Consider the following 112,913-nt stretch of genomic DNA (forward strand, 5'->3'; position numbering starts at 1 on the left):
GTGGCCGTTCGCTATGTGGGGGCCGGGCCCCCCCGCCCCGACGCTCTTAACCCGCCAACCCTAACCCCCTATTTGGTGCGCCCCCTACACGCCCCGCGGGGCCGGCGGCCCGGGCGGCTCTTCTCATGTCACCGCTCCCGGATCAGCGCCTGCGCCGCCACGGTCCCGTGACGGCCAGCATAATGCCCGGGTCCTGGATGTTGACGAACAGCGTCCGCCCGTCCGGGGAGAAGCAGACGCCCGTGAACTCCGAGTATTCCGGCTCCTCGGCCGTCCCCAGGTTCATCTCGTTGCGGGCCAGCGGGTACGTGCGCCCCGACTCGGTCGCGCCGAAGAGGTGCTGCAGCCCCGAGCCGTCCTCGGCGATGATCAGACCGCCGTACGGGGAGACCGTGATGTTGTCCGGGCCGTCGTACCCGCCCTCCACCGACGGGTCGGCGTTCACGCCGAGCAGGACCTGCAGCCGCACCGTGCGCCGCTTGGGGTCGTAGAACCACACCTGGCCGTCGTGGGCCGCGCCCGGGCTCTCCTCACGGGCGTAGGAGGAGACGAAGTACGCCCCGCCGTCGGCCCACCACATGCCTTCCAGCTTGCGCGCGCGGGTCACGGCCGACTCCCCGAACTGCTTGCGCACGGCCGCGGTGCGCGCGTCGCGGTCCGGGACCGGAATCCAGTCCACCCCGTAGGTGGTCCCGATCCTCGTCGCCCGCGAGAGGTCGTCGACGAACAGTCCCGCACTGTCGAAGCACTTGGCGGCCGCCAGCACACCGGCGTCGTCGGCGAGGGTACGGAGCTTGCCGCGCCCGTGGCGGAAGCCGCTCGGCGGGGTCCACCGGTAGAGCAGCCCGTTGGGGCCGGAGGCGTCCTCGGTGAGGTAGGCGTGGCCCTGCCGCGGGTCGATGACCACGGCCTCGTGGGCGTACCGGCCGAAGGCCTTGATCGGCTTCGGGTCGAGGTTGGCCCTGCGGTCGTGCGGGTCCACCTCGAAGACGTAGCCGTGGTCCTTGGTCATCCCGTTCTTGCCGGCGAGGTCCTCGTTCTCCTCGCAGGTCAGCCAGGTGTCCCAGGGGGTGGAGCCGCCCGCGCAGTTGGTCGACGTACCGGCGATGCCCACCCACTCGGCGACCTCCCCGCCGCGCCGTACCTCGACGACCGTGCAGCCGCCGGACGCGCCCGGGTCGTAGACGAAGCCCTCGGTCAGCGGGACGGGGTGCTTCCAGCTCGTGCGGGGGCCCTTCAGCTCGTGGTTGTTGACGAGGAGGGTGACGCCCCGGTGGCCCTCGAAGGCGGCGGTGCCGTCGTGGTTGGAGGGGGTGCTCTCGCCCGAGTCGAGTGCGGTGACACCGCTGTGCGTGATCACGCGGTACGTGAATCCGGCGGGGAGGGCCAGGATGCCGGCCGGGTCGGCGACGAGCGGACCGTAGCCGGGCCCGTGACCGTGGCCGTGACCCCGGTCCTGGCCCTGCCCCTGTTCCAGGCCGTCGTCCTGCCGCGCGCCGTCGTCGGCGGCGAGGGCGCCGGGGGCGGTGGCGAGTGCGCCGACCGTTCCGGTGAGCGCGACTCCCGCACCCGCGAGTGCGGTGCGGGTGGTGAAATCTCTGCGGCTGAGCGGCATCGGGTCTCCAGGGGTGGGGAGGTGCTGCGCCTGTCGTGCGGTCGTCGGCGCACACGCTCCCGCCCGCACGTGAACGCCGACTGAACTACCCGCGAAAACGAATCGACCCCTTGACCGGTGCCACCGTTGGCCGACTCCCTTTCGGGAACGGCCGGTTACCAGCGCCTCATACGCCCCGGGAACGCGCCTTGAACGCGGCCTTGCGGGCCTCCTTGGCGGCCTTCTTGTCGGGGTGCAGCCGCCCCATCGCCTCCAGCACGTGGGCCGTCGCCGGGTGCTCCACCCGCCAGGCCTGCTCGAAGAACCCGGCGTGATGGGCGGTCAGCGACTGGATCAGGAGCGGCAGCTCCGCCTCGGCGCCCTCCCCGGCCCCGGCTCCCCCGCCGTCCGCACCGCCCGTCGCGAGCTGCGCCGCGATCGTGTCGACCGTCAGCCAGAACACCATCTCCTCGTCCGGCGCCGGTACGTCGGCCACCCCGCGCTCGGCCAGCCAGACCCGGGCGAGCCCGCCGAGCTCCGCGTCGTCCAGTACCGCGCGGACGGCCGGCTCGGCCTCCGCTCCGGCCGGGGCGAGGGCCTGCTGGCAGCGCAGCCGGCGCAGCGGGCCGCCCGCGTCGGCCCCGCGCGCGGCGGCGAGCAGCTCCGCGGCGGCTTCGGGTACGGGGCGGCCGGCCAGCCACTGTTCGATCTCGGCCTCGGCGGCGGCCTCGGAGTAGTGGGAGACCACGTCCAGCAGGACGTCCGCGCCCTTGCCGGCGAGTTCGCCGACGGCCGGGGCCTCGACGCCCGCCTCCAGCATGCGCGCCCGGATGCCGTACAGCCCGAGCGGGGTCAGGCGCACCAGCCCGTACCGGGAGACGTCCTCCTCGTCGGGGACGGAACCGGAGCCCGCGCCGGCCGTGAGGAAGTCCTCGTCCTCGGCCTCCGCCATCAGCTCCTCGTCCACGGGGCGGAACTCGACGAGGCCGATCGGCTCCAGCTGCCGGAACTGGTCGTCGAGGCGCATCATCGCGTCCGAGACCTGCTCCAGGACGGCGTCGGTGGGATCGCCCATGTCGTCCGGCACCACCATCGAGGCGGCGAGCACCGGGAGCGGCACCGGCCCGTCGGCCGTGCCGCCTTCGGCCACGGCGAGCAGGTAGAGGTTGGCGAGGACCCCGTCGAGGAAGTCGGCCTCGCGGCGCGGGTTCCAGTCGAGCTGGTCGAAGTCGATCTCACCACCCGCGTCGAGGGCGTCGACGAGGTCGTCCAGGGCGGGCACCGCCGCGTCCGCGAGGACGGTGTCCAGGGCCGCCAGCCACAGGTCGAGCACGTCGCCCGGGGTTCCGCCGGTCACCAGCGCCAGGTCCTCGCCGGGCTCGGCGGTGCCGAACTCCCGCTCCTCCCCGTCCTCTTCCCCCGGGTCGCCCCCGTCCTCCTCCGGCTCGGTGACGTCGACGAGGCCGGTGTCGACGGCCACCCGCCAGGCCTGGCTCGCGTGCGCGGCGGAATCCTCGTCGGCGGGGTCGAGGCCCAGCAGGGCCACGGCCTCGGGCAGCTGCCCGTGGACGAGCTCGCCACCAGTGTCCACCCGGGTGTCCGGTCCGGCCCAGCGCGCGAGGCGCACGGCGCGGGCGAACAGCGGGGCGGCCAGGGCGTCGCGGGCGAGTTCCGCGTCGGGGAGCAGCCGTACCGGCGGCAGCGTGGGGTGCGAGTCTGCGGACATGGGGCGGTTCTCCTCGCGGGCACGGGTGGTTCGCGTACGGGTGGTTCGGGTGCTTCGGATACGGGTGGTTCGGGTGCTTCGGGTACGGGTCTTACGGCGCCCCAGAGTAGACGCATTTCGGGCGGTCCCGGCGGCCACTCCCCTTTGGTTCATCCCACAGTCAACCCCCGTATTCCCTGTAGGGCTTGACAACTTTGCCGGGCACGAAGGAAATTGACGCGCGTAGATATCTGCTTCCCCCTCCACACACCGGAGTTCCCGCCCATGCGCTCCTCGCATCCCCGTTCCGCCGCCGTCGCGGCCCTCGTCGCCACCGCGCTGGCCACCGGCCTGCTCGCGGGCACCGCCGACGCGGCCGAAGGCGCCGTGTCCGCCGATCCGATACGCATCCACGACATCCAGGGCACGACCCGGATATCCCCGCTGGCCGGCAAGCAGGTCGCCGACGTGGCGGGCATCGTCACGGGCGTCCGTACGTACGGTTCGCGCGGCTTCTGGATCCAGGACCCCGACACGGACGACGACGACGCCACCAGCGAGGGCGTGTTCGTCTTCACCAGCTCGGTCCCGACCGTTGCGGTCGGCGACGCGGTCACGGTCTCCGGCCTGGTCGGCGAGTACATTCCCGGCGGCGTCTCCTCCGGCAACCAGTCGGTCACGCAGATCTCCAAGCCCGTCGTGACCGTGGTCTCCTCCGGCAACGCGGTGCCCGCGGCCACCTCCGTCAACGAGTACTCGGTCCCCTGCGCGTACGCCCCGGACGGCGACGCGGCCGCCGCCGGCAGCATCAACGGCCTGACCCTGGAGCCCTCGCGCTACGCCCTGGACTACTACGAGTCCCTCGAGGGCATGAACATCGCGATCGGCAACTCGCGCGTGGTCGGCGCCACCGACCCGTACGCCGAGCTGTGGGTGACGGTGAAGGGCTGGGAGAACAACACCAAGCGCGGCGGCACGCTCTACGGCTCGTACGACTCCCAGAACACCGGCCGCCTCCAGATCCAGCAGCTCGCGCCCCTCGCGCAGCAGCCGTTCCCGGTGGCCAACGTCGGCGACAAGCTGACCGGCTCCACCGAAGGCCCGCTGGACTTCAACCAGTTCGGCGGCTACACCCTGGTGGCGCGCACCCTCGGCACGGTCAAGAAGGGCACCCTCGCCGCCGAGAAGACCAAGCCGCAGGCCGAGAAGGAACTCGCGGTGGCCACGTACAACGTGGAGAACCTCGACCCGTCCGACCCGCAGGAGAAGTTCGACAACCTGGCGAAGGCCGTCGTCGAGAACCTCGCCTCCCCCGACATCCTCGCCCTGGAGGAGATCCAGGACGACAACGGCGCCAAGAACGACGGCACGGTGTCGGCCGAGGCCACCCTGACGAAGTTCACCGAGGCCATCGCGGCCGCCGGCGGCCCGGCCTACCAGTGGCGGAGCGTCAACCCGGAGGACAAGAAGGACGGCGGCGAGCCCGGCGGCAACATCCGCCAGGTGTTCCTCTTCAACCCGGCGCGGGTCTCCTTCACCGAGCGCGCCCCGGGCGACGCGGTGACGGCGACCGGTGTGGTGACGGAGAACGGCAAGGCCGCCCTGACCCACTCCCCCGGCCGGGTCGACCCGGCGAACCCGGCGTGGGTGGACAGCCGCAAGCCGCTGGCCGGCGAGTTCGTCTTCCGCGGCAAGACCGTCTTCGTGATCGCCAACCACTTCGGTTCCAAGGGCGGCGACCAGGGCCTGACCTCCTCGACCCAGCCTCCGGTGCGCTCCTCCGAAGCCAAGCGGCTGCTGCAGGCGCAGGCCGTGAACGGGTTCGTGAAGGACATCCTGGCGGTGGAGAAGAAGGCCGCGGTCCTCGTGGTCGGCGACATCAACGACTTCGAGTTCTCGAACACGACGAAGGCGCTGGAGGACGGCGGCGCGCTGTACGCGGCGATCAAGTCGCTGCCGAAGCCGGAGCGTTACTCGTACGTCTACCAGGGCAACGCCCAGGTCCTCGACCAGATCCTGACGAGCCCGGGCGTCAAGCAGTTCAGCTACGACAGCGTGCACATCAACGCGGAGTTCGCCGACCAGAACAGCGACCACGACCCGCAGGTCGTGCGCTTCCGCCCGTAGCGGCGGCGTCGAAGGGGCCGGGCCGCACCGCCGCCCGGCCCCTTTGGCATGATCCCCGCATGATCTTCCGCACCGCGACGCGCCAGGACCTGCCCGCCGTACTCGCCCTGCTGGCCCAGGACGAAGACCCGGAGCCGGCAGGTACCGCGGCCGGCACCGGGATTCCGGCCCCGGAGCCGGTCTCCGAGGCCCACGAGCGGGCCTTCGCCGCGATCACGGCGGACCCGCGCAACGAGATGCTGGTCCTGGAGGAGGACGGGGACCTCGTGGGCTGCCTGCAGCTGACGTACGTCCCGGGTCTCGGCCAGGGCGGGCGGGAGCGGGCCCTCGTCGAGGCGGTACGGATCCGCGCGGACCGGCGGGGCGGGGGGCTCGGGGCCCGCCTGATGGAGCTGGCGGCGGACCGGGCCCGCGAGCGCGGCTGCGGTCTGATGCAGCTCACCAGCAACAAGCGGCGCACCGCCGCGCACCGCTTCTACGAGCGGCTGGGCTACGCCCGGAGCCACGAGGGCTTCAAGCTGCCGCTGGCCTAGGGCAGGGAGGGCGACCGGGGCCGGAGTCCGGACGGTCGGGACCCCAGAACGGGACCTTTGGCCCTGGCGTGACGCTCAGCACATCCCTACCCATTCGGGCGGTTGTGGTGTTGAGTGTCCCCACGCCCGATCTTGTACCGCACTCCAGCACTCCTTTGGAGGACCGCGTGTTCCCCTCCATTTCCCTCGCTCAGGAAATCGGCATCGCCGTCCTGCTCGTGGCCGCCGCCGTCTGGCTGATCGGCCTCGGCCACATGCTGTGGGACAGCCGCTTCCACCACCCGGACCCAGGCGCCTTCGAAGGCCTCTCGGTCATCCCCGCCCAGCGCGGCGTCTCCGTCCACCCGATGGAGTCGGTGGAACTGACCGAAGCGGAGCAGCAGGCCTTCGCCGGCCTGGTCCGCACGATCCCCCTGCACTGACGCCGCCGCCGGCCGGATCCCCGGCCCGCGCGGCCCCCGCGTGCGCGAAGTCCCTCCCCCGCTCGGGGCGGGAGGGCTCTCACCACGCACGACGCCCTCCCACCCGTCGGGGTGGGAGGGCGTCGTGCGTGACCGGACCGGGGTCGGTCAGTTGTGGCTGTGCAGGACCTCGTTCAGGCCGCCCCAGGCCGCCTTGTACGGGCGGGCCTCGACGGCGCCGGTGACCGAGTTGCGGCGGAAGAGGATGTTGTCGGCGCCGGAGAGCTCCAGGGCCTTGACGACCTGGCCGTCCGGCAGGGTGACGCGGGTGCCCGCGGTGACGTAGAGGCCCGCCTCGACGACGCACTCGTTGCCCAGGGCGATGCCGATGCCCGCCTCGGCGCCGATCAGGGTGCGCTCGCCGATCGAGATGATCTGCTTGCCGCCGCCCGACAGGGTGCCCATCGTGGACGCGCCGCCGCCGATGTCGGAGCCGTCGCCGACCACGACGCCCGCGGAGATCCGGCCCTCGACCATGGAGGTGCCCAGGGTGCCGGCGTTGAAGTTGACGAAGCCCTCGTGCATGACGGTGGTGCCCTCGGCGAGGTGCGCGCCCAGGCGGACCCGGTCCGCGTCGGCGATGCGCACGCCCTTGGGGGCGACGTAGTCCGTCATCCGCGGGAACTTGTCGATCGAGGTGACCTGGAGGTGCAGGCCCTCGGCGCGGGCGTTCAGGCGGACCGTCTCGACCTGGTCGATCGCGACCGGGCCCAGCGAGGTCCAGGCGACGTTGGCCAGCAGGCCGAAGACGCCGTCCAGGTTCTGGCCGTGCGGCTTGACCAGGCGGTGGCTGAGCAGGTGCAGGCGCAGGTACGCGTCGTGCGCGTCCAGCGGCTTGTCCTCCAGGGAGGCGATCACGGTGCGGACGGCTACGACCTCGACGCCGCGGACCGCGTCCTGGCGGATCGCCTTGGGCGCGGTGGCCCCCAGCAGCTCCACGGCCTGCTCGGCGGTGAGGCGCTCGGTCCCGGCCGGGCCGGGCTCGGCGACCAGCTGGGGGGCGGGGAACCAGGTGTCGAGGACGGTGCCGTCGGCGGTGATGGTGGCAAGTCCGGCGGCGACGGCGCCGGTGGTACGCGTAGCAGTCATGCCCGAAACCTAACCGGCGACGGCCCGCGGTCGCGAACCGGTCTCATGTGCCGGGCGCGGGTCGTGTCGCGCCGGGTCCTCCGCGGGCCCCGGTGCGAGCCCCGGCTCGGGCTCCCGCGCCGCGAGCGCCTCCCCCGCAGGTCGCGGCTCCCCAGGGCCCCGCGCCACTCGTGCCGACATCCACAGCACCGCCCCGCCCGCCCCCGCCGCCAGCGCCGCGCACAGCGGCCACAGCAGCCCGGGCGCCGCGGCGTACAGGGCCCCGCCGAGCGGCCCGCCGAGGACGACGCCACTGGCCGAGACTCCGGCGTACAGGCTCTGGAACAACCCGATGGCGTGTGCGGGCGCCTGGTCGGCGACGTAGGCGGTGGCCGTCGTCTTGTAGAGGATCTCCCCGAGGCTCAGCAGCAGCATCATCGCGACGGCCGCCGCGATCCCGGGCCCGAGCAGCAGGGCCCCGTACCCCGCGCCCACGAGCAGCAGCCCGACGCCGATGACGCGCAGGGGCGGGCGGGTGCGCAGGGCGACCGCGGCCGGGAGTTCCAGGACGAGGATGACGGCTCCGTTGAGCGCGATGATCAGCCCGTAGGCGGCGGTGGAGAGCCCGTGGGCGGCGAGGTACACGGGGAAGGTCGTGTACTGCTGGCGGTAGATCACGTCGACCACCAGGACCGCGACCAGCATGACGAGGACGGCCGGCCTGGTACGGAGCTCCCCCCACACACCGCGGCCCCGACCCCCGTCCGGGGCCGCGGTGGGGGTGTTCGCGGCGCCGCGCGCCGGTACGACGCGGGCGGTCCACAGGGCGAAGACCAGGATGCCCACGCCGTCGCAGACGAAGAGCCAGTCGTAGGAGAAGCCCGTCGCGATCAGGGCGCCGAGCGGCGCGCCGAGGGTGAAGCCGCCGTTGGAGACGCAGCGCACGACGGCGAAGGCCTGCCGGCGCACCCCCTCCGGGACGATCACCGCGACGAGCGCGGCGTTGGCGGAGCGGATCGAGCCGATGGCGTACTGGGCCGGCGGCAGGGCGGCGTAGAGCACGGCGGTGGGCAGTGCGGGCAGCAGGACGAGGGCGCCGCCCGCGAGGGCGGACGCGACGAGCAGGACGCGGCGGTGGCCGAAGCGGTCCCCGAACCCGCCGCCCGTGAAGTTGCCCGCGACCAGGCCGATGCCGCCGATTCCGGTGATCAGGCCGGCCTCGGAGACGGAGAGGCCGCGCGGACCGGTCAGGTACACGAAGACGAAGACGAAGGTGAAGCTGGATACCGCATTGACGAAAACACCCGGCAAGAGCAGCCACACCGCTCTCGGCACGTCCTTGAACCCTTGCAGCACAGCCGACCCCCGAGCGAGTTCCTTTTGGGAACTAACTATGTCAGCATGGCAACCTCGGGTCAACGGACAAAGGAGTGCCATGGCCCAGCGCACGCACCTCGACGACACGGACTGCTCCATCGCCCAGGCGCTCGACGTCGTGGGCGACTGGTGGACGCTGCTGATCGTCCGCGACGCCGCACGCGGGGTGCACCGATTCGACGAGTTCCAGCGCGAACTGGGCATGTCCCGCAAGGTCCTGACGGAGCGGCTGAAACTGCTCGTCGAGGCGGGCGTCCTGACCCGCGAGCCGTACCAGGAGCGGCCGGTGCGCCACGCGTACCGGCTGACCCCGCGCGGACGCGGACTGCTGCCGGTGCTCGTCGCCCTCCAGGACTGGGGGGACCGATGGATCCTGGGAGAGGGAGAGATGACGGCGACGACCCAAGAGGCTTCGCGCGAGGCGGTACGGGTCCACGCGCTGCGCGGCACCCGGCTGCCGGAGCTCTCGCTGCCGGACCGGTTCGGCGAACTGCGCGACCCGGTGGCGGACACGCCGTTCACCGTCCTGTACTGCTTCCCGGGCGCGTTCGCCCGGTCCGAGTCCTATCCGCCGGGGTGGGCGGGGATCCCCGGGGCGCGGGGGTGCACCCTCGAATCGTGCACCTACCGGGACCAGCTCGCGGAGTTCACGGCGGCGGGCGCGACGGTGCACGGGGTGTCGACCCAGCGGCCGGACGAGCAGCGGGAGTTCGCGGAGGCCGAGGGGCTCCGCTTCCCCCTCCTCTCCGACGCGGAGCTCACCCTGGTGACGGCGCTGCGACTGCCGACGTTCCGGGCGGGGGGCATCAGCCGGCTGAAGCGCCTGACGCTGGTCGTGGACCGCGAACGGACCGTCCGCGAGGTCTTCTACCCGGTCCAGGACATCGAGGCGAGCGTGGCCGCCGCCCTGAAGGCGGTCCGCGACGCGTAGCCGGGGCCGGGCACGGCCCGGGCCACCGCCGGGGCACCACCCGCGCCACCGCCCTGTCCGCCGCCCCGCCCGGCGTCAGGCCCGCAGCACCCGCCGCAGGACCTCGCAGGCGTACGCCCGGTCGTACTCCGCCCCCGTCAGCAGCACCTGCAGGCTGATCCCGTCCATGACCGCCGCCAGCGCCCGCGCCGTGGCCGGGTCCGTCCGTGCGGACAGGGCCGTGGAGACGGCCTCGCACCATTCGGCCGCCACGGGCCGCAGCGCGGGGCGGCGCAGGGCGGCCAGGTAGAGCTCGTACTCCAGCTCCGCCCGCGCCCGGTCCGCCCCCAGGAACTCGCCGAGCAGGCCGGCCAGGGCTTCCGCCAGGTCCGCGGTCGGATCGGCCAGCGCCGCGGAGTCCGCCGCCGCCCGGGCGAAGCCCTCGTTGGCCTGCCGCAGCGCCGCGACCAGGAGGTCGTCCAGGGTCTTGAAGTGGTACGTCGTGGAGCCGAGCGGCACGTCGGCCTCCGCGGCCACGCTGCGGTGACTGAGCCCGGCGATGCCCCGGGCGCCCACCACCCGGATGGCAGCGGCGATGATCCGGTCCCGCCGGTCCGGGTCGTAGCGGCGCACGGACCCGGCCATCAGCGGGCGGCGCCCGTGAGGGCGGCGGCGGGCGACGGGTACGGCATGCGTACGACAGTACACACGCGGCTCCTCAGTGCGTGCTCCCCCCGAGGTTCAGCAGCACGACCCCGGCGATCACCAGCGCGATGCCGCCGATCTTCGCGGCCGTCGCGGCCTCCCCCAGGAAGACCATGCCGATCGCGGCGATCGCGGCCGTGCCCACGCCGGCCCAGATCGCGTACGCCGTCCCCACCGACATCGACTTCAGCGTCTGCGCGAGCAGGGTGAAGGCGATGACGTAGCCCACCAGCGTGATGAGCGAGGGCCACAGCTTCGTGAAGCCCTCGCTGAACTTCATGGCGGTGGTGCCGGCGACCTCTGCGGCGATGGCGGCGGCGAGCAGTATGTAGGGCATGCGTACGACAGTACACATCGTTATGGACGGTCGTACATATCCGTGTGTCCCCGGGACTTCCCCGGCCCCGGCCGCTACGGTGTCGGCGCGGCGGCACCGGGGCGCTCGCACCGGGGGACGGGAGATCCGCATGACCCAGGACGGAGCGAAGGAGGAGTCGCGGTGGACGCCCTGGGGCGGCGGCTGGCTGCCCCCGCAGGCTCCCCGGCCCGGGGTCGTCGCCCTGCGGCCGCTCACCCCCGGCGAGATACTCGGCGGCGCCTGCGCCGCCCTCGCCCGCTACGGGGTCCGCCTCGCCGCGGCCATGTTCCTCGGCCAGCTCGGCGCGCTGCTCTTGGTCGCCGCGGCCGCCCTGACCGCGCTCGCGCTGCACGCCCGGCCCGTCGACGCCCTGGTTCCCGCCGCGGCCCTGGCCACCCTGCTGACCTGCGCCCTGGCCTCCGCCCTGACGGGAGCCGTGCTCCGCCCGGCGGTACTGGGCCGCCCCGTGACCACCCGTACGCTGCTGCGCGCCGCCGGCCCCCGCTGCGCGGCCGTCCTCGGCACCCAACTCCTGGTTCTCGGAGCCGTGGCCGGACCGGGCGCGGTCGTCCTGGCCGCCGGACTGCCCCCGCTCCTGGCGGCGGCCACCCTGCCGGCCGCACTCGGATGCGGGGTCCTGTTCGCGCTCGCGCCCACGGTCGCGGCCTGCGAGGGGCTCGGCCCGCTCGGGGCCCTGCGCCGCTCGGCCCGTCTGGTGCGCGGGGCCTGGTGGCGCACGCTCGGCCTCACCACACTCGCCGCCGCGCTCGCGCTCGCGGCGGCGTACGCCGTCCAGCTGCCCTTCGCCTTCGCCGGGGCGCTCAGCCTGATCCCGGCGGTGGACGGCGGCTTCGTGCACGCGGTCCTCACCGCACTCGGCGGGATGCTCGCGCAGACCCTGCTGCTCTGCTTCCCGCAGCTCACCGCCGGCCTGCTCTACGCAGACCGGCGGATCCGCCGCGAGGACCCGGCCGAGGAGCTCACCAGGCGGTCGGCGCGATCAGAGGGGCTCAGTTCAGCGTGAACCAGGCCGCGCGGGACTTCTTCCACTCCGGGTGGGTGAGGTCCTTCGCCTCGGTGCCGTCGCCGTACAGATCGGCGGAGCCGCTGTCGGTGATCAGCTGCATCCGCGCGCCCGCGACCGACAGGTCGGGAACCGCCACGATGGCTTCCCAGCCGCCCGGGTCGGTGGTCGGCAGGTCGGCCCGCTTGACCGGGGCGTGGGCCGGGACGCCGTCCCACTGGTAGAGGGCGTAGGGGTCGGAGTTGTCGTCCGCCGCCCAGGAGCCCGCCAGGATCAGGTACTGGTCCGCCGCGTTCTTGCGGATGTCGCGGATCGCGAGCCCGCCGAGGTCGAGCTCGATGCCCGCGCCGAAGGTGGCCTTGGTCCCGCTGGAGATCACCTTGTCGAAGTTGGTCACCGGCACGACCAGCGCCTTGCCGCCGATCACCGCCGGGGCCAGCGGGGCACGGAAGCCCAGGTAGGCGGTGGTGGTGGAACCGGGAGCGAACTCCAGGCCCTCCACGTTGAACCCGTCGATCTGCTTCGGCGCCTCACCGGCGGCCGTACCGGCGGCGAAGCCGTAGCGGTTGCCGTTCGCCGTGTCCCAGGCGACCAGGTCGTCACGGAGCTTCTTGCACGAACGCCCGTACGCGAGCTGCGCGGTGGAGCCCGAGCCGCTCAGCGTGGTGGTGAACACCGTGTTGCGGGGCGCCTTGTACTCGCCGTCCTTGTTGTTGCCGAGCGAGCCCGTCCAGTAGATGGTGCCGCCGATCAGGGTCGCGCCCTCGATGTCCACCTCCTTGGTGACACCGAGCTGCGAGCTGAAGTCCCAGGTCCGCACGGGCGCCGCCGAGTTGGCGCGGTCGTACAGGCGCAGCACGTTGCTCTCGTCGTCGGCGACGATCGCATAGCCGCCGCCGACGTCCACGGCGGCCGAGGAGTCGGAGGCGCCGGTGAAGTAACGCGCGTCCGCCGGGTTCTGCACCGCCGTGGAGGCCGCGAAGTACAGGGTCTTGGTGGCGGTCTTGCCGCCCAGCCCGGTCACCTTGACGGTGAGGTTGGTGTAGCCGCGACCGCGCGCGGCGACCGCCAGCTTGCGGACCGCGCCGGTCCCGGTGACGCTCACGTCGCCGGTCCCGGCGACCGTGGCCTTGCTGGAGGCCGAGGCGCTCACGGTGAGCGCGGAGACGTCCGCGCCGCTCTGCGCCACGGTCACGTCCACCGTCGGGTCACCCGTCGCGCCGACGGCCCCGGACAGGTAGGAGGCGGACAGCGAGAGGGTGGGCGTACCGTACGTCACCGCCTGCGCGGGCATCGTCGTGGCGGCGAGCAGCAGCGCGGCGATGCCGGCGGCCCCGAGGTACGTCTTCTTCATCGTCTTCCCATGCTGCGTGTTCATCGGTGACCTCCGCGAATCGGGCTGAGCGTGAACCATCCGGACCGGGACTTCTTCCACTCCGGGTGGTCGAGGTCCTTGGCCTCGGTGCCGTCGCCGTACAGGTCGGCGGAGCCGCTGTCGGTGATCAGCTGGACGGGGGCGAAGGGCACCCGCAGGTCGGGTACGGAGACCACGGCTTCCCAGCCGCCCGGGTCGGTGGTCGGCAGGTCGGCCCGCTTGACCGGGGCGTGGGCCGGGACGCCGTCCCACTGGTAGAGGGCGTAGGGGTCGGAGTTGTCGTCCGCCGCCCAGGAGCCCGCCAGGATCAGGTACTGGTCCGCCGCGTTCTTGCGGATGTCGCGGATCGCGAGCCCGCCCAGGTCCATCTCGACGGGCTCGCCGAAGACCGGCTTGGCCGCGCCGGCCACGACCTGGTCCATGTTGGTGACGGGCACGACCAGCGCCTTGCCGCCGGGTACGGCGGGGGCCAGCGGGGCGCGGAAGCCCAGGTAGGCGGTGGTGGTGGAACCGGGAGCGAACTCCAGGCCCTCGACGTTGAACCCGTCGATGCTCTTGGGGACCTTGCCGGCCGCCGTGCCCGCCGCGAAGCCGAAGCGGTTCCCGTTGGCCGTGTCCCAGGCGATCAGGTCCTCGCGCAGGCCCTTGTAGGCGGAGCCGAAGACGATCTCGGTGTCGGCGCCCGATCCGGTGATCCGGGTGGTGAAGACGGTGTTGCGCTCGGCCTTGTACTTGCCGTCCTTGTTGTTGCCCAGCGAGCCCGTCCAGTAGACGGTGTCGCCGACCCGGGCGGCGGCCTCGATGTCGGCTTCCTTCTTGATGCCGAGCGCGGGGCCGAGGTCCCAGGTCTTCACGGGGGCGCCCGAGCGCAGCCGGTCGTACAGGCGCAGCACGTTGGTCTCGTCGTCGGCCACCAGCGCGTAGCCGCCGCCTACGTCCACGGCGGCCGAGGAGTCGGCGGAGCCCGTGAGGTAGCGGGTGGTGAGGGCGCCCGTGCCCACCCGCGCCGAAGCGGCGTAGGAGAGGGTGGCCGTGGCCGTCCCGCCGCCGCGGCCGGTCACCCGGAGCGTCAGGTCGGTGTAGCCCTGGGCCCGCGGGCGGACGGTCAGTTCGCGGTCGCCCTGCCAGGTCCGCGTGATGCGTACGTCGCCGGGCCCGGCGACCGCCGGGTTGCTGGAGGAGAGGACCTCGACCTTGAGGAAGGCGGCGGGGATCCCCTCCTGCGCGATGTCCACGGTGACGGCCGGGTCGCCGATCGCGCCGACGGCCCCCGACAGGTGACTGGCGGAGAGCGCGATGGTCGGTCCGGCGGCGGCTTCCTGGACGGCGTGGGCGGGCGCGGCCAGCCCCACGGCGAGCAGGGTGGCGGCCCCGGCGGCTCCCACGGCACCGAGGCGGCGTGCCGGTGAAGGGCGAACGGTCAACGGAGGTCCTCTCGTCTGCGCCGTCACGTTGTGACGGCCGTCGAGAAGATTCGGCCACCGTGGCCAACTCCCGGTGCACGCGGCCCGTCCGCCGGGAAAACAGACGACCCCCGGCACACCCGTGCCGGGGGTCGTTCGTTCACTCGGCCGTCGGACGGCCGTCGTGCGGGGTCGTGCGGGGGCAGGCGTCGATCAGACGTTGAACCCGAGCGCGCGCAGCTGCTCGCGTCCGTCGTCCGTGATCTTGTCCGGGCCCCACGGCGGCATCCACACCCAGTTGATGCGCAGTTCGCTGACGATGCCGTCCGTGGCCGACTTCGCCTGGTCCTCGATGACGTCCGTCAGCGGGCAGGCCGCCGAGGTGAGGGTCATGTCGAGGGTGGCGATGTTCGCGTCGTCGACGTGGATGCCGTAGATCAGGCCCAGGTTGACGACGTCGATGCCCAGCTCGGGGTCGACCACGTCGTAGAGGGCCTCGCGGACCTCTTCCTCGGTGGCCGGCTTGATGGACGCCTCGGGCGTCGCGTTCTCGGTCATGCCGTCTTCCTCTCGGCGTCGCCCAGTGCCTGGGCGGTCGCGTCCTTCCACGCCATCCAGCTCAGCAGGGCGCACTTCACCCGGGCCGGGTACTTGGAGACGCCGGCGAACGCGACCGCGTCCTCCAGCACCTCCTCCATGGCCTCGTCGGGCTCCATCTTGCCCTTGGACTGCATCAGCTCCAGGAAGACTTCCTGGATCTTCCGCGCCTCGCCCAGCTCCTTGCCGACGAGCAGCTCGTTCAGTATCGACGCGCCGGCCTGGCTGATGGAGCAGCCCTGGCCCTCGTACGAGATGTCCGTGAGGGTCTCGCCGTCGTACTTCACGCGCAGGGTGATCTCGTCACCGCACGTCGGGTTGACGTGGTGCACCTCGGCGTCGCCGTCGCGCAGGCCTCGCCCGCGCGGGTGCTTGTAGTGGTCCAGGATCAGTTCCTGGTACAGGGATTCCAGCTTCACTGCGCCCTCGTCGCCTTCGTCGCTTCGTCTTATCCGAAGAAGTTCCGTACGTGCTCCAGCCCGGCGACCAGTGCGTCGACCTCGGCCGGAGAGGAGTACAGATAGAAAGACGCTCGCGTCGTCGCCGGAATTCCGTACCGGAGGCAGACCGGGCGGGCGCAGTGGTGTCCCACGCGGACCGCGATGCCCTGCTCGTCCAGTACCTGGCCGACGTCGTGCGGGTGGATGTCGCCCAGCACGAAGGAGATCGCGGCGCCGCGGTCCTCGGCCGTGGTGGGGCCGATGATGCGCAGGTCGGGGACCTCCGCGAGGCGCTTGATCGCGTACTCGGTGATCGCGTGCTCGTGCGCGGCGATCTTGTCCATGCCGATCGCGGTCAGGTAGTCCACGGCCGCGCCGAGGCCGACGGCCTGGGCGATCGGGGGCGTACCGGCCTCGAACTTGTGGGGCGCCGGGGCGTAGGTCGAGGAGTGCATCGAGACGGTTTCGATCATCTCGCCGCCGCCCAGGAAGGGCGGCAGGTCCTCGAGCAGCTCCTGGCGGCCCCAGAGGACGCCGATGCCGGTCGGGCCGCACATCTTGTGGCCGGTGAAGGCCACGAAGTCGGCGCCGAGCGCCTGCACGTCGAGCGGCATGTGCGGCGCGGCCTGCGAGGCGTCGATCAGCACCAGCGCGCCGACCTCCTGCGCGCGCCGGACGATCGCCTCGGTCGGGTTGACCGTGCCCATGATGTTGGAGACCAGCGTGAAGGAGACGATCTTCGTCTTCTCCGTGATGACCTCTTCGATGTTGGACAGGTCGAGCCGGCCGTCGTCGGTGAGGCCGAACCACTTCAGCTTCGCGCCGGTGCGCTGCGAGAGCAGCTGCCACGGCACGATGTTGGAGTGGTGCTCCATCTCCGTGATGGCGATCTCGGTCTCGCGGTCGACCCGGTAGGGCTCGTCCGCCCAGCCGAGCATGTTCGCGACCAGGTTGAGCGACTCCGAGGCGTTCTTGGTGAAGATCACCTCGTTGCGGCTCGGAGCGTTGATGAAGGCGGCGACCTTGTCGCGGGCGCCCTCGTACAGCGCCGTGGCCTCCTCGGCGAGCACGTGCACGCCGCGGTGGACGTTGGCGTTGTGCTGCTCGTAGTACTCGTTCAGCGCGTCGAGCACCTGGCGCGGCTTCTGCGAGGTCGCAGCGTTGTCCAGGTAAACGATCTTCTTCCCGTCGTGGACCACACGATCCAGAAGGGGGAAGTCCTTGCGGATCGCCTCGATGTCGAGGAGGCCAGGCAGCTGTGTCACGCGGTCGCGCCACCCTTCGTGCTGTAGGACTCGTAGCCTTCCGCCTCCAGCTTGTCGGCGAGCTCGGCGCCGCCGGACTCGACGATGCGGCCCTCGGAGAAGACGTGGACGAAGTCGGGCTTGATGTAACGGAGGATCCGCGTGTAGTGCGTGATCAGCAGGGTGCCGGTGTCGCCGGTCGCGTGGACGCGGTTGACGCCCTCGGAGACCTGGCGCAGGGCGTCGACGTCGAGGCCGGAGTCGGTCTCGTCGAGGATCGCGATCTTCGGCTTCAGGAGCTCCAGCTGCAGGATCTCGTGGCGCTTCTTCTCACCGCCGGAGAAGCCCTCGTTGACGTTGCGCTCGGCGAAGGCCGTGTCCATCTGGAGCTGCTCCATCGCGGACTTGACCTCCTTCACCCAGGTGCGCAGCTTCGGCGCCTCGCCGCGGATGGCGGTGGCCGAGGTGCGCAGGAAGTTGGAGACCGAGACGCCGGGGATCTCGACCGGGTACTGCATCGCGAGGAACATGCCGGCGCGGGCGCGCTCGTCGACGGACATCTCCAGGACGTCTTCGCCGTCCAGGGTCACGGTGCCCTTGGTGATGGTGTACTTCGGGTGACCGGCCAGCGCGTACGCGAGGGTGGACTTGCCGGAGCCGTTCGGACCCATGATGGCGTGCGTCTCACCCTGCTTGATGGTGAGCTCGACGCCCTTGAGGATCTCGCGGGCGCCGTTCTCGGCCTCGACGGAGACGTGCAGGTCGTGGATTTCAAGCGTTGCCATGGATACCTCAGGACTCCTGGGTGAGGGAGACGAGCACGTCGTCCCCTTCGATCTTTACGGGGTATACGGGGACGGGGCGCGTCGCGGGCAGGCCGGACGGCTTGCCCGTGCGCAGGTCGAAGGCCGAGCCGTGCAGCCAGCATTCGATCATGCAGTCTTCGACCTCGCCCTCCGAGAGGGAGACGTTCGCGTGCGAGCAGATGTCGTTGATCGCGAACACCTCCCCCTCGGCGCGCACGATGGACACCGGCGTGCCGTCGAGTTCGACCCTCTTGGGGGCGTTCTCTTCCAGCTCGCTCAGCGCGCAGGCCTTGACGTAAGTCATCAGACGGAACCCTGGAGCTCGGTCTCGATCTTGGCGAGCAGGCGCTCCTCGATGTCGTCGACACCGATCTGCTGGACGAGCTCGGCGAAGAAGCCGCGCACGACCAGGCGGCGGGCCTCGTCGGCCGGGATGCCGCGCGACTGCAGGTAGAAGAGCTGCTCGTCGTCGAAGCGGCCGGTCGCGGAGGCGTGGCCGGCGCCGACGATCTCGCCGGTCTCGATCTCAAGGTTCGGCACCGAGTCGACCCGCGCGCCGTCCGTGAGGACGAGGTTGCGGTTCATCTCGTAGGTGTCGGTGCCCTCGGCGGTCTTCTCGATGAGCACGTCACCGATCCAGACGGCGTGGGCGTCCTGACCCTGGAGCGCGCCCTTGTAGACCACGTTCGACTTGCAGTGCGGGGCCTTGTGGTCGACCAGGAGGCGGTGCTCCTGGTGCTGACCGGCGTCCGTGAAGTACAGGCCGAAGAGCTCGGCCTCGCCGCCGGGGCCCGCGTAGTTCACGCGCGGGTGGAGGCGTACGAGGTCTCCGCCGAAGGTGACCACGATCGACTTGAAGGTCGCGTCGCGGCCGACCAGCGCGTTGTGCTGGGACACGTGGACGGCGGTGTCGTCCCAGTCCTGCACGGAGACCACGGTGAGCTTGGCGCCGTCGCCAACGAGGAAGTCCACGTTGGCGGCGCGGACGCCGTCACCGGTGTGGTCGATGACGATGACGGCCTCGGCGAAGGCCTTCACGTCGAACACGGTGTGGCCGAAGGTGGTGCCGCCCTCGCCGTGCAGCGTGACGCGCACGGGCTCGGTGAGGACCGCTTCCTTGGGCACGGTCACGACCGTGGCCTTGGCGAAGGACGAGAACGCCTGGGCGGCGATCCGGTCCACCGGAGTGCCGGCCTTGCCGATGCGCGCGTCGCCGCGCTCAACGGACTCGATCGTGACCACGTCGGGCGCGTCGATCTGAGCCTTCATGGTGCCGTTGGCGACCGCGGTGCCGTCGTGCAGACCCTTGAGGCGGGCGAGCGGCGTGAAGCGCCACTCCTCCTCGCGGCCGGTGGGCACGGGGAAGTCCGCCACGTCGAAGGACGGGGGGGCACTCATCCGGGTGGCGACGGTCGACTCGGCGGCCACCGCGATCGCGCCGGCGGTGGTGGAACCCGCCGGAATGTTCTGAGCCTCAGCCATGGCTGTCGTGTTGCTCTCTTCCTTAAAGAATCTGCTGCGGGACGTCGGGCGGGCCGGGACTAACCGACCGAGCCTTCCATCTGCAGCTCGATCAGCCGGTTCAGCTCCAGCGCGTACTCCATCGGCAGCTCACGGGCGATCGGCTCGACGAAGCCGCGCACGATCATCGCCATGGCCTCGAACTCCGTCAGACCGCGGCTCATCAGGTAGAAGAGCTGGTCGTCGGAGACCTTGGAGACGGTCGCCTCGTGGCCCATGGACACGTCGTCCTCGCGGACGTCCACGTAGGGGTACGTGTCCGAGCGGGAGATGGTGTCGACCAGGAGCGCGTCGCACAGCACGTTGGACTTGGAGCCCTTGGCGCCTTCGCCGATCTCGACCAGACCGCGGTACGAGGTGCGGCCGCCGCCTCGGGCCACCGACTTCGAGACGATGTTGGAGGAGGTGTTCGGCGCCATGTGGACCATCTTGGAGCCGGCGTCCTGGTGCTGGCCCTCGCCCGCGAAGGCGATGGAGAGGGTCTCGCCCTTGGCGTGCTCGCCCATCAGGTAGACGGCCGGGTACTTCATGGTGACCTTGGAACCGATGTTGCCGTCGATCCACTCCATGGTCGCGCCCTCGTACGCCACGGCGCGCTTGGTGACCAGGTTGTAGACGTTGTTCGACCAGTTCTGGATCGTCGTGTAGCGGCAGCGGCCGCCCTTCTTCACGATGATCTCGACCACGGCGCTGTGCAGCGAGTCCGAGGAGTAGATCGGGGCGGTGCAGCCCTCGACGTAGTGGACGTAGGCGTCCTCGTCCACGATGATCAGCGTCCGCTCGAACTGGCCCATGTTCTCCGTGTTGATACGGAAGTAGGCCTGGAGCGGGATGTCGACCTTGACGCCCTTGGGGACGTAGATGAACGAGCCGCCCGACCACACGGCGGTGTTCAGCGAGGCGAACTTGTTGTCGCCGACCGGGATGACCGTGCCGAAGTACTCCTGGAAGAGCTCCGGGTGCTCCTTGAGCGCGGTGTCCGTGTCGAGGAAGATGACGCCCTGCTCCTCCAGGTCCTCACGGATCTGGTGGTAGACGACCTCGGACTCGTACTGGGCGGCGACACCGGCGACGAGGCGCTGCTTCTCCGCTTCCGGGATGCCGAGCCGGTCGTACGTGTTCTTGATGTCCTCCGGCAGGTCCTCCCACGAAGCGGCCTGCTTCTCGGTGGAACGCACGAAGTACTTGATGTTGTCGAAGTCGATGCCCGAGAGGTCGGAACCCCAGTTGGGCATGGGCTTCTTGCCGAACAGCTTGAGGCCCTTGAGACGGAGGTTCAGCATCCACTCCGGCTCGGACTTCTTCGCCGAGATGTCGCGGACGACCTCCTCGGACAGGCCTCGCTTGGCGACCGCGCCGGCCGCGTCGGAGTCGACCCATCCGTATTCGTAGGTGCCCAGGCCATCGAGCTCAGGGTGAGCAGTCTCCGTGGTCATGCGGGGTTCCTCCCGGCCGTACTTGCAGATACTGAAATGTCGGTCTGTGTGGCGTCTGCGGCACGGACGCCGTTCCCACTGCGTGGAATGAACGTCGTGCACACCCCGTCGCCGTGGGCGATCGTGGCGAGACGCTGCACGTGCGTCCCGAGCAGGCGGGAGAAGACCTCGGTCTCCGCCTCGCAGAGCTGCGGGAACTGCTCGGCGACGTGTGCGACCGGGCAGTGGTGCTGGCAGAGCTGTTCACCGCTGTGCGGACCGGGAGCGCTCTTCGCCGTAGCAGCGTACCCGTCTCCGGTCAACGCCTTGGCAAGGGCCTCGGTGCGCCCCGCGGGGCCGGCCGCTTCGACGGCTTCGCGGTAGGTCTCCGCCTGTGCCGTCAGCCTGGCCTTCGCGAAGGCGGCCACCGCCGCCTCGCCCTGCTCCCCGCCCCCGGCGGCCTGCGCGATCCAGCGCATGGCGTCGGCGGCGAGCGAATCGTAGGACTGGTCGAAGGCGTCACGGCCGCAGTCGGTCAGCGCGAAGACCTTGGCGGGCCGCCCTCGGGTCCGCGCGCCGTACACACGCTGCTCACGGGGTTCGACCACGTCGTCTGCGACGAGCGTGTCGAGGTGGCGGCGGACGGCGGCCTGGGTGAGGCCGAGGCGCTGGGCGAGGTCGGCGACGGTGGAAGGGCCGTGGTCCAGGATCGACCGCGCGACCCGGTTGCGGGTTGACCGCTCCCCGGTCGCGAGTTCGCCCTGGGGGGCCTCGCTCATCCGTTCGCCGTATTTCACAACGCCATTGTTGCGTAATTAGTCCGGCCCCGACAAGCCGTGATGGAGGCCACCTCTGGTGGCCTCCATCACTAAGGGTTACCTTATTTATCCACGGAGCGTTACGCGGAAGTCGACTCTCCGCCCTCGCGCAGGGCCCCGCCGGTGAACCAATAAACGGCTCCGACCAGCAATCCCCCGCCCACGATGTTCCCCGGCACGGTGAACATCAGATTGCGGAAAAGATCACCGAACCCGGCTGAGCCATCCAGGATCGCGAGGCTGAAAACAGCCATGTTCGCTACACAGTGTTCGAATCCGACGGCGACAAATACCGCCACCGGCAGCCACAGGACGAAAATCTTGGCGGCATCGCCGCGGGCCCGGGTGAACATCCAGATGGCCAGGCAGACGAGCATGTTGCAGAGCACCGCGCGCCAGAACAGCTGTCCGCCGCCCAGCGCCATCTTCCCGTGCACCATCTCGGTGAGCATCGACCGCGCCGAGGGCGAGGAGGCCACGCCCGAGGCGTGCACCATGGCCCCGAAGGCGAAGGCTCCGACCAGGTTCCCGGCCAGCGAGAGCGTCCAGGAGAGGATCAGGTCCCGGGGGCCGGTCCGCCCCGACAGGGCGCCGACCAGCATGATCATCACGTTGCTGGTGAAGAGCTGGGCGCCGGCGAACATCACGATGGTCAGGGCGATCGGGAAGACCGCGCCCTCCAGCAGCTTCACGGCCGGCGAGCCCTTGGCCACGAACGGCGAGATCGCGACCAGGAGCAGCACCTCGCCGACGGCGATGTAGGCGCCCGCGAGCATCGCCGACACGAAGTAGCGCGGCGGATGCCCGAGGTCATGGGCCTTGTGCTCGGCCTGCCCCGAGGTGGCTTCGACGTTCTGAGCGATGCTGTTCACCATTCGACGTTAGGCCCCGGCCCCGCTCCCGGACGGACGATAAAGTCACGAATGCGCAGGTCCGTGACCCTTCGGGGGCAGGACCTACGGCCCCACCCCGGTCACCTCCCACGGCTCCGTAGACTCACTCCCCATGAGCAACGACCCCGCCGTGGAAATCCGCGGACTGGTGAAGCGGTACGGCCCCAAAACCGCGGTGGACGGCCTGGACCTCACCGTCCGGAGGGCCTCGGTCACCGCAGTCCTTGGTCCCAACGGCGCGGGCAAAACGACCACTGTGGAAACCTGTGAGGGCTACCGCCGCCCCGACGCGGGATCCGTCCGCGTCCTCGGCCTCGACCCCGTGACCCAGGCCGAGTCCCTGCGCCCGCGCATCGGCGTGATGCTCCAGTCCGGCGGCGTCTACTCCGGCGCCCGGGCCGTCGAGATGCTGCGCCACATGGCCAAGCTCTACGCCGACCCCCTGGACGTCCCCACCCTGGTGGAACGCCTCGGCCTCGGCGGCTGCGGCCGCACCGCCTACCGCCGGCTCTCCGGCGGCCAGCAGCAGCGCCTGGCCCTCGCCATGGCCGTCGTCGGCCGCCCCGAGCTGGTCTTCCTGGACGAGCCGACCGCCGGCCTCGACCCGCAGGCCCGGCGCGCGACCTGGGAACTCGTACGGGAACTGCGCGCCGACGGGGTCTCGGTCGTCCTCACCACCCACCACATGGACGAGGCCGAGCAGCTCGCGGACGAGGTCGCCATCGTCGACGCCGGCAAGGTCATCGCCCACGGCACCCCCGACGCCCTGTGCCGGGGCGGCGCCGAGAACACCCTGCGCTTCACCGGCCGCCCCTCCCTCGACGTCGGCTCCCTGCTCAAGGCCCTGCCCGACGGCACCCAGGCCGCCGAGCTCCTCCCCGGCGTCTACCGGGTCACCGGCGACGTCGACCCCCAACTGCTGGCCACCGTCGCCTCCTGGTGCGCGCAGCACGGGGTGATGCCCGACAGCCTCTCGGTGGAGCGGCACACCCTCGAAGACGTTTTTCTGGAGCTCACCGGTAAGGAGCTGCGCGCATGAGCGCCGGTACGTTCACCCCCCGCCCGGGGGCCGCGCCCGTGTCCCGCATGATCCTGGCGCAGACCGCGCTGGAGACCCGGATGCTGCTGCGCAACGGGGAGCAGCTGCTGCTGACCGTGATCATCCCGGCGCTGCTGCTGACCCTCTTCTCCGCCGTCGACATCGTCGACACGGGTGAGGGCAAGTCCGTGGACTTCCTCGCCCCCGGCATCCTGGCCCTGGCCGTGATGTCCACCGCCTTCACCGGCCAGGCCATCGCCACCGGCTTCGACCGGCGCTACGGGGTCCTCAAGCGGCTCGGGGCCTCCCCGCTGCCGCGCTGGGCCCTGATGGCCGCCAAGACGCTGTCCGTACTGGTCACCGAGGTGCTGCAGATCGCGCTGCTGACGGTGATCGCCTTCGCCCTGGGCTGGTCCCCGCACGGGAACCCGCTGTCCGTCGCCGCGCTGATCCTGCTCGGCACCGCCGCCTTCTCCGGGCTCGGCCTGCTGATGGCCGGCACCCTGCGGGCGGAGGCCACCCTGGCCGCGGCCAACCTGGTCTTCCTGCTGCTCCTGGTCGGCGGCGGGGTGATCGTGCCGATGGACAAGTTCCCCGGCGCGGTCCAGTCCGCCCTCGGCCTGCTCCCGATCTCCGCGCTCTCCGACGGGCTGCGCGAGGTGCTCCAGCACGGGGCCGCGCTGCCCTGGGGCGACGCGGCGGTCCTGGCGGTCTGGGCCGTACTCGGTCTGGGCGCCGCGGCGCGCTGGTTCCGCTGGGAGTGAATCCCTTCCCCCGCGCGTTGCCCCGGCAGGAGGATGGTCGCCTCCACAGGGGAGCGCACCACAGACGCCGGGGGGCGGCATGGCGCAGCGGGAGGCCGTTCTGCGGCTGGACGAACAGTGGGCACGGATCCGGTCGGGCGCGGCGCACGCGGAGCCCGCGGAGGCCGACGCCCTGCTCGCCGAGCTGATCGGAGCCCTGCGCGAGCCGGCCCGCGCGGACGCCGAGTGCGCGGCCCGGCTGGGTCTGCGCCTCGGCGACCTGGCGGCCCGCCGGTTCGCCGACGGGGACCGGGCCGGGGCGCTGGCCGCCATCGAGGAGGGGCTGCGGTTCTCGCAGCAGGCGGCCGGGCACGCGGCCGAGTACGCCCGCTGGTACGCCCGGGGCCTGATCAACCAGGGGGTCTGGCTGTCCTGGCCCCTCAGTGACGGGGAGCGGCTGCCGAAGCACCCGCTGGGCCCCGGCTCCGAGAGCGGCCCGAGCCCCATGGAGCGGGCCGCGGGCGAGCGGGCCAGAGATCTGACGCACGGCGCGGTGGAGGTCTGGGCGGCCCTGGACCAGGAGGATCCGGTCAATCAGCGGGGCCTCGCGCAGGCGAAGGTGTTCCTCGGCGACCGGCTCGCGGAGCTGGGCCTGGCCGAGGAGTCCGTGGCGTGGGCGGTCGACGCGGAGGGCTCCTTCCGGCGGCTCCTGCTCGCCGATCCCGGCGTGGACGAGTCCCAGGAGGCCGAAGAGGCCCTGGACCACATCGGCCGCCAGCTCGAACTGCGGCTTCGCTTCCTGCCCTTCGCCTCCCTGGTGGGCCTGCGCACGCGCGGGCTGCTGCCCGACCGGCTGCTGCCCCAGGCCGTGGTGGGTGCCCGCGTCCAGGGCGTCCCCGAGGAGGAGATCGCCGCCGGGCTGGGCCTGGACCCCGACCAGGTCCACACGATGCTGGAGGTGACCCCCTGGGTCGCGGTGTGGCGCGTCGAGGTCCGCGGCTCCGACGGGCTGTGGAACGTACAGTCCCATCCCTGGCACAGCGGGGCAGAAGTGCGAAACAGGACAGCCGAGGACGTAGGGGCCGAATTGGTACACGGCTTCGCGGCTTCGGCCGACTACCCGGGCAGGAGCGCGCATTGGCGGATCCGCGTGTGGTGGCACACCGAAGGCGACCCGGCCGGGGCCCTGTTCCGGCTGGTCATCGGCCCTGACGGAACGACCGCCACCCCCTCGTGAAACTTTGCACAAGTGTCCGCGTACGATAAGTGCCGTGTTGACCCCCCTCGCATACCTCGCCAGCCGCTGGACTCCCTCACCCCGGACCGTCCAGCGGGCCGCGTTGGCGGCCGTGCTCATGAGCATCGTCATCGTCGTCACCGGCGGCGCGGTGCGGCTGACCGGATCCGGACTCGGCTGCGACACCTGGCCCAAGTGCACGAGCGACAGCCTGATCGTGACCCAGGAGCAGGGCTTCCACGGCGCCATCGAGTTCGGCAACCGCATGCTGACGTACGTGCTCTGCGCGGCCGTTGGCTGGGCGATCACCGCCGCCCGCTGCGCCAAGCCGTGGCGCACCTCGCTGACCCGGCTCGGATGGATCCAGTTCGCCATCGTGATGGGCAACGCGGTCCTCGGCGGCATCACCGTCCTGACGGGCCTCAACCCCTACAGCGTGGCCGGGCACTTCATGCTCGCCACCTCGCTGATCACCGTGACGACGATCACCTGGCAGCGCACCCGCGAGGGTGACGGCCCGGCCCGGCCGCGCGTGCCCGCCCCGGTGCGCAAGCTCGCCTGGGCGCTGGTCGCGGCCACCGTCGTCCTGATCGCGGCCGGCACGGTGGTCACCGGTTCCGGCCCGCACGCCGGGGACAGCAGCGAGATCAAGCGGATGCCGTTCGACTGGTCGGCCACCGCCCACGTGCACGCGATCTCGGCCTGGGTGGTCTGCGCGCTCGCCGTCGCCATGTGGCTGGTGCTGCGCGTGGTCGACGCCCCCGTCGACACCCGGGCGCGCGCCCGCGACCTGCTGATCGTGCTGCTCTCCCAGGGCGCCATCGGCTACGTCCAGTACTTCACCGAGGTGCCCGAGGCCCTGGTCGCCGCCCACATGCTCGGCTCCTGCCTGGTGTGGATCTCGGTGGTCCGCGTGGTGCTGAGCCTGCGCGAGCGTCCGTCCGAGCAGGCCGGCATCCCGGCGCAGGGCGACGACGCCCGGCTCGCGGCGGTCTGACCCTCCGGAGGCGGGACCCGCGCGCGGGTCCCGTCCGTCAGCCCCGCCCTTCAGCCGCGTTCGTCAGCCCCGTTCGTCAGCCGCGTTCGTCCAGTCGGTAGACGCGGCGGGCATTGCCCGCCGCGACCATCGCAGCCACCCGCTCCGCGTCCCGCCAGGACCAGGAGCCGTCGGCGACCCAGCCGCCGAGCACCCGGCCGAGCGCCTCCCGGAAGCCCAGTGCGCCCACCGCGTGCAGTTCGGGCAGTTGCCGTCCGCCGCCGGAGAACATCAGCTTCCCGAACGGCGCGGTCTCCAGGCACTCGGCCAGTACCGCGGCCGCCCGCGCCCCCGTGGACCCCAGCGCCGCCCCGAGGTCGGCGTGGACGTGCGGGAAGGCCGCGGCCAGCCCCGCAGCCTGCCGGTGGTGCGGGTACCCGCCGAGCAGGACCAGCCGGGCCCCCGGCCCCCCGGTCGCCCGCAGGAACCCGGTCAGCCGCTCCGGCTCCCCCGACTCCCCGCCCGTGTGCAGTTGGAGCGGGAGCCCCGAGGACACCGCGCTCCACGCCAGGTGCCGCAGGAGTACCGGATCTCGTACGGCCCCGCCCCTGGTCCGTCCGGCCAGCCAGCGCCCGGCCGCGCCCCGCACCTCGCCCGGACCGGGCGGCTCGGGCTCGTCCTCCAGGGCCGCCGCCCAGGCGCGGCCCTCCTCCCCGGCCCCGCAGGTGAAGGCCACGGCCCCGGCGGCGGCCTGATGGACCGCCCCGGCGAGGTTGGCCAGGAAGGCGGCGACGGTCCCGGAGGTGTCCGCCACCTGCCGGGCCAGCAGCTCCGGCCGCACCAGCTCGAAGGCCTCGGCCGCGCCCGCCAGGGCCAGTTCCTTGGGCCCGGTGAGGTCCCCGGGCACTGCGGTGTCGACGAGCCGGGCCCCGACCCCGCAGCCGCGCAGCAGCCGGCGGGCCGTCTCGGCGGCGCCCAGTTCGCGCCGCCGGGCGAGGTAGCGGGCGGGGGCGCAGTGCGGTTCGAGCCCGAGCAGCGGCGGACACCAGCGGCGCACGGCGAAGCCGGCCTGGGTGTCGAAGAAGGTGGTACCGGCGGCGGGCGGGCCGGCCGGGGGGATCAGCTGGGCCTCGAAGGTGGCGAGGCCCAGCTCCGTGCGGAGCACTCCCTGGCAGTACTGGTCCACCAGGGGCGGCGTTTCGATCATCCGGGCATCCCGTTGCGGACGTGAGGAAGGGGCTTCCACACGTCCTAACGGGTGAGCGGGGTGTGAGGTGTTGCTCGCGCTGTTGACCGAGCGGGTGACGCGGAAACGATCAGGCCAATGATCAAGCCAAGATCGACCGGGTCAGGCCGCGGGATTGGCGGTTCCGCCCAGCTGGATTCCGGCCATCCGGGACCACTCGTACGGCCCTGTCCGCACCCGCGCGGCGAACTCGCCGTCGAACTCCTCGTGGAGGGTCAGCCCGGCCTTCCCGGCCGCGAGCCGCGCGGTGTCGTAGGCCGGGGCGACCAGGTCGCCCCACTCGCCGTCGGTGCCGACGAGGACGATCCGGGTACCCGCCTGGCCGATGTGCGCGAGGTGGCCCTCGGCGCCGCCGTGCAGCTTGGCGAACGCGCCGATCTGCTTGGCCAGCCTCGCGGCCGTACGGTCCTGCTTCTTGTCCGCCGTGGCGGCGGTCTCCTCGGTGTCTGCCATGGAGGGCATGCTACCGGCCGGTAACGAGCGGAGGAAGGACCGGCCGCCGAGCGATCCGCCACAGGATTGGCGGAAGGAGCCACCGAAAGATCCACCGGAGGATCCGGAGGGGGGCAGCGAGGGACCCGGCGGAGGATCAGCGGAGGAAGGGGTCCACGGCCACGGCGACGAAGAGCAGCGACACGTAGGTGATCGACCAGTGGAACAGCCGCATCTCCTTGAGCTTCGCGCCCGTCACGCCCGACTTGGCGCGCGCGTTGAGCCCGTGCGCCTCCCAGAGCCACCAGCCGCCGGCCACCAGGGCGACCGAGGTGTAGAACCAGCCGGTGTACCCCAGCGGGGTCAGCAGCAGCGAGACCGCCACCATCACCCAGCTGTAGAGGACGATCTGCTTGGCCACGGCCTTGTTGCCCGCCACGACCGGCAGCATCGGCACGCCGACCCTCGCGTAGTCGTCCTTCACCTTCATCGACAGCGGCCAGTAGTGCGGCGGCGTCCAGAAGAAGATGACGAGGAAGAGGATGACGGCGGCCCAGGAGACCTCGTTCTTCACGGCCGACCAGCCGATGAGCACCGGCATGCAGCCCGCGATGCCGCCCCACACGATGTTCTGCGAGGTGCGCCGCTTCAACAGCATCGTGTAGACGACGACGTAGAAGAGGAGCGCGCCGAGCGCGAGCGCGGCCGACAGCCAGTTGATCAGCAGCCCGAAGAACAGGGTGGACGCGACGCCGAGCGTGATGCCGAAGACCAGGCATTCGCGCGGGCTGACCATGCCGGTCACCAGCGGGCGTCCCGAGGTCCGGTCCATCAGCGCGTCGATGTCGCGGTCGATGTACATGTTCAGCGCGTTGGCGCCGCCCGCCGACAGATAACCGCCGAAGCAGGTGGCGAGGACCAGCCACAACGAGGGCACGCCCTGCTCGGCGAGGAACATCACCGGCACGGTCGTGATGAGCAGAAGCTCGATGATCCGCGGCTTGGTCAGTGCCACGAAAGCCATGGCCCGGGCCCCGAACGGCCGGTGACCGGGGCTCGTCCCGAGCACCCCCGCTGGACGGGATTCGACGGCCGTCACGCACACCCCTGACAGAGAATCCAGCAAGCTCCGACGTGAACCTTTTAAACATGAAGGTCGCGTAAAGGCTTGCGCGTACCACGCCACTCTAGACGTAGCCATTGGCTCGTCCCGCGCGGGGGTCGCCCCCGGTCGCCCCGTGTTGGTCCGATCGGCGCTCAGACGTCACGCGCGGACCTCGGATACTCGCCGGGTACTCGAATAGCTGCACTCTGTTGCGGGGGTAGGCTCGGAATCGCGCCGGTGCACCGTTCGTCACCGGGAACCAGACATGTGGAGAGGAGCCCTGACCCACGGTGAGCACCAAGCCGACGACCACAGAGCTCGACTGGACCGAACTGGACCAGCGTGCTGTCGACACCGCCCGGATCCTGGCCGCCGACGCGGTCCAGAAGGTCGGTAACGGCCACCCCGGTACGGCGATGAGTTTGGCCCCCGCCGCGTACACCCTCTTCCAGAAGGTGATGCGGCACGACCCGGCGGACCCGGAGTGGGTCGGCCGCGACCGTTTCGTGCTTTCCGCGGGTCACTCCTCGCTGACGCTCTACACCCAGCTGTACCTCGGCGGGTTCGGCCTGGAGCTGGACGACCTGAAGGCGTTCCGCACCTGGGGTTCCAAGACCCCGGGCCACCCGGAGTACGGCCACACCGCGGGTGTCGAGACCACCACCGGCCCGCTGGGCCAGGGCATCGCCAACGCGGTGGGCATGGCCATGGCCGCCCGCTACGAGCGCGGCCTGTTCGACCCCGAGGCCCCCGCGGGCGCCTCCCCGTTCGACCACATGATCTACGCGATCGCGGGCGACGGCTGCCTCCAGGAGGGCATCTCCCACGAGGCGTCCGCGCTGGCCGGCCACCAGAAGCTCGGCAACCTCGTGCTGCTGTGGGACGACAACCACATCTCCATCGAGGGCGACACCGAGACGGCCGTCTCCGAGAACACCCTCCAGCGCTACGAGGCGTACGGCTGGCACGTCCAGCGCGTCGCGCAGCAGGAGAACGGCGACCTCGACCCGAAGGCGCTGTTCGCCGCGCTGCAGGCCGCCAAGGCCGAGACGGAGCGCCCCTCCTTCATCGCGGCCCGCTCGATCATCGCCTGGCCGGCGCCGCACGCCCAGGGCACCGAGGCCTCGCACGGCTCGGCCCTCGGCAACGACGAGGTCGCCGCCACCAAGCGCGTGCTCGGCTTCGACCCGGAGCAGACCTTCGAGGTCTCCGACGAGGTCATCGCGCACACCCGCGCGCTGGGCGACCGCGGCCGCGAGGCCAAGGCCGCGTGGGAGAAGGAGTTCTCCGCCTGGCGCACCGCCAACCCGGAGCGCGCGGCCGAGTTCGACCGCATCAACGCCAACGAGCTGCCCGCGGGCTGGGAGGACAAGCTCCCCGTCTTCGAGACCGGCAAGGGCGTCGCCACCCGCGCCGCCTCCGGCAAGGTGCTCGAGGCGCTCGGCGCGGTCATCCCGGAGCTGTGGGGCGGCTCGGCCGACCTGGCCGGCTCCAACAACACCACCATCGACAAGAACTCCTCGTTCCTGCCGGTGGGCAACCCGCTGCCGGAGGCCGACCCGTACGGCCGCACCATCCACTTCGGCATCCGCGAGCACGCCATGGCCGCGGCCATGAACGGCATCGCCCTGCACGGCCACACCCGCATCTACGGCGGCACCTTCCTGGTGTTCTCCGACTACATGCGCAACGCCGTGCGCCTCTCCGCGCTGATGCACGTGCCGGTCACCTACGTGTGGACGCACGACTCCATCGGTCTCGGCGAGGACGGCCCGACCCACCAGCCGGTGGAGCACGTCGCCGCGCTGCGCGCCATCCCGGGCCTGAACGTGGTCCGCCCGGCCGACGCGAACGAGACGGCCGTCGCCTGGCGCGAGATCCTCAAGCGCCACACCAAGGTCTTCGGCAAGGGCGCCCCGCACGGTCTGGCGCTGACCCGCCAGGGCGTGCCGACCTACGAGCGCAACGAGGACGCCGCCAAGGGCGGGTACGTGCTCTTCGAGGCCGAGGGCGGCCCGGCTCAGGTCCTGCTCATCGGCACCGGTTCCGAGGTCCAGCTCGCCGTCGCCGCGCGCGAGGCGCTGCAGGCCGAGGGCGTCCCGGCCCGGGTCGTCTCGATGCCGTCCGTCGAGTGGTTCGAGGAGCAGTCCCAGGAGTACAAGGACAGCGTCCTGCCGCCCTCGGTCAAGGCGCGTGTCGCGGTCGAGGCCGGCATCGGCCTGACCTGGCACCGCTACGTCGGCGACGCGGGCCGGATCGTCTCGCTGGAGCACTTCGGTGCCTCGGCCGACGGCGCCGTGCTCTACCGCGAGTTCGGCCTGACCGCCGAAGCCGTGACCGCCGCCGCACGCGAGTCGCTCGCCGCCGCCGCGCGCTGACTCCCGCACCCAGACCAGTAGGAGATGCAATTCCCATGACAGACGCACTGAAGCGCCTTTCCGACGAGGGCGTGGCGATCTGGCTGGACGACCTGTCCCGCAAGCGGATCACGTCCGGCAACCTGGCTGAGCTCATCGACCAGCAGCACGTGGTGGGTGTCACCACCAACCCGGCGATCTTCCAGAAGGCGATCAGCGGCGGCGAGGGCTACGAGCAGCAGCTCGCCGACCTGGCCGCCCGCAAGGTCACCGTCGAAGAGGCCATCCGCATGATCACCACGGCGGACGTCCGCGACGCCGCCGACATCCTGCGCCCGGTCTACGACTCGACCGAGGGCCAGGACGGCCGCGTCTCGATCGAGGTCGACCCCCGTCTGGCCCACAACACCCCGGCGACCATCGCCGAGGCCAAGCAGCTCGCGTGGCTGGTGGACCGCCCGAACACGCTCATCAAGATCCCGGCGACCAAGGCCGGCCTGCCGGCGATCACCGAGGTCATCGGCAAGGGCATCAGCGTCAACGTCACGCTGATCTTCTCGCTGGAGCGCTACCGCGAGGTCATGGACGCGTACCTGGCGGGTCTGGAGAAGGCGAAGGCCGCCGGCCTGGACCTCTCCAAGATCCACTCGGTCGCCTCCTTCTTCGTGTCCCGCGTGGACTCCGAGATCGACAAGCGTCTGGACGCCCTGGGCACCGACGAGGCCAAGGCCCTCAAGGGCAAGGCGGCGCTCGCGAACGCCCGTCTGGCCTACGAGGCCTACGAAGAGGTGTTCTCCACCGAGCGCTGGGCCGCTCTGGACAAGGCGCACGCCAACAAGCAGCGTCCGCTCTGGGCCTCGACCGGCGTCAAGGACCCGGCGTACAAGGACACCCTGTACGTGGTGGACCTGGTCGCCCCCGGCACCGTGAACACCATGCCCGAGGGCACCCTCGAGGCCACCGCCGACCACGGCGAGGTCGCGGGCGACACCATCCGCGGCACGTACGAGCAGTCCCGCGCCGAGCTCGCAGCGGTCGCGAAGCTGGGCATTTCGTACGACGATGTGGTGCAGCTGCTCGAGGAAGAGGGCGTCGAGAAGTTCGCGGTGTCCTGGAACGACCTGCTGAAGTCGACCGAGGCGGAGCTTGAGCGCCTCGCCCCCACGGAGGCCTGAACACTTTGTCTGTAAACGGAGCGAACCCGCTTCGTGACGCACAGGACCGGCGGCTCCCGCGCATCGCGGGGCCGTCCGGCCTGGTCATTTTCGGCGTTACGGGTGACCTGTCGCGCAAGAAGCTGATGCCTGCCGTCTACGACCTCGCCAACCGAGGCCTGCTCCCGCCGGGCTTCTCCCTCATCGGGTTCGCCCGACGCGAGTGGCAGGACGAGGACTTCGCGCAGGAGGTTCACGACGCGGTCAAGCAGCACGCGCGCACGCCTTTCCGCGAAGAGGTGTGGCAGCAGTTGGTGCAGGGCTGCCGCTTCGTCCAGGGCGACTTCGACGACGACCAGGCGTTCGAGACGCTGAAGTCGACGATCGAGGAGCTGGACAAGGCTCAGGGCACCGGCGGCAACTTCGCCTTCTACCTGTCCGTCCCGCCGAAGTTCTTCCCCAAGGTCGTCGCCCAGCTCAAGAAGCACGGGCTGGCGGACCAGAAGGAGGGCTCCTGGCGGCGCGCGGTCATCGAGAAGCCGTTCGGGCACGACCTGACCAGTGCGCAGGAGCTCAACCAGCTCGTGCACGACGTCTTCCCGCCCAACGAGGTCTTCCGGATCGACCACTACCTGGGCAAGGAGACCGTCCAGAACATCCTGGCGCTCCGCTTCGCCAACACGATGTTCGAGCCGATCTGGAACCGGTCGTACGTCGACCACGTGCAGATCACCATGGCCGAGGACATCGGCATCGGCGGCCGGGCCGGCTACTACGACGGCATCGGCGCGGCCCGCGACGTCATCCAGAACCACCTGCTCCAGCTGCTCGCGCTGACCGCCATGGAGGAGCCCGGCTCCTTCCACCCCAAGGCACTGGTGGCCGAGAAGCTCAAGGTGCTCACCGCCGTGGAGCTGCCCGAGGACCTGGGCAAGCACACCGTGCGCGGCCAGTACTCGGCGGCGTGGCAGGGCGGCGAGAAGGTCGTCGGGTACCTCGAAGAGGACGGCATCGACCCCAAGTCGAAGACCGACACCTACGCGGCCATCCGCCTGGAGATCAACAACCGCCGCTGGGCGGGCGTCCCGTTCTACCTGCGGACGGGCAAGCGCCTGGGCCGCCGGGTGACCGAGATCGCGGTCGTCTTCAAGCGGGCCCCGTACCTGCCGTTCGAGTCGGGCGCGACCGAGGAGCTGGGGCAGAACGCCCTGGTCATCCGGGTCCAGCCGGACGAGGGCGTGACGGTGCGCTTCGGTTCCAAGGTTCCGGGCACCTCCATGGAGGTCCGGGACGTGACGATGGACTTCGCCTACGGCGAGTCCTTCACGGAGTCGAGCCCCGAGGCCTACGAGCGGCTGATCCTCGACGTGCTGCTGGGTGACGCGAACCTGTTCCCGCGCCACCAGGAGGTCGAGCTGTCCTGGAACATCCTCGACCCGATCGAGCGGTACTGGGACGCTCACGGCAAGCCCGCCCAGTACCCGTCGGGCACCTGGGGACCGGTCGAGGCGGACGAGATGCTCGCACGAGACGGACGGAGCTGGCGCCGGCCATGAAGATCGATCTCACGGAGACCAACTCCAGCAAGATCAATGCCGCGATGGTGCAGGCACGCCGGGACCTCGGCACGCCGGCCATCGGCATGGTCCTCACGCTGGTGATCGTGACCGACGAGGAGAACGCGTACGACGCGCTCAAGTCGGCCGGCGACGCTTCCCACGAGCACCCCTCGCGGATCATCGTCGTCATCAAGCGGGCCAGCCGCTCGCCGCGCAGCCGCCGCGAGGCCCGTCTCGACGCGGAGATCCGCGTCGGGGCGGACTCCGGCAGCGGCGAGACGGTCGTGCTGCGCCTGCACGGCGAACTGGTCGACCACGCCCAGTCGGTGGTCCTCCCCCTGCTGCTCCCGGACGCGCCCGTCGTCGTCTGGTGGCCGGAGGGCGCTCCGCAGGACCTGGCGGGCGACCCCCTGGGGGCGCTCGGCCAGCGCCGGATCACGGACACGTACTCCGCCGAGACACCCATCGAGGCCCTCGGTACGCGTGCGGCGGCGTACGCGCCCGGGGACACGGACCTGTCCTGGACCCGGATCACCCCGTGGCGTTCCATGCTCGCGGCGGCGCTCGACCAGCAGACCCTCTCGGTGTCCTCGGCCGTCGTGGAGGGCGAGGACGACAACCCGAGCTGCGAACTGCTGGCCATGTGGCTCGCGGACCGGCTCCAGGTCCCCGTCAAGCGCACCTCCTCGGCGGGCCCCGGGCTCACCGCGGTCCGTCTGGAGACCAAGGGCGGCGAGATCGTCCTGGACCGGGCGGACGGGGCGCTGGCCACGCTGTGCATGCCGGGGCAGCCCGACCGTGCGGTGGCGCTGAAGCGCCGCGACACGGCCGAGCTGCTGGCGGAGGAACTCCGCCGCCTGGACCCGGACAACACCTACGAGGCCTCGCTGAAGTTCGGCGTGGCCCGCCTGGCAGCCACGTCCGGGCCTCCGGCGAAGCCGGCACCCGCCGCCAAGGCGGAGGCCAAGGCTGAGGCCCCGGCCGAGGCGCAGGCCCCGGCGGCGAAGCCCGCTCCGGCGAAGCCGGCCAAGAAGGCCGCGGCCAAGTAGGCGAAGCATCGGCCCGCCGCGCGGAGCTGTCCCCCACCCGGGGCGGCTCCGCGCAGCGGCGTCCGCACCCGCACGACCCCGAACTACCGACAAGGCGGCAGCACATGGGTATGACGACTCCCCAGGTCGTCGTCCACCGGGACAAGGAGCTGATGGCCCAGGCCGCGGCCGCCCGGCTGATCACGAAGATCGTGGACGCACAGGCGGCCCGCGGCACCGCGTCGGTGGTCCTCACCGGCGGCCGCAACGGCAACGGCCTGCTCGCCGCACTGGCCGCGGCACCGGCCCGCGACGCCATCGACTGGTCGCGGATCGACCTGTGGTGGGGCGACGAGCGCTACGTGCCCGCCGACGACCCCGAGCGCAACCACGTACAGGCCCGTGAGGCCCTGCTGGACTCCGTTCCGGTGGACCCCGCGCGGGTCCACGCCATGCCCGCCTCCGACGGCCCGTACGGGGCCGACGTGGACGCGGCGGCCGCCGCCTACGCGGCGGAGCTCCGGAAGGCCTCCGGCCCGGAGGACCACGGCCCGGTCCCCCGCTTCGACGTCCTGATGCTGGGCGTCGGCCCGGACACGCACGTGGCCTCGCTCTTCCCCGAGCACCCGGCGTCCCGCGAGAGCGAGCGCACCGTCGTCGGCGTGCACGGCGCGCCCAAGCCGCCGCCGACCCGGATCTCGCTCACCCTCCCGGCCATCCGCGCCGCCCGCGAGGTCTGGCTGCTGGCGGCCGGCGAGGACAAGGCCGGAGCGGTGGCGATCGCGCTGGGCGGCGCGGGCGAGGTGCAGGCACCGGCGGCCGCCGCGTACGGCCGCTCCCGGACCCTGTGGCTCCTCGACCGCGCGGCCGCCGCGAAGCTCCCGCCGGCCATGTACCCGCCGGCCTCCGCCTGATCCCGTAGACGCAGAACACGACAGGGCCCGCTCTCCCCGGGGAGAGCGGGCCCTGTCTCCTTCGTCGGGCCGGGGTCAGCGGCCCCGCAGCGAGCGGTACGTGGCCACCAGCGCCCGCGTGGACGCGTCCAGGCCCGGTACCTCCGCGCCCTCGGTCAGCGCCGGCTCGACCCTCTTGGCCAGTACCTTCCCGAGCTCCACGCCCCACTGGTCGAAGGAGTCGATGTTCCACACCGCGCCCTGGACGAACACCTTGTGCTCGTAGAGCGCGATCAGCTGGCCCAGGACCGCCGGAGTGAGCTCGGCCGCCAGGATCGTCGTCGTCGGGTGGTTGCCCGCGAAGGTCTTGTGCGGGACCAGCGGTTCGGCGACGCCCTCCGCCCGGACCTCGTCCGCCGTCTTGCCGAAGGCCAGCGCCTGCGTCTGCGCGAAGAAGTTCGCCATCAGCAGGTCGTGCTGGGCCGCCAGCGCGGGCGGCAGTTCGCCGACCGGGCGCGCGAAGCCGATGAAGTCCGCCGGGATCACCTTGGTGCCCTGGTGGATCAACTGGTAGTAGGCGTGCTGGCCGTTGGTGCCGGGCGTGCCCCACACCACCGGCCCGGTCTGCCAGTCCACCGGGTTGCCCTCGCGGTCCACCGACTTGCCGTTGGACTCCATGTCCAGCTGCTGCAAGTACGCGGTGAACCGGGAGAGGTAGTGGCTGTACGGGAGCACCGCGTGCGACTGGGCGTCGAAGAAGGCGCCGTACCAGATCCCCAGCAGGCCCAGTAGCAGCGGGGCGTTCTCCTCGGCGGGGGCCGTACGGAAGTGCTCGTCCATGGCGTGGAACCCGCCGAGCAGTTCGCGGAAGGCGTCCGGGCCGATCGCGATCATCAGGGAGAGCCCGATGGCCGAGTCGAAGGAGTAGCGTCCGCCGACCCAGTCCCAGAACTCGAACATGTTGGCCGTGTCGATGCCGAACGCGGAGACCTTCTCCTCGTTGGTGGAGAGCGCCACGAAGTGCCGTGCCACGGCCGCCTCGTCGCCGCCGACGCCCGCGAGCAGCCACTCCCGCGCCGAGGTGGCGTTGGTGATGGTCTCGATCGTCGTGAAGGTCTTCGACGCGATGATGAACAGCGTCTCGGCCGGATCGAGGTCGCGTACGGCTTCGTGCAGGTCGGCGCCGTCCACGTTGGAGACGAAACGGACCGTCAGGCCCCGGTCGGAGAAGGCGCGCAGCGCCTCGTACGCCATCGCCGGACCGAGGTCGGATCCACCGATGCCGACGTTGACGACGTTCTTGATGGGCTTGCCGGTGAAGCCGGTCCACTGCCCCGACCGGACCCGGTCGGCGAAGGCCGCCATCTTGTCGAGGACCGCGTGGACCGCGGGGACGACGTTCTCCCCGTCCACCTCGACGACCGCGTCGGCCGGTGCGCGCAGCGCGGTGTGCAGGACCGCCCGGTCCTCGGTCGTGTTGATCTTCTCGCCGCGGAACATGGCCTCGCGCAGCTCGGCCACGCCGGTCGCCGCGGCCAGTTCGCGCAGCAGTTCCAGCGTCTCGTCGTTCACGAGGTGCTTCGAGTAGTCGATGTGCAGGTCCCCGACCCGCAGCGTGTAGCCGGTGCCCCGGCCCGGATCCGCCTCGAACAGCTCCCGCAGATGCGTCTGCCCCAGCTCGTCCCGGTGCTTGCCGAGTGCGGCCCACTCTGGCGTCCGGTTAAGCCTCGTACGGCTGTCTGCGTTCATCTCGGACATCAACCCACTTCCTGTCCTGTCGTGCCCCGCCGGTTCCAACCTAAGGGATGGGAAGGGGCGCAACCGACACAAAGCGGCCCGGCCCGCTGGAGACAACTCTCCTGCGGGCCGGGCCGGATGGCACGTCGTTCGGTGGGAATGCGTCAGATCTCGCCGCGCAGTTTTGCGAGCGCCTCGGCGAGGATCGCCTCGCCGTCGGCGTCGGTGCGCCGCTCCCGTACGTACGCCAGGTGGGTCTTGTACGGCTCGGTGCGCGGCGGCGCGGGCGGGTTGTCCCGGTCCTGGCCGGCCGGGAACCCGCAGCGCGGGCAGTCCCAGGTGTCCGGCACCTGCGCGTCGCTGGCGAAGCTCGGCTGCGTCTCGTGCCCGTTCGAGCACCAGAAGGAGATGCGCAGGCGGGGCGCGGACTCGCCGCGCTCGGCCTCACCCATCGGCCCCGCTCCGACCCGACTACCACGGATCGCGTTGCCACTTGCCACGGTCGTAACTCCCTGCGTGATGGTGCCGCGAAGCGTGAGTGGATTCCGTCGCGGGCGCCCAAGTCTACGTAAGGCGGGGCGCCCGTCCAGGAATGGAGTTACCCATTCCAGACAAGGACGCCGGACCTCATGATAGGCCGGGGGGAGCCGACCGGACTGCCGGAATGGCCAGAACGGTTCAGCTGCTCGTCTTCATGAGCAGACCGAGCGCGACGATGCACGCGAACCAGAGCAGACCGATCACCACGGTGATGCGGTCGAGGTTGCGCTCCGCGACCGAGGAGCCGCCGACCGACGACTGCATACCGCCGCCGAACATGTCGGAAAGACCGCCGCCCTTGCCCTTGTGCATCAGCACGAGCAGCATCAGCAGGGCGCTGAAGACGACCAAGGCGATCTCGAACCCCATAATCACGGCTGATTCCTACTTTCCTGGCTTACTGGCTTTCCGGCGTTCCCGCAGTGCCGATTACGAGCACGGGGGCCGGCAGCTGGTTCAGCCTGCTCGGCCCCCGCAAGGGTACGACGGATCCGTCCTACCGCATACTCACGATGAACGTCACTGGTCGCGGAACCGGACGATCTTCACGAACTCGTCCGCGTCCAGCGCAGCGCCGCCGATCAGGGCGCCGTCGACGTCGGGCTGGGCCATGATCGCGGCGATGTTGCCGGACTTGACCGAGCCGCCGTACTGGATGCGGACCTTGTCGGCGAGCTCCTGCGAGTACAGCTCCGCGAGGCGCACGCGGATGGCACCGCAGACCTCCTGAGCGTCGTCGGGGGTGGCGACCTCGCCGGTCCCGATCGCCCAGACGGGCTCGTACGCGATCACGATGGACTCGGCCTGCTCGGCCGGGAGGTCCTTGAGGCCGCCGTCGAGCTGCTTCAGCGTGTACTCGACCTGCTGGCCGGCCTTGCGGATGTCCAGGCCCTCGCCGACGCACAGGATCGGGGTGATCCCGTGCTTGTAAGCGGCCTTGACCTTGGCGTTGCAGATCTCGTCGCTCTCGCCGTGGTACTGGCGGCGCTCGCTGTGGCCGACGGCCACGAACGTGCACTTCAGCTTCGAGAGCATCGGGCCGGAGATCTCGCCGGTGTAGGCGCCCGAGTCGTGGGCCGAGATGTCCTGGGCGCCGTACTTGATCTTCAGCTTGTCGCCGTCGACCAGGGTCTGGACCGAACGGAGGTCGACGAAGGGCGGCAGGACCGCGACCTCGACGAAGTCGTAGTCCTTGTCGGCCAGGGCGAAGGCGAGCTTCTGGACGTGGGCGATGGCCTCGAGGTGGTTGAGGTTCATCTTCCAGTTGCCCGCCATCAGCGGGGTACGGCCGGCGGTGTTCTCAGTCATCAGGGTTCAGACCTCCAGAGCGGCGAGGCCGGGGAGCGTCTTGCCCTCGAGGTATTCGAGGGAGGCGCCGCCACCGGTCGAAATGTGGCCGAAAGCGTTCTCGTCGAAGCCGAGCGTGCGTACCGCGGCGGCCGAGTCGCCACCGCCGACGACGGTGAAGGCGCTGCTGTCGACGAGGGCCTGCGCGATGGCGCTGGTGCCGCCGGCGTAGTCGGGGTGCTCGAAGACGCCCACCGGACCGTTCCAGAAGACGGTTTCGGCGTCGGCGATCTTCGAGGCGTACAGCTCGCGGGTCTTGGGACCGATGTCCAGACCCTCTTGGTCGGCGGGGATCTTGTCCGCGTCGACGGTGATGAAGTCGGCCGGGGCCTTGGTCTTCAGGTCCGGGAAGTCCTTGGACGCGAGGATGTCGACCGGGAGGACCAGCTCGACACCATTCTTCGCGGCGCGCTCCATGTACTCCTTGACGACGTCCACCTGGTCCTTCTGCAGCAGGGAGATGCCGACCTCGTAGCCCTTGGCGTAGAGGAAGGTGTACGCCATGCCGCCGCCGATGAGGATGCGGTCGGCCTTGCCGAGCAGCTGGTCGATGACGGCCAGCTTGTCGGAGACCTTGGCGCCGCCGAGGATGACCACGTACGGGCGCTTGACCTCGTCGGTCAGCTTCTTCAGGACGCCGACCTCGGTGGCGATGAGGTAGCCGGCCGCGTGCGGGAGGCGCGCGGGGAGGTCGAAGACCGAGGCGTGCTTGCGGTGGACAGCGCCGAAGCCGTCGCCGACGTAGATGTCGGCCAGCTCGGCGAGCTGGTCCGCGAAGGCGCCGCGCTCGGCGTCGTCCTTGGCGGTCTCACCGGCGTTGAAGCGCAGGTTCTCGATGACGGCGACCTGGCCGTCGGCGAGGGCCGCGACGGTCTCCTTGGCGGAGGCGCCGACGGTGTCGGTGGCGAACGCGACGTCCGTACCGAGCAGCTCGCCGAGGCGGGCGGCGGCGGGCGCCAGCGAGAAGGCCGGGTCCGGGGCGCCCTTGGGGCGGCCCAGGTGCGAGGCCACGACCACGCGGGCGCCGGCCTCGGCGAGCTTCGCGATGGTGGGCTGCACGGCGCGGATGCGGCCGTCGTCGGTGATCTCACCGTTCGAGAGGGGCACGTTGAGGTCGGCGCGTACGAAGACACGCTTGCCGGAAACGCCCTCGGCGAGAAGTTCGTCGATCGTCTTCATGCTGTTTTCTACTCCTTTTCCCAGCCCAGGACTTTACCCGTGCGGGGTGAGAGGGGTACGAGGCAAGCAACAGGGCCCGTACAGCGCTTCATCGCGCTGCCCGAGCCCCGGTGCTCACATCGTGGTGCCTGCCTTGGTGCTTAGAGCTGACCGCCGACGAACACGGTCAGGTCGACGAGGCGGTTGGAGTAGCCCCACTCGTTGTCGTACCAGCCGATGACCTTGACGCTCTTGCCCTGGACCATGGTCAGGGAGGAGTCGAAGGTGCAGGAGTACGGCCAGTTCACGATGTCGGAAGAGACGATCGCGTCCTCGGTGTAGTCCAGGATGCCCTTCAGCTGGCCCTGAGAGGCCTTCTGGAAGGCCGAGTTGACCTCGTCCTTGGTGACTTCGCGCTCCAGCTCGATGACCAGGTCGGTCACGGAACCGGTGGGGACCGGGACGCGCATCGCGATGCCGTCGAGCTTGCCCGCCAGCTCCGGGATGACCAGCGCGGTGGCCTTGGCGGCACCGGTGGTGGTCGGGATGATGTTCTCGGCGGCCGCGCGCGCCCGGCGCAGGTCCGAGTGCGGGAAGTCCAGGATCCGCTGGTCGTTCGTGTACGCGTGGACCGTCGTCATCATGCCCTTGACGATGCCGAAGTTCTCCAGGAGGACCTTGGCCATCGGCGCCACGCAGTTGGTGGTGCAGGAGGCGTTGGAGATGACGTGGTGGTTGGCCGCGTCGTACTTCTCCTGGTTGACGCCCATCACGATCGTGATGTCCTCGTCCTTGGCCGGAGCCGAGATGAGGACCTTCTTCGCGCCGGCCGCGATGTGCTTGGCGGCGTCGGCCTTCTTGGTGAAGATGCCGGTCGACTCGATGACGATGTCGGCGCCCAGCTCGCCCCAGGGGAGGTTCGCGGGGTCGCGCTCGGCGAAGGTCTTGAAGGTGTTGCCGCCGACGGTGATGGTGTCGTCGGTGTGGCTGACCTCGGCCTTGAGACGGCCCAGGATCGTGTCGTACTTGAGGAGGTGAACCAGGGTTGCGTTGTCAGTCAGGTCGTTGACACCGACGATCTCGATGTCCGCTCCCTGCTCCAGGAGCGCCCGGAAGTAGTTGCGGCCAATTCGGCCAAAACCATTGATGCCTACGCGGATCGTCACGAACCGATCTCCTCGTTGGTGCGCCGGCCTGTCCGCCAGCGAGCTGTATGGGATGTCCCCGACCGCTTACGACACTACCTCTCCGTGAGCTTCGGAGTGACATCGACCATCCTGTGACACGCCCCGAAGCCCCGCACTCCAGGACGAGTACGGGACCTCGGGGACTTTGTGCCCGGTCACTCACGGTGAGCGGCGGCGGGGCCTCTGATCAGTGGTTCAGCGACCTGAGCGCCTTACCGACCAGTACGGCGCGGTCGGCCGCGGCCGGCACGTGTTCCAAGCCGAAGCCGAAGAGCACGGTGTCACGCGTAGTGACGGAGGCGTAGGACTTGAACAGCTCGCCCGACCGGGACCAATCGCCCGGAACATCGGGGCTTCCGGCAGGTGCGCCCTGGGCGGTCCAGACACCGAGCGAGGTCTCGAATCCCTCGGCCGCCTGGTCCGTGCCGCCGGTCGAGACGCGGGCCTCGTCCGCGAAGACCCCGCGGCCGCCGGAGCCCGGGTCGGTGATGTAGGCGAGGGAGACCTCGACGGTCTTGCCCGCGTAGGCGCTCAGGTCGAAGGAGACCTGCTTCCAGCCGTTGGAAGACCCGGTGAAGGAGTTCCACTGGCCGCTGGTGCCCGCGGGGGTGCAGCCGCCGGCGTCGAGGGTCAGGTAGCGGCGCAGGAACGGGTGGTCGTTGACGAAGAATCCGGCCCCGCACTCCTCGGGAACGGTGGTGGTGGTCAGGCCGCCCAGGTCCGGCAGCGTGGTCCAGTCGTCGCCGCCCGCGGTACGGGACTCCAGGACCGCGTGGTCGTAGCCCTCCTCGGTGTTCCAGTTGAGCGCCATCTTGAGCTTCGGCTGGTCGGCCGCGGTGACCCCGGTGAGGTCGATGGTGCGGGTGAGGCGCTTCCAGTCGTCGTCGTCGTGCGTGGCCGAGGCCATGGAGGCACCGGCGTACGGGGCGTACGGGTTCACGACTCCGGCGTACTGGCCCCCCTGCGCGCTCTTGAACCGCGGGAACTGCGCCGCGGGCAGGGTGTCGGAGGTGACCGTGTAGGAGCCCGGGCGGTCGAGCGGGTTGCCCGTGGCGTCACCGAGGGCGCCCTTGGCTCCGGTCAGGGAGCCCGCGCCGGTGAAGCCGGTGGGGCCGGTGACTCCCGCGCGGCCGTAGGCGCCGAGGAAGTACTGGCTGAAGTCGTTGGTCACGGCACGGCCGACCTGGGCGTTGCCGCCCGCCAGCTCGCCGGCCTCGATCAGCTTGCCGCCCTCGTTGAGGAAGTCGCGCACCGCCAGCTGGGTGTCGCCGCCCGGGGACTTGGCCCCGGTGTAGTGGACGGCCGTACGGAAGTGGGAGAGGGCTCCGAGGTGGTGCGGGGCGCCCTGTACGGCCACGTCCCAGACCGCCGCGCTCTTGCCGTTGGCCTTCAGCGCGTCCACGTACTCCTGCGCGTGCTGCGCCGGTGCGCCCTCCTCGGCGATCACCAGCACGTCGGCGCGGGGCCGCTCGGCCACCGTGTACGTGAAGTGCCCGCTGGAGACCTGCTTGCCGCGGTCGCGGCCGGTGAACCAGACCTCGACCTTGTCGCCGGGCCGGGCGCCCTCGACCTCGGCGCGGTACTCGTCGAACCAGTTGTTGTCGTCGCCGCCGTAGGTCTCGCCGCCCTTCCAGGCTTCGAGGTCCTCGTCGTGGGTGCGGCCCCCGTTGATCCGGTAGTTGAGCTCCTTGTCCTTCAGCGCCTTGCGGGCCGTGACGGCGACCTCCTGGTCCTCGCCGCGGGCCGCGTAGGACGTGGTGAAGGGGTCCAGGGTGAAGTCCGCGGCGGTCAGGCCCAGGGAGGACTTCGGCCGGTCCGGGTGCTCGGCGCTCTCGGCCACGGAGAGCGCGAAGGGGATGTTCTTGGCGAACTCGGCCTGGATGAGCTTCTCGTCGTCCGGGAAGTTGAAGCCGGAGGCGCAGTCCTCGGGCTTCCACTGGTCGGCCGGGTCGATCGCGGAGGCCGTCTGGCAGGTGGTCATCTCCGGCGTGAACATCATGATGCCGTTGGCGTTGGCCGCCTGGCTGTCCGCTTCGCCGTTGGTGGTGTAGAGCTCCGAGGAGACCTGGGGGTAGTAGCCCGGGACGGCCGGGTTCTCCGGGGTGCCGGCGAGCGCCTTGTAGGCGACGTCGTCGGGAGTGGGGGTGGCCACCTGCCAGCCCACGCCGTACAGGATCAGTTCGGCGGCGGAGTGGTAGTTGACGGCGTAGTCGAAGCCGATGCGCTTCTGGAAGGTGTCCAGGGCGACGGTCTCGGGCTCCGAGGCGGCCTTCGCGCCGCGATAGGTCTCACTCGACTGGTTGGGCGAGGAGCCCTCGTTGTCGTAGCCCCACTTGTAGGCGAAGTTGCGGTTGAGGTCGACGCCGTCGCCCGCGGTGATCTTGCCGTCGGCGTTGTTGTCGCGCAGGTTCTTGCGCCACAGCCGCTGGCCGTCGGGGGCGAAGGTGTAGTCGTAGCCGTCGGGGTTGGCGGAGAGCAGGAACCACAGCTCGGTGGAGTCCACCAGCTTGGTGATCCGCGGGTCCTTGCCGTAGTTGTCGAGGGTGTGGTGCATCAGCCGCCGGGTCATCTCGGGGGTGATCCACTCGCGGGCGTGCTGGTTCGACATGAAGAGCGTGGAGGGCTTTGCGCCGTCCCTGCTCTTCTTGGCGTTCTTGGTGACCTTCAGGGCGAGGATGTCCTTGCCCTGGACGGTCTTGCCGATGGAGACGACCTTGGTGAGGCCGGGGTTCTCCTGGGCGGTGCGCAGGATCTCCTCCTGGAGCCCGCCCTTGCCGCTGTACGGGCGGAAGACCCCGTCGCCGGCCGCCAGCGTGCGCGCCGCGGCCTTGGCCGCGACCTTGCGTTCGGCGAGCTTGATCCCCTGGGCTTCCAGGTCCTTGGCCTGACCGCCGGTGAGGAAGAGCTCGACCTTGGCGGTCCCGCTCTCCGGGGCGCGTTCGGAGAGCTCGTGCGCGTCCTGGCCGGCCGCCAGGACCAGCGGGACCTGCTCCTTGGTGATGTCGGCGTCGTAGACCCGTACCTCGTCGGCGGCGGACCGGTCCGCCGCACCGGGGTGGGCCTGGGCCGCCGCGGGTAGTGCGGCCAGTGTGGTGCCGAAGACGAATGCGCTTGCGGCGAGGATCGATCTCGCGCGGTGCCTCATGTGCCCCCCTGGGCGTCGTCTGCCACGAAAGCCTCCGTCTGCCACGAAGGCTTCGGACGACAGGCTCACGACCAGCACATGCTCATGTCAATGGGGCATACCGGAAAGGGGCCCGCACGAGTGATCGCGCGAGCCCCTTTCGGAGGTGTTTTCTCCGCTCAGCCGGCCATGTTGTCGGCCAGTTCCTCGCTGTCGCTGAGGTCGAGGTTCGATTCGGTGCCCGGGATCCCGAGGTCCTGGGCCCGCTTGTCGGCCATCGCCAGCAGACGGCGGATCCGGCCCGCGACCGCGTCCTTGGTCAGCGGCGGGTCGGCGAGCGCGCCCAGCTCCTCCAGGGAGGCCTGCTTGTGCTCCATGCGCAGCCGGCCGGCGGCCGCGAGGTGCTCGGGGACCTCCTCGGCGAGGATCTCCAGGGCCCGCTGGACCCGCGCTCCGGCGGCCACCGCGGCCCGCGCCGAGCGGCGCAGGTTGGCGTCGTCGAAGTTGGCCAGGCGGTTGGCGGTGGCGCGCACCTCGCGCCGCATCCGCCGCTCCTCCCAGGCCAGCACGGAGTCGTGGGCGCCGAGCCGGGTCAGCAGGGCGCCGATGGCGTCCCCGTCCCGTACGACGACCCGGTCCACGCCGCGGACCTCACGGGCCTTCGCGGCGATGGAGAGCCGGCGGGCGGCGCCGACCAGGGCCAGCGCGGCCTCCGGGCCGGGGCAGGTGACCTCCAGGGAGGAGGAGCGTCCCGGCTCGGTCAGCGAGCCGTGGGCCAGGAAGGCCCCGCGCCAGGCCGCCTCGGCGTCGCAGGTGGCCCCGGAGACCACCTGCGGGGGGAGACCCCGGATCGGACGGCCGCGGCCGTCCACGAGGCCGGTCTGGCGGGCCAGCTGGTCGCCGCCGGCGACCACGCGGACCACGTACCGGTTGCCCCGGCGCAGGCCACCGGGAGCCATGATCACGAGATCCGAGGAGTGCCCGAAGATCTCCAGAATGTCCTTGCGCAGGCGGCGGGCCGCGATCCCCGCGTCCAGTTCCGCCTCGATGACGATCCGGCCGCTCACCAGGTGCAACCCGCCCGCGAACCGAAGGATCGCCGAGACCTCCGCCTTCCTGCAGCAGGTGCGGGTGACAGGCAGGCGGGCGATCTCATCCTTCACCGCGGGCGTCATCGCCATGGGCCGATCCTTCCATGCATCCGAAAAATACGGTCGTACGCGGCGGCCAGCAGCTCCGGATCATGCTTCGGAGAGCCGTCCAGCCGGGCAACCGGCGCCAGCTCGACCGCGGCACCGAACCGTTTTGCGGCATCGGCGAGGGACTCGCGATCGGGCACGGCGGCCAGATCGGCCAGCACCACGTCCAGGGCGAGTTTAGGGGCGTGTCGGGCCAAAACCTCCAAATGACGCTGCGGAGAGAAGCCCTCTGTTTCACCGGGTTGTGGTGCGAGGTTCAGCGAGAGCACCCGGCGGGCCTTCGTCTCGACCAGCGCGTCGAGCAGTTCGGGCACCAGCAGGTGCGGGATCACCGAGGAGAACCAGGACCCCGGACCGAGCACGACCCAGTCCGCGTCGAGCACCGCCGCGACCGCCTCCGGCACCGCCGGCGGGTCGCTCGGCACCACCTGAACGGAGAGCACCTCGCCGGGGGTCAGGGCCACGGTGGCCTGCCCCCGTACGGTGTCCACGTCCTCGGGGCGGGCCGGATCGTGGCCCTTGACCAGGGCCTGGAGCTCCAGCGGGACCGCCGACATGGGCAGTACCCGGCCCTGGGCGCCGAGCAGCTTGCCGACGAGGTCCAGGGCCTGGACGGGGTCGCCGAGCTGTTCCCACAGGGCGACGATCAGCAGATTGCCGACCGCGTGCTCGTGCAGGTCGCCCTGGGACTGGAAGCGGTGCTGGATGACCCGTGCCCAGGTCTGCCCCCAGTCGTCGTCACCGCACAGCGCGGCCAGCGCCTTGCGCAGGTCCCCGGGCGGCAGGACGCCCAGCTCCTCGCGCAGCCTGCCGCTGGAGCCGCCGTCGTCGGCGACGGTGACGACGGCGGTCAGCTCCCCCGTGATCCGGCGCAGGGCGGTCAGCGAGGCCGAGAGGCCCATGCCGCCGCCCAGCGCCACGACCTTGGGCGCCGCCACCTCGGAGGCCGCCTCGCCCCGGCGCAGGCCCGTACGGCCCGCGCCGTCCTCCCCCTTGCCGGTGGTGAGGCGGCGCAGGCGGCGGAGCCGCATGGTACGTCCGGTCACTCGCGCCCCATGTCCCTGTGGACGACGACGGTCTCGACTCCTTCGGAGGCGAGGCGGGCGGCGAGCTTCTCCGACATCGCGACGCTGCGGTGCTTGCCACCGGTGCAGCCGACCGCGATGGTCACGTACCGCTTGCCCTCGCGGCGGTAGCCGGTGGCGATGAGCTGGAGCAGCTCGGTGTACCGGTCGAGGAACTCCTTGGCGCCGGGCTGGCTGAAGACGTAGCCCGACACCTCCTCGTTCAGGCCGGTGAAGGGACGCAGCTCCGGGACCCAGTGCGGGTTCGGGATGAAGCGGCAGTCGACGACGAGGTCGGCGTCGACGGGGAGCCCGTACTTGTAGCCGAAGGACATGACGGTGGCCCGGAGCTCGGGCTCCTCGTCGCCGGCGAACTGGGCGTCCATCTTGGCGCGCAGCTCGTGCACGTTCAGGCTGGAGGTGTCGATGACGAGGTCGGCGTCGCCGCGCAGCTCGCGCAGCAGGTCGCGCTCGGCGGCGATGCCGTCGACGATGCGGCCGTCGCCCTGGAGCGGGTGCGGGCGGCGGACCGACTCGAAGCGGCGCACGAGGGCGTCGTCCGAGGACTCCAGGAAGACGATCCGCCGGGTGACCCCGCGGGTCTCCAGGTCGGCGAGGGATTCGCGCAGCGCGTCGAAGAACTGTCGGCCGCGGACGTCGACGACGACGGCGATGCGCGCCACGTTGCCCTGCGAGCGGGCGCCGAGTTCCACCATGGTGGTGATCAGCGCGGGCGGGAGGTTGTCGACGACGAACCAGCCGAGGTCCTCCAGGCACTTGGCCGCCGTACTGCGGCCGGCCCCGGACATACCGGAGATGATCACCAGCTCGGGGATGGCCGCCTCGGCGGTATCTCCGGGCTCCACTGTCGTGCCCGTACTCACCTGTGCTCCGTCTCGGTCGTACTCGGATGCGATGTCTGCGGTGCCACTTCCGGAATCCTGCTCGGATCCTCGGTCGTGGCGGGTCTCGTGCTCGGTCATTGCTCGGTCCCCCGATCGGATGCTGCTCCCGCGGACGCGGGGGTCTCATCCTCAATGATCTCCCCGGTCGCCGTATTGACGGCGGGACCGGCGGGAACCGCCTGGGCGAGGGCCACGGCCACGGTCTCGGCCGTCTTGCGGCCTATGCCCGGGACCTCGCAGATCTGGTCGATTGTCGCCTGTCTCAGCTTTTTCACCGAACCGAAGTGCTTGATCAGGGCCAGTCTGCGGCTCTCGCCGAGCCCGGGGACCTCGTCGAGGGGGCCGGCCTTCAGGCGCTTGCCCCGCTTGTTGCGCTGGTACTGGATGGCGAACCGGTGGGCTTCGTCACGGACCCGCTGGAGCAGGTACAGGCCCTCGCTGCTGCGGGGCAGCACCACCGGATCGTCCTCCCCGGGCAGCCAGACCTCCTCCAGGCGCTTGGCGAGGCCGCACACGGCGACGTCGTCGATCCCCAGCTCCTCCAGGGCGCGCTTGGCGGCGGCCACCTGGGGCTGACCGCCGTCGACCACGACGAGCTGCGGCGGGTACGCGAAGCGCTTGGGGCGCCCGTCGTCCTCGGGCGTGTCCTGGTCGACTTCCCCGCCGGCGGCGGCCCCGGGGGACTCGGGCGCATCGGGGGACTCGGGGGACCACTCCCCCGTCTTCAGCTTCTCCTGGAGGTAGCGGCGGAAGCGCCGGGAGACGACCTCGTGCATGGAGCGGACGTCGTCCTGGCCCTCGAAGGACTTGATCTGGAAGCGCCGGTACTCGCCCTTGCGCGCGAGCCCGTCCTCGAAGACGACCATCGAGGCCACGACGTCGTCGCCCTGGAGGTGGGAGATGTCGAAGCACTCGATGCGCAGCGGCGCGCCGTCCAGGTCCAGGGCCTCGGCGATCTCCTCCAGGGCCCGGGAGCGGGTGGTGAGGTCGGCGGCGCGCTTGGTCTTGTGCAGGGCGAGGGACTGCTGGGCGTTGCGGTGGACGGTCTCCATCAGCGCCTTCTTGTCCCCGCGCTGCGGGATGCGCAGGCTGACCTGCGAACCGCGCCGCTCGGCGAGCCACTGGCTCAGGGCCGGGGTGTCCTCGGGGAGCGCCGGGACCAGCACCTCCTTGGGGACGGACTCGCCCTTCTCCTCCCCGTACAGCTGCTGGAGGGCGTGCTCGACGAGCCCGGCGGTGTCCACGGCCTCGACCTTGTCGGTGACCCAGCCGCGCTGGCCGCGGACCCGGCCGCCGCGGACGTGGAAGATCTGCACGGCGGCTTCGAGCTCGTCCTCGGCGACCGCGAACAGGTCGGCGTCGGTGGCGTCGGCGAGCACGACCGCGTTCTTCTCCATGGCCCGGCGCAGGGCCCCTATGTCGTCGCGCAGCCGGGCGGCCTTCTCGTACTCCATCTCCTCGGCGGCCTCGTGCATCTGCTGTTCGAGGCGGGTGAGGTAGGTGCCGGTGCGGCCGGCCATGAAGTCGCAGAAGTCCTCGGCGAGTTCGCGGTGCTCCTCGGGTGTGACCCGGCCGACGCAGGGCGCGGCGCACTTGCCGATGTACCCGAGCAGGCAGGGGCGGCCGATCTGGGCGGACCGCTTGAACACACCGGCCGAGCAGGTGCGGACGGGGAAGACCCGGAGCATCAGGTCGACGGTCTCGCGGATGGCCCAGGCGTGCCCGTACGGGCCGAAGTAGCGCACGCCCTTCTTCTTGGGTCCGCGCATGACCTGGACCCGCGGGTAGTCCTCGTTCATGGTGACGGCGAGGGAGGGGTAGCTCTTGTCGTCCCGGTACTTGACGTTGAACCGGGGGTCGAACTCCTTGATCCAGGAGTATTCGAGCTGGAGCGCCTCGACCTCGGTGGAGACCACGGTCCACTCGACGGAGGCGGCCGTGGTCACCATGGTGGCGGTGCGCGGGTGCAGCCCGGCGAGGTCCTGGAAGTAGCTGGCCAGCCGCTGGCGCAGGCTCTTGGCCTTCCCGACGTAGATCACCCGGCGGTGCTCGTCGCGGAATTTGTAGACCCCCGGGGAGTCGGGGACCTGTCCCGGCTGGGGGCGGTAGCTGGAAGGGTCGGCCATGCCAACCACCCTACTGTCGCCCGCCGACAAGCGGGCCTCAGCCCCGCGGGGTCCCGGTCGCGGGGCAGGGTCCGGCCGCCCGGCAGGCGGCCGGACGGCCGGACCCTCCGGGTGGCTACGCCCGCACCACCCGCTGCCGCCGGGCGCGCCGCGCGGCCACCGCGCCGGCCGCGCCCAGCGCCAGAGCCAGGGCTCCGGCGGTCATCGGGAGCCCGGCGGAGGCGGGCCCCGGGGTGGCGGAGGCCGCCGTGGCTTCCGTGGCTTCCGTGGGGGCGAAGCCACCGGCCTTGCCGGACTTGCCGTAGGCGGATCCCGGCAGCTTGTCCCCGTAGGCCTTCACGACCCGCGTGCGGTAGGCGGCCAGGCTCGTGCCCTGCGCGCCGACGGCGGTGGCCGCGTCCTCGTCCAGGGGCAGCACCCGGTCGCCGCCGGCCACGTACCAGGCGTCGATCTGCGGTTCGCGGAACACGGTCCCGCCGGGGAGTTTCGCCGCGCCGAGCCGCGCGTAGCGGAACTCGTCGTCGCCGGTGGCGATGTTCACCACCTGCCATCCCGCTTCGGTCTTCGCGGTCCACAGGGCGGCCTGCTGTCCGTCCGAGGAGACGGCCTTGCTGGCGAGGAACTCCAGCCGGGCCACGCTCGCGCCCGCCTTCCCGGCGACGAACTCCGGGGAGAGGTAGTGCACGGGAACGCTCTCGCCCTCGATGCGGGGCCGCGCGGCGGCGAGCGAGACCTTGCCCTCGCGGGCGAAGAAGCGGGACAGGGTGGCGAGGGTGTCGGGGGCCGCCGCCGTCCGCCCGGCGGCGGCCAGGTTCTCGGCGGTGGCGGCCTGGGGTTGCGGTACGGGCGCCGCGGACGCCTGGGCGGGGGCCAGAGCCAGTACGGCGGTCGCGGCGACGGCCGCGGCGGCGAGACGGCCCTTCACGAGGCGGGGGGCCAGGAGATCACGGGGATTCATGGGTCACGCCCCGATCCGGTAGAGCGAGTGGGTCCAGGAGAAGGTGCTGTTGTCCACGTACCAGGCGTGCGAGGCCCAGTTGTAGCGGTCGCTGGAGGGCCACGGGTCTCCCCAGTACACCCAGCTGTTCGCGGTGTCGTAGCCGTAGATCACGTGCATGTGGCCGCCGCCGTTGGACCACTGGATGCGGGTCTCGACCGGGCGGTTGGCATTGATCTCGGTCTGGACGGTCGAGTACTGGAGCCAGCCGGTCACGTAGGAGCCGGAGTTGATGCCGGCCCAGCGCAGGGCGGTCTGGACGTTGGCCAGGTTGGCCTGGTTGTTGGGGCAGTCGTAGCCCTGCTGGCGGTTGAACGCCGCGTTGCAGAACTGGTTCTGGCTGTAGGTGCGGCCGAACCAGGTGGCGATGGTGTTGCCCGAGGCGGCCCAGCACCAGTTGGTCTTCTGCTGGGCCTGCATGGTGATGTTCAGCCGCTTGGACGCCAGGGCGGAGCTTTCGGCGGGTGCGGTGACGGCGGTGGCGGTGGTGCCCGTACCGGCGGCGACATCGGTGGCGGTGGCGGCGGCGGTGGGCAGGGCGAGGAGCAGGGCGGTGACGAAGGCGGCGAGGGAAAGCCGCCGGTTGCGGTGGCGCATCGCGTTCCTCCCGTTGTGGGGAGCGGGGATGGAGGAGCGCGTCCGGACGCTGTGGAGGAGCATCGGGGTGTTGTCGGGAACAGGTCAACACGCTTCAATACGGCGTGACATCACGGTGTGAACGGTGGGGCCAGAGTGTGAACGTCCGCCGTCACCCCACCTGGCCCCACCGGGGCCGCGGGCGTCACCCGCCGGAACGCCCGCACCCCGTCGCGTGAACGTTCACAGAAGGAGCCGCCATGCGGTCGAGCGCGAACGGCACCTTCCCGGACAGCGCCCCCGCGGACACCGCAGCTTCGGACGGCGCCCGCGCGGACGCCGCCCTGGAGCTGCCGCGCCTGCTGCGCGACGGCCCCTTCCACCTGGCGCTCCGCGCCGCCCTCGCCGCCCGCGGCCTGCCCCTGCACCGGGTGCAGCACCGGCTCGCCGCCCGCGGCGTCAAGCTCGGGGTGACGAGCCTCAGTTACTGGCAGCACGGCGCCCGGCGGCCGGGCCGCCCCGAGTCGCTGAAGGCCGTACGGGCCCTGGAGCAGATCCTGGAACTGCCCGAGGGGGCCCTGCTGCGGCTGCTGGCCGCGCCGGATCCCGCCGCGCCCGGGACGGCCCGGCCGCCCGCGCGTTCGTACCGGGCGCTGTTCAGCGTGGGCGCGACCGTGGAGGGGCTGCTGGCCGGCATGGAACTGCCCGCGGACGGCGGCCTGCACACCGTCGGCCATCACGAGCGGGTGTGGATCGGGCCCGCCGGGGAACTCCTCGGCCGCGAATCGCAGCACGTCGTACGGGCCCACCGCGACGGGGTCGACCGGTACGTCGCGGTGCACCACGGCGACCCGGGCTGCGATCCCGGGCGGATCCGGGTGCGGGCCGACGAGAACTGCCGGACCGGGCGGATCCGCCGCCACCCCGAAGCCGAGCTGGTCGTCGCCGAGCTGCTCTTCGACACCCGGCTGCGCGCCGGGGACACCTACGTCTTCGGCTACGGCTTCGAGGACGGCACCGCCGGCCGCAGCAGCGAGTACGTGCGCGGCTTCAGCTACACGGGCGGGCAGTACGTGCTCCAGGTCCGCTTCGACGAGGCCGCGCTGCCGGTGCGCTGCCGCCGCTTCACGCGCAGCGGGGCGGACGCGCCGCGCGGGCGGCTCGTGGACCTGAACCCGAGCGGACCGTACCGGGCCGTGCACCTGGTGGAGCAGGGGGTGCGGCGCGGGATCCTGGGGATCGGGTGGGACTGGGAGTGAGCGCCGGCGCGGCGCTCCGGCCCGTCAGCCCGTCAGCCCGTCAGCCCGTCAGCCCGTCAGCCCGTGAGCCCGTCAGCCCGTCAGCCCGTCAGCCCGTCAGCCCGTGAGCCCGTCAGCCCGTCAGCCCGTCAGCCCGCGACGAGGTTGCCGCCCTCGACCTTCACCGGGACCTCCGGCAGCGGCTCGGTGGCCGGGCCGCGCAGCACCTGGCCCGTGGTCACGTCGAAGCGGCTGCCGTGGCAGGGGCAGTTGCCCTCGCCCTCGACGATCTTGTCCAGGACGCAGCCGGAGTGGGTGCACTGGGCGCTGAAGGCCTTGTACTGGCCCGCCTCCGCGCAGCTGACCACGAGCTTCTTCTCCCGGAACAGCTTCGCGCCGCCGACCGGGACCTCGGCCGCCGCACCCAGCTCGACGGGCTGGGCGGGGACCGCCGGGGAACCGGAGCCGCTGTTGGTCTCGGTCGAGCAGGCGGTGAGCGCAGCGCCGCCGCCGACGGCCCCGACGATCGCGGCGGCGCCCTTGAGGACGGTACGGCGGGCGGCGGACTGCGAGGCGGACATGCGGTGCTCCCGGAATGAGGCGGCGTGCGGATACGGCGGGGCCGGAATCGGCACGGCCGGGCCCGGCGGGCCCACCCGACGATACCCGCGCCCGATGGGGTAGCTTCCCCCGCGTGATCGTCGTCGGTGGAGAAGCCCTGATCGACCTGGTGCCCGTCGAAGGACCGCCGGGCGCCCTGCTGCCGCGGCCGGGCGGCGGACCGTACAACACCGCGCTCGCCCTGGGCCGGCTCGGCGCACCGGTCGCCTTCTGCTCCCGGATCTCGACGGACGGCTTCGGCGCCTCGCTGCTCGACGGGCTGCGCGCGGCCGGGGTGGACCTCTCGCTGGTCCAGCGCGGACCGGAGCCGACCACGCTGGCGGTGCCCTCGCTGGCACCGGACGGCTCGGCGGCGTACGGGTTCTACGTCGAGGGCACGGCCGACCGGCTGTTCCGGCTGCCGCCCGCGCTCCCCGAGGGCGTACGGGCCCTCGCGCTCGGCACCTGTTCGCTGGTGCTGGAGCCCGGGGCGAGCGCCTACGAGACCCTGCTGCGCCGGGAATCCGGGCGCGGGCTGCTGACCCTGCTCGACCCCAACATCCGCCCGGCGCTGATCGCCGACCCGGCGGCCTACCGGGCCCGCTTCCTGTCCTGGCTGCCGCACGTCGGCGTGCTGAAGCTGTCGGAGGAGGACGCGGCGTGGCTGGGCGGCCGGGCCGGCGACTGGCTGGCGGCGGGCCCGTCGGCGGTGGTGCTCACCCGGGGCGCGGGCGGCCTGACGGTGTGGACGCGGGAGGGGGCGGAGCACTCGGTGCCGGCCCGCCGGGTCGCGGTGGTGGACACCATCGGCGCGGGCGACACCGTGAACGCGGCCCTGCTCCACCGGCTCGCGGGCGAAGCGGGCGGCGCGGGCGGCGCGGGGCTCCCGGACCCGGTGGACTGGCCCGGGGTGCTGTCCTACGCCGCCGCGGCGGCCGCGCTGACCTGCACCCGGGCCGGCGCGGAGCCTCCGTACGCCGCCGAACTCAGCGCAGGGCGGCCCACACCGTAGCGGCGACGGCGGGGGCGAACTCCTCGACGGGGCCGACCGTGTCGGGTCCGGAGAAGTGCAGGAAGAAGGCCCGCTGGAAGCAGGCGCCGAGCAGCAGCGCGGCCGCGGCCGCCGGGTCGGCGTCGGGGCGGAGCCTGCCTCGTTCGAGCTCGCGGAACAGATGGCCGGTGAGGGCCTCCAGCACCACGTGCGGACCCGCGCCGAGGCTCCGTACGCCCTCCCTGTGGCGGGCGAGCAGGACGGGATCGGCGAAGAGCGAGCCGGCCATGGGCATGGCCTCGGCGTAGAAGAGCGAGGCGTACCGGGCGATCTCGGTGAGCCGCTCCTCGACCGGCTGCTCCCCCGGGTCGCTGGTCAGCGCCGCCATCATGGCGCCGGCGTTGGGGCGTCGCTCCATCAGCACGCGGACGAACAGTTCTTCCTTGTTCGCGAAGTACTTGTAGAGCGCGGCCTCCGAGCAGCCCGCCTCCCGGGCGATGGCCTTCGTGGTGGCGTTGGCCAGCCCCGTGGTGCGCATCAGCGTTTCGGCGGCATCGAGCAGGCGCTCCGGGGTGGACCGGCTTGACTTTGGGGTGAGCATTCACTCACCATAACGGCAGCGGGGGGTGAGTGAATACTCACCCACCCCCTCTCCGTCATGCGCCACACCTCATGCGTCACGCGAAATGCGGGAGTCGGAATGAAACTCACGGTGTTCGGAGCCACGGGCGGGATCGGCCACGAAGTGGTCCGGCAGGCACTCGAAGCGGGTCACGAGGTGACGGCGGTCGTCCGCGACCCGGCCCGGCTGGACGTACCGGCGCACGACCGGCTGCGGGTGGCGGTGGTACGGGACCTCTCCGACGAGGACGAGCTCGTGCGGGTGCTAGAGGGCCGGGAGGCCGTGGTCTCCGCCCTCGGCCCGGTCAGCAACAAGCAGGCCAGGCTCACCCCGATCGCCGGCCCGGCCCTGCGGTCGATCGTCTCCGCGATGGACCGGGCCGGGGTGAGCCGCCTGTCGGCGGTCAGCGCGGCGCCGCTGGGCCCCGAATCCCCGGAGGACGGCGCGCTCACCCGGGTGCTGGTCTACCCGCTGCTGCGCAGGGCGCTGCGGGACGTGTACGCGGACCTCACGGTCATGGAGGCGGTGCTCGCCGCCAGCCGTACGCAGTGGACGGTGATCCGGCCGCCGCGGCTGCTGGACCGGCCGTACACGGGGACCTACCGGCGGGCGGTCGACGCCAATGTGCCGGGCGGCAAGGTGATCGCCCGAGCGGACGTCGCGGACGCCCTCCTGACCACCCTGTCCGACCCCTCGACGTCGGGCCACGCCATCGGCGTCGCCGCATGACGGCCCCGTGCGGCGCTCGTGCCGCTCCGGCCGGGTTCCACCCCTAACGGCGGTTCCCGTCGTGCGGGGTGCGCCCCCGGCCGGGAGGGTGACGGCATGGGCCACTGGTGGTACCGCAATGTCCTGGAGCCCGGGAAGCTGCCGCTGCTCCTCGCGCTGTCGGCGTTCGTGCTCGCCTTCGCCGTGACCCGGGTCATCACCCGGATGATCCGCGCGGGCAAGGGGCCGTTCCGCAACGTCACTCCGGGCGGGCTGCACGTCCACCACGCCGTTCCCGGAGTGATCCTGATGACCGTCGGCGGTTTCACGGGCATCGCCTCGGCCGGCCGGTCGGGGTGGGGGGCCGCGGTGGCGGCGGTGCTGTTCGGGATGGGGACGGGGCTGGTCCTGGACGAGTTCGCGCTGATCCTGCACCTGAGCGACGTCTACTGGACCAAGCAGGGCACGATCAGCATCGAGGTCGTGATCATGACCGCGGCCCTCGCGTCGCTGCTGCTCTGCGGGTTCCTTCCGCTGGGGGTGGACGGGCTGACGCCCGACGAGGAGCGCAACCGGCTGACGGCGGTCGCCACGGTGGTGGCGAACCTGCTGTTCGCGGTCGTGGCCCTGTTCAAGGGGAAACCCCGGATGGCCGTTCTCGGCGCGGTCGTACCGCTCATCGCGATGGTCGCCGCGGTACGGCTGGCACGCCCGACGTCCCCGTGGGCCCGGCGCCTCTACCGCGGCCGGGCCAAAGCCCGGGCCCGGGCTTTGCGAAGGGCCTACCACCACGACCGGCGCTGGAACGGACTGCGGCGCCGGGTGGACTACCTCATCGGCGGCGCCCCCAGCCAGTAGGAGCCCGGAAGGCGGCGCCGCTCCCGCAACGGGACCGGCGCCGCCTCCGGAGGACTACGCCTTGCGCGCCCGCGTGGCCTTCTTCGCGGGCTCGACGGCCGCCGCCTTCTTCGCCACGGCCTTCTTCGCGGCAGCGGCGGGAGCCGCCTTCTTGCGCGCGGCCGCCTTCTTCACGGGAGCGGCCGCTTGCGCACCGTCCAGGACCCGGTCCGCGCCCAGGATGTCCCGCAGGAACTTGCCCGTGTGGCTCGCGCCCACCGAGGCGACCTGCTCCGGCGTGCCCTCGGCGACGACGAGGCCGCCTCCGTAACCACCCTCGGGGCCCATGTCCACGACCCAGTCCGCGGTCTTGATGACATCGAGGTTGTGCTCGATGACGATCACCGTGTTGCCCTTGTCGACCAGCCCCGACAGCACCTTGATCAGCTTCGAGATGTCCTCGAAGTGCAGGCCCGTCGTCGGCTCGTCCAGGACGTAGACCGTCCGGCCCGTCGAGCGCTTCTGGAGCTCCGAGGCCAGCTTCACGCGCTGCGCCTCGCCGCCCGACAGGGTCGGCGCCGACTGGCCGAGGCGGACGTACCCGAGCCCCACCTCGTTCAGCGTCTTCAGGTGCCGCGAGATCGTCGGAACGGCCTCGAAGAAGCCGGCGGCCTCCTCGATCGGCATGTTCAGGACCTCGGCGATGGACTTGCCCTTGTAGTGGACCTCCAGCGTCTCCCGGTTGTACCGGTCGCCGTGGCAGACCTCGCACGGGACGTACACGTCCGGCAGGAAGTTCATCTCGATCTTGATCGTGCCGTCACCGGAGCAGTTCTCGCACCGGCCGCCCTTCACGTTGAAGGAGAAGCGGCCCGGCAGGTAGCCGCGCACCTTCGCCTCCATCGTCTCCGCGAAGAGCTTGCGGACGTGGTCGAAGACACCGGTGTACGTGGCCGGGTTGGACCGGGGGGTCCGGCCGATCGGCGACTGGTCGACGTGCACGACCTTGTCGACGAGGTCGTCGCCGTCCACCCGCGTGTGCCGCCCCGGCACCGAACGCGCGCCGTTGAGCTCGCGGGCGAGGTGCGTGTACAGGATGTCGTTGACCAGCGTCGACTTGCCGGAGCCCGATACGCCCGTCACCGCCGTGAGCACGCCCAGCGGGAAGGAGACGTCGATGTCCTGGAGGTTGTTCTCCTTGGCGCCGTGGACCGTGAGCCTGCGCGACGGGTCCACGGGGCGGCGTACGTCCGGGAGCGGGATGGACCGCTTGCCGGACAGGTACTGACCGGTGATCGACTCGGGGTTCTTCAGCAGCTCCTTCAGGGAGCCGCTGTGCACGACCTTGCCGCCGTGCTCGCCGGCGCCGGGGCCGATGTCGACGACCCAGTCGGCCACCTTGATGGTGTCCTCGTCGTGCTCGACGACGATGAGCGTGTTGCCCATGTCCCGGAGTCGGACGAGGGTCTCGATCAGGCGGTGGTTGTCCCGCTGGTGCAGGCCGATGGAGGGCTCGTCCAGCACGTACAGCACGCCCACCAGGCCGGAGCCGATCTGGGTGGCGAGGCGGATGCGCTGGGCCTCGCCGCCCGAGAGGGTGCCGGCCGCGCGGTTGAGCGAGAGGTAGTCCAGGCCGACGTCGACGAGGAAGCGGAGCCGCTCGTTGACCTCCTTGAGGACCCGCTCGGCGATCTTCTTGTCGCGGGCGTCGAGCTTGAGGCGCCCGAGGAAGTCCGCGCACTCGCTGATCGACATCGCGGCGACGTCGGCGATCGAGCGGTCCATGACCGTCACCGCGAGCACGATCGGCTTGAGCCGCGTGCCCTGGCAGGTGGGACAGGGCACCTCGCGCATGTAGCCCTCGAAGCGCTCGCGGCTGGCGTCGCTCTCGGACTCCGAGTGGCGCCGCTTGACGAACGGCACCGCGCCCTCGAAAGCCGTGGTGTAGGCCCGCTCGCGCCCGTACCGGTTGCGGTAGCGCACCTCGATCTGGGTCTTGTGGCCGTACAGCAGGGCCTTCTTGGCCCGCAGCGGCAGGCCGGCCCACGCGATGTCCGTGCGGAAGCCGAGCTCCCCGGCGAGCGCGCCGATCAGCCGCTGGAAGTAGTCCTTGGTGTGGCCGAGCGCCCACGGGGAGACCGCGCCCTCGTCCAGGGACTTGTCCTCGTCCGGGACGATCAGCTCCGGGTCCACCTCCATCCGCGTACCGATGCCGGTGCACTCGGGGCAGGCGCCGAAGGGCGAGTTGAAGGAGAAGGAACGCGGCTCCAGCTCCTCGAAGGAGAGGTCGTCGTACGGGCAGTAGAGGTGCTCGGAGTACATCCGCTCACGCTCGGGGTCGTCCTCCGCGAGGTCGACGAAGTCCAGGATCACCATGCCGCCCGACAGCCCGAGGGCGGTCTCCACGGAGTCCGTCAGCCGGCGCTTGGCGCTGTCCTTGACGGTGAGGCGGTCGATGACCACCTCGATGGTGTGCTTCTCCTGCTTCTTCAGCGTGGGCGGCTCGGAGAGCTGGATCGTCTCCCCGTCCACCCGGGCACGGCTGTAGCCCTTGGTCTGGAGGTCGGCGAAGAGGTCGACGAACTCGCCCTTGCGCTCGCGCACCAGCGGCGAGAGCACCTGGAAGCGGCTGCCCTCGGGCAGCGCGAGCACCTTGTCGACGATCGCCTGCGGCGACTGCCGCGAGATCGGCCGGCGGCACTCGGGGCAGTGGGGCTTGCCGATGCGCGCGAAGAGCAGGCGGAGGTAGTCGTACACCTCGGTGATGGTGCCGACGGTGGAGCGGGGGTTGCGCGAGGTGGACTTCTGGTCGATGGAGACGGCCGGGGAGAGGCCCTCGATGAAGTCGACGTCGGGCTTGTCCATCTGCCCGAGGAACTGGCGGGCGTACGAGGAGAGCGACTCGACGTAGCGGCGCTGGCCCTCGGCGAAGATCGTGTCGAAGGCCAGGGAGGACTTGCCCGACCCGGAGAGTCCGGTGAAGACGATGAGCGAGTCGCGCGGCAGGTCAAGAGAAACGTTCTTGAGGTTGTGCTCGCGAGCGCCACGAACGATGAGACGGTCGGTCACGCCGGTCCGCACCTTTCTTGAGAGAGCGGGGGCACTGGCCCCCGTCCCAGGGTATTGGGGGGCGCCTCTGCGGTGGAGTGGGAGACTGGACTCCGAGCGTATAGCACGTGCATTCGATTTTAGGCACTCCGCAGCCCTCTTCACCCGATCGTGTGTCACGTCCCCCTCGACCACTAGGCTCGGCCGCATGACTGATCATGCGCACGACCTGCGATCCGTTCATGAGGCCACCGATCGGCTGCTGACCGCGGGCGCGAAGCTGGACAACGCGAAGCTGGCCGAAGAGTCACGTCTCCCCGGCTGGAGCCGCGGCCACGTCCTGGCCCATCTCGCCCGGAACGCGGACGCCCTGGTCGAGGTCTTCGAGGGCCGCCCGATGTACGAGAGCGCCACTTCCCGGGAGTCCGACATCGAGCGTGATGCGGGGCGTCCTCTGCTGGAACAGCTGGAGGACGTACGGAATTCCGCGGACCGCTGGCAGGCCGTGGCCGCGGCGCCGCAGGACTGGACCCGCACCGTCGAACTGCGCAACGGCGTCACCGACTCGGCGGCCCGCGTCCCCTTCCGCCGCCTGATCGAGGTCGAGCTGCACCACGTCGACCTGGACATCGGCTACGAGCTCTCCGACCTCCCCGGGGAGTTCACCGGCCGGGAGATCGAGTTCCTCGCCGAGCGCTGGTCCGGACGCCCGGACGTGCCGCCCACCGCCCTGTCCGCCACCGACGGGCGCCACTGGCGGACCGGCTCCGCCGGCGACCCGGCCGTCACCGTCACCGGCACCGCCGCCGCGCTCCTGGGCTGGCTGGCCGGCCGCGGGGACAAGGGAGCCTCCCTGACCACCGAGGGCGGCCCCCTGCCGGCCCTCCCTCCGCTCTAGGATCGGTCCATGACGTACAGCGGAGCGGTCAAGGTCGGCGGTCCGGCCGACGTGCACGAACTCTCGGACCTGATGATTTCCAAAGTCGCGGTGGGCGGCATGAACAACAACGCCTACCTGCTGCGCTGCCGGGCCACCGACGAGCAGCTGCTCATCGACGCGGCCGCGGAGCCCCAGACCCTGCTGAGCCTGATCGGGGACGGCGGCATCGCCTCCGTGGTCACCACCCACCAGCACGGCGACCACTGGGGCGCACTGGCGGAGGTGGTCGAGGCGACCGGCGCACGGACGTACGCGGGCCGCTACGACGCGGAGGGCATCCCGGTCGCCACCGACGTGCCCGTCGAGGACGGGGACACGATCACGGTCGGCCGGGTCACGCTGACCGCCCGCCACCTGGTCGGCCACACCCCCGGCTCGATCGCGCTGGTCTACGACGACCCGCACGGCCACCCGCACGTGTTCACCGGCGACTGCCTCTTCCCCGGCGGAGTCGGCAACACCTGGGGCGACCCGAAGGCCTTCGTCCAGCTCGTCGACGACGTGGAGCGCCAGCTCTTCGACCGGCTGCCGGACGAGACCTGGGTCTACCCCGGCCACGGCAACGACACCACGCTCGGCGCCGAGCGTCCCCACCTCGCCGAATGGCGCGAGCGCGGCTGGTGAACCGCTCCGGCGCGTCAACCTCGCGCCGGACCGCACTCCCTTCCGGTCATTGATGACCGAACGCACGTCCTGAGGGTGTGGGGCGGGGTAATTGCTGCACCATGCAACACGACCCCTCCCCCACTCCCCCCTCCAAGACCGAAGACGCCCCGGCCGAAGAAACCCCGGCCGCCCCCTCGATGCTCCGGCTCGCCGCGGCCTCCCTCGTCGGCACCGCCATCGAGTTCTACGACTTCTTCGTCTACGGCACCGCCGCCGCCCTGGTGCTCGGCCCGCTCTTCTTCCCCTCCTTCTCCCCGCTCGCCGGCACCCTCGCCGCCTTCGGCACCTTCGGCGTCGGCTTCCTCGCCCGCCCCCTCGGCTCCGCCGTCTTCGGCCACATCGGCGACCGGTACGGCCGCCGCCCGGTGCTGCTCGCCTCCCTGCTGCTCACCGGCCTGGCCACCGTGGCGGTGGGCTGCGTGCCCTCGTACGCCTCCATCGGGGCGGCCGCGCCGATCCTGCTGGTCCTGCTGCGCTTCCTCCAGGGCCTCGGCCTCGGCGGGGAGTGGGGCGGCGCGGTGCTGCTGACCTCCGAGCACGCCCCCGAGGGCCGGCGCGGGCTCTGGTCGAGCTTCCCGCAGATGGGCCCGGCGGTCGGGTTCCTGCTGGCCAACGGCCTGATGCTGACCCTGTCGAGCACACTGTCCGACGGGCAGTTCGCCGCCTGGGGCTGGCGGGTGCCGTTCTGGGTGGCGGGGCTGCTGGCCCTGACCGGGCTGTGGCTGCGCCGCTCGGTGGAGGAGACCCCGCAGTTCCGTGCGCTCGCGGAGACCGGCCGCCGGGCCGAGGCCCCGCTGGCCGAGGTGCTACGGGGCCACTGGCGGCTGCTCCTGCTGACCGGCGGGGCACTGGCCGTGGGCTACGCCGTCTTCTACGCGGTCACCACCTGGTCCCTCGCGTACGCCACCGAGCACCTCGGCGTGCACCGCTCGGTGATGCTGGCCTGCATCATGGTGGCCGTCGCCCTCAAGGGGGCGGCCACTCCGGTGATCGCGGTGCTCGGCGACCGCTACGGCCGGCGCCCGCTGTGCCTGGCCGGCTGCACGGCGTCCGCGCTGTGGATGTTCCCGTTCGTGGCGCTGCTGCGCACCGCGGACCCGCTGCTGATGACCGTGGGCCTCTTCGGCGCCCTGCTCGGGATGGTGACGATGTTCGCGGTGGTGGGCGCGTACCTGCCCGAGCTGTACGCCCCGCGCATCCGCTGCACGGGCGCGGCGGTCGGCTACAACCTCGGCGGGGTGCTGGGCGGTGCGCTGACCCCGATCGTGGCGACGGCGCTGGCGGACGGCTCCGGCCCGCCGTGGGCCGTCGCCGTCTACCTGACGGGGATCGCCCTGGTCTCGCTGGCCTGCTTCGCGCTGCTGCCGGAGACCAACCCGGCGGTCGTCCGGCAGCGGACGGGCGCGGAGGCGGAACAGGGGGCGGCCGAGGCGACCGCCCCCGTATAGCCGTGTAGCCCGGTAGCCGCCGCTCAGCCGCTCTTGGCGCTCTTGTCCTCGGCCGGCTTGTGGCCCGGGTACAGGTGGCCGGGGGTCACGATGCCGGTGACGGCTTCCCCGAAGAGGGTGCTGGGCTCCTGGCCCTTGTACAGGTCGTCGGTGTTGAGGACGATGACCATGGTGGCCTGCTCCTCCGGCAGGTAGACGGTCAGCGTCTCGTACCCGGGCAGCGAGCCGTTGTGGCCGATCCAGCCCTGGACGTCGAAGATGCCGAGCCCGTAACCCGCGCCGGGGATGATGCCGATCGGCTGGGTCTTCAGCCGCTCGGCCTGGGTCGCGGGGGTCAGCAGGGTGCCGGTGGCGAGGGTCTTCGCCCAGCTGCGCAGGTCCTGCAGGTCGGAGACCATCGCTCCGGCGGCCCAGGCCCAGGACGGGTTCCAGTCGGTCGCGTCCACGATCTTCCCGCTGGGCAGGTCGTTGGTGTAGCCGTGCGCGTGCGGCTCGGGGAACTCCGTGCCGACGGGGAAGAGGGTGCGGCCGCTCAGCCCGGCGGGCTTCACCACGTCCTGATCGATGACCTCCTGGATCGGCCGGCCGGTGATCTTCTCCACGAGCAGGCCGAGCAGGATCAGGTTGGTGTTGGAGTACTCGAACTTCGCGCCCGGCTCGAAGTTCACCGGGTGCTTGAAGGAGATGTCGAGCAGCTGCTGCGGGGTGAAGGTGGAGGTGCCGTTGAGCTCCTTGTCGAAGCCCGGGTCCTCGCTGTAGTTGAAGAGCCCGCTGCGCATGCCCGCCAGTTCGCGCAGGGTGATGCGGTCCCCGTTCGGGACGCCGCTGATGTACTTGCCGATCGGGTCGTCCAGCGCGAGCTTGCCTTGGTCCACGAGCTGGAGGAGGGCGGTGACCGTGAACGTCTTGGTCTCGCTGCCGATGCGCACCCCGAGATCGGGCGTCATGGGTGCGCCGGTCGCCTTGTCCGCCACGCCGAAGGACTTCACGTAGCTGCCCTTGCCGGGGGCCCACAGCCCCACGGTCACGCCCGGGACGGCCGCCTCCTTCATGACCTGGCGGATCGCCGCGTCCAGTCGGGCCGCGACGGCCGGGGTGAGCTGCGGGAACTCCGTATCGCCGGACGGTGACGGGGCCGCGGACACGGCCGGGGCGGTCGCCCCGTACGCGGAGCCGGCGACGGCCGGGGCGATGAGCAGGCCGGCGGCGGCTGCCGCCACACAGGCCCTGCGCATCCTGATGCGGGTCGGCCTCATGGGTCGGCCTCCTGTCGTACGACGACGAGGGAGAAACGTCCCACCAGCCTAGGCCCGCACCACCCCGGTCGCGCGGCGACCGGGGTGGCACCGGATCAGGCCTCGATGCGCTCCGGGCCGGCCTCGGCGGCCTCGGCCGCTTCGGCCTCCGCCTGCTTCTTCGAGGCGATCAGGCTGGTGATCGTGGTGATCACCAGGACGCCGCAGATGACGCCGAGGGAGACCGGGATGGAGATCTGCGGGACGTGCAGGCCCGACTCGTGCAGGGCGTGCAGCACGAGCTTGACGCCGATGAAGCCGAGGATGACGGAGAGGCCGTAGCTGAGGTGGACCAGCTTCTTGAGCAGGCCGCCGATGAGGAAGTACAGCTGGCGCAGACCCATCAGCGCGAAGGCGTTCGCGGTGAAGACGATGTACGGGTCCTGGGTGAGGCCGAAGATCGCGGGGATCGAGTCCAAGGCGAACAGCACGTCGGTGGTGCCGATGGCGAGCATGACGACCATCAGCGGGGTCAGGACGCGCTTGCCGTTGTTCTGGATGAAGAGCTTGGTGCCGTGGTAGCGGTCGGCGACGCCGAACTTCTTCTCGATGGACTTCAGGAGGCGGTTCTCCTCGAACTCCTCTTCCTCCTCGTCCTTGCGGGCTTCCTGGATCAGCTTCCACGCGGTGTAGATGAGGAACGCGCCGAAGATGTAGAAGACCCACGAGAAGTTGGTGATGATCGCGGCGCCGGCGGCGATGAAGATGGCGCGCAGGACCAGGGCGATCAGCACGCCGATCAGCAGCACGCGCTGCTGGAGCTGCGAGGGCACCGCGAACTTCGCCATGATCAGGACGAAGACGAAGAGGTTGTCCACGCTGAGGGACTTCTCGGTGATGAAACCGGCGAAGAACTCCTGCGAGGCCTGGCCGTGCCCGAACACCAGCAGGCCGAGACCGAAGAGCACCGCGAGGACGATCCAGACGACCGTCCAGATGCCCGCCTCCTTCATGGAGACGTCGTGCGGCTTGCGGCCGATGAAGAAATCGGCACCGATGAGAATGCCCAGACCAAGAATGGTCAGCACCCAAAGGGTCAACGAAACGTCCACTATGAACACGCCTCCGGCAGATGGCTCAGAACTTTGTCAGCGTCATCGCTGCCGGAGGTCTCTTCCACCCGGACGGCCAGGAGGCCACGGGCCGACGCCCCGGGACCGATTGCAGTCCGTATTGACGGGCACGCCGTAGCAGGAAAGCAGGAATACTCCCCTCCGCGTTCACCAGAGTACCCGTGGTGGGCGTGGAAGGTAAAGGGGAACCCAAGAACTGGTCAGTGACCGGTCATCGAGGCCGGGCGGTGGACCGCCCGGCCACCGCTACCGCGCGCGCCCCCGGGCCGCCGCGACCCGCTCCAGCGCCTGGTCCAGGACCCGGCTGCCCTGCGGGGGCAGATCCGGCTCGAAGGTCCAGGCGTGGTGGACCCAGGGGTCCGCGAGGTGGTTGTCCGGGACGGGCGACAGCCGCATCAGCGAGCGCCACAGCGGATCCAGCAGCGGCCCGTAGGCCGAGGCCTCGTCACGGTCCGCGACCATCAGGAGGTGCACGCCGACGGCCGGGCCCTCGTCGGCGAGATAGCGCAACCGGGTGACGGCGCGGTCGTCGAAGCCGTGCGGGAAGTCGTGCACGATCAGCAGCTGGTCGGAGGTGTCCACATCGGGCGGCAGGTCCTCCGGAGCCCCGGCCCGAACCGCCATCTGTACGAGGTCCACCCGGCGGGTCAGCCGCTCCAGGGTCTCGGTGACCCCCGCGGCCCCGGCCGCCGGCGCCCCGGCCAGCACTCCGGCGCGCACCAGCGGTGCCAGCGAAGCGGCCCCGGCGCCGGCCGCGTCGATGACGTGGACGGCGAACCGGTCAGCGGGGTGGGCGGCCAGCATCCGCGCCGCGTGCGCGACGGCCATGTCCATGGCGGCGCGGCGCAACCGGTCGGTGTCCATCGCCATGGCCGCCTCCGAGCCGGTGCGGCCGTTGTCGATCCACAGACCCCGCTCCGGCGGGACCCGGACCAGCATGGGGATGCGCAGGTCGGGCCGCTCGGGCAGGTGGAGGTCGCCCAGGCGCAGGGCCAGGGGGGCTTCGGCGGGCACGGTGTGCGCATGCCAGACGGGGTTGTCCCAGCGCGCGTACGCGGCGGGCAGCGCGGGCTCGACCACCTCGGACTCGGCGGTGAGCTGGACCAGGTCCCGGTCGAGCACGTCCTGCGCCCGCGCGACCAGTTCCTCGCGGCGGGCCCGGGCGGTGTCCCGGGCGGCGTTGCCGGAGCCGCCGAGCCGGTGGCGCGGGTCGGACAGCGCCTCGTCGAGCTCGCGGTCCATCCGGGAGTCGGCGAACTCGACGGCTCCGCGGTAGGCGGCGACGGCGCGGGCCAGGTCCTCGAACATGCCCCAGACCTGGTTGTAGAGCCGCTCCTCCATGGACCAGCCGCTCGCGTCCCCGGCGACGGGGCGGGGCGCCTCGCCGGGCCGCGACGGCTCGGCCGGGCGCGGCGCGGGCTCGGGTGGTTCGGTGCTGGTGCGGCGGCGCGGGTGGGCGTAGCTGATGGTGGGCGGACCGCCGTCGGTGCCCGGGGCCGGTTCGGGATCCGGGGGCATCGGCGGGGGCGTGGGGGCGGCCGGAACCTCCTGCGGCGCCGGGGTCGGGGCCGGGGTCTCGGCCGTGGCCGGGGCCCGCAGCCCGCGCGGAACGGTCGGGGCCGGGCCGCCGGGCATGACGGCCAGGGTGATGTCCCCGGCCGGAGCCGTGCCCAGGGCGGCGGCGGCCAGTTCGACCGCGGCCGGGGCGGGCAGCCCCGCGTCGGTCAGGAGCGCGCCGAGACCGGCGGCGTACCCCTGGCCGACGGCGCGCACCTTCCAGGCGCCCTGGCGCCGGTACAGCTCCAGGGCCACGACGGCGGTCTCCGACTCCAGTCCGGTCAGCGTGTACCCGGCGAGCTCAGTGCCCTCCGGGTCGGCCACGGACACGTAGGAGGCGGGGACCGCGCCGAAGTGCACCGGTCCGCCGGGCGGCAGGACCAGGACGAGGCCGACCCGGTGGACGGCCGGTGCGACCGCGTCGAGGTCGACCGCTATGCGGTGCTGCCCGGATGCCGCTCCGGGCACTTCCAGCCCGGGAAGGGTGCGGGCGCCGGGATGGGCGAGCGCCCCGGGGCCGGCGAGCCGGCCCGAGTCGTCGCCGAGGTGGGCCAGGGCGAGCACGGGTGTGCCCGCCGAGACCCTGATCTCCACCCGGCTCCGGGACAGGGGGTGGTTCTGCCCCCGGACCAGTTCGGCCGTCATCGTGCAGCCCCTCCCCCGTACCCGGTGTTCCGCCGGGCCCTCGATCGTGCCCGGTCCTGCTGTGCTGTGCTGTGCTGTGTCGTGCCGTGTCCGGCAGAGCTGCCGGTCCTGCTCAGAAGCGCCTACAGGCGCTTACAGGTGCTTACAGGTGCGGCAGGATCGCCGGCATCAGGTCCTGGAAGGTACGGCCGTTGGCCGGGTTCCCGAGAGCCGTCATCTGCCAGCCGGCGCCGACGCGCGACACCTTCGCCATGATCTGAGCGGTGTACTGGCCGCCACCGTCCAGCGTGTAGCGGGCCAGCTCCTGGCCGTTGGTCTCGTCGACGATGCGGCAGAAGGCGTTCTCCACCTCCTGGAACGTCTGACCGGTGAAGGAGTTCACCGTGAAGACGATCTGGTCGATGTGCACCGGCACGCGCTGCAGGTCGACGAGGATCGACTCGTCGTCCCCGCCCTGGCCCACGCCGCCGACGAGGTTGTCGCCGGTGTGCTTGACCGAGCCGTCGTCGCTCTGCAGGTGCCGGAAGAAGACGACGTCCACGGGCTGCTTGTCGGCGAAGAGCACCGCCGACGCGTCGAGGTCGATCTCCCGGGTCCGCGAGCCGAACAGCCCCCGGCGCTTGGCAGCCTGCCAGCCGAGGCCCATCCGGACCGCGGTCAGCGTGCCTCCGTCCGCCTTCTGCAGACTGATGGCCTGACCCTTGGTCATGTTGACCGTCACGCGCTGTCCCCTCTCCATAGCCCTCCCCCGATGGGGGTGCGCAGCATGTACCTGCGGCTGTGCCAACCCTACTGACCGCCTCCGGGTCAGGCGAGGCCCGCTTCCTTCATCTGTCGCAGCTCCTTCTTCAGCTCGCCGACCTCGTCCCGGATCCGGGCCGCGACCTCGAACTGCAGCTCTGCGGCCGCGCCCCGCATCCGCTCGGTCATCTGCTCGATGAGCGCCGCCAGTTCGGCCGCGGGACGGTCGGTGGCCACCACGGGACCCTTGGCACCCTTGGCGCCCTTCGCCCCGGCCTTGCCGGCCGCCGCGGCCTGCGCCGCCTTGCCGCCGAGCGCCGGGACGGGCGCCTTGAGGGCCTTGCCGTCCTTCGTCTGCCGGTAGCCGGTACCGAGGAGTTCCTCGGTGTCGAGCTCCTCGCGGGCGATCGTGGCCACGATGTCGTTGATCTTCTTGCGCAGCGGCTGCGGGTCGATCCCGTGGGCTGTGTTGTAGGCGACCTGCTTCTCGCGGCGCCGGTTCGTCTCGTCGATCGCCTGGGCCATCGCCGGGGTGATGACGTCCGCGTACATGTGGACCTGGCCGGAGACGTTGCGCGCCGCGCGGCCGATGGTCTGGATCAGCGAGGTCCCCGACCGCAGGAAGCCCTGCTTGTCGGCGTCGAGGATGGCCACCAGCGACACCTCGGGCAGGTCGAGGCCCTCGCGGAGCAGGTTGATGCCGACCAGGACGTCGTACTCGCCGGCCCGCAGCTCGCGCAGCAGCTCGATGCGGCGCAGGGTGTCCACGTCGCTGTGCAGGTAGCGGACCTGGATGCCGAGCTCCAGGAAGTAGTCGGTGAGGTCCTCGGCCATCTTCTTGGTGAGGGTGGTGACCAGGACCCGCTCGTCCTTCTCCACGCGCGCGCGGATCTCGTGCACCAGGTCGTCGATCTGGCCCTCGGTGGGCTTGACCACGACCTCCGGGTCGATGAGACCGGTCGGGCGGATGATCTGCTCGACGAAGCCGTCGCCGCGCGAGAGCTCGTACCTCCCCGGGGTCGCCGACAGGTAGACGGTCTGGCCGATCCGCTCCTGGAACTCCTCCCACTTCAGCGGCCGGTTGTCGAGGGCCGACGGGAGCCGGAAGCCGTGGTCGACCAGGGTCCGCTTGCGGGAGGCGTCGCCCTCGTACATCGCGCCGATCTGGGGCACGGTGACGTGCGATTCGTCGATGACGAGGAGGAAGTCCTCGGGGAAGTAGTCGATGAGCGTGTTCGGGGCGGAGCCGCGCTCGCGGTCGTCCATGTGCAGCGAGTAGTTCTCGATGCCGGAGCAGGACCCGATCTGGCGCATCATCTCCAGGTCGTAGGTGGTGCGCATGCGCAGGCGCTGGGCCTCCAGCATCTTGCCCTGCTTCTCCAGCTCGGCGAGGCGCTCGGCGAGCTCGGCCTCGATGCCGCGGACCGCCTTCTCCATGCGCTCGGGGCCGGCGACGTAGTGGCTGGCGGGGAAGACGTAGAGCTCGCGGTCCTCGCTGATGACCTCGCCGGTCAGCGGGTGCAGGGTGGACAGGGCCTCGATCTCGTCGCCGAACATCTCGATGCGGACGGCCAGTTCCTCGTAGACCGGGAAGATCTCGATGGTGTCGCCGCGCACCCGGAAGGTGCCCCGGGTGAAGGCCACGTCGTTGCGCGTGTACTGGATGTCGACGAAGCGGCGCAGGAGCCCGTCCCGGTCCATCTCCTCGCCGACCTTGAGGGGGACCATCCGGTCGACGTACTCCTGCGGGGTGCCGAGACCGTAGATGCAGGACACGGAGGCGACGACGATGACGTCGCGCCGGGTGAGGAGGGAATTGGTCGCGGAGTGGCGCAGCCGCTCCACCTCCTCGTTGATCGAGGAGTCCTTCTCGATGTAGGTGTCCGACTGCGGTACGTACGCCTCGGGCTGGTAGTAGTCGTAGTACGAGACGAAGTACTCGACCGCGTTGTTCGGCAGGAGCTCGCGGAACTCGTTCGCCAGCTGGGCGGCGAGCGTCTTGTTCGGCGCCATCACCAGGGTGGGCCGCTGGAGCTTCTCGATCATCCAGGCGGTCGTCGCCGACTTGCCGGTTCCGGTCGCGCCGAGCAGCACGACATCCTTCTCACCTGCACGGATGCGCTTCTCCAGCTCGGCGATGGCCGCCGGCTGGTCGCCGCTGGGCGTGTAGGAGCTGACGACCTCGAAAGGCGCCACCGTGCGTTCGATCTTCGATACGGGCCGCATGGGTCAACCGTACGACCACCCACTGACACTCGGGGCCCGTCCGCCCCGTCCGTCCCGGGCGGAACCGTGCGGGTCTGGTCCGTTTGTCGTAGTTCGGTGGCGGCCCGGTGATCGTCAACCCCATGATCGCCGTACGCGGCTCTCCTGAAAGTGCGTCGGAAACGCACCGCCGCCAGTGCCTCGCCGCAACGTATGCCGCTCCGCGCCCGTTTGACGGCAGGAGCAGGGCCCATGACCCGAGGAGAACGCGCATGTACGTCCGATCCGCCGCCGCAGCCACCGCCGCCTTCCTGGGGCTCACCCTGACCGTGTGCGGTGCGGGCTCCGCCTCGGCCGCACCCGGTCCGGACTGGCTGTCCAACCCGATCGTGTACGCCCACCGGGGGGCTTCGGCCTACGCCCCGGAGAACACCCTGGAGGCGATCGACCTCGCCATGGAGATGGGCTTCGACTGGGTGGAGAACGACGTCCAGCGCACCAAGGACGGCGAACTCGTGGTCGTCCACGACGACACGCTGGCCCGGACGACCGATGTCGAGCAGGTGTTCCCCGATCGCAAGCCCTGGCGGGTGAAGGACTTCACCGCGGCGGAGATCGCCCGGCTGGACGCGGGCAGCTGGTTCGGTCAGGAGTTCGCGGGCGCCCGCGTACCGACCCTGCGGCAGTACATGAACCGCGTCCAGCGCAACCAGCAGCGGCTGCTCCTGGAGATCAAGAAGCCGGAGCTCTACCCGGGGATCGAACGGCAGACCCTGGACGTGCTGGGCGAGACCGGCTGGCTCGAGGAGAACCGCGTGGCCCGCCGCCTGGTGGTCCAGAGCTTCAGCGCCGCCTCGGTCCGCACCGTGCACGAACTGCGCCCCGACCTGTTCACGGCCTTCCTGGGCACCCCGCCCCTGGCCGACCTGCCGCGGTACGCCGAGTTCACCGACCGGATCAACCCCTGGTACACCACGATCGACAGCGACTGGGTCGCCGCGGTGCACAAGCTGCCCGGCGCCCACGGGAAGGCGCTGGAAGTGGACACCTGGATCGTGGACGACGCCGCGACCGCGCTGAAGGTCCAGGACATGGGCGTGGACGGGATCATCACCGACAAGCCCGACGTCGTACGGGAAGCGGTCGGCGGCTACTGACGGGCGCGGCGCTGTCGGTGGCGGGCCGTACCGTGAAGGGGTGGACACTCCTGAGCCCCGCGGGCCGCACCTCGAATGGACCGTCTTCGACGGCGGCGACACCGGCATCGGGCCGCTGCTCCTCGCCGCGACCCCCGAGGGCCTGGTCAAGGTCGAGTTCCATGCCGGACCGGACCGCGCCGCGAAGATGATCGGCGCGCTGGTCTCCCGGCTCGGCGCCGACGCCCGGCGCCCGCCGCCGGGCGAGGAGGTCCTGCTGGCCGAGCCGATACGCCAGCTGAAGGCCTACTTCGCCGGTACGCTGCGCCGCTTCGACCTGCCGCTGGACTGGCGGCTCAGCTCCGGCTTCAACCGGCAGGTCCTGCTGGAGCTGGACCGCACCGTGCCCTACGGGGCGGTCGTGGGGTACGGCGAGCTGGCAGCCCGGGCCGGCGCCCCGGGCGCGGCCCAGGCCGTCGGCAACGCCATGGGCTCGAATCCGCTGCCCCTGGTGGTGGCCTGCCACCGGGTCGTGGAGAACGACGGGGGCATCGGCGGATTCGGCGGCGGCGTGGAGACCAAGCGCCGCCTCCTCGCCTTGGAGGGCGTCCTCCCCGAGCCGCTGTTCTAGGGGGGCGGTCCGGCCGTGCTTCCCGTGCCTCCGGTGCTTCCCGTGCTGCGGGAAACCCTGTTCCGCCCGCCCCGCGCGGAGTGCGAAACTGCGGCGGTGACCACTCCATGCGCCGCGCCCGCAGCCCCTCCGCATCCGTGTCGGAGGTGGACCGCGTGAGCGCCGCGCCCGGCACCGACCGGCCCGCCGTCACGTTCACCGCCGCCGACCTGCCGCGGCTGCGGCGCCGCACCTCCGCGGTACTGATCGCCGGCCAGGTCCTGGGCGGGATCGGCGTGCCCATCAGCATCGCCCTGGCCCCGGTCCTGGCCACCGAGGTCAGCGGCACGGAGTCGCTCTCCGGCTTCGCCTCGACCGCCTCCGTGATCGGCACCGCGGCCGTCTCCCTGCCGCTCGCCGCGCTGATGACCGCGCGCGGCCGCCGGCCCGGACTGGTCCTGGCCTACGTGATCGGCGCGGCCGGGGCCGCCCTCGTCGTCCTCGCCGCCTCGATCAAGAGCTTCCCGCTGCTGATGCTCGGCATGGCCGCCTTCGGAGCCGCTTCCTCGGCCAACCTCCAGGCCCGCTTCGCCGCCGCCGACCTCGCCGAACCCGACCACCGGGCACGGGCGATCTCCGTGGTCGTCTGGGCCTCCACCATCGGCGCCGTGCTCGGCCCGAACCTCTCCGCCCCGGCCAGCCGCAGCTTCGCCGGCACTTCCATACCCCCGACGGCGGGGCCCTTCATCTGGGCCGGCGCCGTCTTCCTGCTCACCGCCGCGCTGATCGGCGTACTCCTGCGCCCCGACCCGCTGCTGACGGCCCGCGCGCTCGCTCCCTCCGAGGACCAGACCCGCGCCGGGCGTTCGCTGCGTGCCGGGTTCGCGGCCGTCAAGGCCTCGCCCCGGGCCCGGCTCGCGCTGCTCACCATCGCGGTGTCCCACACCGCCATGGTCTCGATCATGGTGATGACCCCGGTCGACCTGGGGCACCACGGAGCCGGGCTCCAGCTCATCGGGCTGGTCATCAGCGGGCACATCGCCGGCATGTTCGGCTTCTCGCCCGTGATGGGCTGGCTCGCGGACCGGATCGGCCGGCTGTCCGTGATCGGGCTCGCCGCGGGCCTGCTGTCCGTCGCCGCACTGCTCGCCGGCACGGCCGACGGGAACCACGCCCAGAGCGCCGCCGGACTCTTCCTGCTCGGCCTGGGCTGGTCCGCCGGCATGGTGTCCGGCTCGGCGCTGCTGACCGACTCGGTGCCGCAGCCCGCGCGGGCCGCCGTTCAGGGGCTGGGCGACCTCACCATGAACACGGCAGCCGGGGTCGGCGGCGCCGCCGCCGGGCTCGTCATGTCCCAGGCGGGCTACGGCTGGCTCAACGCGGCCGCCGCGGCCCTCCTGCTCCCGATGGCGGCGCTCGCGCTGTTCACCTCGCGCCGCCGTCCCGTGAAAGCCGCCGATACCGGTCAGTAGCTGATGTGGTAGGCCTTGCGAAGCGTCTCGTGGACGGTCCAGGTGGTCTTGTCACCCTCCCGGAGGACGCAAGCGGAGCCGGGGCCGACCTCAAGGGTCCCGCCGCCCTCCACCTCGATGGTGGCCCGGCCGCTGACCACGACGAACAGCTCGTTCGCCTCGGTGTCGGTGACCACGCCCGGGGTGATCTGCCAGATGCCGCGCACCTGCGAGCCGTCCGGCGCCTCCCACAGCACCTTGCCGGTCACGACCGGGTTCCCCGAGACGATCTGCGCGGGGTCGAGTTCGTCCGGCTCCAGCTCGGAGTCGGGGACGTCCGGGAGGGACACGGCGAAGGAGGCGGGGGCTTCCGCGGGGGCATCTCGGTGATCATTCGTGCTCATGCTCCTGAGCCTAACCGGAGCCCCCCGCGCGCCGGGGTGACCAGAGCGTCCAGCGCGCACCCGCCCCACCGGTCACCCTGTCGCCTTTTTCAACGCGCCGCTCGCACCGCTGCGCGGGCTTCGCGCCGCTGCGCCGGACTCCGTCCAGCGGTGGCCGGGCGGAGCTGCCGCCACGGCCGTCCCGGCGCGGGGGCCGGTGGGCGGGTGCGGCCTGGGTTGGCCCTGCGGGGCTGGGGGTCCCCTACCCGCCCTTCCACCATTCCCCGGGCGCAGCCCCGGGGTCCGACGGGTCAGGGCGGAGCCCTGGGAACGGTGGAAGGGCGGGTAGGGGACCTCGCCCCGCGCAGCGGCACACCCGCGGACGTCCGTGCCGACGCTGCCACCCCCGGGCACGGTACCCGGGAAGGGCGGGTTCCCGCCGGTGCGGCGTCCGGGCGTTTGGGGCGCCGGATCGCGTGCCAGGGATGGGGACATGTCACAGCACACAGCATCCGCACCCGCAGCATCCCCCTCGGCCGGAGCACCGCTCACGGCCGCGATCCCGGTCCTGTCGGAGGAGGTGCGCGAGGCCCTCGACCGCGGTCGGCCCGTCGTGGCGCTGGAGTCCACGATCCTCGCCCACGGCCTGCCCCGCCCCCGCAATCTGGCGGTGGGTCTGGAACTGGAGGAGCTGGTCCGGGCGGAGGGGGCCGTTCCGGCGACCGTCGCGGTCGTCGACGGAGTGGCGTACGCCGGACTGGACAAGACCAAGCTGGAGCGGATCGCGGGCGGCGAGGGCGTGCGCAAGCTCGGCCACCGGGATCTGGCCCCCGCCCTCGCCACGGGGGCGACGGGCGCGACCACGGTCTCGGCCACGGCCTTCCTCGCCGCGCGGGCGGGGCTGCGGGTCTTCGCCACCGGCGGGCTGGGCGGCGTACACCGGGACTGGACCCGGTCGCAGGACGAGTCGGCCGACCTCGCGCTACTGGCGCGGACCCGGATCACCGTGGTGTGCGCGGGGGTGAAGTCGATCCTGGACGTGCCCGCGACGCTCCAGCGGCTGGAGACGCTCGGGGTGACGGTCCTCGGGTACGGGACGGATCGTTTCCCCGGGTTCTACCTGGCCGATTCCGGGGAGCCGGTGGACTGGACGGTCCACCGGCCCGAGGAGGTGGCGGCCGTGATGGCCGCCCAGGACCTGCTCGGCGGCGCGGAGTCGGCGCTCCTCGTGGCCAACCCGGTGGACCGGGAACTGCAGCTCGATCCGGAACTGCACGACCGGGTCCTGGCCGAGGCGCTGTCGGAGTGCCGGGAGCGGGGCATCACGGGACAGGCGGTGACACCGTTCCTGTTGGGGTTCCTGGTGCGCGCGACGGGCGGCGCCTCCCTAGAAGCCAATCTCGCGGCGGTACGCGGCAACGTCCGCCTCGGGGCCCGGATCGCGCGGGCCCGGGCGGCGCGGCCGTGACCGTCGCGGCGGCCGCTCCCGCCGGGCCGGGGGCGCTGCTGGTCGTCGGGGACGTGGTGACGGACGTCGTGGCGGTGCATGCGGAGCCACTGGCTCCGGGCACCGACACCGCGGCCCGGATCCGGACCCTGCCGGGCGGCGCCGGGGCCAACGCGGCCTGCTGGGCCGCCCACGCGGGCGCTCCGGAGGTACGTCTCCTCGCGCGGGTCGGCGCGGACTCGGCCCCGTGGCACGAGCGGGCGCTGCTCGACGCGGGGGTACGGCCGAGCCTGGTGATCGATCCCGCCGAGCCGACCGGAACGGTGGTCGCGCTGGTCGGCGCGGACGCGGAGCGGACCTTCCTGACCGACAGCGGGGCCTCGCTGCGGCTCTCCCCCGGCGACTGGGAGCCCGCGCTCCTGGACGGGGTCGCCCATCTCCACCTGTCGGGCTACCTGTTCTTCGCCGACGCGAGCCGCGAACTGGCCCTGGTGGCGCTACGGGACGCCCGTGCCCGGAACGTACCGGTGAGCGTGGATCCGGCGTCGGCGGGGTTCCTGGCCGCGCTGGGTCCGGAGCGCTTCCTGGCCGCCGCGGCGGGGGCCGGCGTACTGCTGCCGAACGAGGACGAGGCGCTGCTGCTGGCGGGGGCGCACGGGCGCCCTTCCGGGGCGGCCGCCGTCGCGCGGGCGGCGGCGGAGCTGAGCCGGCGGGTGCCGTTGGTGGTGGTCACCCGGGGCGGGGCCGGAGCGCTCGTCGCCGAGGACGGCCGGGTCACGGCCGAGGTCGCGGCGGAGAGCGCCGAGGCGGTGGATTCCACGGGCGCCGGGGACGCCTTCACGGGCGCCTTCCTCGCCGCCCGGCTGGCGGGAGCGGGCTCGGCGTGGGCCGCGGGGGCCGGCTGCCGGGCGGCCGCGCTGGCGGTGACCCGGCTGGGCGGGCGGCCGTAGGGAGAACGGGGAGACCGTACGGCCGCGCCTGGGAGTGCTACGACGTGTACTGCTGGTCCATCCAGTCGATCACGCCCTCGCTGTCCAGGTGGTAGCGGAAGACGCGGCCCTGGTTCGGGTGGGCGATCAGCCAGTCGATGAGCTGCTGGAGCGTGATCGGCTGGCTCACCGGGCTGGCGACGATGGGGGTGACGGCCGTGATCTTGGCATCCTCGGCGATGTTGAGGAAGGTCTCCTTGCCCACGGTCTCGAAGGGGGCCGCGTCCATGCCGGGGGCGGCGCAGCCCCAGTTGCCGTGCTTGATGATCAGGCTGTGGACCCCGCCCTCGGGGGTGTAGCGGTAGACGGCCACCTCGTCGGGCGAGATCGGCATCTTGTGGTCGCAGGTGGAACCGGGCGCCGGGGGCTTCTTGGTACCCGCCGGGGTGGCGGACGAAGTCGCGGTCGGAGCGGGCTTCTTCGACGGGGCCGAGGACGGCGACGCCGCGGCCGACGGGGAGGCGGTGGCCGTGGCCGGCGCGCTGACGGCGGGGCTCGCGGGGCTTCCCGGCGCACCGGCCTCGTCGTCGCCGTTGCACGCCGTCAGGGCCAGCGTCCCGCACAGGGCCAGCGCGGCGAGCGCCGCCTGCGTGCGCATCCGTCTCTCGTTCCGAACCACCGTGCCGTGTCCGTGCATTGACTGCATCGCCTTCTCCCTCTGCCAAGGCGCCACCGGGGTGGCCGCCGTCGAAGCGTGCCGTCAACGTAGCGCGGGGTTCCGGCCGGAGCGATGGCCGGAACCGATCGTCACCGTGCCGGAATCCCCCTGTTGCGTTTCCCGGACCTCCGTGACCGGGCGGGAGTACGCGGAGCCACGCCCGGCGGCCCGCGGAGTCAGCCGGTGAGCTCCGCGCGCACCCCCGTCCAGGCCGGGTGGCGCGGATCGTCGGCCCGGACCAGGGCGTCGGCCCGGTCCGCCGGGCCGGTCTCGGCCTCGTAGCGCGCGAAGGCGGGGAGGGTCCAGCGGGCGGACTCCTCGGTACGCCGGGCCAGAGCGCCCGGGGAGAGGCCGATGTGGACGGTGAGGTCGAAGGGGAACCAGTGGCCCAGCAACAGCGGGCCGTGCACGATCAGCACGCCGCCGGGCGGGAGTTCGGCGTAGGGGCTGCGGGTGGCCCGGTCGGTGTCCGGGTCCCAGAGGTCGGGCAGCACCCGGCCGGTGCCGCCGGGGTCGGTCGGGCCGAACACCTCCCGCCAGAGCGCCCCGGTGTCGTACCAGCCGTCGAGGTAGGAGTCCACGTCCTCGCGGCCGAACTCGAAGCGGAGGGAGGCCGGGCGCAGGAAGCCCTCGGCCGCCACCACGAGGACCGGACGCCCGCGCGGGCGCAGCGCGTCGGCGAGTTCCGCCGCGAGCACGCCGGTGCGGGCGGCGGGCGCCCCGTCGATGCCCACCCGCCGCCAGCGGGCCTCCGGACCGGCCTCTTCCATGCCGGTGTCGGTGTTGGTGTCTGTGTCGGTGTCTGTGTCTGTGTCGAGGTGACCGGCGAGCCGCTCGGCCATCCGCTGCCATGTGATCGCTTCCAGCTGCACCAGCCCATTGTCAGTGGTGGCCCCTAACGTTTTTCGAGAGGGATCACCGGCGCACAGGGCCGGCGGCCCGGCCTTGGGGAGGGGTCTGTCATGGCTCGGGAGACGACGTATCTGGAGCTGTCCCAGGAGGACGGCGGTGCCCACAAGTTCTACGAGGTCATCGTCGACGGGACCTCCGTCTCGGTGCGGTACGGGCGCATCGGCGCGGACGGCCAGCTGCAGAGCTCCTCCTTCCCGACCATCGAGAAGGCACGGGCGGCCGCCGCCAAGAAGGTCGGGGAGAAGGTCCGCAAGGGCTACGCCCCTGCGGTGCCGGGAGTCCGCGCGGCCCGGTCGGTGACGCGCCGCCAGGTGACTTCGACCCCGTCCACCGCACGCGCGGTGGCCCCGGTGCTGTGGCGGTTCCGTACGGGGTCCTCCGCCTTCGGGATCCACGTGGACGAGGACCGCTGCTGGGTCGGCAACCAGGCCGGAGACGTCTACACGGTCAGCCACGACGGCGAGGTGCTCGCCCGCTACTCGCTGCCGGACGGGGTGAAGTGCCTGGTGGCGGACGAGTTCTGGATCTATGCGGGCTGTGACGACGGCACGGTGTACGACCTGTCCTCGAAGGTGCCGTTCGGGGCGTACGACATCGCGGCCGACGTGGACATCTTCTGGCTGGACATCCGCGAGGGCGTGCTGAACGTGGCCGACCGCAACGGCGGGCTGACGGTCATCGACCACGAGGACGAGTTCCAGTGGTCGCGCCGCTCGGCCGGTACGAACGCGTGGATGGTGCGCGCGGACGAGCGGGCGGTCTACCACGGCCACGGCAAGGGGGTCACGGCCTACGCCCCGGACGGCGGGCGGGAGTTGTGGCACACCCAGACCGACGGGGCGGTGCTGTTCGGCTGGCAGGAGGACCACGCGGTGTACGCGGGGACCGGCCGCAACACCGTGCAGCGGCTGTCGAAGGCCACGGGCGCGCTGGAGGCCTCGTACCGGTGCGACGCGGCGGTCTACTCGTGCGCGACGTCGCCGGACGGCCGGCACGTCTTCGCCGGTGACCTCGCGTCGTCCGTCTACTGCTTCGACGCCGACGGGCGGCGGCTGTGGAAGCTCGGCACCGGCAGCGGGGCCGCTCTGTCCATGCAGTATCTCGACGAGCGGCTGTACCTGGTGACCACGGACGGTTCGCTGGTGTGCGTCGACGCGAGCGAGGCCGCGATCGCGGCCGCCCGGGAGGGGTCGGTCCCGACGGCCGTGGACGTGAAGTCGGCGGCCGCCCTGCCGGTGTTCACCCCCGCCGCCTCTCCTGCCGCGGTGGCGACGGTGTCGGTGGCCTCGGTACCCGCGGGCGGTGTGGTCGTGGAGTGCGTGCAGCAGGGCCAGCGGATGCGCGTACAGGTGGTGTCGGGCGGGTTCGAGCCCTCATGGAACGTGCAGTTCCCGCGCGGGATACGGGAAGCCGGCGCCCGGTACGTGGTGGACGGCCTGCACCCGGCGGCCGGAGGCTTCTACCGCGTGCGCGGGGAGATCCGCCGACTCGTCTGACCACACCGCCCTCACCTGGCCCGCCCTCACCGCGTCCGCCCTCACCGCGTCCGCGTGGGGCACGCGCACGGCATCGCCCCCGGTGGGGCTTCGGCGGGCAGGGCGAAGGGGTCCCCCTCGGTGAGGGCCGCGGTCACGCAGAGCACGACCCGCTCGCGGCCGAGGTTGCGGCCGAGGTGGACGTGTCGGCGGCCGGCCGGCTCGACGAAGCTGGTGCCGGTGCGGTGCACCTCGACCGTACCGTCGCTCAGGATCCGGGTCAGGGTGCCGGACTTGACCACCGCTATCAGGGGGACGCGGTGGTAGTGCCAGCCGGTGCAGCCACCGGGCTCTATGGCGACCTCTCTCACCAGGAGGTCGGAGACCACCTCCGCTTTCGGACGCCGGCCCGCAGGCCTCGGGCGCCCGGCCGTCGCCTGCCGTCCAGCCATGTTTCCCTCCTCCATGGACCGGCCGCGGCCCACTCGCCTCAAGGTAGGAGGACACCATGAGGTCAGGGAAGACTCGGTGAAACCGCAAGTATCCATTCCTACAAGGTGATATACGGCCTGAAGAGCGGTATCACTCCGACATGAGCCTGGTCGTTTTCGAGTCGACGAAGCAGATCCACTGCGCGGAGTGCCGCCAGGGACCACTGCGCCTCCTCGTCCGCGAGACCGGCGTGCCCCGCTGCCTGGACTGCGCCGACCTCGGACACCTCGTCTACCTGCCGCGCGGCGACACAGCCCTCACCCGGCGGGCCCACGAGGCCAGTTCGCTGTCGGCCGTCGTGGTCCGTTTCCACCGGCGCCGCCGCCGCTACGAGCGCCTCGGGATCCTCGTCGAGGACGCCGCCCTGGACCGCGCCGAGCGTGCCTGCCTCGCGGACGCCGAGGCGCGGGCCCGGCGCCGGGAGCGCGACCGGCTGCGCCGGGCGGCCGAGGACACCCGGTTCACGGCGGCCTTCGCCGCCGAGATCCTGCGCCTGTTCCCCGGCTGCCCCGCCGACCGGGCCCGGGCCATCGCCGCGCACGCCTCGGTGCGCGGCAGTGGCCGGGTGGGCCGTAGCGCGGCCGGCCGGGCCCTCGACCCGCCCGCCGTGTACGCGGCGGTGCGGGCGGCCGTGCGGCACCTCGACACCGAGTACGACGCCCTGCTGATGGCGGGCGTACCGCGGTTCGCGGCCCGGGCCCGGCTGGCGCCCGGGATCGACGCGATCCTGGACGGCTGGCGGGCCTCCTCCGCCGCTCCCGGCCGGTCCGCGCAGGCTAGTTGAGCCGGAACCGGCGGTAGAGGAGCACTCCGCCGAGCAGCATGGCACCGCCGCCGGACAGCAGGTAGCCGACGCCCTCGGACCCGGTGTGGGCGAGCGCCGAGGGGTGGTTGCGCGGCGGGGCCGGCGGGGTGACCGGCCGCACGGCGACGGGCGGCCGGACCGTAGGCTGGACGGGCTTGCCGACGACCGGGGTCGAGCCGTTGACGGAGGTGTTGCCCACCGAGGGGTTGCCGACGCCGACGACGCTCACCGAGTTGCCGCTGATGTTGAGCGGCACCTCGACGGGGAGCTGGAGGCCGTTGCCGGACAGCAGGCCCGGAGAATCCTTTCCGCGCCCATCGGCCACCGCACCGCGGCCGGGCCCGCCGTGTCCGCCGTCGCCGTGCCCGCTCGGGCCGCCGTTCCCCGCACCGTTTCCGGCGCCGGGTTTCGAGGGGTGGGAGGGGTTCGGCCCGGGATGGCCCGGCTGCCCCGGATTCCCGCCGCCCCGGGAGGCGTTGGCGCACCGGTTCCCGGCGGCCGGATTGAGGAGGCCGACCACGTTCACGGTGTTCCCGCACACGTTCACCGGGGCGTGCACCGGCAGTTGCAGCAGATTCCCGGACAGCACCCCCGGCGAGCCCACGGCCTGCCCACCCGCCTCCGCGTCGGCGAAGGCGAAGCCACCCGCACCCGCGACCGCGAGTCCACCCCCCGCAACCACCGCCGCGATCAAGCCATTCCGACGACTGTGACGCATCAGATTTCCTGCCTTCCGGAAGGGTCCACGGGCGTTGCACCCGTACCGGAAACAACGCCGTAACCCCATTCGGGTTATAGCGCCGGTAGGCATTTCACTCCATCGTGTACTGGGTAATCCCTACTTCATGACTCGCCCGTTGCTCCTCCTCGACGTGGACGGCCCCCTCAACCCCTTCCGGTCCCGCCTCGCCGGGCTCCGCGGATACACCAGCCACCGGATGCGTCCGAGCATCTGGCTGTCCTACCGCGCACCGGAATCCCGCAGTGCCCGGCGCGGTGTGCGGGTGCGCCTGCACCCCACCCACGGCGCCCGGTTGCTGGCCCTGCCCTACGAACTCGCCTGGGCCACCGCCTGGACGCACGAGGCCAACACCCTGATCTCCCCGCACATCGGACTACCGGCTGATCTTCCCGTCATCGAATGGCCGGAGCCCTTCGGCCGCGACCCCGACGGCCTCTTCTGGAAGACGCGACCCCTCCTGGAATGGGCGGCCGGCCGCCCCTTCGCCTGGGTCGACGACCTGATCACCCCCCGGGACCGCGACTGGGTCGCCGCCCATCACCCGGCCCCCGCCCTGCTCCTGCGCATCCACCCCCGCCACGGCCTGCGCCCGCAGGACTTCGTCACCCTGGACCGCTGGGCGGCCGGGCTCAGCCCAGCAGGGCCGTGACCGGATCCGGGGAGGCCGGGCGGCCCGTGGGCCACCAGTCGTCGTCGCCCAGGCGGTTCTCGTACGCGTACCAGAGGCCGTCCCGGCCCAGCCGGAGCTGCTGGTGGGAGCCGGTGAGCCGGTTCCGGTCAGGGCGGAACGAGCCCTGGGCGGCGGCGAGGAGGGCCGGGCGGGCCCGGTCGAAGGGGCCGGCGGGCGGGGCCCAGGGCTCTTCGAGGGTGAGCAGGGCGGGCAGACCGCCCTGCCGCCAGGCGGCGGCTCCCCGGGCCAGGTCGGTGGTGCTGCGTCCCGTGGCGCGGGCCAGCTCGCGGTAGAGGGTGCGGGCGGCGCCGGTCAGCCCGGCCGTGGGGTGGGCCGAGGCCAGCCGGACGGCGTCCTGCCAGCGGCTCAGCCCGGCCATCGGATCCTCACCGGTGCGCAGGAGCGCCAGGGCGCGGGCGGCCGCGTCCGCGGCGAGCTGGTCCAGGGCCAGCGGGTCCGGGGCCGCCGGGTCGGACGGGTACGCGGGCGGCATCCCGACGGAGGACGGCGCCGGCAGCGGAGCGGGCAGCGGGGGCAGGACCGTGCGGACGAGCGCGGCGCGGGCCGCGACGCCGGGGAAGTCCGGTGCCCCGTCGGGCTGTTCGCGCGCGGCGTGGGCGGCGTTACGGCGGGTGAGTTCCTCCAGCAGCTCCCGCTCACCACGGCCGCGCAGCAGGAGCAGCACGAAGGGGTCGGCGTCCAGGAGCCGGGCCGCGCGGTAGCACAGGGCCGCGGCGTGCTTGCAGGGCGGCCGGCCCACGTCCGGGCAGGAGCAGCGCGGCACCAGCTCCCCGGCGCCGGGCAGGACCGACTCGGAGAGGGACTCCGGGACCTCGCGCTCCAGCAGCGCGGCGAGCGCCGTCGGATCGGCCACGACCGATTCCAGCAGCTCGCGCCACTCGGCGTCCGAGAAGGCGGGCAGGGACAGTTCGGTGCGGTACGGCCGCGGCCGGCTGCCCCGTACGTAGGCCACGATCCGGCCCGGGGTGATGGTGACGGCGTCGACGTGCCCCTCGGCGGCGTACGTCCGGCCCCGGATCAGACGGGCGTCGTCGCGGGCCACCGCCTCCAGGGCGGAGACCCAGGCCCGGCCCCACCAGCTGACGGCCTCCACGCCCGGCGGCACGGTCTCGAAGGTGCGGCGGCGGTCGTCGCGTGCGGTGATCATCCGGGCCTGCGCAGGGAGACGAGGTCGGCCAGTTCGCGGTCGGTGAGCTCGGTCAGTGCCGTCTCGCCGGAGCCGAGGACGGCGTCGGCCAGGGCCCGCTTCGCCTCCAGCATCTCGGCGATGCGGTCCTCGACGGTGCCTTCGGCGATGATGCGGTGGACCTGGACGGGCTGGGTCTGGCCGATGCGGTAGGCGCGGTCGGTGGCCTGTTCCTCGACGGCCGGGTTCCACCAGCGGTCGTAGTGGATGACGTGCCCGGCGCGGGTGAGGTTGAGGCCGGTGCCGGCCGCCTTGAGGGAGAGCAGGAACACGGGCACCTCGCCCGCCTGGAAGCGGTCCACGAGCTCCTCGCGACGCGGCACGGGCGTGCCCCCGTGCAGGAGTTGGTGGGAGATCCCGCGCGCGGTCAGGTGGCGCTCGATGAGCCGGGCCATCGTCACGTACTGCGTGAAGACCAGCACCGAGCCGCCCTCGGCCAGGATCGTGTCGAGCAGCTCGTCGAGCAGGGCCAGCTTCCCGGAACGGTGCGCGATCCGGGGCTCGGCTTCCTTCGAGCCGTGCTCCTTCAAATACTGGGCGGGGTGGTTGCAGATCTGCTTGAGCGAGGCCAGCAGCTTCATGATCATTCCGCGCCGCTCGATGCCCTCGCTCGCGCCGATCACGGCCATCGCCTCGTCCACCGCGGCCTGGTAGAGGGAGGCCTGCTCGCGGGTGAGGGACACGGGGTGGTCGGTCTCCGTCTTCGGCGGCAGTTCGGGCGCGATCCCGGGATCGGACTTCTTGCGCCGCAGCAGGAACGGCCGGACCAGCGCGGCCAGTCGGGCGACCGCGGCCTCGTTGCCCCCGTCCTCCTCCGTCTGGTGCTCCACGGGCCGGGCGTGCCGGGCCCGGAAGGCGGTGAGCGGGCCGAGCAGTCCGGGCGTGGTCCAGTCGAGGAGCGCCCACAGCTCGGAGAGGTTGTTCTCCACCGGGGTGCCGGTCAGCGCCACCCGGGCGGGCGCCGGGATCGTGCGCAGCGCCTTCGCGGTCGCCGAGTGCGGGTTCTTGACGTGCTGGGCCTCGTCCGCGACGACCATGCCCCAGGGCTGTTCGGCCAGCCGGGCCGCTCCCGCGCGCATGGTTCCGTAGGTGGTGAGGACGAATCCCCCGGCGCCTTCGCCGGTCAGTCCTTCGAGGCTGCGGCCGGCTCCGTGGAAGCGGCGCACCGGCGTACCGGGGGCGAACCTCTCGATCTCCCGCTGCCAGTTGCCCAGCAGCGAGGCCGGGCAGACCACCAGCGTCGGCTCGGGGCGGGCGCGGTGCAGGTGGAGCGCGATCAGGGTGACGGTCTTGCCCAGGCCCATGTCGTCGGCGAGGCAGCCGCCGAGTCCGAGCGAGGTCATCAGGTCCAGCCAGGCCAGCCCGCGGGCCTGGTAGTCGCGCAAGGTGGCCTTGAGCCCGGCCGGCTGGGGCAGCGGGGCCAGCTCCCCGGTCAGCCGGTCCCGCAGGGCGGCCAGCGCCCCCACGGGCACCGCGGCCACCGGCTCCCCCTCGACCTCGGCCGTCCCCGTCAGTACGGCCGCCAGCGCGTCCACCGGGTCCAGCAGACCCAGCTCCCGCTTGCGCGCCTTGCGCACCAGCTCCGGATCGACCCGCACCCACTGGTCGCGCAGCCGCACCACGGGCCGGTGGGCCTGCGCGAGCGCGTCCATCTCCCCCGGGGTGAGCCGGTCCCCGCCGAGCGCCAGCTCCCAGGAGAACGCGAAGAGGTGCTCGGCGTCGAAGAACGCGGTGCCGTCGGTGGCGGAACCGGGCGCGGTGGACCGTACGACCGCGGTCGCGGACAGCGTACGAGCCAGCTCTCGCGGCCAGTGGACCGGGACTCCGGCCTCCGCGAGCCGCGTCGCGGCGCGGCCCAGCAGGTCTTCCAGCTCGGGGTCCGAGAGGGCCAGCACATCGGGGACCGGCTGGTCCAGCAGCCGCAGCAGCGGCGGCCAGACCCGGGCCGCCCGGCGCAGCGCGAGCACGGCGTCGATCCGGGCGCGGGGCCCGAAGCCGGCCGCGGCGGCGCCCGCCCAGAGCATCGCGGCGTCGGTGACCAGGGTCGGGTCGGCGAGGCTGTGCACCTGGACGACGGCGGCCCCGGCACGGCGCACGTCCTGCCCCGGCTCCGCTCCACTCGCCGCCTCGCTCTCCGACTCGTCGAAGAGGCGGAAGGAGGACAGGTCGAGGCGCAGCGAGATCCCGACTCCGGTGTCCGCGCCCGAGGCGACCTGCGCGGCCCAGTCCCGTATCCCCGGGACCTGCTGCGGTGCGCGGGCCGCGAAGGGGCGGCCCGCGGCGAAGGCCGCGGCGGGGGTCCGGGGCAGGCTGTCGGCGACGGCGTCGAGGAACGCCCTGACCAGTGCCTCCGGTTCGGGCAGCTGGAGCGGACGGCGGCCGGCGAGCGGAGTGGCGTACCCCTCGTGGGGCAGGGCGGCGGCGACCGCCCGCAGATGCGCGATGTCCTCGGCGTCCAGGGGCCCGGCCCGCCAGGCGTCGACCCCGTCGGGGGTCAGCCCGGGCAGCAGCCGGCCCCGCGCGGCGAGGGACAGCGCCTGGACCGCGGCGGTCCCCCAGGCACGGGTCGCGGGATGCGCGAAGGCCGCACGGGCCGCGCGCACCAGCACGGGCAGGGCGGCGGTGACGGTCAGCGTGACGGCGGGCACCGTGCGGGTACGCACCCCCTCGCCATGGGGCCGCACCACCTGAAGCGCGTCCGCGACGCCTTCGGCGGGCAGCGGGTCCCCGTCGGGCGCCCAGAACGCGATGCGGCTCTCGCGGGGCACGGCGGCGGGCAGGAACACGGCCGCGTGCCGCGACAGCACGGACCCGGCGCCTGCCGATTTCCCCGGCGCGCGCGACGTCGTCGGCATGTCCATCGTGTTCCCCCTCTCCTGCCCCGAGTCTAGGCGGGCCCACTGACAATCCCGCTGAGCTGCACGTTTCCCGAGGCTCGGGGGCGAGCTCCCGCGCCGTGGTGGCCCCGGCGGCGGGGTGGGCGGGTGCGGCCGGTGGCACCCTGCGGGGCGCAGTCCCCTACCCGCCCTTCGCCCCTTCCCCGGGAACGGCCCCGCAGGGCGCAGCGCCCGCGCCCGGCCGCGGAGCCGTTCAGCGGCCCCAGCGGCCCTGCTCGTGGGCGTAGCCGTACACCGGGCGGTTCGAGGAGACGGCGGAGACGCGCCACGGGCGGCCGGACTCGTCGAGGCGGAGGGTGCCGGAGCCCTTGGGGCCGCTCCAGCGGAGGTCCAGGTACCAGTCGCAATCGCATCCGGTGCTGCTCGCCACCACGCGCAGGACGGCCGGTTCCGCGGCCGAGACCCTGAACGGGAAGGCGGGGGCCTCGATCTTCTCCCCCTGGTCGTTCCCGGCCACCGGCCGGGCCAGCGGGCGTGGCGCGTCGAGGTTGACCGTGAATCCGGCCGGGGTGAGCCCACCCCCGCAGCCCTGCGACATCTGATAGACGTTCCACGGCAGGGGCCCCCGTCGCGCGGCCACCCGTACCTCCAGATCCTCCAGGACCACCGGGTCCGGACCCGTGCCCAGCAGGGTCACCTCCACGATCTGGGTCCCCGCGTGGACGGCCCCGCGCCCGGCCGCCCACGCGGGCGCGTCCGCCTCCACCGGTGGCGGGGGCACCGCCGAGGGTGCCTGCCCCGAGAGGTACGCGTGGTCGCAGCCCGCCGCCCACACGTGCGACCGTACGGCTGCCCGCAGGGGCGCGGCCGCGGGCGAGGGGCCACCCGTCGGCGTGGGCCGCCCGGCCGGCGCTCCCGTCGGCGCTCCCGCCGCCGGGCCGGTCCCGGTCGCCGTCGGGGTCGCCGCGGGCCCGGTCGCTCCCGACTCCGTCGGCACGGCCTCCGATGCCGCCGGGCCGGTCGCCGCCCCGCTCCCCGTGGCCCCTGGCCCCGGACCCGTACCCGGAGCGGCCACCGTCGGTCCGGCCTGCGGTGCCCGGCGGTCCGCACCCGCGGGCGGAAGCCATCCGACGCCCACGGCCAGGGCCACGACCGCGGCCGCCGCCACCACGGCCAGCAGCGGGCGGCGCCCGGACCGGCGCGGCGGAGGCGGCAGCTCCGGTGCCGGTGCCGGTCCCGGCACCGGAGCTGCCGCCTCCGGCTCCGGCTCCTGATCCGCCCGGTCCGCCTCACCCGCGGGTTCCGCCTCCACCACCGCGACCGCCCGCCGCCGCGCGTCCGCCAGCAGCCAGGCCCGGTGCAGTTCCACCGCCTCCGTCGGCGTCGCCGCGCAGGCCCGCGCGAAGCGGTCGACCACCACGAACTCGGCGGGCAGCGCCTCCCCGCTGCAGTACCGGTGCAGGGTCGACGTGCTCGTGTGGAGGGCGCGGGCGAGAGTCCCGTAGCTCTGCCCGCTCCGCTCCTTCAATTCCCTCATCGACCGGGCGAACGCCTGCGCCTCGGCCGATCTCCCCGTCCCGGAGTTCCGTTCCATGCCAAGGATGTTCCCGCAGCTGAGGGTACGTACGGCCGTTCCATTGTCCCGAGTTGGTCCCGAACCGTCGCCCCGGGCCCGGGACGGGGTACAGCCTTCTCCAGACGCACACCAAGACGAGCCTCACGGGGAGAACCGACCATGTTCCGACGCACCGCCCGGGCCACCCGCACCGCCGCCGCACTCGCGGCCACCGCGGCCGCCGCCACCGCCCTCGTCCTCACCGCCTCCACCACCTCCTCGGCCGCGGTCACCGCGCCCGGGTTCCTGGCCGGAGCCGACCTGCCCCCGCACCCCGGCTCCGCCTGGTACGCCGGGAAGGTCACCAAGGGGCTGCCCGAGTTCGCTCCGTTCTGCGTGGACGGCGTGCTGCCCGCCACCGGGAGCTGGTACCGCGACTTCTCCACCGAGTTCGACACGGGCGCGGTACAGGTGTCCGTACGCACGTCCTCCAGCGCCGCGGCCATCAAGCTCAAGGCGGCCCTGGAGCACAAGGTGGCGGCCTGCGCCGCCGACTGGCTGCGCGAGACCCCGGGCGGCACGGCCTCCTGGCAGGACTACGGGAAGATCAGCGTCGAGGAGGGCGCCCACGTCTACGGGGTGCACACCTCCATCCCGGAGTCCGAGCCCGGCGTGCACCTGTACGGCATCGGGCGCGACGGCTCCACCGTGACCGTCGTGAAGTGGGGGCAGATGGGCAACCTGAGCCACGCCCCCGTCGCGGCCTTCAAGAAGACGACCGTCAAGGCCGTGAACAAGCTCAACCCCTGACGCGTCGCGCCCCCAGTGGGACCATGGAAGGGACCGAGAGCGGGGGCGACGGCGTAGAGGCGGCGATGGCCATGCGCACCGGAAACGAGCCGGCGACCGCCCGCAGCGCGCTGCGGCTGCGGTTCTGGCTGAGCCTGTGGGGGCTGGTCTGGTCCGGCGCCGGGGCGGCGGCGTTCTCGCTCGCCGCCCGGCCCGGATGGGCCGCGGCCTGCGCCGCCGTCGCCCTGCTCGCGGCCGTGGACCTGGCCGTGGTGCTCCGCCACATCCACCAGGGCCCGCACTACCAGCCGGGCCGCGACGTCCCGCCGTACGAGCCCCCCGGGCGCTAGGCCGTCCCTTTCGGATCTTGCCGGGCCGGCTACTTCTCGAAGCGGGCCGCCGCCAGGTAGTCCGGCTGGGGGTCCAGGGCGGCCGCGAGGCGGAAGTGCTTGCGGGCCTGGTCCGGCCGGCCGGCGCGCTGGTGGGTGCGGGCCAGCGCGAAGTGGGCGAACGCGTTGTCGGGCTCCCGCTCCAGCACGATCTCGAACTCCAGCTCCGCCGGCCGCAATTGGGCAGCGGCGAAGAAGGCCCGGGCGCGCAGCAGCCGGGCCGCCGTGTTCTCCGGGTGGGCGGCTATGACCGAGTCGAGCAGCTTCACCGCACCGCGCGGGTCGCGCGCTGCGAGGAGCTGCTCCGCGGCCCGGTAGTCGATGACGTGCGTCTCGGGCGACGAGGACCGCGGGGGCGGCGGGAGCTGCGGCGTGGTGTCGGACACGGTCTGTTCCTTCCCTCTACAGGCGCGTTCAACGCCCCGCGCACCGCCCTCTATTCCGTCAGCCGAGTCGCTCCCCGAGTCGGGCGTACGGCTCGGTGACGGCGGCGTCGGCGGCCGGGGAGACGGGGAAGAGGTTGAGGAAGGTGTGGATCAGCCCGTCGTAGGTACGGGCGAAGACGTCCACGCCCGCGTCGGTGAGGGCCTCGGCGTAGGCGTCGCCCTCGTCGCGCAGGGGGTCGCACCGGGCGGTCCCGATGACCGCGGGGGCGAGGCCGGTGAACCTCTCGGCGCGCAGCGGGGAGACCCGGAAGGAGCCGAGGACGGCGGGGTCGTCGCCCGCGTAGAGGTGCTGGAAGTCCAGGACGTCCTGGGTGCCCAGGACGTAGCCGGTGGCGTTCTCGGTGCGCGAGGGGTGGTCGCCGACGAAGTCGGTGGCGGGGTAGACCAGGAGTTGCGCGGCGAGAGGCCGTCCTTCGTCGCGGAAGGCGAGGGCGACGGCTGCGGCCAGGTTGCCTCCGGCGCTGTCACCGGCCACGGCGAGGCGGTCGCGGCGGCCGCCGTAGTCGTCGATGTGGCCGGCCACGTGCCGGGCGGAGGCGAGGCAGTCGTCATGGGCGGCGGGGAAGGGGTGATCGGTGGCCAGGCGAAGGTCGACCGCCACGACCACGGCGTGCACGTCGCGGCACATCCGCCGGGTGACGTCGTCATGGGGGTCGAGGTCGCCGGTGAGCCGGCCGCCCCCGTGGAAGAAGACCACCGTGGGCACGGGTCCGTCCCTGTCGGGCCGGTAGACGCGGACGGGGATGCGCCCGGCGGGTCCGGGAACGGTGGTGTCCCGCACCGAGCCGACCCGGATCGGCTCCGGCGGCGCGAGGCCCGCGCCCCTCTCGCGGCTCATCGCGCGCGGCACCTCGGGATCGGTGTCGATGACCCGGGGGGCGGGGTGGGCGTTGACCTGGTCGAGCACGGCGGCGATGGACGGTTCGACGGCCATGCGCGGCACCTTTCTCCGGCGGGACGCGCCCAGAACGCTCGCGTTCCTCCGGCGGGACGCGCCCAGAACGCTCGCGGCGCGGCGGTCGGGCTCCGTGTCTCGCATCGTCCGGTCACGCCGCGGACGCCGCCACCGGAAGCGGCCGCCGGGCTCCGGCCCGCGCCGCCCTCTCGGGAGGGCGGCGGCGGTGGGAAACGGCTCCTGCCGCCCGTCACCGGTCAGCCATCACCCGACACCCGTCCCGTCACCCAGCGCGCCTGTCACGCCCCGGCGCCCGCCGACCGCGCCGTGAGTTCCTCCCACACCATGCGCACCTGCGGCTCCAGCGCCGCCAGCGGCCCGTCGTTGTCGATCACGAGCGTGGCCACGGCCAGCCGCTGTTCCCGCGTGGCCTGCGCGGCCATCCGGGCCCGGGCCTCCGACTCCTCCATGCCCCGCAGCCCCGTCAGCCGGGACAGCTGCGTGGCGGGCGCCGCGTCCACGACGACGACCAGGTCGTACAGCGGCGCGAGCCCGTTCTCCGCGAGCAGCGGTACGTCGTGCACCACGATCGCGTCGGGCCCCGCGGCGGCCTCCAGCTCGGCGGACCGGGCCCCGACCAGCGGGTGCACGATCGCGTTGAGGGTGCGCAGCTTCTCGGGGTCCGCGAACACGATCGACCCCAGCTTCGGCCGGTCCAGCCCGCCCTGCGGATCCAGTACGGACTCCCCGAAGGCGGCCACCACCGCCGCGAGCCCGGGCGTACCCGGCTCCACGACCTCCCGCGCGATCCGGTCGGCGTCCACGACCACCGCCCCGTACCCCGCCAGCAGCCGCGAGACCTCGCTCTTGCCGGCGCCGATTCCGCCTGTCAGGCCAACTTTCAACATGCCCGGCAGACTAACCCCCGCGCCCTGGGCCCCGTACGGGCCCCCGGCGTTCCGCCCCCGCCGTTCCTCAGCCCTCGCCCTCGCGCTCCGCCAGGAACCGCTCGAATTCGAGGCCGATCTCGTCCGCCGACGGAATCTCCGCGGGCTCCGCGATCATGTTGCCCCGGGTCTCGGCGCCTGCCGCCGCGTCGTACTGGTGCTCCAGCCCCTGCACCAGGCTGACCAGCTCCTCGTCGCCCTCCCGGATCTGCCGGTCGATCTCCGTCTGCGTCCGGTGCGCCTCGGTGCGCAGCGCGTGCGCGACCGACGGCAGGACCAGCCCCGTGGCGGCGGTGATCGCCTCCAGGGCGGTCAGCGCGGCGTCGGGATACGGGGAGCGCGCCACGTAGTGCGGTACGTGGGCGGCGACGCCCAGCACGTCGTGCCCGGCCTGACCGAGGCGGAACTCGACCAGCGACTCGGCGCTGCCGGGGACCTGCGCCTCGTCGAAGGGGCTGCGGTGGCCCGGCATGAGGTCGGTCCGGTTGCCGTGCGGGGTGATCCCGACGGGCCGGGTGTGCGGGACGCCCATGGGGATGCCGTGGAAGTTGACGGAGAGCCGCACGCCCAGGCGCTCGACGATCTGCCGGACGGCGACGGCGAAGCGCTCCCACTCCACGTCCGGCTCGGGGCCGGACAGCAGCAGGAAGGGCGCGCCCGTGGCGTCCTGGACGAGGCGCACTTCCAGCAGGGGCTCCTCGAACTCCGTCCAGTGGTCGCGCTGGAAGGTCAGCAGCGGACGGCGTGCCCGGTAGTCCACCAGGCGGTCCGCGTCGAACCGGGCCACGACCTGGTGGGGCAGCGAGTCGAGCAGCCGCTCGACGATCTGCTCGCCGGTCTCACCCGCGTCTATGTACCCCTCGAAGTGGTAGAGCATGACCAGCCCGGCCGAGTCCTGGGCGAGCGCCAGGTCGGCCACCGCCAGGCCCTTGGCGTCCCATTCGTACAAACCCTGTGGATCAAGCACCGCCACCACTCCTCCTCCGCCGCGTTCCCTGGCAAGAACGTCCAAGGACCCGTGACCATTCCCCAGTTGACGGTATTCACGAGGCGGTGTTCACCGGAAGACGGCACATGCGGCTCGACGCCGCACCACGAGGCCCCACAACGCGGTAAGGCCCGCCCCCCTGAGGGGACGGGCCTTACCGGTGAAGATCAGCTCGGCTCGCGCCGTGCTGCTGCGATCAGCTCTGGCCGCCGGCCAGCTTCTCGCGGAGCGCGGCGAGGGCCTCGTCGGACGCCAGGGCGCCAGAGGTCTCGTCGGCACCCTCGGAGGAGTACGAACCACCCGAGATGCCCGCACCGGCGCTGCTGCTGCTGCCCGCGGCCGGAGCGGCCGCACCCTCGGCAGCGGCGGCCTCGTCGGCCTCGCGGCTCTTGATGACCTGGGCCTGGTGCTGCTCGAAGCGCGTCTGCGCCTCGGCGTACTGGCCCTCCCAGGCTTCGCGCTGCTTGTCGAAGCCCTCGAGCCAGTCGTTGGTCTCGGGGTCGAAGCCCTCGGGGTAGATGTAGTTGCCCGCGTCGTCGTACGAGGCAGCCATACCGTAGAGGGTCGGGTCGAACTCGACCGAGGCCGGGTCGGCACCGAAGGACTCGTTGGCCTGCTTCAGGGACAGCGAGATCCGGCGACGCTCGAGGTCGATGTCGATGACCTTGACGAAGATCTCGTCGTTGACCTGGACGACCTGCTCCGGGATCTCCACGTGGCGCTCGGCCAGCTCGGAGATGTGGACCAGACCCTCGATGCCCTCGTCCACGCGGACGAACGCACCGAACGGAACCAGCTTGGTGACCTTACCCGGGACGACCTGACCGATCTGGTGCGTCCGGGCGAACTGCTGCCACGGGTCTTCCTGCGTCGCCTTCAGCGACAGGGAGACGCGCTCGCGGTCCATGTCGACGTCGAGAACCTCGACGGTGACTTCCTGGCCGACCTCGACAACCTCGGACGGGTGGTCGATGTGCTTCCAGGACAGCTCGGAGACGTGGACGAGACCGTCGACGCCACCCAGGTCCACGAAGGCACCGAAGTTGACGATCGAGGAAACGACGCCGGAGCGGACCTGACCCTTCTGCAGGGTGGTGAGGAACGTCTGGCGAACCTCGGACTGGGTCTGCTCGAGCCAGGCACGGCGGGACAGGACCACGTTGTTGCGGTTCTTGTCCAGCTCGATGATCTTCGCCTCGAGCTCCTTGCCCACGTAGGGCTGGAGGTCGCGGACGCGACGCATCTCGACGAGGGAGGCCGGCAGGAAGCCGCGGAGGCCGATGTCGAGGATGAGACCACCCTTGACGACCTCGATGACGGTACCGGTGACGATGCCGTCTTCTTCCTTGATCTTCTCGATCGTGCCCCAGGCGCGCTCGTACTGCGCGCGCTTCTTGGACAGGATGAGACGGCCTTCCTTGTCCTCCTTCTGGAGAACAAGAGCCTCGATCTCGTCGCCGACCTTGACGACCTCGTTCGGGTCGACATCGTGCTTGATCGAGAGCTCGCGGCTCGGGATCACGCCCTCGGTCTTGTAACCGATGTCGAGGAGGACCTCGTCACGGTCGACCTTCACGATGACGCCGTCGACGATGTCGCCGTCGTTGAAGTACTTGATCGTCTCGTCGATCGCGGCGAGGAACGCGGCCTCGTCACCGATGTCGTTGACCGCAACCTGCGGGGTGGTGGCGGTGGTCTCGGTGCTGCTCGTCATGTGGGTAAGGGCTCCGGTTACGGACAGAAAGTCGTAGGTACTGCTACGCCGGGAGCCCTTATCGGCATCTGCCGAAGAAGCCGGACAGCCAAGGAAGCCCCAGTTCCGCGAAATGCGGGGTGGGGGCCTCGAAAACCGAGGGGACATCAACAGATACAAGCGCAGCCTGCTAGGTCTGAGGAGCACAGGCTCGCAGCGCAACTTGTAGCATACGGGGGCAGCCGGACAGGGTCAATGCGCGAAGGCGCACACCCCGGGCGGATCACCGCACAACCGGCACAATTAACGGGCGGGCAGGCGCCGATGGCCCTTCCAGCCCGCTTTCCGCAGACATTCGCAGACTACGACGACGGGCCCCATGAACCAAGAGGACTGCGCCCCCGAAGAGGCGTACGAAGCCGGATCCGACGCCGAGGACGATTCCGAGGCCACGCGGCGTGACGCGGGGGAAGCGGAGAGCAGCCGGGCCAGCCGGGGCTGGTGGGACCGCAACGCCGACGAGTACCAGAGCGAGCACGGAGCGTTCCTCGGCGACGACCGCTTCGTGTGGGGCCCCGAGGGCCTGGACGAGGCGGAGGCCGCCCTGCTCGGCCCCGTCGCCTCCCTCAAGGGCAAGGACGTCCTGGAGATCGGCGCCGGCGCCGCCCAGTGCTCGCGCTGGCTGGCCGCCCAGGGCGCCCGCCCGGTCGCCCTGGACCTCTCCCACCGCCAGCTCCAGCACGCCCTGCGCATCGGCGAGGACGTCCCCTTGGTCGAGGCCGACGCGGGGCGCCTGCCCTTCCGCGACGGCTCCTTCGACCTCGCCTGCTCCGCCTACGGCGCCGTCCCCTTCGTCGCCGACCCCGTGAACGTCATGCGCGAGGTGCGCCGCGTCCTGCGCCCCGGCGGCCGCTGGGTCTTCTCCGTCACCCATCCCGTCCGCTGGGCCTTCCCCGACGAACCGGGCCCCGAGGGGCTGTCCGTCGCCGCCTCCTACTTCGACCGCACCCCGTACGTCGAGCAGGACGAGCAGGGCCGCGCCGTATACGTGGAGCACCACCGCACCCTCGGCGACCGGGTACGGGACGTGGTCGCGGGCGGCTTCCGCCTCCTCGACCTGGTCGAGCCGGAATGGCCCGCCTGGAACAGCCAGGAGTGGGGCGGCTGGTCCCCCCTGCGCGGCAACCTCATCCCCGGTACGGCGATCTTCGTGTGCGAGCGGGACTGAGCCGGTGACGGGACAGCGCGCGATCCGCACGGCCGACCTCGACTCCCTTCCCGTACGGGAAGCCCTGCCCGCGCTCGTCTCGGCGCTGGACGCCCACGGGGCCGCCGTGCTCTGTGCCCCGCCGGGCACCGGCAAGACCACGCTGGTGCCCCTGGTGCTCGCGGGGCTGGTGGGGGGCGGGCCGCGCCGCCGGGTCGTGGTCGCCGAGCCCCGCCGGATCGCCGCCCGCGCGGCGGCCCGGCGGATGGCCTGGCTGCTCGGCGAGCAGGTCGGCGCCTCGGTCGGCTTCACGGTGCGCGGTGAGCGGGTGGTCGGGCCGTCCACCGTGATCGAGGTGGTCACCACCGGGGTGCTGCTCCAGCGGCTCCAGCGGGACCAGGAGCTCTCCGGGACCGACCTGGTGATCCTGGACGAGTGCCACGAGCGGCACCTGGACGCCGACACGGTCGCCGCCTTCCTCCTGGACGTACGGGAAACCCTGCGCCCGGAGCTGCGGCTCCTCGCGGCGTCGGCCACCACGGACGCGGCCGGATGGGCCCGCCTGCTGGGGGACGCACCCGTCGTGGAGGCCGCCGGAGTGTCCCATCCGGTGGAGACCGTGTGGGCCCCGCCGGCCCGCCCGGTGCGGCCGCCGCACGGGATGCGGGTGGATCCGGCGCAGCTGACGCACGTGGCCTCGGTGGTGCGGCGGGCGCTGGCGGAACGTTCCGGCGACCTCCTGTGCTTCCTGCCCGGCGTCGGTGAGATCGCCCGGGTCGCCGGGCAGCTCGGCTCCGTCGACGCGGAGGTCCTCCAGATACACGGCCGCGCTCCGGCCGCCGTCCAGGACGCGGCGCTGTCCCCCGCCCCGCACCGCCGGGTCATCCTGTCCACCGCCGTCGCGGAGTCCAGCCTGACCGTGCCCGGCGTACGGATCGTCGTGGACTCGGGGCTGGCCCGCGAACCCCGGGTCGACCACGCCCGGGGCCTGGGAGCGCTGGCCACCGTACGGGCGTCCCGCGCGGCCGGCCGCCAGCGCGCGGGCCGGGCCGGGCGCGAGGCCCCGGGCACGGTGTACCGCTGCTGGGCCGAAGCGGAGGACGGCCGGCTGTCCGCGTACCCCTCCCCCGAGATCCGGATCGCGGACCTCGCGCAGTTCGCCCTGCAGGCCGCCTGCTGGGGCGACCCGGACGCGACCGGCCTGGCCCTGCTGGATCCGCCGCCGGCCGGAGCGATGGCCGCCGCGCGGGAGGTTCTCCTTGCCGTGGGCGCGGTCTCCCCGGCGGGGCAGCCCACCCCCCGGGGTGCCCGGATGGCCCGCCTCGGCCTGCATCCACGGCTGGCCCGGGCCCTGCTCGACGGCTCCGCCGCGCTGGGGCCCCGGCGGGCGGCGGAGCTGGTGGCCCTGCTCAGCGAGGAGCCGCCGCGGGAGTACGGAGACGACCTGGCCGCGGCCTGGCGCCGCGCCCGCGCGGGCGGCGACCCGTACGCATCGCGCTGGCGCGCGGAAGCCAAGCGCCTGGAGCGCGCTGCTTCGGAGGGGCACCCCGCGCGGCTCTCCCTGCCCGACGACGCCGCCGCCGGGCTCGTGGCAGCGTTGGCGTTTCCGGAGCGGGTCGCCAAGGCCAAGGGTCAGGGGGCCTTCCTCATGGCCTCCGGGACCGGGGCCGAGCTCGGCGAGGGGTCAGGGATGCGCAGCGCGCCCTGGCTGGCCGTCGCGGTCGCCGACAGGCCACCGCACTCGGCGTCCGCCCGCGTCCGGCTCGCCGCCCTCCTGGACGAGGACACGGCCCGCACGGCCGCGGGCCAGTTGTTCCGCGAGGGCGAAGAGGTGCACTGGGAGGACGGCGACCTCGTGGCCCGCAGGGTCACCCGGCTCGGCGCCATCGAGCTCGCCGAGCGCCCCCTGCGCAACCCCGACCGCGCCCTCGTCAGGGCCGCACTGATCGAGGGCCTCCGCGCCGAGGGGCTCGGCCTGCTGCGCTGGACCCCGGACTCGCAGGCGCTGCGGGCCCGGCTCGGCTTCCTGCACCGCACGCTCGGCCCGCCCTGGCCCGATGTGGCGGACGACGCGGAGTTGCTGGAGCGGGCCGACGACTGGCTGGAGCCCGAGCTGTCGCGGGCCCGCCGCCGCTCCGACCTCGGGCGGATCGAAGCCGGGCAGGCACTGAACCGGCTGCTCCCCTGGGCCACCGGGGAGGCCGCCCGGCTCGACGAGCTGGCCCCGGAGCGGATCGAGGTGCCGAGCGGCTCCAGGATCCGCGTCGACTACGCCGCCGAGCACGGACAGCCCGTACTCGCCGTAAAGCTCCAGGAGCTGTTCGGGCTGGCGCAGACCCCGCGGGTCGCGGGGGTGCCCGTACTCGTCCATCTCCTGTCGCCCGCCGGCCGGCCCGCCGCGGTCACCGCCGATCTGGCGTCCTTCTGGCAGGGCGGCTACCGCGCCGTCCGCGCCGAACTGCGCGGCCGCTACCCCAAGCACCCGTGGCCCGAGGACCCGGCGACCGCCGAGCCCACCCGGCACACCAACGCCCGGCTCAAGCGGTGAACGGCTCCCCCTCGCGGGGGCGCCGGCCGCGGGCCTCCAGCCAGAGCGCGAGAGCGAAGAGCGCGAGCCCGCCGGCCGCCAGCCCGATCGGCGCGTACGTGTGCAGCGCCAGGACCATGGTCCGGTTCGACTTGACCAGGTCGACGGTGTAGTCGCTGTAGTCCTCGCGGATCTTCACGTGCCCGGCGAAGACGGTGAGCTTCCCGTCGGGCGCGCTGCCGGCGATGCTCCCGCCGCGCATCTCCTGCTGGATCTCCTGCTCGGCGTTGACGGGCGCTCCGGTCACCGGGTCCACCCAGAACATCGCCTTGGTCGTGTACCAGAGGCTGGTTCCGGTGGTCTGCTCGAACGTCGCCGGGTCGATGCCATCGAACGGCATCTTCTTCGGCAGCCCGACCTTCGTCCACGGCACGGTCTGCTCGAAGTAGTAGACGTCCACGCCCTTGAACTTGCGCGGACCCACGTAGTGGATCGGCGAGGAGGTACGGGTCTGCGCGTCGAAGTAGAGGTAGTCGCGCGGCTCGGTGAAGAACGGCCACTTGAACTCGATGCCCTCGCGCTTGACCGGGTCCCCGTCCACGGCCTCGCCGGTGGCGTGCACCGGGTCCTGGCTGTGCGCGTCGAAGATGTAGCGCTCGGGGATCTGGGAGACCATCTTCCCGTCCGGTCCCATGATGTGGGTCAGCGTGTCCCAGACCACGACGTCCTTGCCGGCGCTCGCCTCTATCTCCTTCGAGGCCTCGACGTTGCCCTTGAGCGTCTGGACGATGGTGACCTTGTCGACCTTCTTGGGCTGCATGGTCGCGTAGTCGACGAGGGTCGCGTCCTTCGCCTCCAGCACCATCTCCTGGTACTGGCTCGGGGGGATCTTCGCGAGCTTGGGGTACGCGTACCAGCGCAGCAGCGGTGCGAGGGCTGCACAGAACACGGCTACGGCTAGCAGGACGAGGCTTGCTCTGCGTCGCATGGCCGGGCCCTCCTCTACTTTCCGGGCGCGGCGGGCGCGGTGGTGAGCAGGGGCTTCGGTGAGGTCTTGCCTTCCGGCGCCCCCGTCGCCGTGATGGCGAAGACGAGGAGCACCGCGAGGACGAGACCGCTGGCGGCGGCGACGATTGCGCGCATGCCGGGGCCTCCGGAATCTGATGGGGTGTCAGGGCGGTGGCACCGTAGCAATGCGGGTGACAGATGAGAACCGTTTGAGCCACTGCTCGCGCGGAGACCTCGCGGGGACCCCGGCTGCGCGGTGAACGGGGTCATGCCGCGGCCCGCCCCCCGAGCGGAGGGCGGGCCGCGGTGGGTGTCAGGGGGTGTTCGCGGGCGCCGGAGTACCGGCGGAGGCGGACGGCGAAGGCTTCGGCGACGGCTTGGGCGAGGGCTTCGGCGTGGGCTTCGGCGTGGGCTTCGGCGACGGGGAGACCGAAGAGGTGGGCTTCGGAGTGGGCGTCGGCGAAGGCGTGGGCTTCGGGCTCGGCGTCGGGGTCGGCGTCGGAGTCGGCGTCGGGCTCGGGGTCGGCTTCGGCGAAGGCGTCGGACTCGGCGTGGGCTTCGGGCTCGGAGTCGGGCTCGGAGTGGGCGTGGGCGTGGGCGTCGGCTTCGGCGAGGGCGTCGGACTCGGGGTCGGCGTCGGCGTCGGCGTCGGCGTCGGCGTCGGCGAAGGCGTGGGACTCGGCGTCGGGCTCGGAGTCGGCTTCGGCGAAGGGGTGGGACTCGGGGTCGGCGTGGGCTTCGGTGTCGGCTTCGGGCTCGGCTTCGGGGGCGTCACCACCGGGTTGCCCCCGCTTCCGGTACCGCTCCCGCTACCGCTGCCGCCGCCCCGGCCGTCCGGGACCTCGCGGACGCCCTTCAGGTAGTACGTGAACCACGACCGCACCGTCCGCAGGTAGGCGGAGGACTGGTTGTACGACAGCACGGCCCGGTCCAGATCCGCGTCCACCCGCAGGTCACGCGTACCGGCGCACAGGTAGCGGCCCGCCGCGAGGGCGGCATCGTGCACGTTGTGGGGGTCGCGGCGGCCGTCGCCGTTGGCGTCCTGGCCCCACGAGGCCCAGGTGGACGGGATGAACTGCATCGGCCCGATCGCACGGTCGTAGCGCGCGTCCCCGTCGTAGGCCCCGCCGTCGGTGTCCGAGATGTTCGCGAAGCCGTTGCCGTCGAGCACGGGACCCAGGATCGGCCGCAGCGTCTTGCCGGAGCTGTCGACCTGACCGCCGCGCGCCTGACCGGACTCGACCTTGCCGATCGCGGCGAGGAGCTGCCAGCGCAGCCCGCATCCGGGGTCGCTCGCGCCGACCACCCGCTCCGCGCCCCGGTACGCGGCGAGCACGCTCGCCGGTATCCCCTGGGCGCCCTCGGCCCCGCCCGTGGCCGCGGGTTCGGTGCGCGGACCGGGATCAGCGGCGGCCGGCGCACCGGTCGGCGCCGGGGTCGCGGTCACCCCGCCTTCGGGCAGCAGCACGGCCGGCGGCGCGGGGCTCACCAGTGGCGGCAGGGCGGTGAAGTAGGAGCCGTCCCCCGCGGAGCCGCCCGGCACGGGCGCGGGTTCCACGACCGGTGATGCCACGACTCCGGCCGCGACGGGCCCCTGGGAGGCGGTCAGTACGGCGGCCACGACGGCGGAGACGACCACGGCGGCCCCGCCCTTGCGCGCCACCCGGCCGAACCGCGTCGATATCCCCCACACCGCGGAGCCGCGTGCCCGTACCCGTGTCCGATCCGTCATGAGCCGGACCCCCCTCCCCCTCGACGTCCGCGTGACCCTACGTCAACTCGCTGCGCAGGGCACGCATCGCGGGCCGGAATTCACGATTTCCTCATGAGTTCCGCAGGCCGCCCATACTGGACGTACCGATCACACCGATCGCACCGGACCGCACCGGTCTGCACCAGCCGACGAGTCGACCCCGGAGACCAACTCGCCATGCCGTTCACCCTCAGCCATGCGGCCGCCGTGCTCCCGGCCGTCCGCCGCTCCGGCCGTGCGCGCGGCCCCCTCGTCGGATCGGCCCTGATCCTCGGGTCGTTCGCCCCGGACAGCTTCTACTTCGCCGACACGGTCGTCTCGGGGCTCAGGCCGTACGGCACCTTCACGCACTCCCTGCCGGGCGTTCTGACCGCCGACGCGGTCCTGACCGCCGTCCTCGCGGCGTGCTGGCTGCTGCTGCGCGAGCCGCTCATCGCCCTCCTGCCCCGCGGCCGGCAGGGCAGGGTGCACTCCTTCGTCCGCGGCGAGGAGTGGCGCGGCCGCCGACTGCCCGCGCTGGCCCTGTGGTTCTACCTCTCGGCGGTCATCGGGTCCCTGACGCACGTGGTGTGGGACGCCTTCACGCACGTCGACCGCTTCGGGACGCGCACCCTGCCGGAGCTGGGCGAGCCGCTCGCCTTCGGGCTGCCCCTCTACTCGTACCTGCAGTACGGGACTTCGGCGCTCTCGGCCTGCTTCCTGGTCTGGTTCACGGTGACCGCGCTGCGCCGGCTGCCGGACGCGCCGGCACCCGTGTCCGTCCCGGTGCTCGGCCGGACCGAGGTGGGGGGCGCGCTCGCGCTGGTCCTCGTGTGCGTGGCGGTCGGGGTCACCTTGCGCGTGCTGCGCTTCTTCACCTTCTTCGACCGGATCCGCACTCCGCTCGACATCATCCCGACCATCTGTTTCGGCGCGGGCGGCGGTCTCGTCGTGGGGCTGCTGCTGTACGGGGTCCTCGTGCGCCTGCGCGCCCGGCGACTGCGCGGCCGCTCCTCCGCGGAAGCGGACACGGACACAGAAACCGACGCAGACGCAGACACGAAAGCGCCCGTCCCCACCGCGTAGGCGGGGACGGGCGCTGTCCGGACCACAGGTGCCGGGTGACCGGCGCGGAGCGATCAGTGCGCGGCGGACTCCCAGTCGGGGCCGACGCCCACGGAGACGTCCAGCGGGGCCCGCAGGTCGACGGCGTCGGCCATCTCGCGGCGCACCAGCTCCTCCACCTGCTTCCGCTCTCCGGGCGCGATCTCCAGCACGATTTCGTCGTGGACCTGGAGCAGCATCCGCGACTTCAGCCCGGCCCCGGTGATCGCCTTGTCCACGCGCAGCATCGCGACCTTGACGATGTCGGCGGCGGTGCCCTGGATCGGGGCGTTCAGCGCCATCCGCTCGGCGGCCTCGCGGCGCTGGCGGTTGTCGCTGTTGAGGTCCGGGAGGTAGCGGCGGCGGCCGAGGATGGTCGCCGTGTAGCCGGTGGCGCGGGCCTCCTCGACCACGCGGCCCAGGTAGTCCCGGACCCCGCCGAAGCGCTCGAAGAAGGTCTCCATCAGGCCGCGGGCCTCACCGGGCTCGATGTTCAGCTGCTGGGCCAGACCGAAGGCGGAGAGCCCGTACGCCAGACCGTAGGACATGGCCTTGATCTTGCGCCGCATCTCGGCGTCGACCTCGGAGCGCTCGACGCCGAACACCTGGGAGGCGACGGTGGTGTGCAGGTCCTCGCCCGACTGGAAGGCTTCGAGCAGGCCCTCGTCCTCGGAGAGGTGGGCCATGACACGCAGTTCGATCTGGCTGTAGTCGGCGGTCATGAGGGATTCGTAGCCCTCGCCGACGACGAAGCCGCGACGGATGGCCCGGCCCTCGTCGGTGCGCACCGGCACGTTCTGCAGGTTGGGGTCGGTGGAGGACAGCCGGCCGGTCGCGGCGACGGTCTGGCTGAAGCTGGTGTGCACCCGGCCGTCGGCGGCGATCATCTTGACCAGGCCCTCGACGGTGACGCGCAGCTTGGCCTGCTCCCGGTGGCGGAGCATGATCACGGGCAGTTCGTGGTCGGTCTGGGTGGCCAGCCAGGCGAGCGCGTCGGCGTCCGTGGTGTAGCCGGTCTTGGTCTTCTTCGTCTTCGGCAGGTCCAGCTCGCCGAAGAACACCTCCTGGAGCTGCTTGGGCGAGCCGAGGTTGAACTCGTGGCCCACCGCCGCGTGCGCCTCCTTCACCGCCTGCTGCACGGCGCCCGCGAACTGCAGCTCCATGCCCTCCAGGTGGCTCCGGTCCACGGCGATGCCGGCCCGCTCCAGGCGGGCCAGCAGCTCGGAGGTCGGCAGCTCCATGTCGTGCAGCAGCTCGGTGGCCCCGACCTCGGGGAGCTTGACCGCGAAGGCGTCGCCGAGGTCCAGGACGGCGCGGGCCTGCGCCATCAGGGCTTCGGCCTCGGCGGTGTCGTCGGCGCCGAAGGCGAGCTGCCCGTCGGCGGCGGCGGGCGCCAGCTCCCGGTGCAGGTATTCCTGGGAGAGCACGTCCAGCGCGAAGGACCGGCGGCCCGGCTTGACCAGGTAGGCGGCGAGCGCGGTGTCCATGGCGATCCCGGCCAGGGTCCAGCCGTGCTCGGGGAAGACCCGCATCAGGCCCTTGGCGTTGTGCACCACCTTGGGCTTGGCGGCGTCGGCGGCCCAGGCGGCGAAGGCCCGCTCGTCGGCCTCGTCCAGCGCGGACGGCTCGAACCAGGCGGCCGCGCCGCCGGCCGAGGCCAGCGCGATCTCGGAGACGTTGCCGGTGCCGAGCGCCCAGCTGTCGACGGTGGAGATGCCGAGCGGGGTGCCCGCGTGGCTCTCCAGCCACGGCGCGAGCTCGCCGGCGCCGAGCACGGAACCGTCCAGCTCCACGGCGGCCGCGGCGGGGGCCGGGGCCTCCTGCTCGGCGGCGCCCGGGTCGACGGCGAGCAGCCGCTCGCGCAGGGAGGCGTTGCGGATCTCCAGTACGTCCAGGACACCGGTGACGGCCGTCCGGTCGTAGGGGGCGCGGGCCAGGTCGGCGGGGGTCTTGGGCAGGGCGACGTCCTTGACCATCTCGGTCAGGACCCGGTTGAGCTTCACGGCGTCCAGGTGGTCGCGGAAGTTCTGCCCGGCCTTGCCCTTGACCTCTTCGGCGCGCTCGACGAGCTCCGCGAAGGACCCGAACTGGGTGATCCACTTGGCGGCGGTCTTCTCGCCGACGCCCGGGATGCCGGGGAGGTTGTCGGACGGGTCGCCGCGCAGCGCCGCGAAGTCCGGGTACTGCTGGGGGGTGAGCCCGTACTTCTCCTCGACCTTCTCGGGCGTGAAGCGGGTCAGCTCGGAGACGCCCTTGGTCGGGTAGAGCACGGTGGTGTGCTCGGAGACGAGCTGGAAGGAGTCCCGGTCGCCGGTGACGATCAGCACGTCGAAGCCGAGGGCCTCGGCCTGCGTGGCGAGCGTCGCGATCACGTCGTCGGCCTCGAAGCCGTCGACGGCGAAGCGCGGCACGCTCATCGCGTCGAGGAGCTCGCCGATCAGCTCCACCTGCCCCTTGAACTCGTCGGGGGTCTTGGAGCGGTTGGCCTTGTACTCGGGGAACTCCGCCGAGCGCCACGTCTTGCGGGACACGTCGAACGCCACCGCGAAGTGCGTGGGCGCCTCGTCGCGCAGCGTGTTCGCCAGCATCGACGCGAACCCGTAGATGGCGTTGGTCGGCTGCCCCGTCGCGGTGGTGAAGTTCTCCGCGGGCAGCGCGAAGAACGCCCTGTACGCCAGGGAGTGCCCGTCCATGAGCATCAGGCGGGGGCGGTCCGCTGCGGTCGGCTGGTCGGTCTTCTTCGATACTGAATCTGCCACGCCCCCGATCCTAGGCCGCCGGACTGACAATTCCGGCGCCGGCCGTCACCCGGTCAGTGGACGGCCGCCCGGGTCCGCCCCCGCACGGGCCCGGCCGGCCCCTCCCCCGGGGGCTCCCCGTCCGGCTGCCCGGGGCTTCCCCACCCGGCTGCCCGCCCCCCTCCCCAGCCGGCCCGCCGATCCCTCCCCGACACCTCGCCGATCCCTCCCCACCCTCCCCACCCGCCTCCCCCGGCGCATCCGCCGCAGCACCCGCCCCCGGCGCACCCTTCCGGACTCCGGACGCTCCCTACCGCCCTCCCGGACGCTCGGGGGCCGTGCAAGGATCGGAGATGCGGCACTATGTGCTGCATTCGCACGCATGCTCGAAGGGGAGCGCCATGGCCACCAAGCCGCCCGCAGGGGATCCCGTACAGGACGCACCCCAGGTGACGCCCCCCAAGCACGCGGCCGCCGGCCTGCCCGCGATCGGGCACACCCTGAGGATCGCGCAGGAGCAGATGGGCCTGGCCCGTACCGCCCGCACCCTCCTCAAGGTCAACCAGAAGAACGGCTTCGACTGCCCCGGCTGCGCCTGGCCCGAAGGCGACAAGCGGCACACCGCCGAGTTCTGCGAGAACGGCGCCAAGGCCGTCGCGGAGGAAGCCACCCTGCGCCGGGTCACCCCCGCGTTCTTCGCCGAGCACCCCCTGGCCGACCTCGCCGGCCGCTCCGGCTACTGGCTGGGCCAGCAGGGCCGGATCACCGAGCCCATGCTTCTGGAAAGAGGGGCCACAGGGGAGGGCTCCGACCGCTACGAGGCCGTGAGCTGGGAGCGGGCCTTCGAGGTGATCGCGGAGGAGCTGCGCGCCCTGGACTCCCCCGACGAGGCCCTCTTCTACACCTCGGGCCGCACCAGCAACGAAGCGGCGTTCCTCTTCCAGCTGTTCGTCCGCGAGTTCGGCACCAACAACCTCCCCGACTGCTCGAACATGTGCCACGAGTCCTCGGGCTCCGCACTGAACGAGACGATCGGCATCGGCAAGGGCAGCGTCTCCCTCGAAGACCTCCACCAGGCCGACCTGATCATCGTCGCGGGGCAGAACCCGGGCACCAACCACCCGCGCATGCTCTCCGCCCTGGAGAAGGCCAAGTCCGCCGGCGCGAAGATCATCTCGGTGAATCCGCTGCCCGAGGCCGGCATGGAGCGCTTCAAGAACCCGCAGACCCCCGTGGGCATGCTCAAGGGCACCGCCCTCAACGACCTGTTTCTCCAGATCCGCATCGGCGGCGACCAAGCCCTCTTCCGCCTGCTCAACAAGCTGGTCATCGAGGCGGGCGGCGCCACCGACGAGCGGTTCATCCGCGAGCACACCCACGGCTACGAGGAGTTCGCGGCCGCCGCCGAGGACACCGACTGGGACGAGACCCTCACCGCCACCGGCCTGACCCGCCCCGACATCGAGCGCGCCCTGGCCATGATCCTGGCCTCGGAACGCACCATCGTCTGCTGGGCCATGGGCCTCACCCAGCACAAGCACTCCGTCGCCACCATCCGCGAGGTCGTCAACCTGCTGCTGCTGCGCGGCAACATCGGCCGCCCCGGCGCCGGCGTCTGCCCCGTCCGCGGCCACTCCAACGTCCAGGGCGACCGCACCATGGGGATCTTCGAGCGCCCCGCGCCCGCGTTCCTCGACGCCCTCGACAAGGAATTCGGCATCACCTCGCCCCGCGAGCACGGCTTCGACGTGGTCCGCTCCATCCAGGCCCTGCGCGACGGCGAGGCCAAGGTGCTCTTCGCCATGGGCGGCAACTTCGTCGGCGCCACCCCCGACACCGAGGTCACCGAGGCCGCGATCCGCCGCGCCTCCCTGACCGTGCACGTCTCCACCAAGCTCAACCGCTCCCACGCCGTCACCGGCCGGCGCGCCCTGATCCTGCCCACCCTCGGCCGCACCGACAAGGACGTCCAGGCCTCCGGCAAGCAGTTCGTGACCGTCGAGGACTCCATGGGCATGGTCCACTCCTCCCGCGGCAACCTCGCCCCCGCCTCCCCGCACCTGCTCTCCGAGCCCGCGATCGTGGCCCGCATGGCCCGCGCCGTCCTCGGCACGGCCTCCGCGACCCCGTGGGAGGAGTTCGAGCGGGACTACGCGGCCATCCGCGACCGGATCTCCCGCGTCGTCCCCGGCTTCGAGGACTTCAACGCCCGTGTCGCCCGCCCCGGCGGCTTCCAGCTCCCGCACGCCCCGCGCGACGAACGCCGCTTCCCCACCAAGACCGGCAAGGCGAACTTCACCGCCGCGCCCGTGGAGTACCCGCACCTCCCGCCGGGACGCCTGCTCCTGCAGACCCTGCGCAGCCACGACCAGTACAACACCACCATCTACGGCCTCGACGACCGCTACCGCGGGATCACCGGCGGCCGCCGCGTCGTCATGGTCAACCCCGAGGACGCCGCCGAACTCGGCCTCGCCGACGGCTCGTACACCGACCTCGTCGGCGAGTGGCGCGACGGCGTGGAGCGGCGCGCCCCCGGCTTCCGCGTCGTGCACTACCCGACCGCCCGCGGCTGCGCCGCCGCCTACTACCCCGAGACCAACGTGCTGGTGCCCCTCGACTCCACCGCGGACGTCAGCAACACCCCCGCGAGCAAGTCCGTCGTCGTGCGCTTCGAGCCCTCCTGATAGAACGACCTCAGGACAAGCAGGTTAACGAGCGTTGACGAACGGAGTCGGCCCATGGGCGAGCAGCAGCACGCGGTGAAGTTCCCGCAGGAGGTCCTCGACGAGTACACGGCCCTGGGCATCGACCTGCCCGCGCTGTTCTCGGCGGGCGACCTCGGCAAGCGGATGGACATCCGCATCCTCGAAGCCTCCGCCGAGCGCGTCGTCGCCACCATGCCGGTCGAGGGCAACACCCAGCCCTACGGCCTCCTCCACGGCGGGGCCTCCGCCGTGCTCGCCGAGACCCTCGGCTCGGTCGGCGCGATGATGCACGGCGGCATCACCAAGGTCGCCGTGGGCGTCGACCTGAACTGCACCCACCATCGCGGCGCCCGCTCCGGCCTGGTCACCGGGGTCGCGACCCCCGTGCACCGCGGCCGCTCCACCGCCACCTACGAGGTGGTCATCACGGACGAACAGGACCGCCGGGTCTGCACCGCCCGCCTGACCTGCCTGCTGCGCGACGTGAACCCGCAACAGCCTGGCAACAACTAGCCGTTGCCCTCGTAGCGGCGCCGGTCTAGCGTTCCCCGCATGGGATCCGGACCGGCGCCGCGGCGCGCCTTGGCGGCGGCGACGACGGCGCTGCTGGCCGCCGCACCGCTCGGCTGCGCCGGCGGCGATCCCGCGGCCGCTCCCCCCGCCACCTCCGCCCCACCGGCGCCCCAGGACGTCTGCACCCGCCTGATCACGCACTGGGCGGGCGTGATCCTGGACGCGGGCGAGGGCAAGGACGCCGTCCGCCTCGACTACCAGTCCATGGGCCTGTCCGGCGGCCAGAACGACATCCTGCGCGCCGTCCTCGCCGACGCCCGCGCCGAGCGGGACGCCAGGGGCCCGGCCGCCGCGCGCGAGCTCACCGCCCGGGAGGCGGAGCGCCGCTGCGCGGACCGCTACCGCTCGGGCGCCCCGACGGGCGGCCCCTGGCAGTGAGCGGCGGCATCGGCCCCATCGAGCCCGGAGAGGGCACCCGGCCCCTCGACGTACCCGCCGAGGCCGACGAGCTCGCCGAGGCCGACGGACACGGCCGCCCCGACGGCCCCCGGGGCCCGCGCCCCGGCTCCCGTACGCACCCGGCCGTCCGGCGGGTCCGCGAGGCCTACGAGGGCCACCGGCGGGCCGTCCTGGCCCTCGGGGCGGTGACCTGCGCGTCCGCCGTCATCGCCGTCGGGGCCGCGCTGTACGCGGACCGGCCGCGCCTCGCCCCGTACAGGCCGCCGGCGCCCTCACAGCTGTTCTCCCTCGTCTACCTCGGCCCGGACGACGAGGAGCCCTCGGAGGAGCCCTCGCAGGGGGCCTCGCGGGAGCCCTCGCAGGACCGCTCCGGAACGGCCTTCGCGTTCACCGTGCGTGTGCGCGCCGCGGCCGGCTCGGCCGTCACCCTGGAGCGGCTGACGCAGTCCTCGCGGGCGCTGACGATCGAGGTCCGGCCACCACTTCCGGCCACGCTCGACCCGGGCGAGGCCCGTGACCTCGCGGTACGGATTCGCGTCACAGACTGCGTGCATGTGGCACGGAATTCCGGACTCCCTTTCCTCGAAGTAACCCTAAGTAATGGGTTTGAGAAAGAGGATCACAGCTACATCCCCGGTGACCGTTATGCGAGGGATCTCTCCACCGCCCTGACCAGGGCGTGTCCCGAAGATCGAGACGAGAGCACCCCTCCGCCGTCATGACCAAAAGGCCCCAGAGTCCTGGCGCGACAGTACTCAAACCACCTGACGGTCCTCACCTGTCTCACCATACGGACAAGACGAACCGGCCGGATTTCCCCCTTTCCACCCGCAGAGATCCGCTATGTATTACGCCGTGGCATAACAAGAGAGTCACATCATTGGCCTCAGCCCTCCATAACGTCCCAAGACCCGCTTAGAGTCACGGCCAGTCACCGCGACCACCGGATTTTCCTCAGTTCGGTTCCCCGCGTTCGACACGGTGCGTCCCACGGGGGACGCAGTGCCAGGAAAGGACTGATCGTGCGTCAGCGTTCTCTCATTGCCGTGACCGCCGCGCTCGCCGCGGGCGCCCTCACCCTCACCGCCTGTGGATCGCGCGGAGACAAGGCCAACGACGCCGCCAGCGGCGACATCACGGTCGTCATCGGCGTCGACGCCCCGCTGACCGGTGACCTCTCGGCCCTCGGCCTCGGCATCAAGAACTCCGCGGACCTCGCCGCCAAGCAGGCCAACGAGAAGAAGTACGTCAAGGGCGTCACCTTCAAGATCGAGGCCCTCGACGACCAGGCGCAGGCCTCCTCCGGCCAGCAGAACGCCACCAAGCTCACCGCCGACAAGGACGTCCTCGGCGTCGTCGGCCCCCTGAACTCCTCCGTCTCGGAGTCCATGCAGAAGGTCTTCGACGACGCCAAGCTCGTCCAGATCTCCCCCGCCAACACCAGCCCCTCCCTGACCCAGGGTCCGAAGTGGGCGACCGGCGAGAAGGTCCGCACCTACAAGAGCTACTTCCGCACCGCCACCACGGACGCCATCCAGGGCCCGTTCGCGGCGCAGTACCTCTTCAACAAGGCCGGCAAGAAGAACGTCTTCATCATCGATGACAAGAAGACGTACGGCGCCGGCCTCGCGGGCACCTTCAAGGGCGAGTTCACCAAGCTCGGCGGCAAGATCGCCGGCGAAGGCCACATCGACCCGGAGAGCACCGACTTCGGCGCCATCGTGACCCAGGTCAAGAGCTCCGGCGCCGACGTCGTCTACTACGGCGGCGAGTACCCCGCGGCCGGCCCGCTCTCCAAGCAGATCAAGGCCTCCGGCGCCAACATCCCGCTCGTCGGCGGTGACGGCATCTACGACAAGAAGTACGTCGAGCTCGCCGGCGCCGGCGCCGCGGGCGACCTCGCCACCTCGGTCGGCGCCCCGGTCGAGAGCCTGCCGTCCGCCAAGGACTTCGTCGCCAACTACACCAAGGCCGGATACAAGGAGCCCTTCGCCGCGTACGGCGGTTACTCCTACGACTCCGCCTGGGCGATCATCGAGGCCGTCAAGGCCACCGTCGACGGCAACAACGGCAAGCTCCCCGCCGACGCCCGCGCCAAGGTCCTCGCCGCAGTCCAGGGCGTGTCCTTCGACGGCGTGACCGGCAAGGTCTCCTTCGACGAGTTCGGTGACGCCACCAACAAGCAGCTCACCGTCTACAAGGTCGAGGGCACCGAGTGGAAGTCCGTCGAGTCGGGCACCCTCGGCGGCTGACCCTCACCGGGCACCCACCCACCCCGTAGCCGGTAGTCCGCTCGAACGGCCGGCCACGGGGGCACCACCAACCTGCCGCGCGGGGCGCGCACAAAAAGCGCCCCGCGCGGAGTCACATCCGTCGAAAGACTCGGAGGACCTGCGGTGCACGAACTGCCGCAACAGCTGGTCAACGGCCTGCTACTGGGATCCATGTACGGGCTCGTCGCCATCGGCTACACGATGGTCTATGGCATCGTCCAGCTCATCAACTTCGCGCATGGCGAGATCTTCATGACCGGCGGATTCGGGGCCCTCACCGTCTGGACCATGCTCCCCGGGGGCACCACGATGTGGATCGCCCTCCCGCTCATGCTCATAGGCGCGGTGATCGTCGCCACCCTCATCGCCGTCGGTGCCGAACGATTCGCCTACCGCCCCCTGCGCAGCGCTCCCCGCCTCGCCCCGCTCATCACCGCCATCGGCCTCTCGCTGGCACTCCAGCAGGCCGTATGGGCCTGGTACCCCGGAGCCAAGTCGAAGGTCGTCTTCCCCGAGATCCCCGGCGGCCCCTTCCACCTCGGAAGCATCACCATCCAGACCGGTGACGTCTTCCTCCTGCTCGCCGCACCCATCTCCATGGCCATCCTCGGCTTCTTCGTCAAGAAGACCCGCACCGGCCGCGGCATGCAGGCCACCTCGCAGGACCCCGACACCGCCAAGCTCATGGGCATCAACACCGACCGCATCATCACGGTCGCGTTCGCCCTCGGCGCCGCCTTCGCCGCGGTCGGAGCCGTCGCCTACGGCCTCAAGTACGGCGAAGTCAACTTCAAGATGGGCTTCCTGCTCGGCCTCAAGGCCTTCACCGCAGCAGTCCTCGGCGGCATCGGCAACATCTACGGCGCCATGATCGGCGGCCTCGTCCTCGGCCTCGCCGAGACCCTCACCACCGCCTACGTCGCCGATATCCCCGGCTTCGAACAGCTCGGCGGACAGACCTGGGGCAACACCTGGGCGTTCGTCCTCCTCATCCTCGTCCTCCTCTTCAGGCCACAAGGCCTGCTGGGCGAGCGCGTCGCGGACAGGGCGTGATGACCATGACGACCACCACCACGGACACCACGACCATGAACGCAGAGCCCACCAAGGCCAAGGGGTTCATCCCCCTCCCGGAGAAGACCGGTCGCGCCCTCGCCACCGCCGGCGGCGTCCTCACCGTCGCCTCCTGTTTCCTCCCCTGGACCTGGACCACCGCCTTCCCCGGCGACCTCACCGTCGTCGGATACCCCGGCGGACTCCAGTGGCTCGTCCTCGTCGGCGGCCTCCTGACGACCCTCTTCGGCCTCTCCTCCTACGGGATCAAGGGCCTGGGCTGGCTCACTCCCGCGGGCGCCGACGCCGCCATCAAGCTCTCGGCCCTCGCCGCGTTCGTCACCACCGCGTACACCGTGTTCGCGATCGTGAGCCTCAACGGCGTCATCGTCGACCTCGAACCCGGCGCCGGAATCGCTCTTCTCGTCTCCCTCCTCGCCCTCGCCGGCGCCCTCGCGCTCCCCTTCGAACGCCCCGTCCTCGAAGGACCCGACCCCGACGACAGCGGCTGGGAACAGTTCAAGCACAACGCGCGCAACAAGGTCACCTCCGCCAAGGCCGCCTTCACCTCCGGCCCGGCGAAGCCCGCCCGCGCGCTCCCCGCCTGGACCGAGATCCTGATCATCGCCGGCGTCCTCGCCGTCGGCCTCGGCGTCTTCACGTACGGCATCACCACCCCGTACCAGGAACTCTTCATCGGCTTCCTGATCACCGCCGCCTTCGGGTTCGCCGCCTTCAACAAGGCCGGCCTCATGGCCCGCATCACCACCCTCACCACCCGCCACCGCAACGTCGCCCTCGTCGGCGCCTTCGCAGCCGCGGCAGCCTTCCCCTTCACCCAGTCCGACGACCAGTACGCGACCCTCGGCGTCAACATCCTCATCTTCGCCACCGTCGCACTCGGCCTGAACATCGTCGTCGGCCTCACCGGTCTCCTCGACCTCGGCTACGTCGCCTTCCTCGGCGTCGGCGCCTACACCGCGGCCCTGGTCTCCGGCTCCCCCAACTCCCCCTTCGGAGTGCAGCTCCCCTTCTGGGCCGCCATCCTCATCGGCGCCGCCGCCTCCATGGTCTTCGGCGTCCTCATCGGCGCACCCACCCTGCGACTGCGCGGCGACTACCTCGCCATCGTGACGCTCGGCTTCGGTGAGATCTTCCGCATCTCCATGAACAACCTCGACGGCGTCTCCGGCCCCGACATCACCAACGGGCCCAACGGCATCGCCAACATCCCCAACGTCGACCTCTTCGGATTCGACTTCGGCGCCACCCACACCGTCGCCGGCTTCACCATCGGGCGCTTCGCCAACTACTTCTTCCTGATGCTCCTGATCACCCTCATCGTGGTCATGGTCTTC

99 protein-coding genes (1 of these 99 cut by a window edge) are annotated in these 112,913 nt (G+C 72.0%); 41 read left to right on the forward strand and 58 right to left on the reverse strand.

Annotated features, from left to right (window positions below):
• Positions 1-142: 142 nt before the first annotated feature.
• Both ACFYYB_RS06560 and ACFYYB_RS06565 read right to left on the reverse strand, forming a co-directional pair.
• Positions 143-1,615, reverse strand: coding sequence for an alkaline phosphatase PhoX (locus ACFYYB_RS06560; RefSeq protein ID WP_389433558.1), 1,473 nt, complete (start codon positions 1,613-1,615; stop codon positions 143-145).
• Between the two features lie 166 nt (positions 1,616-1,781).
• The gene (locus ACFYYB_RS06565; protein ID WP_389433559.1) at positions 1,782-3,320 is read right to left on the reverse strand and encodes a hypothetical protein; all 1,539 of its coding nucleotides are present in this window, start codon (positions 3,318-3,320) and stop codon (positions 1,782-1,784) included.
• Positions 3,321-3,584: 264 nt separating this feature from the next.
• On the opposite strand from ACFYYB_RS06565, the gene ACFYYB_RS06570 reads away from it, so the two are divergent.
• The 3 genes from ACFYYB_RS06570 (at position 3,585) to ACFYYB_RS06580 (ending at position 6,381) form a co-directional block, all read left to right on the forward strand.
• The gene (locus ACFYYB_RS06570; protein ID WP_389433560.1) at positions 3,585-5,426 is read left to right on the forward strand and encodes an endonuclease/exonuclease/phosphatase family protein; all 1,842 of its coding nucleotides are present in this window, start codon (positions 3,585-3,587) and stop codon (positions 5,424-5,426) included.
• Positions 5,427-5,485: 59 nt separating this feature from the next.
• On the forward strand, positions 5,486-5,959 hold the full coding sequence (locus tag ACFYYB_RS06575; protein WP_389433561.1) for a GNAT family N-acetyltransferase: 474 nt from the start codon (positions 5,486-5,488) through the stop codon (positions 5,957-5,959).
• Between the two features lie 167 nt (positions 5,960-6,126).
• Positions 6,127-6,381: a hypothetical protein gene (locus ACFYYB_RS06580; RefSeq protein ID WP_389433563.1), complete on the forward strand. Its 255-nt coding sequence runs from the start codon at positions 6,127-6,129 to the stop codon at positions 6,379-6,381.
• Positions 6,382-6,528: 147 nt separating this feature from the next.
• On the opposite strand, the gene dapD is transcribed toward ACFYYB_RS06580, so the two are convergent.
• Positions 6,529-7,509, reverse strand: a complete 981-nt coding sequence (gene dapD / locus ACFYYB_RS06585; protein WP_327307364.1) for a 2,3,4,5-tetrahydropyridine-2,6-dicarboxylate N-succinyltransferase — start codon at positions 7,507-7,509, stop codon at positions 6,529-6,531.
• Positions 7,510-7,518: 9 nt separating this feature from the next.
• A complete protein-coding gene (locus ACFYYB_RS06590) occupies positions 7,519-8,823 on the reverse strand; it encodes an MFS transporter (protein WP_389433565.1) in 1,305 nt (434 codons plus the stop codon).
• Positions 8,824-8,923: 100 nt separating this feature from the next.
• Here ACFYYB_RS06590 and ACFYYB_RS06595 point away from each other — a divergent pair, with 100 nt between their 5' ends.
• The gene (locus ACFYYB_RS06595; protein WP_389433566.1) at positions 8,924-9,796 is read left to right on the forward strand and encodes a winged helix-turn-helix transcriptional regulator; all 873 of its coding nucleotides are present in this window, start codon (positions 8,924-8,926) and stop codon (positions 9,794-9,796) included.
• Between the two features lie 75 nt (positions 9,797-9,871).
• Here the strand turns inward: ACFYYB_RS06595 and ACFYYB_RS06600 are convergent, their stop codons facing one another.
• Both ACFYYB_RS06600 and ACFYYB_RS06605 read right to left on the reverse strand, forming a co-directional pair.
• On the reverse strand, positions 9,872-10,420 hold the full coding sequence (locus tag ACFYYB_RS06600) for a TetR/AcrR family transcriptional regulator (protein ID WP_389434925.1): 549 nt from the start codon (positions 10,418-10,420) through the stop codon (positions 9,872-9,874).
• Positions 10,421-10,493: 73 nt separating this feature from the next.
• Positions 10,494-10,817 carry a DMT family transporter gene (locus tag ACFYYB_RS06605; RefSeq protein ID WP_389433568.1) on the reverse strand — a complete coding sequence of 108 codons (324 nt, stop codon included), beginning with the start codon at positions 10,815-10,817 and terminating at the stop codon, positions 10,494-10,496.
• Between the two features lie 130 nt (positions 10,818-10,947).
• Here ACFYYB_RS06605 and ACFYYB_RS06610 point away from each other — a divergent pair, with 130 nt between their 5' ends.
• Positions 10,948-11,862: a hypothetical protein gene (locus ACFYYB_RS06610; RefSeq protein ID WP_389433569.1), complete on the forward strand. Its 915-nt coding sequence runs from the start codon at positions 10,948-10,950 to the stop codon at positions 11,860-11,862.
• On the opposite strand, the gene ACFYYB_RS06615 is transcribed toward ACFYYB_RS06610, so the two are convergent.
• The 11 genes from ACFYYB_RS06615 to ACFYYB_RS06665 all read right to left on the reverse strand — a co-directional run bounded on the left by ACFYYB_RS06615 (position 11,849) and on the right by ACFYYB_RS06665 (position 22,353).
• The gene (locus tag ACFYYB_RS06615; RefSeq protein ID WP_389433571.1) at positions 11,849-13,240 is read right to left on the reverse strand and encodes a DUF3616 domain-containing protein; all 1,392 of its coding nucleotides are present in this window, start codon (positions 13,238-13,240) and stop codon (positions 11,849-11,851) included. The genes ACFYYB_RS06610 and ACFYYB_RS06615 overlap by 14 nt on opposite strands.
• Positions 13,237-14,661 carry a hypothetical protein gene (locus tag ACFYYB_RS06620; RefSeq protein ID WP_389433572.1) on the reverse strand — a complete coding sequence of 475 codons (1,425 nt, stop codon included), beginning with the start codon at positions 14,659-14,661 and terminating at the stop codon, positions 13,237-13,239. The genes ACFYYB_RS06615 and ACFYYB_RS06620 overlap by 4 nt, the downstream gene beginning before the upstream one ends.
• Before the next feature lie 192 nt (positions 14,662-14,853).
• Positions 14,854-15,198 carry a metal-sulfur cluster assembly factor gene (locus tag ACFYYB_RS06625; protein ID WP_073913993.1) on the reverse strand — a complete coding sequence of 115 codons (345 nt, stop codon included), beginning with the start codon at positions 15,196-15,198 and terminating at the stop codon, positions 14,854-14,856.
• On the reverse strand, positions 15,195-15,656 hold the full coding sequence (gene sufU / locus ACFYYB_RS06630; RefSeq protein WP_327307360.1) for a Fe-S cluster assembly sulfur transfer protein SufU: 462 nt from the start codon (positions 15,654-15,656) through the stop codon (positions 15,195-15,197). The genes ACFYYB_RS06625 and sufU overlap by 4 nt, the downstream gene beginning before the upstream one ends.
• Positions 15,657-15,685: 29 nt before the next feature.
• The gene (locus ACFYYB_RS06635) at positions 15,686-16,942 is read right to left on the reverse strand and encodes a cysteine desulfurase (RefSeq protein ID WP_266909694.1); all 1,257 of its coding nucleotides are present in this window, start codon (positions 16,940-16,942) and stop codon (positions 15,686-15,688) included.
• Positions 16,939-17,706: a Fe-S cluster assembly ATPase SufC gene (gene sufC / locus ACFYYB_RS06640; protein ID WP_266876885.1), complete on the reverse strand. Its 768-nt coding sequence runs from the start codon at positions 17,704-17,706 to the stop codon at positions 16,939-16,941. Before sufC ends, ACFYYB_RS06635 begins: the two co-directional genes overlap by 4 nt.
• Before the next feature lie 7 nt (positions 17,707-17,713).
• Positions 17,714-18,031 carry a bifunctional 3-phenylpropionate/cinnamic acid dioxygenase ferredoxin subunit gene (locus ACFYYB_RS06645; RefSeq protein WP_250742308.1) on the reverse strand — a complete coding sequence of 106 codons (318 nt, stop codon included), beginning with the start codon at positions 18,029-18,031 and terminating at the stop codon, positions 17,714-17,716.
• Complete coding sequence (gene sufD / locus ACFYYB_RS06650; protein WP_389433574.1) at positions 18,031-19,209, reverse strand: Fe-S cluster assembly protein SufD; 1,179 nt, start codon at positions 19,207-19,209, stop codon at positions 18,031-18,033. Before sufD ends, ACFYYB_RS06645 begins: the two co-directional genes overlap by 1 nt.
• A 59-nt stretch (positions 19,210-19,268) precedes the next feature.
• Positions 19,269-20,684, reverse strand: coding sequence for a Fe-S cluster assembly protein SufB (gene sufB, locus ACFYYB_RS06655; RefSeq protein WP_327307357.1), 1,416 nt, complete (start codon positions 20,682-20,684; stop codon positions 19,269-19,271).
• The gene (locus tag ACFYYB_RS06660) at positions 20,681-21,460 is read right to left on the reverse strand and encodes a helix-turn-helix transcriptional regulator (RefSeq protein ID WP_389433575.1); all 780 of its coding nucleotides are present in this window, start codon (positions 21,458-21,460) and stop codon (positions 20,681-20,683) included. Before ACFYYB_RS06660 ends, sufB begins: the two co-directional genes overlap by 4 nt.
• 101 nt (positions 21,461-21,561) lie before the next feature.
• Positions 21,562-22,353, reverse strand: coding sequence for a formate/nitrite transporter family protein (locus tag ACFYYB_RS06665; RefSeq protein WP_389433577.1), 792 nt, complete (start codon positions 22,351-22,353; stop codon positions 21,562-21,564).
• Positions 22,354-22,486: 133 nt separating this feature from the next.
• Here ACFYYB_RS06665 and ACFYYB_RS06670 point away from each other — a divergent pair, with 133 nt between their 5' ends.
• The 4 genes from ACFYYB_RS06670 to ACFYYB_RS06685 all read left to right on the forward strand — a co-directional run bounded on the left by ACFYYB_RS06670 (position 22,487) and on the right by ACFYYB_RS06685 (position 26,390).
• On the forward strand, positions 22,487-23,413 hold the full coding sequence (locus ACFYYB_RS06670; RefSeq protein WP_389433578.1) for an ABC transporter ATP-binding protein: 927 nt from the start codon (positions 22,487-22,489) through the stop codon (positions 23,411-23,413).
• Positions 23,410-24,177, forward strand: a complete 768-nt coding sequence (locus ACFYYB_RS06675; RefSeq protein WP_389433580.1) for an ABC transporter permease — start codon at positions 23,410-23,412, stop codon at positions 24,175-24,177. Before ACFYYB_RS06670 ends, ACFYYB_RS06675 begins: the two co-directional genes overlap by 4 nt.
• Positions 24,178-24,256: 79 nt before the next feature.
• Positions 24,257-25,393, forward strand: coding sequence for a hypothetical protein (locus ACFYYB_RS06680; protein ID WP_389433581.1), 1,137 nt, complete (start codon positions 24,257-24,259; stop codon positions 25,391-25,393).
• Between the two features lie 4 nt (positions 25,394-25,397).
• Complete coding sequence (locus ACFYYB_RS06685; protein WP_327307351.1) at positions 25,398-26,390, forward strand: COX15/CtaA family protein; 993 nt, start codon at positions 25,398-25,400, stop codon at positions 26,388-26,390.
• Positions 26,391-26,466: 76 nt separating this feature from the next.
• On the opposite strand, the gene ACFYYB_RS06690 is transcribed toward ACFYYB_RS06685, so the two are convergent.
• The 3 genes from ACFYYB_RS06690 to ACFYYB_RS06700 form a co-directional block, all read right to left on the reverse strand.
• A complete protein-coding gene (locus tag ACFYYB_RS06690) occupies positions 26,467-27,576 on the reverse strand; it encodes an amidohydrolase (protein ID WP_389433583.1) in 1,110 nt (369 codons plus the stop codon).
• Between the two features lie 141 nt (positions 27,577-27,717).
• Positions 27,718-28,068, reverse strand: coding sequence for a hypothetical protein (locus ACFYYB_RS06695; protein WP_389433585.1), 351 nt, complete (start codon positions 28,066-28,068; stop codon positions 27,718-27,720).
• Positions 28,069-28,204: 136 nt separating this feature from the next.
• On the reverse strand, positions 28,205-29,152 hold the full coding sequence (locus ACFYYB_RS06700) for a heme o synthase (protein ID WP_389434927.1): 948 nt from the start codon (positions 29,150-29,152) through the stop codon (positions 28,205-28,207).
• Between the two features lie 290 nt (positions 29,153-29,442).
• Here ACFYYB_RS06700 and tkt point away from each other — a divergent pair, with 290 nt between their 5' ends.
• From tkt to pgl, 5 genes are all read left to right on the forward strand, one after another.
• Positions 29,443-31,530: a transketolase gene (gene tkt / locus ACFYYB_RS06705; RefSeq protein WP_389433586.1), complete on the forward strand. Its 2,088-nt coding sequence runs from the start codon at positions 29,443-29,445 to the stop codon at positions 31,528-31,530.
• 35 nt (positions 31,531-31,565) lie between these two features.
• The gene (tal, locus tag ACFYYB_RS06710) at positions 31,566-32,684 is read left to right on the forward strand and encodes a transaldolase (protein WP_389433588.1); all 1,119 of its coding nucleotides are present in this window, start codon (positions 31,566-31,568) and stop codon (positions 32,682-32,684) included.
• A 5-nt stretch (positions 32,685-32,689) separates the two neighbouring features.
• On the forward strand, positions 32,690-34,219 hold the full coding sequence (zwf, locus tag ACFYYB_RS06715; RefSeq protein WP_389433589.1) for a glucose-6-phosphate dehydrogenase: 1,530 nt from the start codon (positions 32,690-32,692) through the stop codon (positions 34,217-34,219).
• The gene (opcA, locus tag ACFYYB_RS06720; RefSeq protein WP_389433590.1) at positions 34,216-35,271 is read left to right on the forward strand and encodes a glucose-6-phosphate dehydrogenase assembly protein OpcA; all 1,056 of its coding nucleotides are present in this window, start codon (positions 34,216-34,218) and stop codon (positions 35,269-35,271) included. Before zwf ends, opcA begins: the two co-directional genes overlap by 4 nt.
• Before the next feature lie 110 nt (positions 35,272-35,381).
• Positions 35,382-36,164, forward strand: a complete 783-nt coding sequence (gene pgl / locus ACFYYB_RS06725) for a 6-phosphogluconolactonase (protein ID WP_389433591.1) — start codon at positions 35,382-35,384, stop codon at positions 36,162-36,164.
• A 75-nt stretch (positions 36,165-36,239) separates the two neighbouring features.
• Here pgl and pgi read toward each other — a convergent pair whose 3' ends face one another.
• From pgi to ACFYYB_RS06790, 13 genes are all read right to left on the reverse strand, one after another.
• The gene (pgi, locus tag ACFYYB_RS06730) at positions 36,240-37,892 is read right to left on the reverse strand and encodes a glucose-6-phosphate isomerase (protein WP_389434928.1); all 1,653 of its coding nucleotides are present in this window, start codon (positions 37,890-37,892) and stop codon (positions 36,240-36,242) included.
• 152 nt (positions 37,893-38,044) lie between these two features.
• The gene (locus ACFYYB_RS06735; RefSeq protein ID WP_007263454.1) at positions 38,045-38,380 is read right to left on the reverse strand and encodes an RNA polymerase-binding protein RbpA; all 336 of its coding nucleotides are present in this window, start codon (positions 38,378-38,380) and stop codon (positions 38,045-38,047) included.
• 178 nt (positions 38,381-38,558) lie between these two features.
• Entirely contained in the window at positions 38,559-38,789 is a 231-nt protein-coding gene (gene secG, locus ACFYYB_RS06740; RefSeq protein ID WP_327309495.1) for a preprotein translocase subunit SecG, read from the reverse strand.
• Between the two features lie 150 nt (positions 38,790-38,939).
• The gene (gene tpiA, locus ACFYYB_RS06745) at positions 38,940-39,728 is read right to left on the reverse strand and encodes a triose-phosphate isomerase (RefSeq protein ID WP_327307344.1); all 789 of its coding nucleotides are present in this window, start codon (positions 39,726-39,728) and stop codon (positions 38,940-38,942) included.
• Between the two features lie 6 nt (positions 39,729-39,734).
• Entirely contained in the window at positions 39,735-40,946 is a 1,212-nt protein-coding gene (locus tag ACFYYB_RS06750) for a phosphoglycerate kinase (RefSeq protein ID WP_327307343.1), read from the reverse strand.
• A gap of 140 nt (positions 40,947-41,086) precedes the next feature.
• Positions 41,087-42,091, reverse strand: coding sequence for a type I glyceraldehyde-3-phosphate dehydrogenase (gap, locus tag ACFYYB_RS06755; protein WP_243338363.1), 1,005 nt, complete (start codon positions 42,089-42,091; stop codon positions 41,087-41,089).
• Between the two features lie 208 nt (positions 42,092-42,299).
• The gene (locus tag ACFYYB_RS06760; RefSeq protein WP_389433592.1) at positions 42,300-45,257 is read right to left on the reverse strand and encodes a M14 family zinc carboxypeptidase; all 2,958 of its coding nucleotides are present in this window, start codon (positions 45,255-45,257) and stop codon (positions 42,300-42,302) included.
• Between the two features lie 158 nt (positions 45,258-45,415).
• The gene (gene whiA, locus ACFYYB_RS06765; RefSeq protein ID WP_112449750.1) at positions 45,416-46,417 is read right to left on the reverse strand and encodes a DNA-binding protein WhiA; all 1,002 of its coding nucleotides are present in this window, start codon (positions 46,415-46,417) and stop codon (positions 45,416-45,418) included.
• Positions 46,408-47,481: a uridine diphosphate-N-acetylglucosamine-binding protein YvcK gene (gene yvcK, locus ACFYYB_RS06770; protein ID WP_389433593.1), complete on the reverse strand. Its 1,074-nt coding sequence runs from the start codon at positions 47,479-47,481 to the stop codon at positions 46,408-46,410. The genes whiA and yvcK overlap by 10 nt, the downstream gene beginning before the upstream one ends.
• Positions 47,478-48,482 (reverse strand): RNase adapter RapZ, encoded by a 1,005-nt coding sequence (rapZ, locus tag ACFYYB_RS06775; protein WP_389433594.1) that lies wholly within the window; start codon positions 48,480-48,482, stop codon positions 47,478-47,480. Before rapZ ends, yvcK begins: the two co-directional genes overlap by 4 nt.
• Positions 48,479-50,530 carry an excinuclease ABC subunit UvrC gene (gene uvrC, locus ACFYYB_RS06780; RefSeq protein WP_389433595.1) on the reverse strand — a complete coding sequence of 684 codons (2,052 nt, stop codon included), beginning with the start codon at positions 50,528-50,530 and terminating at the stop codon, positions 48,479-48,481. Before uvrC ends, rapZ begins: the two co-directional genes overlap by 4 nt.
• Positions 50,531-50,645: 115 nt before the next feature.
• Complete coding sequence (locus ACFYYB_RS06785) at positions 50,646-51,488, reverse strand: hypothetical protein (RefSeq protein WP_389433596.1); 843 nt, start codon at positions 51,486-51,488, stop codon at positions 50,646-50,648.
• A gap of 3 nt (positions 51,489-51,491) precedes the next feature.
• Positions 51,492-52,124, reverse strand: coding sequence for a papain-like cysteine protease family protein (locus ACFYYB_RS06790; protein ID WP_389433597.1), 633 nt, complete (start codon positions 52,122-52,124; stop codon positions 51,492-51,494).
• Positions 52,125-52,363: 239 nt separating this feature from the next.
• On the opposite strand from ACFYYB_RS06790, the gene ACFYYB_RS06795 reads away from it, so the two are divergent.
• Positions 52,364-53,362, forward strand: coding sequence for a hypothetical protein (locus ACFYYB_RS06795; protein ID WP_389433599.1), 999 nt, complete (start codon positions 52,364-52,366; stop codon positions 53,360-53,362).
• Positions 53,363-53,490: 128 nt separating this feature from the next.
• On the opposite strand, the gene ACFYYB_RS06800 is transcribed toward ACFYYB_RS06795, so the two are convergent.
• A complete protein-coding gene (locus tag ACFYYB_RS06800; RefSeq protein WP_389433600.1) occupies positions 53,491-53,922 on the reverse strand; it encodes a Rieske 2Fe-2S domain-containing protein in 432 nt (143 codons plus the stop codon).
• 113 nt (positions 53,923-54,035) lie between these two features.
• Here ACFYYB_RS06800 and ACFYYB_RS06805 point away from each other — a divergent pair, with 113 nt between their 5' ends.
• Positions 54,036-54,953: a carbohydrate kinase gene (locus tag ACFYYB_RS06805; RefSeq protein WP_389433601.1), complete on the forward strand. Its 918-nt coding sequence runs from the start codon at positions 54,036-54,038 to the stop codon at positions 54,951-54,953.
• Here ACFYYB_RS06805 and ACFYYB_RS06810 read toward each other — a convergent pair.
• Positions 54,928-55,533 (reverse strand): TetR/AcrR family transcriptional regulator, encoded by a 606-nt coding sequence (locus ACFYYB_RS06810; protein WP_389433602.1) that lies wholly within the window; start codon positions 55,531-55,533, stop codon positions 54,928-54,930. The genes ACFYYB_RS06805 and ACFYYB_RS06810 overlap by 26 nt on opposite strands.
• A gap of 99 nt (positions 55,534-55,632) precedes the next feature.
• On the opposite strand from ACFYYB_RS06810, the gene ACFYYB_RS06815 reads away from it, so the two are divergent.
• Together ACFYYB_RS06815 and ACFYYB_RS06820 are read left to right on the forward strand one after the other, a co-directional pair.
• The gene (locus ACFYYB_RS06815; RefSeq protein WP_389433604.1) at positions 55,633-56,283 is read left to right on the forward strand and encodes an NAD(P)-dependent oxidoreductase; all 651 of its coding nucleotides are present in this window, start codon (positions 55,633-55,635) and stop codon (positions 56,281-56,283) included.
• A gap of 96 nt (positions 56,284-56,379) precedes the next feature.
• Complete coding sequence (locus ACFYYB_RS06820; RefSeq protein ID WP_389433606.1) at positions 56,380-57,120, forward strand: hypothetical protein; 741 nt, start codon at positions 56,380-56,382, stop codon at positions 57,118-57,120.
• 54 nt (positions 57,121-57,174) lie between these two features.
• Here ACFYYB_RS06820 and uvrA read toward each other — a convergent pair whose 3' ends face one another.
• Positions 57,175-60,168: an excinuclease ABC subunit UvrA gene (uvrA, locus tag ACFYYB_RS06825; protein WP_389433608.1), complete on the reverse strand. Its 2,994-nt coding sequence runs from the start codon at positions 60,166-60,168 to the stop codon at positions 57,175-57,177.
• A gap of 187 nt (positions 60,169-60,355) precedes the next feature.
• On the opposite strand from uvrA, the gene ACFYYB_RS06830 reads away from it, so the two are divergent.
• The 3 genes from ACFYYB_RS06830 to ACFYYB_RS06840 all read left to right on the forward strand — a co-directional run bounded on the left by ACFYYB_RS06830 (position 60,356) and on the right by ACFYYB_RS06840 (position 63,201).
• Complete coding sequence (locus tag ACFYYB_RS06830) at positions 60,356-61,045, forward strand: maleylpyruvate isomerase family mycothiol-dependent enzyme (protein ID WP_389433610.1); 690 nt, start codon at positions 60,356-60,358, stop codon at positions 61,043-61,045.
• A 9-nt stretch (positions 61,046-61,054) separates the two neighbouring features.
• Positions 61,055-61,711 carry an MBL fold metallo-hydrolase gene (locus ACFYYB_RS06835; protein ID WP_389433612.1) on the forward strand — a complete coding sequence of 219 codons (657 nt, stop codon included), beginning with the start codon at positions 61,055-61,057 and terminating at the stop codon, positions 61,709-61,711.
• A 179-nt stretch (positions 61,712-61,890) separates the two neighbouring features.
• Positions 61,891-63,201 (forward strand): MFS transporter, encoded by a 1,311-nt coding sequence (locus tag ACFYYB_RS06840; RefSeq protein WP_389434929.1) that lies wholly within the window; start codon positions 61,891-61,893, stop codon positions 63,199-63,201.
• Positions 63,202-63,224: 23 nt separating this feature from the next.
• On the opposite strand, the gene ACFYYB_RS06845 is transcribed toward ACFYYB_RS06840, so the two are convergent.
• The 5 genes from ACFYYB_RS06845 to uvrB form a co-directional block, all read right to left on the reverse strand.
• Complete coding sequence (locus ACFYYB_RS06845) at positions 63,225-64,457, reverse strand: serine hydrolase domain-containing protein (RefSeq protein WP_389433613.1); 1,233 nt, start codon at positions 64,455-64,457, stop codon at positions 63,225-63,227.
• A gap of 95 nt (positions 64,458-64,552) precedes the next feature.
• A complete protein-coding gene (locus tag ACFYYB_RS06850) occupies positions 64,553-65,548 on the reverse strand; it encodes a TerC family protein (protein WP_389433615.1) in 996 nt (331 codons plus the stop codon).
• Positions 65,549-65,815: 267 nt separating this feature from the next.
• On the reverse strand, positions 65,816-67,771 hold the full coding sequence (locus ACFYYB_RS06855) for a TerD family protein (RefSeq protein ID WP_389433617.1): 1,956 nt from the start codon (positions 67,769-67,771) through the stop codon (positions 65,816-65,818).
• 142 nt (positions 67,772-67,913) lie between these two features.
• Complete coding sequence (locus tag ACFYYB_RS06860; protein WP_254383773.1) at positions 67,914-68,492, reverse strand: TerD family protein; 579 nt, start codon at positions 68,490-68,492, stop codon at positions 67,914-67,916.
• Between the two features lie 86 nt (positions 68,493-68,578).
• Positions 68,579-70,738, reverse strand: a complete 2,160-nt coding sequence (gene uvrB / locus ACFYYB_RS06865; protein WP_389433618.1) for an excinuclease ABC subunit UvrB — start codon at positions 70,736-70,738, stop codon at positions 68,579-68,581.
• Positions 70,739-70,989: 251 nt separating this feature from the next.
• Between uvrB and ACFYYB_RS06870 the strand changes: the two genes are divergently transcribed.
• From ACFYYB_RS06870 to ACFYYB_RS06880, 3 genes are all read left to right on the forward strand, one after another.
• The gene (locus tag ACFYYB_RS06870) at positions 70,990-71,874 is read left to right on the forward strand and encodes a glycerophosphodiester phosphodiesterase (RefSeq protein ID WP_389433620.1); all 885 of its coding nucleotides are present in this window, start codon (positions 70,990-70,992) and stop codon (positions 71,872-71,874) included.
• Positions 71,875-71,914: 40 nt separating this feature from the next.
• Positions 71,915-72,484: a methylated-DNA--[protein]-cysteine S-methyltransferase gene (locus ACFYYB_RS06875; RefSeq protein ID WP_389433622.1), complete on the forward strand. Its 570-nt coding sequence runs from the start codon at positions 71,915-71,917 to the stop codon at positions 72,482-72,484.
• 146 nt (positions 72,485-72,630) lie between these two features.
• Positions 72,631-73,935, forward strand: coding sequence for an MFS transporter (locus ACFYYB_RS06880; RefSeq protein WP_389434931.1), 1,305 nt, complete (start codon positions 72,631-72,633; stop codon positions 73,933-73,935).
• On the opposite strand, the gene ACFYYB_RS06885 is transcribed toward ACFYYB_RS06880, so the two are convergent.
• Positions 73,929-74,318 carry a cupin domain-containing protein gene (locus tag ACFYYB_RS06885; protein WP_389433624.1) on the reverse strand — a complete coding sequence of 130 codons (390 nt, stop codon included), beginning with the start codon at positions 74,316-74,318 and terminating at the stop codon, positions 73,929-73,931. The two genes, ACFYYB_RS06880 and ACFYYB_RS06885, sit on opposite strands and share 7 nt — an antisense overlap.
• 472 nt (positions 74,319-74,790) lie before the next feature.
• Between ACFYYB_RS06885 and ACFYYB_RS06890 the strand changes: the two genes are divergently transcribed.
• Positions 74,791-75,765 carry a pseudouridine-5'-phosphate glycosidase gene (locus tag ACFYYB_RS06890; RefSeq protein ID WP_389433625.1) on the forward strand — a complete coding sequence of 325 codons (975 nt, stop codon included), beginning with the start codon at positions 74,791-74,793 and terminating at the stop codon, positions 75,763-75,765.
• Positions 75,762-76,694: a carbohydrate kinase family protein gene (locus tag ACFYYB_RS06895; RefSeq protein ID WP_389433627.1), complete on the forward strand. Its 933-nt coding sequence runs from the start codon at positions 75,762-75,764 to the stop codon at positions 76,692-76,694. The genes ACFYYB_RS06890 and ACFYYB_RS06895 overlap by 4 nt, the downstream gene beginning before the upstream one ends.
• A gap of 37 nt (positions 76,695-76,731) precedes the next feature.
• Here the strand turns inward: ACFYYB_RS06895 and ACFYYB_RS06900 are convergent, their stop codons facing one another.
• Together ACFYYB_RS06900 and ACFYYB_RS06905 are read right to left on the reverse strand one after the other, a co-directional pair.
• The gene (locus ACFYYB_RS06900) at positions 76,732-77,331 is read right to left on the reverse strand and encodes a hypothetical protein (RefSeq protein WP_389433628.1); all 600 of its coding nucleotides are present in this window, start codon (positions 77,329-77,331) and stop codon (positions 76,732-76,734) included.
• A gap of 236 nt (positions 77,332-77,567) precedes the next feature.
• Positions 77,568-78,263 carry a uridine kinase gene (locus ACFYYB_RS06905; RefSeq protein ID WP_389433630.1) on the reverse strand — a complete coding sequence of 232 codons (696 nt, stop codon included), beginning with the start codon at positions 78,261-78,263 and terminating at the stop codon, positions 77,568-77,570.
• A 90-nt stretch (positions 78,264-78,353) separates the two neighbouring features.
• Here ACFYYB_RS06905 and ACFYYB_RS06910 point away from each other — a divergent pair, with 90 nt between their 5' ends.
• On the forward strand, positions 78,354-79,799 hold the full coding sequence (locus tag ACFYYB_RS06910; RefSeq protein WP_389433631.1) for a WGR domain-containing protein: 1,446 nt from the start codon (positions 78,354-78,356) through the stop codon (positions 79,797-79,799).
• Positions 79,800-79,840: 41 nt separating this feature from the next.
• On the opposite strand, the gene ACFYYB_RS06915 is transcribed toward ACFYYB_RS06910, so the two are convergent.
• Positions 79,841-80,230, reverse strand: coding sequence for a cupin domain-containing protein (locus ACFYYB_RS06915; protein WP_389433632.1), 390 nt, complete (start codon positions 80,228-80,230; stop codon positions 79,841-79,843).
• 140 nt (positions 80,231-80,370) lie between these two features.
• Here ACFYYB_RS06915 and ACFYYB_RS06920 point away from each other — a divergent pair, with 140 nt between their 5' ends.
• Positions 80,371-81,054 carry a DUF2293 domain-containing protein gene (locus ACFYYB_RS06920; RefSeq protein WP_389433633.1) on the forward strand — a complete coding sequence of 228 codons (684 nt, stop codon included), beginning with the start codon at positions 80,371-80,373 and terminating at the stop codon, positions 81,052-81,054.
• Here the strand turns inward: ACFYYB_RS06920 and ACFYYB_RS06925 are convergent.
• Positions 81,047-81,757 (reverse strand): chaplin, encoded by a 711-nt coding sequence (locus ACFYYB_RS06925; protein ID WP_389433634.1) that lies wholly within the window; start codon positions 81,755-81,757, stop codon positions 81,047-81,049. The genes ACFYYB_RS06920 and ACFYYB_RS06925 overlap by 8 nt on opposite strands.
• A 163-nt stretch (positions 81,758-81,920) precedes the next feature.
• Between ACFYYB_RS06925 and ACFYYB_RS06930 the strand changes: the two genes are divergently transcribed.
• On the forward strand, positions 81,921-82,466 hold the full coding sequence (locus tag ACFYYB_RS06930) for a hypothetical protein (protein WP_389433636.1): 546 nt from the start codon (positions 81,921-81,923) through the stop codon (positions 82,464-82,466).
• On the opposite strand, the gene ACFYYB_RS06935 is transcribed toward ACFYYB_RS06930, so the two are convergent.
• From ACFYYB_RS06935 to ACFYYB_RS06945, 3 genes are all read right to left on the reverse strand, one after another.
• Complete coding sequence (locus tag ACFYYB_RS06935) at positions 82,447-83,655, reverse strand: SWIM zinc finger family protein (RefSeq protein WP_389433637.1); 1,209 nt, start codon at positions 83,653-83,655, stop codon at positions 82,447-82,449. The two genes, ACFYYB_RS06930 and ACFYYB_RS06935, sit on opposite strands and share 20 nt — an antisense overlap.
• Entirely contained in the window at positions 83,652-86,549 is a 2,898-nt protein-coding gene (locus ACFYYB_RS06940; RefSeq protein WP_389433639.1) for a DEAD/DEAH box helicase, read from the reverse strand. The genes ACFYYB_RS06935 and ACFYYB_RS06940 overlap by 4 nt, the downstream gene beginning before the upstream one ends.
• A 235-nt stretch (positions 86,550-86,784) precedes the next feature.
• Positions 86,785-88,125, reverse strand: coding sequence for a helix-turn-helix domain-containing protein (locus ACFYYB_RS06945; protein WP_389433640.1), 1,341 nt, complete (start codon positions 88,123-88,125; stop codon positions 86,785-86,787).
• Between the two features lie 141 nt (positions 88,126-88,266).
• On the opposite strand from ACFYYB_RS06945, the gene ACFYYB_RS06950 reads away from it, so the two are divergent.
• On the forward strand, positions 88,267-88,896 hold the full coding sequence (locus tag ACFYYB_RS06950) for a hypothetical protein (RefSeq protein WP_389433641.1): 630 nt from the start codon (positions 88,267-88,269) through the stop codon (positions 88,894-88,896).
• A gap of 71 nt (positions 88,897-88,967) precedes the next feature.
• Positions 88,968-89,225, forward strand: a complete 258-nt coding sequence (locus ACFYYB_RS06955; RefSeq protein ID WP_389434933.1) for a DUF6343 family protein — start codon at positions 88,968-88,970, stop codon at positions 89,223-89,225.
• A gap of 29 nt (positions 89,226-89,254) precedes the next feature.
• On the opposite strand, the gene ACFYYB_RS06960 is transcribed toward ACFYYB_RS06955, so the two are convergent.
• From ACFYYB_RS06960 to rpsA, 5 genes are all read right to left on the reverse strand, one after another.
• Positions 89,255-89,650, reverse strand: coding sequence for a tetratricopeptide repeat protein (locus ACFYYB_RS06960; protein ID WP_327309492.1), 396 nt, complete (start codon positions 89,648-89,650; stop codon positions 89,255-89,257).
• A gap of 58 nt (positions 89,651-89,708) precedes the next feature.
• Positions 89,709-90,644: an alpha/beta hydrolase gene (locus ACFYYB_RS06965; protein WP_389433643.1), complete on the reverse strand. Its 936-nt coding sequence runs from the start codon at positions 90,642-90,644 to the stop codon at positions 89,709-89,711.
• A gap of 260 nt (positions 90,645-90,904) precedes the next feature.
• On the reverse strand, positions 90,905-91,513 hold the full coding sequence (gene coaE / locus ACFYYB_RS06970) for a dephospho-CoA kinase (RefSeq protein ID WP_389433645.1): 609 nt from the start codon (positions 91,511-91,513) through the stop codon (positions 90,905-90,907).
• A gap of 67 nt (positions 91,514-91,580) precedes the next feature.
• A complete protein-coding gene (locus tag ACFYYB_RS06975) occupies positions 91,581-92,519 on the reverse strand; it encodes a PAC2 family protein (protein ID WP_389433647.1) in 939 nt (312 codons plus the stop codon).
• A 217-nt stretch (positions 92,520-92,736) separates the two neighbouring features.
• Positions 92,737-94,254 carry a 30S ribosomal protein S1 gene (gene rpsA / locus ACFYYB_RS06980; protein WP_243338283.1) on the reverse strand — a complete coding sequence of 506 codons (1,518 nt, stop codon included), beginning with the start codon at positions 94,252-94,254 and terminating at the stop codon, positions 92,737-92,739.
• A gap of 358 nt (positions 94,255-94,612) precedes the next feature.
• On the opposite strand from rpsA, the gene ACFYYB_RS06985 reads away from it, so the two are divergent.
• The gene (locus ACFYYB_RS06985) at positions 94,613-95,461 is read left to right on the forward strand and encodes a class I SAM-dependent methyltransferase (RefSeq protein ID WP_389433649.1); all 849 of its coding nucleotides are present in this window, start codon (positions 94,613-94,615) and stop codon (positions 95,459-95,461) included.
• A 4-nt stretch (positions 95,462-95,465) separates the two neighbouring features.
• Entirely contained in the window at positions 95,466-97,988 is a 2,523-nt protein-coding gene (gene hrpB / locus ACFYYB_RS06990; RefSeq protein WP_389433651.1) for an ATP-dependent helicase HrpB, read from the forward strand.
• Here the strand turns inward: hrpB and ACFYYB_RS06995 are convergent.
• The 3 genes from ACFYYB_RS06995 to ACFYYB_RS07005 form a co-directional block, all read right to left on the reverse strand.
• On the reverse strand, positions 97,978-98,955 hold the full coding sequence (locus tag ACFYYB_RS06995) for a DUF3068 domain-containing protein (protein ID WP_389433652.1): 978 nt from the start codon (positions 98,953-98,955) through the stop codon (positions 97,978-97,980). The genes hrpB and ACFYYB_RS06995 overlap by 11 nt on opposite strands.
• A gap of 14 nt (positions 98,956-98,969) precedes the next feature.
• Entirely contained in the window at positions 98,970-99,110 is a 141-nt protein-coding gene (locus ACFYYB_RS07000; RefSeq protein WP_254383742.1) for an SPW_0924 family protein, read from the reverse strand.
• 178 nt (positions 99,111-99,288) lie between these two features.
• Complete coding sequence (locus ACFYYB_RS07005) at positions 99,289-100,707, reverse strand: lytic transglycosylase domain-containing protein (RefSeq protein ID WP_389433654.1); 1,419 nt, start codon at positions 100,705-100,707, stop codon at positions 99,289-99,291.
• Between the two features lie 198 nt (positions 100,708-100,905).
• Between ACFYYB_RS07005 and ACFYYB_RS07010 the strand changes: the two genes are divergently transcribed.
• The gene (locus ACFYYB_RS07010; RefSeq protein ID WP_389433655.1) at positions 100,906-101,793 is read left to right on the forward strand and encodes a DUF4184 family protein; all 888 of its coding nucleotides are present in this window, start codon (positions 100,906-100,908) and stop codon (positions 101,791-101,793) included.
• Between the two features lie 53 nt (positions 101,794-101,846).
• Here ACFYYB_RS07010 and polA read toward each other — a convergent pair whose 3' ends face one another.
• The gene (gene polA / locus ACFYYB_RS07015; RefSeq protein WP_389433657.1) at positions 101,847-104,570 is read right to left on the reverse strand and encodes a DNA polymerase I; all 2,724 of its coding nucleotides are present in this window, start codon (positions 104,568-104,570) and stop codon (positions 101,847-101,849) included.
• Between the two features lie 380 nt (positions 104,571-104,950).
• Here polA and ACFYYB_RS07020 point away from each other — a divergent pair, with 380 nt between their 5' ends.
• The 7 genes from ACFYYB_RS07020 to ACFYYB_RS07050 form a co-directional block, all read left to right on the forward strand.
• A complete protein-coding gene (locus ACFYYB_RS07020; protein WP_389433658.1) occupies positions 104,951-107,236 on the forward strand; it encodes an FdhF/YdeP family oxidoreductase in 2,286 nt (761 codons plus the stop codon).
• Positions 107,237-107,290: 54 nt separating this feature from the next.
• Entirely contained in the window at positions 107,291-107,770 is a 480-nt protein-coding gene (locus ACFYYB_RS07025) for a hotdog fold thioesterase (protein ID WP_327307294.1), read from the forward strand.
• A gap of 39 nt (positions 107,771-107,809) precedes the next feature.
• Positions 107,810-108,208 (forward strand): hypothetical protein, encoded by a 399-nt coding sequence (locus ACFYYB_RS07030; RefSeq protein ID WP_389433660.1) that lies wholly within the window; start codon positions 107,810-107,812, stop codon positions 108,206-108,208.
• Positions 108,205-108,951: a Tat pathway signal sequence domain protein gene (locus ACFYYB_RS07035; RefSeq protein WP_389433662.1), complete on the forward strand. Its 747-nt coding sequence runs from the start codon at positions 108,205-108,207 to the stop codon at positions 108,949-108,951. Before ACFYYB_RS07030 ends, ACFYYB_RS07035 begins: the two co-directional genes overlap by 4 nt.
• A 300-nt stretch (positions 108,952-109,251) precedes the next feature.
• Positions 109,252-110,481 carry a branched-chain amino acid ABC transporter substrate-binding protein gene (locus ACFYYB_RS07040; RefSeq protein ID WP_389433664.1) on the forward strand — a complete coding sequence of 410 codons (1,230 nt, stop codon included), beginning with the start codon at positions 109,252-109,254 and terminating at the stop codon, positions 110,479-110,481.
• A 144-nt stretch (positions 110,482-110,625) separates the two neighbouring features.
• Complete coding sequence (locus tag ACFYYB_RS07045; RefSeq protein ID WP_389433666.1) at positions 110,626-111,555, forward strand: branched-chain amino acid ABC transporter permease; 930 nt, start codon at positions 110,626-110,628, stop codon at positions 111,553-111,555.
• A gap of 5 nt (positions 111,556-111,560) precedes the next feature.
• Positions 111,561-112,913 carry the 5' portion of a branched-chain amino acid ABC transporter permease gene (locus tag ACFYYB_RS07050; protein ID WP_389433668.1) on the forward strand. 471 nt of this gene lie beyond the right edge of the window, so only the first 1,353 of its 1,824 coding nucleotides appear in the window; its start codon is at positions 111,561-111,563; its stop codon lies off the right edge, out of view.

It is taken from the genome of Streptomyces sp. NPDC002886 (assembly GCF_042888445.1).
Taxonomy (GTDB): Bacteria; Actinomycetota; Actinomycetes; order Streptomycetales; family Streptomycetaceae; genus Streptomyces.

What these genes read in the sequence shown, in the direction of transcription:
- ACFYYB_RS06835 (WP_389433612.1), top strand. Translation starts at nt 61,055, where the DNA reads ATGACGTACAGCGGAGCGGTCAAGGTCGGCGGTCCGGCCGACGTGCAC.
- ACFYYB_RS06800 (WP_389433600.1), bottom strand. Translation starts at nt 53,922, where the DNA reads ATGTCCGCCTCGCAGTCCGCCGCCCGCCGTACCGTCCTCAAGGGCGCC.
- ACFYYB_RS06670 (WP_389433578.1), top strand. Translation starts at nt 22,487, where the DNA reads ATGAGCAACGACCCCGCCGTGGAAATCCGCGGACTGGTGAAGCGGTAC.
- ACFYYB_RS06810 (WP_389433602.1), bottom strand. Translation starts at nt 55,533, where the DNA reads ATGCTCACCCCAAAGTCAAGCCGGTCCACCCCGGAGCGCCTGCTCGAT.
- ACFYYB_RS07025 (WP_327307294.1), top strand. Translation starts at nt 107,291, where the DNA reads ATGGGCGAGCAGCAGCACGCGGTGAAGTTCCCGCAGGAGGTCCTCGAC.
- rapZ (WP_389433594.1), bottom strand. Translation starts at nt 48,482, where the DNA reads ATGACCGAGCACGAGACCCGCCACGACCGAGGATCCGAGCAGGATTCC.
- uvrB (WP_389433618.1), bottom strand. Translation starts at nt 70,738, where the DNA reads ATGCGGCCCGTATCGAAGATCGAACGCACGGTGGCGCCTTTCGAGGTC.
- ACFYYB_RS06695 (WP_389433585.1), bottom strand. Translation starts at nt 28,068, where the DNA reads ATGGCAGACACCGAGGAGACCGCCGCCACGGCGGACAAGAAGCAGGAC.
- ACFYYB_RS07000 (WP_254383742.1), bottom strand. Translation starts at nt 99,110, where the DNA reads ATGCGCGCAATCGTCGCCGCCGCCAGCGGTCTCGTCCTCGCGGTGCTC.
- ACFYYB_RS06645 (WP_250742308.1), bottom strand. Translation starts at nt 18,031, where the DNA reads ATGACTTACGTCAAGGCCTGCGCGCTGAGCGAGCTGGAAGAGAACGCC.
- ACFYYB_RS06985 (WP_389433649.1), top strand. Translation starts at nt 94,613, where the DNA reads ATGAACCAAGAGGACTGCGCCCCCGAAGAGGCGTACGAAGCCGGATCC.
- ACFYYB_RS06840 (WP_389434929.1), top strand. Translation starts at nt 61,891, where the DNA reads ATGCTCCGGCTCGCCGCGGCCTCCCTCGTCGGCACCGCCATCGAGTTC.
- ACFYYB_RS06575 (WP_389433561.1), top strand. Translation starts at nt 5,486, where the DNA reads ATGATCTTCCGCACCGCGACGCGCCAGGACCTGCCCGCCGTACTCGCC.
- opcA (WP_389433590.1), top strand. Translation starts at nt 34,216, where the DNA reads ATGAAGATCGATCTCACGGAGACCAACTCCAGCAAGATCAATGCCGCG.
- ACFYYB_RS06995 (WP_389433652.1), bottom strand. Translation starts at nt 98,955, where the DNA reads ATGCGACGCAGAGCAAGCCTCGTCCTGCTAGCCGTAGCCGTGTTCTGT.
- ACFYYB_RS06675 (WP_389433580.1), top strand. Translation starts at nt 23,410, where the DNA reads ATGAGCGCCGGTACGTTCACCCCCCGCCCGGGGGCCGCGCCCGTGTCC.
- ACFYYB_RS06845 (WP_389433613.1), bottom strand. Translation starts at nt 64,457, where the DNA reads ATGAGGCCGACCCGCATCAGGATGCGCAGGGCCTGTGTGGCGGCAGCC.
- ACFYYB_RS06565 (WP_389433559.1), bottom strand. Translation starts at nt 3,320, where the DNA reads ATGTCCGCAGACTCGCACCCCACGCTGCCGCCGGTACGGCTGCTCCCC.
- ACFYYB_RS07005 (WP_389433654.1), bottom strand. Translation starts at nt 100,707, where the DNA reads ATGACGGATCGGACACGGGTACGGGCACGCGGCTCCGCGGTGTGGGGG.
- secG (WP_327309495.1), bottom strand. Translation starts at nt 38,789, where the DNA reads ATGGGGTTCGAGATCGCCTTGGTCGTCTTCAGCGCCCTGCTGATGCTG.
- ACFYYB_RS06625 (WP_073913993.1), bottom strand. Translation starts at nt 15,198, where the DNA reads ATGACCGAGAACGCGACGCCCGAGGCGTCCATCAAGCCGGCCACCGAG.
- ACFYYB_RS06920 (WP_389433633.1), top strand. Translation starts at nt 80,371, where the DNA reads ATGAGCCTGGTCGTTTTCGAGTCGACGAAGCAGATCCACTGCGCGGAG.
- ACFYYB_RS06795 (WP_389433599.1), top strand. Translation starts at nt 52,364, where the DNA reads ATGCGGTCGAGCGCGAACGGCACCTTCCCGGACAGCGCCCCCGCGGAC.
- ACFYYB_RS06790 (WP_389433597.1), bottom strand. Translation starts at nt 52,124, where the DNA reads ATGCGCCACCGCAACCGGCGGCTTTCCCTCGCCGCCTTCGTCACCGCC.
- ACFYYB_RS06900 (WP_389433628.1), bottom strand. Translation starts at nt 77,331, where the DNA reads ATGCGCACGCAGGCGGCGCTCGCCGCGCTGGCCCTGTGCGGGACGCTG.
- ACFYYB_RS06605 (WP_389433568.1), bottom strand. Translation starts at nt 10,817, where the DNA reads ATGCCCTACATACTGCTCGCCGCCGCCATCGCCGCAGAGGTCGCCGGC.
- ACFYYB_RS06855 (WP_389433617.1), bottom strand. Translation starts at nt 67,771, where the DNA reads ATGACGGCCGAACTGGTCCGGGGGCAGAACCACCCCCTGTCCCGGAGC.
- ACFYYB_RS06945 (WP_389433640.1), bottom strand. Translation starts at nt 88,125, where the DNA reads ATGGAACGGAACTCCGGGACGGGGAGATCGGCCGAGGCGCAGGCGTTC.
- ACFYYB_RS06885 (WP_389433624.1), bottom strand. Translation starts at nt 74,318, where the DNA reads ATGAGCACGAATGATCACCGAGATGCCCCCGCGGAAGCCCCCGCCTCC.
- ACFYYB_RS06955 (WP_389434933.1), top strand. Translation starts at nt 88,968, where the DNA reads ATGCGCACCGGAAACGAGCCGGCGACCGCCCGCAGCGCGCTGCGGCTG.
- ACFYYB_RS07030 (WP_389433660.1), top strand. Translation starts at nt 107,810, where the DNA reads ATGGGATCCGGACCGGCGCCGCGGCGCGCCTTGGCGGCGGCGACGACG.
- ACFYYB_RS06690 (WP_389433583.1), bottom strand. Translation starts at nt 27,576, where the DNA reads ATGATCGAAACGCCGCCCCTGGTGGACCAGTACTGCCAGGGAGTGCTC.
- uvrC (WP_389433595.1), bottom strand. Translation starts at nt 50,530, where the DNA reads ATGGCCGACCCTTCCAGCTACCGCCCCCAGCCGGGACAGGTCCCCGAC.
- whiA (WP_112449750.1), bottom strand. Translation starts at nt 46,417, where the DNA reads ATGGCGATGACGCCCGCGGTGAAGGATGAGATCGCCCGCCTGCCTGTC.
- ACFYYB_RS06830 (WP_389433610.1), top strand. Translation starts at nt 60,356, where the DNA reads ATGACTGATCATGCGCACGACCTGCGATCCGTTCATGAGGCCACCGAT.
- ACFYYB_RS06560 (WP_389433558.1), bottom strand. Translation starts at nt 1,615, where the DNA reads ATGCCGCTCAGCCGCAGAGATTTCACCACCCGCACCGCACTCGCGGGT.
- ACFYYB_RS06750 (WP_327307343.1), bottom strand. Translation starts at nt 40,946, where the DNA reads ATGAAGACGATCGACGAACTTCTCGCCGAGGGCGTTTCCGGCAAGCGT.
- ACFYYB_RS06890 (WP_389433625.1), top strand. Translation starts at nt 74,791, where the DNA reads ATGTCACAGCACACAGCATCCGCACCCGCAGCATCCCCCTCGGCCGGA.
- ACFYYB_RS06935 (WP_389433637.1), bottom strand. Translation starts at nt 83,655, where the DNA reads ATGATCACCGCACGCGACGACCGCCGCCGCACCTTCGAGACCGTGCCG.
- ACFYYB_RS06680 (WP_389433581.1), top strand. Translation starts at nt 24,257, where the DNA reads ATGGCGCAGCGGGAGGCCGTTCTGCGGCTGGACGAACAGTGGGCACGG.
- coaE (WP_389433645.1), bottom strand. Translation starts at nt 91,513, where the DNA reads ATGTTGAAAGTTGGCCTGACAGGCGGAATCGGCGCCGGCAAGAGCGAG.
- ACFYYB_RS06760 (WP_389433592.1), bottom strand. Translation starts at nt 45,257, where the DNA reads ATGAGGCACCGCGCGAGATCGATCCTCGCCGCAAGCGCATTCGTCTTC.
- sufC (WP_266876885.1), bottom strand. Translation starts at nt 17,706, where the DNA reads ATGGCAACGCTTGAAATCCACGACCTGCACGTCTCCGTCGAGGCCGAG.
- pgl (WP_389433591.1), top strand. Translation starts at nt 35,382, where the DNA reads ATGACGACTCCCCAGGTCGTCGTCCACCGGGACAAGGAGCTGATGGCC.
- sufB (WP_327307357.1), bottom strand. Translation starts at nt 20,684, where the DNA reads ATGACCACGGAGACTGCTCACCCTGAGCTCGATGGCCTGGGCACCTAC.
- ACFYYB_RS06950 (WP_389433641.1), top strand. Translation starts at nt 88,267, where the DNA reads ATGTTCCGACGCACCGCCCGGGCCACCCGCACCGCCGCCGCACTCGCG.
- tpiA (WP_327307344.1), bottom strand. Translation starts at nt 39,728, where the DNA reads ATGACTGAGAACACCGCCGGCCGTACCCCGCTGATGGCGGGCAACTGG.
- ACFYYB_RS06595 (WP_389433566.1), top strand. Translation starts at nt 8,924, where the DNA reads ATGGCCCAGCGCACGCACCTCGACGACACGGACTGCTCCATCGCCCAG.
- ACFYYB_RS06910 (WP_389433631.1), top strand. Translation starts at nt 78,354, where the DNA reads ATGGCTCGGGAGACGACGTATCTGGAGCTGTCCCAGGAGGACGGCGGT.
- ACFYYB_RS06570 (WP_389433560.1), top strand. Translation starts at nt 3,585, where the DNA reads ATGCGCTCCTCGCATCCCCGTTCCGCCGCCGTCGCGGCCCTCGTCGCC.
- dapD (WP_327307364.1), bottom strand. Translation starts at nt 7,509, where the DNA reads ATGACTGCTACGCGTACCACCGGCGCCGTCGCCGCCGGACTTGCCACC.
- tal (WP_389433588.1), top strand. Translation starts at nt 31,566, where the DNA reads ATGACAGACGCACTGAAGCGCCTTTCCGACGAGGGCGTGGCGATCTGG.
- ACFYYB_RS07010 (WP_389433655.1), top strand. Translation starts at nt 100,906, where the DNA reads ATGCCGTTCACCCTCAGCCATGCGGCCGCCGTGCTCCCGGCCGTCCGC.
- ACFYYB_RS06610 (WP_389433569.1), top strand. Translation starts at nt 10,948, where the DNA reads ATGACCCAGGACGGAGCGAAGGAGGAGTCGCGGTGGACGCCCTGGGGC.
- ACFYYB_RS06940 (WP_389433639.1), bottom strand. Translation starts at nt 86,549, where the DNA reads ATGCCGACGACGTCGCGCGCGCCGGGGAAATCGGCAGGCGCCGGGTCC.
- ACFYYB_RS07020 (WP_389433658.1), top strand. Translation starts at nt 104,951, where the DNA reads ATGGCCACCAAGCCGCCCGCAGGGGATCCCGTACAGGACGCACCCCAG.
- ACFYYB_RS06815 (WP_389433604.1), top strand. Translation starts at nt 55,633, where the DNA reads ATGAAACTCACGGTGTTCGGAGCCACGGGCGGGATCGGCCACGAAGTG.
- ACFYYB_RS06785 (WP_389433596.1), bottom strand. Translation starts at nt 51,488, where the DNA reads ATGAATCCCCGTGATCTCCTGGCCCCCCGCCTCGTGAAGGGCCGTCTC.
- rpsA (WP_243338283.1), bottom strand. Translation starts at nt 94,254, where the DNA reads ATGACGAGCAGCACCGAGACCACCGCCACCACCCCGCAGGTTGCGGTC.
- ACFYYB_RS06870 (WP_389433620.1), top strand. Translation starts at nt 70,990, where the DNA reads ATGTACGTCCGATCCGCCGCCGCAGCCACCGCCGCCTTCCTGGGGCTC.
- ACFYYB_RS06930 (WP_389433636.1), top strand. Translation starts at nt 81,921, where the DNA reads ATGACTCGCCCGTTGCTCCTCCTCGACGTGGACGGCCCCCTCAACCCC.
- ACFYYB_RS06915 (WP_389433632.1), bottom strand. Translation starts at nt 80,230, where the DNA reads ATGGCTGGACGGCAGGCGACGGCCGGGCGCCCGAGGCCTGCGGGCCGG.
- ACFYYB_RS06965 (WP_389433643.1), bottom strand. Translation starts at nt 90,644, where the DNA reads ATGGCCGTCGAACCGTCCATCGCCGCCGTGCTCGACCAGGTCAACGCC.
- ACFYYB_RS06820 (WP_389433606.1), top strand. Translation starts at nt 56,380, where the DNA reads ATGGGCCACTGGTGGTACCGCAATGTCCTGGAGCCCGGGAAGCTGCCG.
- ACFYYB_RS06615 (WP_389433571.1), bottom strand. Translation starts at nt 13,240, where the DNA reads ATGAACACGCAGCATGGGAAGACGATGAAGAAGACGTACCTCGGGGCC.
- pgi (WP_389434928.1), bottom strand. Translation starts at nt 37,892, where the DNA reads ATGAACGCAGACAGCCGTACGAGGCTTAACCGGACGCCAGAGTGGGCC.
- ACFYYB_RS06600 (WP_389434925.1), bottom strand. Translation starts at nt 10,420, where the DNA reads ATGGCCGGGTCCGTGCGCCGCTACGACCCGGACCGGCGGGACCGGATC.
- sufD (WP_389433574.1), bottom strand. Translation starts at nt 19,209, where the DNA reads ATGGCTGAGGCTCAGAACATTCCGGCGGGTTCCACCACCGCCGGCGCG.